At 71.4% G+C, this 110,858-nt stretch carries 104 protein-coding genes and 1 tRNA gene (1 of these 105 running past the window's edge); 65 read left to right on the plus strand and 40 right to left on the minus strand.

Translation table 11 applies throughout. The annotated features are described in order from the left end of the window. Positions 1 to 108 precede the first annotated feature (108 nt). Complete coding sequence (locus CSC66_RS09745; protein WP_162377207.1) at positions 109 to 447, minus strand: transposase; 339 nt, start codon at positions 445 to 447, stop codon at positions 109 to 111. 535 nt (positions 448 to 982) lie between these two features. After that, positions 983 to 1,075, minus strand: a tRNA-Ser gene (locus CSC66_RS09750). A 156-nt stretch (positions 1,076 to 1,231) separates the two neighbouring features. Between CSC66_RS09750 and dnaX the strand changes: the two genes are divergently transcribed. The 4 genes from dnaX (at position 1,232) to CSC66_RS09770 (ending at position 5,140) form a co-directional block, all read left to right on the plus strand. After that, positions 1,232 to 3,253 carry a DNA polymerase III subunit gamma/tau gene (dnaX, locus tag CSC66_RS09755; protein ID WP_162377208.1) on the plus strand — a complete coding sequence of 674 codons (2,022 nt, stop codon included), beginning with the start codon at positions 1,232 to 1,234 and terminating at the stop codon, positions 3,251 to 3,253. A gap of 4 nt (positions 3,254 to 3,257) precedes the next feature. After that, positions 3,258 to 3,584, plus strand: coding sequence for a YbaB/EbfC family nucleoid-associated protein (locus CSC66_RS09760; protein WP_162377209.1), 327 nt, complete (start codon positions 3,258 to 3,260; stop codon positions 3,582 to 3,584). A 100-nt stretch (positions 3,585 to 3,684) separates the two neighbouring features. Continuing rightward, positions 3,685 to 4,281: a recombination mediator RecR gene (gene recR, locus CSC66_RS09765; protein ID WP_162377210.1), complete on the plus strand. Its 597-nt coding sequence runs from the start codon at positions 3,685 to 3,687 to the stop codon at positions 4,279 to 4,281. 508 nt (positions 4,282 to 4,789) lie between these two features. Next, complete coding sequence (locus CSC66_RS09770) at positions 4,790 to 5,140, plus strand: histidine triad nucleotide-binding protein (protein WP_162377211.1); 351 nt, start codon at positions 4,790 to 4,792, stop codon at positions 5,138 to 5,140. Between the two features lie 407 nt (positions 5,141 to 5,547). Here the strand turns inward: CSC66_RS09770 and CSC66_RS09775 are convergent, their stop codons facing one another. The 4 genes from CSC66_RS09775 to CSC66_RS09790 are packed head-to-tail and all read right to left on the minus strand — an operon-like array spanning position 5,548 to position 9,992. Continuing rightward, on the minus strand, positions 5,548 to 6,096 hold the full coding sequence (locus CSC66_RS09775; RefSeq protein WP_162377212.1) for a Slp family lipoprotein: 549 nt from the start codon (positions 6,094 to 6,096) through the stop codon (positions 5,548 to 5,550). Positions 6,097 to 6,112: 16 nt separating this feature from the next. Continuing rightward, positions 6,113 to 8,083, minus strand: a complete 1,971-nt coding sequence (locus CSC66_RS09780) for a transglutaminase TgpA family protein (protein WP_162377213.1) — start codon at positions 8,081 to 8,083, stop codon at positions 6,113 to 6,115. Further along, on the minus strand, positions 8,080 to 9,036 hold the full coding sequence (locus CSC66_RS09785; protein ID WP_162377214.1) for a DUF58 domain-containing protein: 957 nt from the start codon (positions 9,034 to 9,036) through the stop codon (positions 8,080 to 8,082). The genes CSC66_RS09780 and CSC66_RS09785 overlap by 4 nt, the downstream gene beginning before the upstream one ends. Further along, the gene (locus CSC66_RS09790) at positions 9,036 to 9,992 is read right to left on the minus strand and encodes an AAA family ATPase (protein WP_162377215.1); all 957 of its coding nucleotides are present in this window, start codon (positions 9,990 to 9,992) and stop codon (positions 9,036 to 9,038) included. The genes CSC66_RS09785 and CSC66_RS09790 overlap by 1 nt, the downstream gene beginning before the upstream one ends. 47 nt (positions 9,993 to 10,039) lie before the next feature. Between CSC66_RS09790 and CSC66_RS09795 the strand changes: the two genes are divergently transcribed. The 3 genes from CSC66_RS09795 to CSC66_RS09805 are packed head-to-tail and all read left to right on the plus strand — an operon-like array spanning position 10,040 to position 14,834. Then, positions 10,040 to 11,905: an ArnT family glycosyltransferase gene (locus CSC66_RS09795; RefSeq protein WP_162377216.1), complete on the plus strand. Its 1,866-nt coding sequence runs from the start codon at positions 10,040 to 10,042 to the stop codon at positions 11,903 to 11,905. Positions 11,906 to 11,939: 34 nt separating this feature from the next. After that, positions 11,940 to 12,974, plus strand: coding sequence for a glycosyltransferase family 2 protein (locus tag CSC66_RS09800; protein WP_162377217.1), 1,035 nt, complete (start codon positions 11,940 to 11,942; stop codon positions 12,972 to 12,974). Further along, positions 12,975 to 14,834 (plus strand): glycosyltransferase 87 family protein, encoded by a 1,860-nt coding sequence (locus CSC66_RS09805; RefSeq protein ID WP_162377218.1) that lies wholly within the window; start codon positions 12,975 to 12,977, stop codon positions 14,832 to 14,834. 7 nt (positions 14,835 to 14,841) lie between these two features. Here CSC66_RS09805 and CSC66_RS09810 read toward each other — a convergent pair whose 3' ends face one another. Then, positions 14,842 to 15,408 carry a Maf family protein gene (locus CSC66_RS09810; RefSeq protein WP_162377219.1) on the minus strand — a complete coding sequence of 189 codons (567 nt, stop codon included), beginning with the start codon at positions 15,406 to 15,408 and terminating at the stop codon, positions 14,842 to 14,844. Positions 15,409 to 15,527: 119 nt separating this feature from the next. On the opposite strand from CSC66_RS09810, the gene CSC66_RS09815 reads away from it, so the two are divergent. The 13 genes from CSC66_RS09815 to CSC66_RS09875 all read left to right on the plus strand — a co-directional run bounded on the left by CSC66_RS09815 (position 15,528) and on the right by CSC66_RS09875 (position 27,073). Beyond that, on the plus strand, positions 15,528 to 16,049 hold the full coding sequence (locus CSC66_RS09815; protein ID WP_162377220.1) for a YceD family protein: 522 nt from the start codon (positions 15,528 to 15,530) through the stop codon (positions 16,047 to 16,049). A 97-nt stretch (positions 16,050 to 16,146) separates the two neighbouring features. Beyond that, on the plus strand, positions 16,147 to 16,341 hold the full coding sequence (gene rpmF, locus CSC66_RS09820) for a 50S ribosomal protein L32 (protein ID WP_162377221.1): 195 nt from the start codon (positions 16,147 to 16,149) through the stop codon (positions 16,339 to 16,341). An 87-nt stretch (positions 16,342 to 16,428) separates the two neighbouring features. Next, positions 16,429 to 17,409, plus strand: a complete 981-nt coding sequence (locus tag CSC66_RS09825) for a beta-ketoacyl-ACP synthase III (protein WP_162377222.1) — start codon at positions 16,429 to 16,431, stop codon at positions 17,407 to 17,409. Positions 17,410 to 17,591: 182 nt separating this feature from the next. Next, positions 17,592 to 18,533 carry an ACP S-malonyltransferase gene (gene fabD, locus CSC66_RS09830; RefSeq protein ID WP_162377223.1) on the plus strand — a complete coding sequence of 314 codons (942 nt, stop codon included), beginning with the start codon at positions 17,592 to 17,594 and terminating at the stop codon, positions 18,531 to 18,533. Between the two features lie 61 nt (positions 18,534 to 18,594). Further along, on the plus strand, positions 18,595 to 19,341 hold the full coding sequence (gene fabG, locus CSC66_RS09835) for a 3-oxoacyl-ACP reductase FabG (protein WP_162377224.1): 747 nt from the start codon (positions 18,595 to 18,597) through the stop codon (positions 19,339 to 19,341). A 191-nt stretch (positions 19,342 to 19,532) separates the two neighbouring features. Beyond that, positions 19,533 to 19,772 carry an acyl carrier protein gene (gene acpP / locus CSC66_RS09840; protein WP_162377225.1) on the plus strand — a complete coding sequence of 80 codons (240 nt, stop codon included), beginning with the start codon at positions 19,533 to 19,535 and terminating at the stop codon, positions 19,770 to 19,772. Between the two features lie 160 nt (positions 19,773 to 19,932). Next, positions 19,933 to 21,171, plus strand: coding sequence for a beta-ketoacyl-ACP synthase II (gene fabF / locus CSC66_RS09845; protein ID WP_162377226.1), 1,239 nt, complete (start codon positions 19,933 to 19,935; stop codon positions 21,169 to 21,171). A 149-nt stretch (positions 21,172 to 21,320) separates the two neighbouring features. Continuing rightward, entirely contained in the window at positions 21,321 to 22,679 is a 1,359-nt protein-coding gene (locus tag CSC66_RS09850; protein WP_162377227.1) for an aminodeoxychorismate synthase component I, read from the plus strand. A gap of 30 nt (positions 22,680 to 22,709) precedes the next feature. Continuing rightward, positions 22,710 to 23,978: an endolytic transglycosylase MltG gene (gene mltG, locus CSC66_RS09855; RefSeq protein ID WP_238394354.1), complete on the plus strand. Its 1,269-nt coding sequence runs from the start codon at positions 22,710 to 22,712 to the stop codon at positions 23,976 to 23,978. Next, positions 23,975 to 24,652, plus strand: coding sequence for a dTMP kinase (tmk, locus tag CSC66_RS09860; RefSeq protein WP_162377228.1), 678 nt, complete (start codon positions 23,975 to 23,977; stop codon positions 24,650 to 24,652). The genes mltG and tmk overlap by 4 nt, the downstream gene beginning before the upstream one ends. Continuing rightward, the gene (locus CSC66_RS09865) at positions 24,649 to 25,617 is read left to right on the plus strand and encodes a DNA polymerase III subunit delta' (RefSeq protein ID WP_202935624.1); all 969 of its coding nucleotides are present in this window, start codon (positions 24,649 to 24,651) and stop codon (positions 25,615 to 25,617) included. Before tmk ends, CSC66_RS09865 begins: the two co-directional genes overlap by 4 nt. Continuing rightward, complete coding sequence (locus tag CSC66_RS09870; RefSeq protein ID WP_162377229.1) at positions 25,614 to 25,967, plus strand: PilZ domain-containing protein; 354 nt, start codon at positions 25,614 to 25,616, stop codon at positions 25,965 to 25,967. The genes CSC66_RS09865 and CSC66_RS09870 overlap by 4 nt, the downstream gene beginning before the upstream one ends. Positions 25,968 to 26,026: 59 nt before the next feature. Then, on the plus strand, positions 26,027 to 27,073 hold the full coding sequence (locus tag CSC66_RS09875) for a DUF4380 domain-containing protein (RefSeq protein WP_238394355.1): 1,047 nt from the start codon (positions 26,027 to 26,029) through the stop codon (positions 27,071 to 27,073). 76 nt (positions 27,074 to 27,149) lie between these two features. Here CSC66_RS09875 and CSC66_RS09880 read toward each other — a convergent pair whose 3' ends face one another. Further along, positions 27,150 to 29,225, minus strand: a complete 2,076-nt coding sequence (locus CSC66_RS09880; RefSeq protein WP_162377231.1) for a 3-hydroxyacyl-CoA dehydrogenase NAD-binding domain-containing protein — start codon at positions 29,223 to 29,225, stop codon at positions 27,150 to 27,152. Between the two features lie 295 nt (positions 29,226 to 29,520). Between CSC66_RS09880 and rpoE the strand changes: the two genes are divergently transcribed. The 11 genes from rpoE (at position 29,521) to CSC66_RS09935 (ending at position 40,042) form a co-directional block, all read left to right on the plus strand. Next, a complete protein-coding gene (rpoE, locus tag CSC66_RS09885; protein ID WP_162377232.1) occupies positions 29,521 to 30,150 on the plus strand; it encodes an RNA polymerase sigma factor RpoE in 630 nt (209 codons plus the stop codon). Next, a complete protein-coding gene (locus tag CSC66_RS09890) occupies positions 30,147 to 31,028 on the plus strand; it encodes a sigma-E factor negative regulatory protein (protein ID WP_162377233.1) in 882 nt (293 codons plus the stop codon). Before rpoE ends, CSC66_RS09890 begins: the two co-directional genes overlap by 4 nt. A gap of 124 nt (positions 31,029 to 31,152) precedes the next feature. Next, complete coding sequence (locus CSC66_RS09895) at positions 31,153 to 32,679, plus strand: DegQ family serine endoprotease (protein ID WP_162377234.1); 1,527 nt, start codon at positions 31,153 to 31,155, stop codon at positions 32,677 to 32,679. Positions 32,680 to 32,836: 157 nt separating this feature from the next. After that, positions 32,837 to 34,630: a translation elongation factor 4 gene (lepA, locus tag CSC66_RS09900; protein ID WP_162377355.1), complete on the plus strand. Its 1,794-nt coding sequence runs from the start codon at positions 32,837 to 32,839 to the stop codon at positions 34,628 to 34,630. Between the two features lie 87 nt (positions 34,631 to 34,717). Then, positions 34,718 to 35,518: a signal peptidase I gene (gene lepB / locus CSC66_RS09905; RefSeq protein ID WP_162377235.1), complete on the plus strand. Its 801-nt coding sequence runs from the start codon at positions 34,718 to 34,720 to the stop codon at positions 35,516 to 35,518. Positions 35,519 to 35,595: 77 nt separating this feature from the next. Beyond that, the gene (locus CSC66_RS09910) at positions 35,596 to 35,976 is read left to right on the plus strand and encodes a DUF4845 domain-containing protein (RefSeq protein WP_162377236.1); all 381 of its coding nucleotides are present in this window, start codon (positions 35,596 to 35,598) and stop codon (positions 35,974 to 35,976) included. Continuing rightward, complete coding sequence (gene rnc / locus CSC66_RS09915) at positions 35,963 to 36,655, plus strand: ribonuclease III (RefSeq protein WP_162377356.1); 693 nt, start codon at positions 35,963 to 35,965, stop codon at positions 36,653 to 36,655. Before CSC66_RS09910 ends, rnc begins: the two co-directional genes overlap by 14 nt. Positions 36,656 to 36,681: 26 nt before the next feature. Next, entirely contained in the window at positions 36,682 to 37,590 is a 909-nt protein-coding gene (era, locus tag CSC66_RS09920; protein ID WP_162377357.1) for a GTPase Era, read from the plus strand. Between the two features lie 26 nt (positions 37,591 to 37,616). Further along, positions 37,617 to 38,348 (plus strand): DNA repair protein RecO, encoded by a 732-nt coding sequence (recO, locus tag CSC66_RS09925; protein ID WP_162377237.1) that lies wholly within the window; start codon positions 37,617 to 37,619, stop codon positions 38,346 to 38,348. Between the two features lie 198 nt (positions 38,349 to 38,546). Beyond that, positions 38,547 to 39,155, plus strand: a complete 609-nt coding sequence (locus CSC66_RS09930) for a GNAT family N-acetyltransferase (RefSeq protein ID WP_162377238.1) — start codon at positions 38,547 to 38,549, stop codon at positions 39,153 to 39,155. Continuing rightward, complete coding sequence (locus tag CSC66_RS09935) at positions 39,152 to 40,042, plus strand: carbon-nitrogen hydrolase family protein (protein WP_162377239.1); 891 nt, start codon at positions 39,152 to 39,154, stop codon at positions 40,040 to 40,042. Before CSC66_RS09930 ends, CSC66_RS09935 begins: the two co-directional genes overlap by 4 nt. 88 nt (positions 40,043 to 40,130) lie before the next feature. Here CSC66_RS09935 and CSC66_RS09940 read toward each other — a convergent pair whose 3' ends face one another. The 4 genes from CSC66_RS09940 to queG all read right to left on the minus strand — a co-directional run bounded on the left by CSC66_RS09940 (position 40,131) and on the right by queG (position 45,144). Beyond that, complete coding sequence (locus tag CSC66_RS09940) at positions 40,131 to 40,709, minus strand: phosphatase PAP2 family protein (protein ID WP_162377240.1); 579 nt, start codon at positions 40,707 to 40,709, stop codon at positions 40,131 to 40,133. Beyond that, positions 40,690 to 41,853: a glycosyltransferase family 4 protein gene (locus tag CSC66_RS09945; protein ID WP_162377241.1), complete on the minus strand. Its 1,164-nt coding sequence runs from the start codon at positions 41,851 to 41,853 to the stop codon at positions 40,690 to 40,692. Before CSC66_RS09945 ends, CSC66_RS09940 begins: the two co-directional genes overlap by 20 nt. A gap of 173 nt (positions 41,854 to 42,026) precedes the next feature. Next, on the minus strand, positions 42,027 to 43,388 hold the full coding sequence (gene xseA, locus CSC66_RS09950) for an exodeoxyribonuclease VII large subunit (protein WP_162377242.1): 1,362 nt from the start codon (positions 43,386 to 43,388) through the stop codon (positions 42,027 to 42,029). A 661-nt stretch (positions 43,389 to 44,049) separates the two neighbouring features. Next, on the minus strand, positions 44,050 to 45,144 hold the full coding sequence (queG, locus tag CSC66_RS09960; RefSeq protein WP_162377243.1) for a tRNA epoxyqueuosine(34) reductase QueG: 1,095 nt from the start codon (positions 45,142 to 45,144) through the stop codon (positions 44,050 to 44,052). A gap of 66 nt (positions 45,145 to 45,210) precedes the next feature. On the opposite strand from queG, the gene CSC66_RS09965 reads away from it, so the two are divergent. The 6 genes from CSC66_RS09965 to CSC66_RS09990 all read left to right on the plus strand — a co-directional run bounded on the left by CSC66_RS09965 (position 45,211) and on the right by CSC66_RS09990 (position 52,697). After that, positions 45,211 to 46,716 (plus strand): NAD(P)H-hydrate dehydratase, encoded by a 1,506-nt coding sequence (locus CSC66_RS09965; protein ID WP_162377244.1) that lies wholly within the window; start codon positions 45,211 to 45,213, stop codon positions 46,714 to 46,716. Beyond that, entirely contained in the window at positions 46,697 to 47,173 is a 477-nt protein-coding gene (tsaE, locus tag CSC66_RS09970; RefSeq protein WP_162377245.1) for a tRNA (adenosine(37)-N6)-threonylcarbamoyltransferase complex ATPase subunit type 1 TsaE, read from the plus strand. The genes CSC66_RS09965 and tsaE overlap by 20 nt, the downstream gene beginning before the upstream one ends. An 81-nt stretch (positions 47,174 to 47,254) precedes the next feature. After that, a complete protein-coding gene (locus CSC66_RS09975; protein WP_162377246.1) occupies positions 47,255 to 48,805 on the plus strand; it encodes an N-acetylmuramoyl-L-alanine amidase in 1,551 nt (516 codons plus the stop codon). Positions 48,806 to 48,970: 165 nt separating this feature from the next. Further along, entirely contained in the window at positions 48,971 to 50,797 is a 1,827-nt protein-coding gene (gene mutL, locus CSC66_RS09980; RefSeq protein WP_162377247.1) for a DNA mismatch repair endonuclease MutL, read from the plus strand. Continuing rightward, positions 50,794 to 51,753, plus strand: coding sequence for a DUF1684 domain-containing protein (locus CSC66_RS09985; protein ID WP_238394356.1), 960 nt, complete (start codon positions 50,794 to 50,796; stop codon positions 51,751 to 51,753). The genes mutL and CSC66_RS09985 overlap by 4 nt, the downstream gene beginning before the upstream one ends. A 32-nt stretch (positions 51,754 to 51,785) precedes the next feature. Beyond that, positions 51,786 to 52,697, plus strand: a complete 912-nt coding sequence (locus CSC66_RS09990) for a TraB/GumN family protein (RefSeq protein ID WP_162377248.1) — start codon at positions 51,786 to 51,788, stop codon at positions 52,695 to 52,697. Between the two features lie 64 nt (positions 52,698 to 52,761). On the opposite strand, the gene rnfB is transcribed toward CSC66_RS09990, so the two are convergent. The 7 genes from rnfB to CSC66_RS10025 all read right to left on the minus strand — a co-directional run bounded on the left by rnfB (position 52,762) and on the right by CSC66_RS10025 (position 62,643). Then, a complete protein-coding gene (rnfB, locus tag CSC66_RS09995) occupies positions 52,762 to 53,199 on the minus strand; it encodes an Rnf electron transport complex subunit RnfB (protein ID WP_162377249.1) in 438 nt (145 codons plus the stop codon). Positions 53,200 to 53,284: 85 nt separating this feature from the next. Beyond that, positions 53,285 to 53,875 carry an HAD family hydrolase gene (locus CSC66_RS10000; RefSeq protein WP_162377250.1) on the minus strand — a complete coding sequence of 197 codons (591 nt, stop codon included), beginning with the start codon at positions 53,873 to 53,875 and terminating at the stop codon, positions 53,285 to 53,287. 101 nt (positions 53,876 to 53,976) lie between these two features. Next, a complete protein-coding gene (metG, locus tag CSC66_RS10005; protein WP_162377251.1) occupies positions 53,977 to 56,088 on the minus strand; it encodes a methionine--tRNA ligase in 2,112 nt (703 codons plus the stop codon). Between the two features lie 142 nt (positions 56,089 to 56,230). Then, positions 56,231 to 56,680 carry a DUF2147 domain-containing protein gene (locus CSC66_RS10010; RefSeq protein ID WP_162377252.1) on the minus strand — a complete coding sequence of 150 codons (450 nt, stop codon included), beginning with the start codon at positions 56,678 to 56,680 and terminating at the stop codon, positions 56,231 to 56,233. Positions 56,681 to 56,773: 93 nt separating this feature from the next. After that, positions 56,774 to 57,604 carry a sel1 repeat family protein gene (locus CSC66_RS10015; protein ID WP_162377253.1) on the minus strand — a complete coding sequence of 277 codons (831 nt, stop codon included), beginning with the start codon at positions 57,602 to 57,604 and terminating at the stop codon, positions 56,774 to 56,776. Positions 57,605 to 57,736: 132 nt separating this feature from the next. Next, entirely contained in the window at positions 57,737 to 59,734 is a 1,998-nt protein-coding gene (locus CSC66_RS10020) for a S9 family peptidase (RefSeq protein ID WP_162377254.1), read from the minus strand. A gap of 71 nt (positions 59,735 to 59,805) precedes the next feature. Next, a complete protein-coding gene (locus tag CSC66_RS10025) occupies positions 59,806 to 62,643 on the minus strand; it encodes a TonB-dependent receptor plug domain-containing protein (RefSeq protein ID WP_162377255.1) in 2,838 nt (945 codons plus the stop codon). A gap of 269 nt (positions 62,644 to 62,912) precedes the next feature. On the opposite strand from CSC66_RS10025, the gene apbC reads away from it, so the two are divergent. Together apbC and dcd are read left to right on the plus strand one after the other, a co-directional pair. Then, positions 62,913 to 63,986 (plus strand): iron-sulfur cluster carrier protein ApbC, encoded by a 1,074-nt coding sequence (apbC, locus tag CSC66_RS10030; RefSeq protein WP_238394357.1) that lies wholly within the window; start codon positions 62,913 to 62,915, stop codon positions 63,984 to 63,986. A 136-nt stretch (positions 63,987 to 64,122) separates the two neighbouring features. Beyond that, positions 64,123 to 64,698, plus strand: coding sequence for a dCTP deaminase (dcd, locus tag CSC66_RS10035; protein WP_162377256.1), 576 nt, complete (start codon positions 64,123 to 64,125; stop codon positions 64,696 to 64,698). Positions 64,699 to 64,839: 141 nt separating this feature from the next. Here dcd and CSC66_RS10040 read toward each other — a convergent pair whose 3' ends face one another. The 4 genes from CSC66_RS10040 to CSC66_RS10050 form a co-directional block, all read right to left on the minus strand. Continuing rightward, complete coding sequence (locus CSC66_RS10040; RefSeq protein ID WP_162377360.1) at positions 64,840 to 65,019, minus strand: LiaI-LiaF-like domain-containing protein; 180 nt, start codon at positions 65,017 to 65,019, stop codon at positions 64,840 to 64,842. A gap of 137 nt (positions 65,020 to 65,156) precedes the next feature. Beyond that, positions 65,157 to 65,321 (minus strand): LiaI-LiaF-like domain-containing protein, encoded by a 165-nt coding sequence (locus tag CSC66_RS17455; protein ID WP_202935625.1) that lies wholly within the window; start codon positions 65,319 to 65,321, stop codon positions 65,157 to 65,159. 34 nt (positions 65,322 to 65,355) lie between these two features. Next, positions 65,356 to 65,766, minus strand: a complete 411-nt coding sequence (locus CSC66_RS10045) for an HIT family protein (RefSeq protein WP_162377257.1) — start codon at positions 65,764 to 65,766, stop codon at positions 65,356 to 65,358. Then, complete coding sequence (locus CSC66_RS10050) at positions 65,763 to 66,461, minus strand: dienelactone hydrolase family protein (RefSeq protein ID WP_162377258.1); 699 nt, start codon at positions 66,459 to 66,461, stop codon at positions 65,763 to 65,765. Before CSC66_RS10050 ends, CSC66_RS10045 begins: the two co-directional genes overlap by 4 nt. A gap of 193 nt (positions 66,462 to 66,654) precedes the next feature. Here CSC66_RS10050 and rimO point away from each other — a divergent pair, with 193 nt between their 5' ends. Beyond that, a complete protein-coding gene (gene rimO, locus CSC66_RS10055; protein WP_162377259.1) occupies positions 66,655 to 68,022 on the plus strand; it encodes a 30S ribosomal protein S12 methylthiotransferase RimO in 1,368 nt (455 codons plus the stop codon). Positions 68,023 to 68,198: 176 nt separating this feature from the next. Here the strand turns inward: rimO and greB are convergent, their stop codons facing one another. From greB to CSC66_RS10070, 3 genes are all read right to left on the minus strand, one after another. Further along, positions 68,199 to 68,702 carry a transcription elongation factor GreB gene (gene greB, locus CSC66_RS10060; RefSeq protein ID WP_162377260.1) on the minus strand — a complete coding sequence of 168 codons (504 nt, stop codon included), beginning with the start codon at positions 68,700 to 68,702 and terminating at the stop codon, positions 68,199 to 68,201. An 82-nt stretch (positions 68,703 to 68,784) separates the two neighbouring features. Beyond that, positions 68,785 to 69,219, minus strand: coding sequence for a copper resistance protein NlpE N-terminal domain-containing protein (locus tag CSC66_RS10065; protein WP_162377261.1), 435 nt, complete (start codon positions 69,217 to 69,219; stop codon positions 68,785 to 68,787). A 21-nt stretch (positions 69,220 to 69,240) separates the two neighbouring features. After that, positions 69,241 to 70,746: a helicase HerA-like domain-containing protein gene (locus CSC66_RS10070; RefSeq protein ID WP_162377262.1), complete on the minus strand. Its 1,506-nt coding sequence runs from the start codon at positions 70,744 to 70,746 to the stop codon at positions 69,241 to 69,243. Between the two features lie 152 nt (positions 70,747 to 70,898). Here CSC66_RS10070 and CSC66_RS10075 point away from each other — a divergent pair, with 152 nt between their 5' ends. Then, complete coding sequence (locus CSC66_RS10075; protein ID WP_162377263.1) at positions 70,899 to 72,440, plus strand: lytic transglycosylase domain-containing protein; 1,542 nt, start codon at positions 70,899 to 70,901, stop codon at positions 72,438 to 72,440. Positions 72,441 to 72,855: 415 nt separating this feature from the next. Here CSC66_RS10075 and asd read toward each other — a convergent pair whose 3' ends face one another. Both asd and CSC66_RS10085 read right to left on the minus strand, forming a co-directional pair. After that, complete coding sequence (gene asd, locus CSC66_RS10080; RefSeq protein WP_162377264.1) at positions 72,856 to 73,701, minus strand: archaetidylserine decarboxylase; 846 nt, start codon at positions 73,699 to 73,701, stop codon at positions 72,856 to 72,858. After that, the gene (locus tag CSC66_RS10085; protein ID WP_162377265.1) at positions 73,698 to 74,351 is read right to left on the minus strand and encodes an SCO family protein; all 654 of its coding nucleotides are present in this window, start codon (positions 74,349 to 74,351) and stop codon (positions 73,698 to 73,700) included. Before CSC66_RS10085 ends, asd begins: the two co-directional genes overlap by 4 nt. 123 nt (positions 74,352 to 74,474) lie before the next feature. On the opposite strand from CSC66_RS10085, the gene prmB reads away from it, so the two are divergent. From prmB to CSC66_RS10120, 7 genes are all read left to right on the plus strand, one after another. Next, positions 74,475 to 75,404, plus strand: coding sequence for a 50S ribosomal protein L3 N(5)-glutamine methyltransferase (gene prmB, locus CSC66_RS10090; RefSeq protein WP_162377266.1), 930 nt, complete (start codon positions 74,475 to 74,477; stop codon positions 75,402 to 75,404). A gap of 341 nt (positions 75,405 to 75,745) precedes the next feature. Beyond that, the gene (gene aroC / locus CSC66_RS10095) at positions 75,746 to 76,867 is read left to right on the plus strand and encodes a chorismate synthase (RefSeq protein WP_162377267.1); all 1,122 of its coding nucleotides are present in this window, start codon (positions 75,746 to 75,748) and stop codon (positions 76,865 to 76,867) included. 3 nt (positions 76,868 to 76,870) lie between these two features. Beyond that, positions 76,871 to 77,962 carry a 2-hydroxyacid dehydrogenase gene (locus CSC66_RS10100; protein ID WP_162377268.1) on the plus strand — a complete coding sequence of 364 codons (1,092 nt, stop codon included), beginning with the start codon at positions 76,871 to 76,873 and terminating at the stop codon, positions 77,960 to 77,962. A 133-nt stretch (positions 77,963 to 78,095) separates the two neighbouring features. Next, positions 78,096 to 79,121 carry an aspartate-semialdehyde dehydrogenase gene (locus CSC66_RS10105; RefSeq protein ID WP_162377269.1) on the plus strand — a complete coding sequence of 342 codons (1,026 nt, stop codon included), beginning with the start codon at positions 78,096 to 78,098 and terminating at the stop codon, positions 79,119 to 79,121. A gap of 209 nt (positions 79,122 to 79,330) precedes the next feature. Further along, a complete protein-coding gene (locus CSC66_RS10110; protein WP_162377270.1) occupies positions 79,331 to 81,061 on the plus strand; it encodes a FimV/HubP family polar landmark protein in 1,731 nt (576 codons plus the stop codon). Positions 81,062 to 81,077: 16 nt separating this feature from the next. Further along, on the plus strand, positions 81,078 to 81,851 hold the full coding sequence (gene truA / locus CSC66_RS10115) for a tRNA pseudouridine(38-40) synthase TruA (protein ID WP_162377271.1): 774 nt from the start codon (positions 81,078 to 81,080) through the stop codon (positions 81,849 to 81,851). Then, the gene (locus CSC66_RS10120) at positions 81,848 to 82,504 is read left to right on the plus strand and encodes a phosphoribosylanthranilate isomerase (RefSeq protein WP_162377272.1); all 657 of its coding nucleotides are present in this window, start codon (positions 81,848 to 81,850) and stop codon (positions 82,502 to 82,504) included. The genes truA and CSC66_RS10120 overlap by 4 nt, the downstream gene beginning before the upstream one ends. Positions 82,505 to 82,544: 40 nt before the next feature. On the opposite strand, the gene CSC66_RS10125 is transcribed toward CSC66_RS10120, so the two are convergent. Next, the gene (locus CSC66_RS10125; RefSeq protein WP_162377273.1) at positions 82,545 to 83,438 is read right to left on the minus strand and encodes a LysR family transcriptional regulator; all 894 of its coding nucleotides are present in this window, start codon (positions 83,436 to 83,438) and stop codon (positions 82,545 to 82,547) included. Between the two features lie 95 nt (positions 83,439 to 83,533). Here CSC66_RS10125 and trpB point away from each other — a divergent pair, with 95 nt between their 5' ends. Beyond that, on the plus strand, positions 83,534 to 84,745 hold the full coding sequence (gene trpB, locus CSC66_RS10130; RefSeq protein WP_162377274.1) for a tryptophan synthase subunit beta: 1,212 nt from the start codon (positions 83,534 to 83,536) through the stop codon (positions 84,743 to 84,745). A 115-nt stretch (positions 84,746 to 84,860) separates the two neighbouring features. Continuing rightward, complete coding sequence (gene trpA / locus CSC66_RS10135) at positions 84,861 to 85,664, plus strand: tryptophan synthase subunit alpha (protein ID WP_162377275.1); 804 nt, start codon at positions 84,861 to 84,863, stop codon at positions 85,662 to 85,664. Between the two features lie 712 nt (positions 85,665 to 86,376). Here the strand turns inward: trpA and CSC66_RS10140 are convergent. The 3 genes from CSC66_RS10140 to CSC66_RS10150 form a co-directional block, all read right to left on the minus strand. Continuing rightward, a complete protein-coding gene (locus CSC66_RS10140) occupies positions 86,377 to 86,889 on the minus strand; it encodes a methylated-DNA--[protein]-cysteine S-methyltransferase (protein WP_162377361.1) in 513 nt (170 codons plus the stop codon). Continuing rightward, positions 86,889 to 88,427 carry a DNA-3-methyladenine glycosylase 2 gene (locus CSC66_RS10145; RefSeq protein ID WP_162377276.1) on the minus strand — a complete coding sequence of 513 codons (1,539 nt, stop codon included), beginning with the start codon at positions 88,425 to 88,427 and terminating at the stop codon, positions 86,889 to 86,891. Before CSC66_RS10145 ends, CSC66_RS10140 begins: the two co-directional genes overlap by 1 nt. A gap of 100 nt (positions 88,428 to 88,527) precedes the next feature. Then, positions 88,528 to 89,793 (minus strand): alkaline phosphatase family protein, encoded by a 1,266-nt coding sequence (locus CSC66_RS10150; RefSeq protein WP_162377277.1) that lies wholly within the window; start codon positions 89,791 to 89,793, stop codon positions 88,528 to 88,530. Between the two features lie 132 nt (positions 89,794 to 89,925). On the opposite strand from CSC66_RS10150, the gene CSC66_RS10155 reads away from it, so the two are divergent. The 5 genes from CSC66_RS10155 (at position 89,926) to CSC66_RS10175 (ending at position 93,731) form a co-directional block, all read left to right on the plus strand. Then, complete coding sequence (locus CSC66_RS10155) at positions 89,926 to 90,288, plus strand: hypothetical protein (RefSeq protein ID WP_162377278.1); 363 nt, start codon at positions 89,926 to 89,928, stop codon at positions 90,286 to 90,288. A gap of 3 nt (positions 90,289 to 90,291) precedes the next feature. After that, the gene (locus CSC66_RS10160; RefSeq protein WP_162377279.1) at positions 90,292 to 90,825 is read left to right on the plus strand and encodes a DUF4440 domain-containing protein; all 534 of its coding nucleotides are present in this window, start codon (positions 90,292 to 90,294) and stop codon (positions 90,823 to 90,825) included. A 65-nt stretch (positions 90,826 to 90,890) separates the two neighbouring features. Then, positions 90,891 to 91,358 carry a hypothetical protein gene (locus tag CSC66_RS10165; protein WP_162377280.1) on the plus strand — a complete coding sequence of 156 codons (468 nt, stop codon included), beginning with the start codon at positions 90,891 to 90,893 and terminating at the stop codon, positions 91,356 to 91,358. A gap of 107 nt (positions 91,359 to 91,465) precedes the next feature. Beyond that, positions 91,466 to 93,145, plus strand: a complete 1,680-nt coding sequence (gene hutU / locus CSC66_RS10170; RefSeq protein ID WP_162377281.1) for a urocanate hydratase — start codon at positions 91,466 to 91,468, stop codon at positions 93,143 to 93,145. Between the two features lie 166 nt (positions 93,146 to 93,311). Beyond that, positions 93,312 to 93,731, plus strand: coding sequence for an EF-hand domain-containing protein (locus CSC66_RS10175; RefSeq protein ID WP_162377282.1), 420 nt, complete (start codon positions 93,312 to 93,314; stop codon positions 93,729 to 93,731). Between the two features lie 33 nt (positions 93,732 to 93,764). On the opposite strand, the gene CSC66_RS10180 is transcribed toward CSC66_RS10175, so the two are convergent. Together CSC66_RS10180 and CSC66_RS10185 are read right to left on the minus strand one after the other, a co-directional pair. Then, a complete protein-coding gene (locus CSC66_RS10180; protein ID WP_162377283.1) occupies positions 93,765 to 94,169 on the minus strand; it encodes a GFA family protein in 405 nt (134 codons plus the stop codon). 89 nt (positions 94,170 to 94,258) lie between these two features. Then, positions 94,259 to 94,618 carry a DUF1428 domain-containing protein gene (locus CSC66_RS10185; RefSeq protein ID WP_162377284.1) on the minus strand — a complete coding sequence of 120 codons (360 nt, stop codon included), beginning with the start codon at positions 94,616 to 94,618 and terminating at the stop codon, positions 94,259 to 94,261. Positions 94,619 to 94,800: 182 nt separating this feature from the next. On the opposite strand from CSC66_RS10185, the gene CSC66_RS10190 reads away from it, so the two are divergent. From CSC66_RS10190 to CSC66_RS10220, 7 genes are all read left to right on the plus strand, one after another. Further along, positions 94,801 to 95,199, plus strand: coding sequence for a SpoIIAA family protein (locus CSC66_RS10190; RefSeq protein ID WP_162377285.1), 399 nt, complete (start codon positions 94,801 to 94,803; stop codon positions 95,197 to 95,199). A gap of 183 nt (positions 95,200 to 95,382) precedes the next feature. Then, on the plus strand, positions 95,383 to 95,772 hold the full coding sequence (locus CSC66_RS10195) for an MAPEG family protein (protein ID WP_162377286.1): 390 nt from the start codon (positions 95,383 to 95,385) through the stop codon (positions 95,770 to 95,772). Positions 95,773 to 95,853: 81 nt separating this feature from the next. Beyond that, the gene (locus CSC66_RS10200; protein ID WP_238394358.1) at positions 95,854 to 97,053 is read left to right on the plus strand and encodes a COG3904 family protein; all 1,200 of its coding nucleotides are present in this window, start codon (positions 95,854 to 95,856) and stop codon (positions 97,051 to 97,053) included. Positions 97,054 to 97,172: 119 nt separating this feature from the next. Continuing rightward, positions 97,173 to 99,077 (plus strand): DEAD/DEAH box helicase, encoded by a 1,905-nt coding sequence (locus CSC66_RS10205; RefSeq protein WP_162377287.1) that lies wholly within the window; start codon positions 97,173 to 97,175, stop codon positions 99,075 to 99,077. A gap of 232 nt (positions 99,078 to 99,309) precedes the next feature. Next, complete coding sequence (locus tag CSC66_RS10210) at positions 99,310 to 100,029, plus strand: pseudouridine synthase (protein WP_162377362.1); 720 nt, start codon at positions 99,310 to 99,312, stop codon at positions 100,027 to 100,029. Between the two features lie 97 nt (positions 100,030 to 100,126). Further along, on the plus strand, positions 100,127 to 100,549 hold the full coding sequence (locus tag CSC66_RS10215) for a universal stress protein (RefSeq protein ID WP_162377288.1): 423 nt from the start codon (positions 100,127 to 100,129) through the stop codon (positions 100,547 to 100,549). A 77-nt stretch (positions 100,550 to 100,626) separates the two neighbouring features. Continuing rightward, a complete protein-coding gene (locus tag CSC66_RS10220; RefSeq protein ID WP_162377289.1) occupies positions 100,627 to 101,703 on the plus strand; it encodes a sensor domain-containing diguanylate cyclase in 1,077 nt (358 codons plus the stop codon). A gap of 134 nt (positions 101,704 to 101,837) precedes the next feature. Here the strand turns inward: CSC66_RS10220 and CSC66_RS10225 are convergent, their stop codons facing one another. From CSC66_RS10225 to CSC66_RS10235, 3 genes are read right to left on the minus strand one after another with little or no spacing between them, the layout of a single operon-like run. Continuing rightward, the gene (locus CSC66_RS10225) at positions 101,838 to 102,803 is read right to left on the minus strand and encodes a DMT family transporter (RefSeq protein WP_162377290.1); all 966 of its coding nucleotides are present in this window, start codon (positions 102,801 to 102,803) and stop codon (positions 101,838 to 101,840) included. Positions 102,804 to 102,860: 57 nt separating this feature from the next. Further along, a complete protein-coding gene (locus CSC66_RS10230) occupies positions 102,861 to 103,511 on the minus strand; it encodes a DUF2238 domain-containing protein (RefSeq protein ID WP_162377291.1) in 651 nt (216 codons plus the stop codon). A gap of 50 nt (positions 103,512 to 103,561) precedes the next feature. Then, entirely contained in the window at positions 103,562 to 104,392 is an 831-nt protein-coding gene (locus CSC66_RS10235; protein ID WP_162377292.1) for a DUF72 domain-containing protein, read from the minus strand. 327 nt (positions 104,393 to 104,719) lie between these two features. On the opposite strand from CSC66_RS10235, the gene CSC66_RS10240 reads away from it, so the two are divergent. Continuing rightward, a complete protein-coding gene (locus tag CSC66_RS10240; RefSeq protein WP_162377363.1) occupies positions 104,720 to 106,255 on the plus strand; it encodes a serine hydrolase in 1,536 nt (511 codons plus the stop codon). Between the two features lie 152 nt (positions 106,256 to 106,407). Here the strand turns inward: CSC66_RS10240 and CSC66_RS10245 are convergent, their stop codons facing one another. Continuing rightward, a complete protein-coding gene (locus tag CSC66_RS10245) occupies positions 106,408 to 108,225 on the minus strand; it encodes a DUF885 domain-containing protein (protein ID WP_162377293.1) in 1,818 nt (605 codons plus the stop codon). Positions 108,226 to 108,356: 131 nt separating this feature from the next. Here CSC66_RS10245 and CSC66_RS10250 point away from each other — a divergent pair, with 131 nt between their 5' ends. Next, positions 108,357 to 108,713 carry a GFA family protein gene (locus tag CSC66_RS10250; RefSeq protein ID WP_162377294.1) on the plus strand — a complete coding sequence of 119 codons (357 nt, stop codon included), beginning with the start codon at positions 108,357 to 108,359 and terminating at the stop codon, positions 108,711 to 108,713. A gap of 25 nt (positions 108,714 to 108,738) precedes the next feature. On the opposite strand, the gene CSC66_RS10255 is transcribed toward CSC66_RS10250, so the two are convergent. Further along, positions 108,739 to 109,032 (minus strand): hypothetical protein, encoded by a 294-nt coding sequence (locus CSC66_RS10255; protein ID WP_162377295.1) that lies wholly within the window; start codon positions 109,030 to 109,032, stop codon positions 108,739 to 108,741. A gap of 76 nt (positions 109,033 to 109,108) precedes the next feature. Then, a complete protein-coding gene (locus CSC66_RS10260; RefSeq protein ID WP_162377296.1) occupies positions 109,109 to 110,041 on the minus strand; it encodes a LysR substrate-binding domain-containing protein in 933 nt (310 codons plus the stop codon). Positions 110,042 to 110,332: 291 nt separating this feature from the next. On the opposite strand from CSC66_RS10260, the gene CSC66_RS10265 reads away from it, so the two are divergent. Continuing rightward, positions 110,333 to 110,858: the 5' portion of a DMT family transporter gene (locus tag CSC66_RS10265; protein ID WP_162377297.1), read on the plus strand. Its footprint extends 386 nt past the window's final position; the window shows 526 of its 912 coding nt (coding positions 1–526); it begins with the start codon at positions 110,333 to 110,335; its stop codon lies off the right edge, out of view.

Genomic DNA, 110,858 nt, shown 5'->3' on the forward strand with positions numbered 1-110,858 from the left:
GGATGACCGCCGCCAGCCGCGCGTCAGATTGCGAGCGGGCACTGGGAATACGGCCTTGCCAGGCATGGAAGCCGCTGCGCGACACGCCCAGCGCCCGGCATAAAGCGCTCACCGGGTAGGCCGCTTGCTGGGCCTGGATCCAGGCGTACCGCGCGTCGGTGCGTTCGCGAAGTACGCCTCGGCTTTTTTTAGGATCTCAAGCTCCTGCTCGGCCCGCGCCAGGGCGCGTCGCAATCGCATCAGTTCGGCCTGCTCGGGCGAGCGTCGGCCAGACCCAGGAAATGCCTCCTGCTCGCCGTGGGCCTGCACCGCCTGGCTCCACTTGTACAGGCGGTTGCGCGGCACGCCCAGCTCCCGCGACAGCTGCGCAATGGGCTTGTCGCCTACCTGCATCTGCCGCACCGCTTCCCGCTTGAACTCGGCCGTGAACTGCTGACGCTTGACCATCGAACACCTCCGGGACCATTGTCCCCTTTATCGGGTGTCCGAATTAGCCGGGGCACTCCAGGTTTATTTAGTGGCTTTGTCGGATAGGGGGCGGCTTCACGGCCGCCCCTCAATCGCGCATCCACGGGAACCACCCGATCCTTCCTCCTGACGAGCCTTGTGACTGGTCGAGAGATGGAGCTGACCCAAGTATGCCCGATAAGCCTTCCATGGCTCGTTGAGCAAGCTCGGGGTCAGGTTCCGATGTGGCGGACGGAGAGAGGGGGATGCACCGCGGCGCTTCGTGTCTGTCCCTTCGGTGCGACAGCTTCGCCGTGTCCACCCGCTGCGCGGGTGGGTGAACCGGGCGGGGCAGGTCGGCTGTGCGAGAGGGGGATTCACTGCGGCGCTACGCGCCTTGCCCCTTCGGGGCGACGGCTTCGCCGTCGTGTCCACCTGCTGCGCAGGTGGTCGAACCCGCTGGGGTTCGAATCAAGCTCACCTCTCTCCGCCAGATAAGCAAAAGGGCCCCCTTGCGGGAGCCCTTTCGCGTATCTGGCGGAGAGAGGGGGATTCGAACCCCCGAAGCGCGGTTTAGACGCTTACACACTTTCCAGGCGTGCTCCTTCAACCACTCGGACACCTCTCCGGAACCTGGGCCGGGCTCGCTCGGAGCCCGGTCAGGGGCGCGAATTCTAGCGCCCGCGGGCACTTGCCACAAGCGCGGGGGCGGTGCCGGCGCAGGTTGGGCCGAGGTTCGTGGCCGCCGTGGCACAATGCCGGTCCTGGTCGAAACGGTCCTCCGATGTCCTACCTGGTCCTGGCCCGAAAGTGGCGCCCGAAGCGGTTTTCCGAGCTGGTCGGGCAGGAACATGTCGTGCGCGCGCTGGGCAACGCCCTGGACACCGGGCGGGTCCACCACGCCTTCCTGTTCACCGGCACCCGCGGGGTGGGCAAGACCACCATCGCCCGGATCTTCGCCAAGTCGCTGAACTGCGAGAAGGGCACCAGCGCCGAGCCGTGCGGGGTCTGCGCGGCCTGCATGGACATCGACGCCGGGCGCTACATCGACCTGCTGGAGATCGACGCGGCCTCCAACACCGGCGTGGACGATGTCCGCGAGGTGATCGAGAACGCGCAGTACATGCCCTCGCGCGGGCAGTACAAGGTCTACCTGATCGACGAAGTGCACATGCTGTCCAAGGCGGCGTTCAACGCGCTGCTCAAGACCCTGGAGGAGCCGCCGGGGCACGTGAAGTTCCTGCTGGCCACCACCGACCCGCAGAAGCTGCCGGTGACGGTGCTGTCGCGCTGCCTGCAGTTCAACCTCAAGCGGCTGGACGAGGGCCAGATCGAAGGCCAGATGACCAGGATCCTGGCCGCCGAGGCGATCGAGGCCGATGCCGGGGCGATCCGGCAGCTGGCGCGGGCCGCCGACGGCAGCCTGCGCGACGGGCTGTCGCTGCTGGACCAGGCCATCGCCTATGCCGGCGGGGCGCTGCGCGAGGACGTGGTCGGGACCATGCTCGGCAGCGTCGACCGCACCCAGGTCGCCGCGCTGCTCGATGCGCTGGCCGACGGGGACGGCGACCGGCTGATGGCCACGGTCGAGACCCTGGCCGGGTTCGCCCCGGATTGGGGCAACGTGCTCGACGCGCTGGCCGAGGCGCTGCACCGGATCCAGGTCAGGCAGCTGGTGCCCGGCGCGGTGCGCGAGGACGAGGGTATAGATGTCGCGGCCTATGCCGGCCGCGTCCGCCCGGAGGTGGTCCAGCTCTGGTACCAGATGGCGGTCAACGGCCGCCGCGACCTGGAACTGGCGCCGGCGCCGCGGGTGGGGTTCGAGATGAGCGTGCTGCGGATGCTGGCGTTCCGGCCGGAGGGCGAGGCTGGTGCGCCGGTTGGCGGGCCGGGTGCGGGGGCGGGTGCGGGTGCGGGTGCCCAGGCCGCCGCGGGCAGCAAGGTGGCGGTGTCGCCACAGGCGGCCGCGACCGTCGCGCCTGCCGCGGTCGCTGCGACTCCGCCCAACGAGCCTGCACGGGATGCCGCGACGCCGAAGGCCGCGGCCCGGCCGGTCGCCGATGCGTCCGATCCGCCGCCGTGGGAGGTGCCGTCGGCGCCGCGTGCTGCGGCGGCTGCGGCTCCGGAGGCGGCGCGTCCGGCCACCGGCCATGCACTGCCGGCCGCCGCGCAGGCGCTGGACCACGGCATCGTGATGCCGGCGCGCGCACCCGGCGCCGCGGCGCCAGTGATGGCGGACACCGCCACGGCGTCGCCGGCTGGCGTGGCGGCGAACGCATCGGTAAACGAATCGGCCAACAGGACAGCCGACACGACCGCCCACGCATTGGCGAGCACCCCGGCGAACGCGCCGACCAGCACGAACCTGGCCTCGAACGAGACGCCCCGTGCGTCCCGCCCCGGCGCGACCATCGACGACGCCGAGGACTGGCTGCGGCGCGTGGCCGCCTGCGACCTGCGCGGCCCGGCACGCGAACTGGCCGCGCACACCGCCTTCGTCTCGCATGCCGACGGCGTGCTGACCCTGGTGCTGGCGCCGGGCTTCGAATACCTGCGCACCGAGCGCTCGATCGGGGCGCTGGCCGCGGCGCTGGCCGCTTCGCTCGGCGCCGAACCTCAGGTGGTGATCCAGACCGGCGAGGCGGTCCAGGCCGAGACCCTCAACGCGCGCCGCGACCGCGAGCGCGACTCGCGCCAGAGCGCGGCCGAGGCGGCCTTCCTCAATGATCCGGCGGTCAAGCGCCTGGTCGAACAGCACGGCGCCCACGTGGTGCCCGATTCCATCCGACCCGTAGACGAGAACTGACGAAATGCGCGGCAATATCGCCCAGCTGATGCAACAGGCGCAGAAGATGCAGGAGAACCTGCAGCGCGCCCAGGAAGAACTGGCCCAGCTCGAGGTCACCGGCGGCGCCGGCGGCGGCATGGTCAGCGTGACCCTGTCCGGCACCAAGGAGTGCCGCAAGGTGCGCATCGACCCGAGCCTGCTCGCCGAGCCGGACGCGGAGATGATCGAGGACCTGGTGGCGGCGGCGTTCAACGACGCGGCCAACAAGGTCGACACCGAGTCCAAGGCGAAGATGGGCGCGGCCACCGCCGGCATGCCGATCCCGCCGGGGATGAAGCTGCCGTTCTGACCTGCGCGCGGGCGCGTGCGGTCGCGGGGGCCGGCCATGCCGGTGCCCGCGCCGGGATCGCCGCCCGCCCGCGCCCTCGCCATCCAGGCCCGCATCGCCCATGTCCGTCCTGCTCGAACAGCTGATCGAGGCCTTCCGCGTGCTGCCGGGCGTCGGTCGCAAGACCGCCCAGCGCATGGCCTACCACGTGCTCGAACGCGGCCGCGACGGCGGCCGCCAGCTGGCGCAGGTCCTGGCCGAGGCGGTGGAGAAGATCGGCCACTGCACCCAGTGCCGCGACTTCAGCGAAAGCGAGGTGTGCGCGACCTGCGCCAGCAGCGGCCGCGACCGCCAGCAGCTGTGCGTGGTCGAGTCGCCGGCCGACCGCCTGGCGATCGAGACCGCTACCGGCTACCGCGGGCTGTACTACGTGCTGCAGGGCCGGCTGTCGCCGCTGGACGGGATCGGCCCGCGCGAGCTGGGCCTGGATGCGCTGGCATCGCGGCTGGCCGCCGGCGAGGTCACCGAACTGATCGTGGCCACCAGCGCCACCGTGGAAGGCGAGGCGACCGCGCACTACCTGGCCCAGCTGGCGCGCCAGCACGGCGCCCGCCCGAGCCGGCTGGCCCAAGGCCTGCCGCTGGGCGGCGAACTGGAATACGTCGACCGCGGCACCCTCTCGCACGCCTTCGGCACCCGCGGCGAAATGCCGCTGTAGGCGCCGGTCCGGCGACATCGCGCACGCACGCGGTGATGGTCCGGATGCATCGCCGACTTGGGACGCCTCTCTTTCTGTAGGAGCCGATTCATCGGCGACGCGAGGGCGGTCGGGGCCCAACGTTCAACGTCGCCCTGATCAAGGCCCTCGCGTCGCCCATAAGGATGGGCTCCTACAAACGGGGCAGCGCCGTTGCGACTGGCGACTGGCCGCTTTCTGTAGGGCCGATCTTATCGGCGACCCGAGGCTGGCCGGGACGCCGCGTTCAACGTCGCCCCATCCAGGCCCTCGTGTCGCCCATGAGGATGGGCTCCTACAATGGGGCAGTGGCGTTCGATGCCGTCCACGCGTGACGGCCGCTTTCTGTAGGGCCGATCTTATCGGCGACCCGAGGCTGGCCGGGACGCCGCGTTCAACGTCGCCCCATCCAGGCCCTCGTGTCGCCCATGAGGATGGGCTCCTACAATGGGGCACAGGCTTCTCCGCCATCGCGAGTACCGGGCATCCCATGAACGACACCCTCTTCGGCAAGATCATCCGCCGCGAAATTCCCGCCACCGTCGTCTACGAGAACGACGACATCCTCGGCTTCAAGGACATCGCCCCGCAGGCGCCGGTGCACGTGCTGTTCGTGCCCAAGGGCGAGGTGATCCCGACCCTCGACGACGCCACGCCGGACCAGGCCGGACTGCTCGGCCGGCTGATGCTGGCCGCTGCCGAGTACGCGCGGCGCGAGGGCCTGGCGAAGGACGGTTACCGGGTGGTGATGAACTGCCGCGACCACGGCGGCCAGACCGTGTACCACGTGCACCTGCACCTGCTCGCCGGCGCGCCGCTGGGCCACTTCGGCGCCGCCTGAGCGGCGCGCGACATTGCGTTTTGTAGGAGCCCATCTTCATGGGCGACGCGAGGGCCTGGATGGGGCGACGCGAGGGCCTGGATGGGGCGACGTTGAACGTCGCGTCCCTGCCGCCCTCGGGTCGCCGATGAATCGGCTCCTACAAAGGCAGCCATGCGGGGCGTCGTATCGGCGCTCTTTTTTTTGTAGGAGCCCATCCTCATGGGCGACGCGAGGGCCTTGATGGAGCGACGTTGAACGCTGCTGCGCCGACCGCCCTCGGGTCGCCGATGAATCGGCTCCTACAAAAAGCCATACGTCGCGGCTGCAGGTCGCCGGCGAATGGGGTGCCACGTCGTCACCGGCCAACAAAAAACGCCGCCCGGGGGGCGGCGTTCTCGCATGCGTTCGTGCTGCGGGCACCGGGCTTACCAGCCCCAGTAGCCCCAGCGGCCCCACGGGCCGCCCCATGGACCCCATGGGCCCCACGGTCCCCAGGGACCCCACGGGTCGGCGACGACGCGCACTTCGCTGACCACCGGCCACAGGTAGACCACGTCGGCGGCGACCATCGGCAGGCGGTAGTCGTACTCGCCGATGCGCACGGTCTCGGTGCTCTGCACGCGACCGACGAAGGTCACGTCGCGGCCGGTGGTGAAGATCGCCGGGTCGTAGAAGCCGGCGCGGCAGGCGACGAAGCGGCCCTGGCCGGCGTCGGCGCTGTCGCTGTCCGGGCGGCCGGTGGCGTTGAGCGGGGTGGCGACCACCTGGAAGCAGGTGCCGTCGGGCCCGGGCTTGGTCTCGACGATGCGGCCGCCCCAGCGCACGGCGGCGCCGATCTGCTGGCCGGCGACGGCCTGCTTGGGGGTGACGGCGAGGAAATTGCCCTGCAGCGGTTGCGGTGCGGTGGCACAGGCGCCGAGCAGCGCGACCGCCGCGAGCGCGAGGACGACGGTGAAGGGATTGCGGACAGACATGGCAGCCTCCGAAGGTTCAGGGGCGGTGCCGCCGCAGGTCTTCCACCAGCTGGCGTGTTCCCCCGTTGAGGCCAGCGTAGCGCGCATCGGCGAAACGTTGGCTGAGCGCGAGCAGGATCTGGCCCGTCCGCGGGTGCGCCGCGCTGACCCGTTCAGCCCAGGCCAGCGCCGGTTCGTGCGGGGCGCGGCCCAGGCCCAGGCGCGCGTAGCGGCGGCCGAGCCGGTGCCAGGCGCGCAGCAGCGGGTCGCGTTCGCGCTCGCCGCGGGCCAGCAGCCAGACCATGCCGGCCAGCGCCAGCGCGGCGGCGGCGGTGAACAGCAGCAGCAACTGCGAGGGCTCGAGCCGGTGCAGGCCCAGCGGGCTCAGCAGCTCCTGCTGGCGGCGCGCGTCGAAGCCGAGCACCAGGTCGTTCCAGCCGCGGCGCAGCCAGTCGGTGAGGTCGCCGATGCCGTCCAGGCGCAGCATGCCCAGGTCGCCGCCGGCACTGCCGGCGCGCTGCTCCAGGGTGTCGTAGATGCGTTCGGGCGCGACCGCGGCGGTCGGATCCACCCGCACCCAGCCGCGGCCGTCGAGCCAGACCTCGACCCAGGCATGCGCATCCATGCGTCGCACGATCCAGTAGTCGCCGAACGGATTGCGGTAGCCGCCGGTGTAGCCGGTGACCACCCGCGCGGGAATGCCGGCCGAGCGCATCAGCACGGTGAAGGCCGAGCTGAAGTGCTCGCAGTAGCCGCGGCGGGTGTCGAACAGGAACTCGTCGACCGCGTTGCGCCCGGGCAGGCCGGTGTCGAGCGTGTAGATGAAGTCGCCGCGGATCATGTCCAGCGCGCGGTCGATGATGGCCTGGTCGTTGCTGCCGGCTTCGGCGCGCCACTGCCGGCCGAGCGCGCGGGTGCGCGGATCGTGGTCGGGCGGCAGCGCCAGCGCGCGCTGGCGCACCAGCGCGCGCAGCTGCGGCTCGAAGCGCAGCGGCGCGGCCGATTGCAGCTGCCAACGGGTCGGCCCGGACAGGGTCTGCAGCGTTTCCAGGCTGGCCCCGTGCAACGCGCGCGTACCGTCGGGCGCGTCGATGGCCAGGTCCAGTGCCGGCAGGTCGCGGCGGTCGGTCGCCTCCAGGTCGAGCTGGTAGCGCCATTGCACCGGCCCGGGCTCCACCGCCGGCACCGGCAGCGATTCCAGCCAGCGGTTGCGGGTCCAGGTGCGGCCGTCGTAGTCGAGCAGCACCGGCCCGCGCCAGTACATCTGCTCCAGCCGCGGCGCCGGGCCCTGGAACTGCACGCGCATCGCCGGGGTGTCGTCGGCCATCAGGTCCAGCCAGCCGCCGGGGCTCATGCTGTCGGACAGGCCCGGGGTGGCGATGGCGCGCTCGGGCACGCCCCACAGCGGCGAGGCCAGGCGCGGGAACAGCCAGAACGCGATCAGCGCCAGGGGAACGCCGATCGCCACCAGCCGGCCGATCGTGCCCAGCCGCTCCCGCAGCGGCGACGGCGGCACCGCTGCTTCCAGGTCGGCCAGGCGTTGCAGGGTGAGCAGGCCGGCCAGCACCGCGGCCAGCGCCAGGCCCATCACCAGCGGTCCCTGGTCGAGCAGGAACGCGGCGAACGGGGCGAACAGGGCGAAGCCGACCAGGCTGCGCGCGTCGCGCAGGCTGCGCAGTTCGGCCGGCTTGATCGCCAGCATCGCCGCCAGCAGGGCGCTGCCGGTGTCGCGTCCCAGGCGCGTGCCCATGACCGCGACCACCGCCAGGACCACCGCCAGCGCCAGCACGCCGCGCAGCCAGCCGGGCAGGGGCCGGCGCCAGGCGAGCAGGGCCACCACCGGCGCGAGCACGCCGAAGCCGGCGCCCAGCTGCGGCGGCAGGGTCAGCAGCAGCGGCAGCAGGGCCAGGCCGGCCGCGGCCAGCGCCCAGGCACGGCTGCCGCCATCGAGCAGCACCGGCTGCGGGTCGGCCGGAAGCGGAGGCGGGATGGGCGCGGGGCGGCTCATGCGTCGGGCAGCAGCGCCAGCGCGCGCAGGCAGGCGTGGTGGTGCTCCAGGCCGCGGCCGGGGCCGAGCTGGGGCTGGCCGGGCAGGCGCAGGCGGTAGCGGCGGCCTTCGCGTTCGGCCAGGTCGACCCAGGCGGCCAGGCGCGAGATGCGCGCCTCGTAGGGCAGCGCGCGCAATGCGTTCCAGTCGAGCAGGACGTCCTGCTGCAGCGCGCGCTCGTACTCGCGCACCACCAGGCTGTCGCGGCGCGCGCTGTGCTTCCAGGCGATCGCGCGCGGCGCATCGCCGCTGCGATACGCGCGCAGCTGGTGCGGTTCTTCGCCCAGCGGATGCACGCGGCTGTGTTCGCTGTCGCCGCCGCTGTCGGGCAGCGGCGGCGGATGGGCCTCGGCGCGCGGATAGACCAGCAGTTGCTGCCGCGGCCAGATCCGCGTCCATGCGCGCGCCAGGCCGAGCGGCTGGGTGGTCGACAGGCGCAGGCGCCCGGGCTCGAGCCAGCCACGCCGGCGGGTCGGCACCGGCAGGGTCAGCTCGGCGGTGCCGTCCTCGCCGGTGCCGGTGAAGGCGCTGGCGCCGTCGAGGTCGCCGCGCAACCCGCGCCGGCGGCGGCCGTCGCGGGCGGCCAGCGACAGCCGCAGCCACAGCAGCTCGCCGGCGGCCACCGGCTCGGCCGACAGCGCCTCCGCCTGCAGTCCCGACAGCTGCAGGTGGGCGGCGATCAGGCTCGCCAGTCCGGACGCGCCCAGCAGCAGGGCCAGCATCAGCGCGGGGTTGTTGTTGTAGTTGAGCGCGCCGAGCACCATCGCCAGCACCAGCACGCCATAGAACAGGCCGAAGGCGGTGGGCAGCACGTAGATGCGGCGGCGGCCGATCCGCACCGGCATCCGTTCCGGCGCGCGCGGGCGCTCGAACGCCTGCAGCCGGCGGCGCAGGTCGCGCAAGGCCTGCCGCATCAGTCCACCGGGACCGCGTGCAGCACCGCCTTGGCCAGCGCCGCGCCACTGCCGGCCTCGGCCTCGCCGACCAGGCGGTGCCCGGCCACGGCGATGAACAGCGCCTGCACGTCTTCCGGCAGCACGTGCGCGCGCCCCAGCAACAGCGCATAGGCGCGCGCGGCGCGCAGCAGGGCCAGACCGGCGCGCGGCGACAGGCCCACGCGCACGCCGGGCAGCTGGCGGCTGCGCGCCAGCAGCGCCTGCACGTAGCCGACCAGCGCCTCGCTGGCGTGGACCTGCTCGGCGGCCCGGCGCAGCGCCTGCACCTCGCCGTCGCCGAGCACCGGCACCGCCTGGGCGATCAGTTCGCGGCGGTCGGCGCCGGTGAGCAGCGCGCGTTCGGATTCGGCGTTGGGGTAGCCGAGCGAGAAGCGCAGCAGGAACCGGTCCAGCTGCGAGTCGGGCAGCGGGAAGGTGCCGGACAGGTCGACCGGGTTCTGGGTGGCGATCACGAAGAACGGATCGGGCAGCGGGTGGGTGGTGCCGTCGACGGTGACCTGCTGTTCGGCCATCGCTTCCAGCAGCGCGCTCTGCGTGCGCGGCGGCGCGCGGTTGATCTCGTCGGCCAGTAGTACCTGGGTGAACACCGGGCCGGGATGGAACTGGAACTGGCGCGAGCCGGCCTCGTAGACCGACACGCCGAGCACGTCGGCCGGCAGCAGGTCGGAGGTGAACTGGATGCGCTGGAAGCCCAGTCCCACCGTCGCCGCCAGCGCGTGCGCGAGCGTGGTCTTGCCCAGGCCCGGCAGGTCCTCGATCAGGACGTGGCCGCCGGCCAGCAGCGCGACGAAGGCCAGCCGCACTTCCTGCGGCTTGCCCAGCACCAGTGCGTTGACCTGGCGCTGGGCCTGTGACAGCGAGCCGCGCAGTGCGTCGGTTAGGATGGGGGCCGATGCTTCCGCGGTGCGCGTCATCGTCTGGAAAGTCCCTGGGGTTTCGAACCTGGAGTGTAGCGGTAGAGATGGAGGCTGAGCAGCGCGCGCGTCGCGCCTTCTTCTTCTGGTGGACGCTGGCCTGTGCGCTCAAGCTCGCGGTGGCGGCGCGCTTGCCGCTGTTCGTCGACGAGGCCTTCTACTGGCAGGAAGGCAGGCACCTGGCGTCGGCCTATTCCGACCTGCCGGGCATGACCGCGTGGCTGGTCCGGCTGGGGACCGCGCTGGGCGGCGAGAACGCGCTCGCGGTGCGCCTGCCGTTCCTGGTGATCGGTGCGCTGGTGCCGTGGTGGGTGGCGCGGATCGGGCGGCGCTGGTTCGGCGCGATCCATGGCTGGCGCGCCGGCACCCTGGCGGTGCTGCTGCCGCTGGTGGGCACGCTGGGCGTGCTGGCGCTGCCGGACGTACCGATGGCGCTGGCCACCGTGCTGTGCCTGCACGCCGGTGCGCGGATGCTGCAGGAGCCCACCCCGTTCACCGCGGTGGAGCTGGCCTTCGGCCTGGCGCTGGGTGCGTTGAGCCATTACCGCTTCGCCGGGGTGGTCGTGGTCGGCGCGATGGTGATGCTGTGGCTGCCGCAGGGCCGGCGCCTGCTGCGCGATCCGCGCGCCCTGGTGGCGGTGGCGGTGGGCCTGCTGGCTTGGCTGCCGCTGCTGTTCTGGAACCTGGAGAACGGCGAGGCCGGCCTGCGCTTCCAGCTGGTGGAGCGACATCCCTGGACGCTGCATGCCGGCGGCCTGGCGTTCGTGCCGCTGCAGGCGCTGCTGGTCACGCCGCTGCTGGCCTGGGCGATGCTGCAGGCCGGCTGGCTCACGGGCTGGAAGCGGCGGCCAGTGCGTCCACAATGGCGCTTCCTGGCGCTGTTCGGCACGCTGGTGCTGGGCGGCATCTTCCTGCTGGGGTTCGTCACCGACAGCGAGCGCGTCAGCTTCCACTGGCCGGTGCCTGCCTACCTGGCGCTGCTGCCGGCCGCGGCGATGCTGATCGGCGGCTGGCCGCGGCTCTGGCGGCGCCTGACCTGGGCGAGCGTGGCGCTGGGCCTGTGCGCCGCCCTGGCATGGCTGTCGATGGTGGCTTCGCCGTCGCTGCGCCAGGCCAGCGCCGGCTCCAAGCATTATCCGCGCAATTTCTCCGGCTGGGACGCGCTGGCCCGCGCGGTACGCGAGGAACTGGAAACGATGCCGGCCGGTACGCGCCTGCTGGCCGACGATTTCAAGGTCGGGGCCCAGCTCGGCTTCCTGCTCGGCGACCCCGACATCGAGGTGCTCGACCACCCGCTCAACCATGCGCACGGCCGCGCGCCGCAGTTGCAGTTGTGGGGATTGCAGCGCGATGCGGCGCCGCAGGCGCAGACCCTGCTGGTGCTGGCGCCGGGCGATGTTTCCTTCCGCCACCTGCTGCGCCGCTACCATGCGCTGTGCAGGCGGCTGGGCCCGCTGCCGCCGGCGCGCAGCGTGCTGGTCGACCATGGCGCGCAGCGCTTCCTGCTGCTGCGGTTGCCGGCGCGCGAACAGCCGCCGGCCGGAACGGAATCCTGCGTCACCCCGGCCCTGGCCTGGATCGACGCGCCGCTGCCGGACCAGGTGCGGCCTCCGAGGTTCCAGGTCGACGGCTGGGCGTTCAAGAACGGCGTCGGGCTGGCGCGGGTGGAGGTCCTGCTCGATGGCGCGGTGGTCGCCGAAGCCGACTACGGATCGGCATTCAACGTCCGCGGACATTTCCCGGAGTCGCGCGATCCCCACCAGCCGCACGTCGGCTTCCGCGCCGAGATCGACCTGCCGGCCAGCCAGGCTGGGCGGCGCTGGCTTGGCCTGCGCCTGCACGGCGCCGATGGCAGCGTCGAGGACTGGCCGGCGCAGCCTGTGCGGATCGTCGAGGACGGCGGCGGCGGGTAACATGCGCGCCCAGTCCATGGCGGAACGGAACAGCATGCAAGGCACCCGATACGATCGATCCCGCGATGGCGGCCCGGCCGGGCCGTTGCAGGTCGCGCTGCTGGTGCCTTGCCACAACGAGGCGGCGACCGTGGCGGCGGTCGTCGCGGCATTCCGCGCCAGCCTCCCGGCGGCGGACTGCCACGTCTTCGACAACCGTTCCGACGACGGCACCGGCGCGATCGCGCAGGCGGCCGGCGCGCAGGTGCATGCGGTCGCCTTGCGCGGCAAGGGCAACGTGATCCGCCGCGCCTTCGCCGACATCGAAGCCGACGTCTACGTGATGGTCGATGGCGACGCGACCTACGACGCGGCGGCGGCCCCGATGCTGGTGCAGCGGTTGCTGGACCAGGGCCTGGACATGGTGGTCGGTGCGCGCGTCGACCAGGGTCCGGCCGCGTACCGCGCCGGCCACCGTTTCGGCAACCGGCTGCTCACGCGTTGCGTCGGCCTGCTGTTCGGCGACAGCTTCGACGACATGCTGTCCGGCTACCGGGTGTTCTCGCGCCGCTACGTGAAGTCGTTCCCCGCGCACGCGGCCGGCTTCGAGATCGAGACCGAGCTGGCGGTGCATGCGTTGCAGCTGCGGATGCCGGTGGCGGAGTTGCCGACCGCGTACGGTGCGCGACCGGAGGGCTCTGCCAGCAAGCTCAACACCTACCGCGACGGCGCACGCATCCTCGCCACCATCCTGCGCCTGTTCAAGGCCGAGCGGCCGCTGCTGTTCTTCTCGCTCGGCGCCGGCGCCAGCCTGCTGCTGTCGGTGCTGCTGGCCATCCCGCTGTTCGTGACCTACATCGAGACCGGCCTGGTGCCGCGCTTCCCCACCGCGATCCTGTGCTCGGCGCTGGTGCTGCTGTCGGCTGTGCTGCTGGCCTGCGGCCTGATCCTGGATACCGTCACCCGCGGCCGGATCGAGGCCAAGCGCCTGGCCTACCTCGCGATCCCGGCCACGCACGGCGCACTGCCGGCCCGTGGCGAGGCGGAGCAGGGGGCCGTGGCCGTGCCGGCCGGCGAAGGGGTGCGCTGAGTGGCGTGGCTGCGCGATGTGGCCGCGCGCACGTCCGCGCGCCTGGTTCCGCTGGGCGCGCGCCTGCGCGCGCGCTTCGGCTTCGGCACCCGCCGCGGCGTCGCCAACGCGACGGTGGCGGTGTCGCTGCTGTGCGCGTTGCTGTCGCTGCTGCGTGGCCAGGATGCGAACTGGGACCTGCGCAACTACCACGTCTACAACGCCTGGGCGCTGCTCGAAGGGCGGCTCGGCATCGACCTGGCGCCGGCGCAGATGCAGAGCTACTTCGTGCCGCTGCTGGACGTGCCGTACTTCCTGCTCGTGCAGCACGCGCCGGCACCGCTGGCCGGGGTCCTGCTGGGCCTGCTGCACGGCCTGGCGTTCCTGCCGGTGGCCTGGATCGCCTGGCGCGCGCTGGCCACCGATCCGCGACGCGACTGGCTCGCGCCGCTGCTGGCGCTGGCGGGGCTGGCCAGCGCCGCGTTCCTGTCCGAACTGGGCAACACGATGGGCGATGCGAGCACCGCCGCGCTGGTGCTCGGCGCCCTGGCGCTGGCAGCGCCGCGCGCCGATGGCCGATGGCGCAGCGGCCCGATCGCGCTGGCCGGCGTGCTGCTGGGCATGGCGGTGGCGTTGAAGCTGACCAATGCGATCTACGCGGTGGCGCTTGGCGTGGCCATGCTGGCGCCGGTACAGCCATGGCGCGCGCGGCTGCGGATGGCCACGTGGCTGACCTTGGTGGCGCTGGCCACGTTCGCGGTCCTGGCCGGGCCGTGGCTCTACCGGGTGTGGAGCGCGTTCGGCAATCCGCTGTTCCCGCAGTTCAATGCCTGGTTCCAGGCGCCGCTGGCGGCACCGGTGGCAGTCGCCGACACGCGCTGGCTGCCGCAGGGCTGGGGCGAGGCGCTGCTGCGGCCGCTGCTGTTCACCGCCAATCCGTACCTGGTCAGCGAAATTGCGCTGCTGCAGGTGGTGTGGGCGCTGCTGTACGTGGCGGCGATCGGCGCGCTGGTGCGTTGGGCACTGGTGCGGCGCGATGGGCGGGCGGTTGCGCCTGCGGCCGAGGCGGCGGTGCGGCGCATGCTTGCGGTGTTCTTCGCCGTGGCGTTCGTGGTGTGGCTGGCGATGTTCAGCATCCACCGCTACCTCGTGGTGCTGGAGCTGCTGGCGCCGCTGGTGTTGTGGCTGCTGCTCCATTACCTGCTGCCGGCACGCGCGGCCGCGCGTGGCGCGGCCGTGGCGATCGTGCTGGCCTCGCTGGTCGCGCTGGCGGGGTGGAACGACTGGGGGCACGCCGGCTGGTCGCGCACCGCCTTCCGCGTGCAGGCCCCGCCCGGCCCAGCGGTCGGCACGGTGCTGCTGGTGGGCGGCGAGCCGCAGGCCTGGCGCATCCCGTACCTGCCGCCGGGTCCGGCCTATGCGTCGGTGGGTTCCAATTTCCCGGAATCGCCGGCCTATGCGGCGCGGATCGGAGAGCTGGTGCGCGGCGGGAGCGGAGGCATCGCCGCGATCCTGCCGGTGGCGGTGGACCGGCGCGCCGACAGCATCGACCGTCGCAACCTCTGGGCCGGGCGGTTGGGGCTCGATGCCGGCGACTGCCCGCTGCTGCGCCGGCTCGCCGGGCGCAGCCGCAGCCTGCAGCTGATCGAGCCCGCGCAGTCGCCCAGTGGCCGCTGCCGGCTGGCGCCGGCGGCCGATCGCGTGCTGGCCACGGACCGGGCCAATGAAGCGATCGTGGCCGATGCGGCGCCGGTGCTGGCGCGCTACGGGCTGCAGCTGGATCCGGCGGCCTGCGTCCAGCGCGAGAGCTGGATCGGCACGCAGCCGCATCCGTACCGCTGGTGCCCGCTGGTCGTCGTGGCGCCGGGCGCCGGCGGTTGAAGCCGGCTCAGGGCACCGCGTAGCCGGCCTGGCGCAGCAGCCCGGCCAGCGCGATCAGCGGCAAGCCGACCAGGGCGGTCGGGTCATGGGTCTCGATCGCCTCGAACAGGGCGATTCCCAGGCCCTCGCACTTGAAGCTGCCGGCGCAGTCGAACGGCTGCTCGGCATCGACGTAACGCTCGATTTCCGCGGCGGCAAGCGCGCGAAAGCGGACCCGGGTGGTGTCGACCGCGGCCAGTTCGTGGTCGCCTCGGCGCAGGCAGACCGCGGTGTGGAACTGCACGCTGCGCCCGCCCATCGCGGCGAGCTGGGCGAGGGCGGCCTCGCGTCCCCCCGGCTTGCCGAGGATCCGGCCGTCCAGGTCGGCGGCCTGGTCCGAGCCGATTACCCAGGCCCCGGGATGGCGGGCGGCCACCGCGTCGGCCTTGGCCCGGGCCAGGCGGCGGACCAGCTGGCCGGGGCTCTCGCCCCGGAGCGGGGTCTCGTCGACCTCCGGGCGGGCGGTTTCGAACGGCAGCCGCAATCGCTGCAGCAGCTCGCGCCGGTAGGGGGAGGTGGAGGCCAGGATCAGCATGGACGGGGCACCGGCGGGGCAGGCCAGTGTCGGCCCGGGCCGGCGCGGCGGCAATGCTGTATGGCGGCCGGTTGCCTGGTTTGACAGGTCGCGGCCGGATCCTTAACATTCAGCGGCTTATGTCCGCAGGTGCGTCCGTCGTGCAGCTTCCCGAAACACTGGATGCCTGGCGCATGGTCGCTGCGAGACGGCAGTTCGAGGGGGCCTTGCCGCTGTCGGCGATGTCCCGGCTCGGCGGCAGTCTTGCCGACAGCGAAGGCGAATGCCGCTTCGCGCTGGAGTTCGGCCAGGATGCGCTGCAGGTGCCCTACGTCGAGCTGTCGATCGAAGCAGGCCTGCCGCTGGTGTGCCAGCGCAGCCTGGAGCGGTTCGTGTTCCCGGTGAAGACCGTGCAGCGGCTCGGCCTGATCCGCGACGAGGCCGACGAGGCCGCGTTGCCGCCCGGGTACGAGGCGCTGCTGGTGCCGGAGGACGGCCTGCTGCGGCCGGCCGACCTGGTCGAGGACGAACTGGTCCTGGCCGTGCCGGTGGTGCCGTTGGCGCCGGACGCCGCACCGGTCGACCGGACCTGGTCGGCGGGCGAAGAGGAAATGCAGGCGGCCAGCCCGTTCGCGGCGCTGGCATCGCTGAAGAAGAAGTAGACGGCCGCGCCGCCGCCGAAGGCGCCCTGGAATAACACCGGCGGGTGGCTTGCAGGTCCCACAAGAACACGCAATCTAACGAGTTTGGAGCAATCCCATGGCTGTGCAGAAATCCCGTGTCACCCCGTCCCGCCGTGGCCAGCGCCGTTCGCACGACGCGCTGACGGCCAAGCAGCTGGCGACCGACCCGACCACGGGCGAGACCCACCTGCGCCACCACGTCACCGCCGACGGCTACTACCGCGGCAAGAAGGTCATCGCCACCAAGTCTTCGGTCGTCGAAGAAGACTGAGCGTGACCGGCGGCGCGCGCTGCCGGCGCGCGCCGCGCCTGCGTTACTGAACATCCCGGCTCCGCGGAGCCTCCAGCGGGAACGCGCATGAGCGAGCGGATCTATTCGCGCATCGCCGGAACCGGCAGCTACCTGCCGGAGAAGGTGGTGACCAACGACGACCTGGCCAAGGTGGTCGACACCAGCGACGAATGGATCCACTCGCGCACCGGCATCCGCGAACGGCGCGTGGCCGCCGAAGGCCAGACCACCAGCGACCTGGGCTACCAGGCCGCGCTGAAGGCGATCGAGGCCGCCTGCATCGCCGCCGACGAGATCGACCTGATCGTGGTCGGCACGACCACGCCCGACTATGTGTTCCCGTCCACCGCCTGCCTGATCCAGCAGAAGCTGGGCGTGGCCGGCTGCGCGGCGTTCGACGTCAATGCGGCCTGCTCGGGCTTCGTGTTCGCGCTGAGCGTGGCCGACAAGTTCGTGCGCACCGGCACCTCGAAGACCGTGCTGGTGGTCGGGGTCGAGACCCTGACGCGGATGGTGGACTGGACCGACCGCACCACCTGCGTGCTGTTCGGCGATGGCGCCGGCGCGGTGGTGCTCAAGGCCGACGCCGAAACCGGCATCCTGTCCACGCACCTGCACGCCGACGGCAGCAAGAAGGACCTGTTGCGCTGCCCGGTGGGCGTGTCCGCCGGCTTCAGCGAGAACGAGCCCAATGCCGGCGTGCGCATCCAGATGGCCGGCAACGACGTGTTCAAGCACGCGGTCAAGGCGCTGGATTCGGTGGTCGACGAGACCCTCGAGGCCAACGGCCTGGACAAGCACGACCTGGACTGGCTGATCCCGCACCAGGCCAACCTGCGCATCATCGAGGCCACCGCCAAGCGGCTGGACATGCCGATGGAACGCGTCATCGTCACCGTCGACCGCCATGGCAACACGTCGGCCGGCTCGGTGCCGCTGGCGCTGGACGAAGCGGTGCGTTCCGGGCGCGTGCAGCGCGGCCAGCTGCTGCTGCTGGAAGCGTTCGGCGGTGGTTTCACCTGGGGTTCGGCGCTGCTGCGCTACTGAGTCGCGCGCGACCGCTCCGGTCGCCGCCTGGTGTGTTCCGGAAGGTCGCGCGGTGCGCGGCCTTCGCGTTTTCCGGCCATCCATCCGTCGGCTCCCAGCCGCGCCAGCACATACGGCCAAGTACAGACAAACGCGGCGGATCGCCCGTATCATCGCCGCTCTTTCCCGCTGTGCGACTGCGCGTGACCGATCCGACGCTCGCTTTTGTTTTTCCCGGCCAGGGCTCCCAGTCCGTGGGCATGCTCGCCGAACTGGCCGAACTGCACCCGCAGGTCCGCGACACGTTCGCCGAAGCCTCCGACGGCGCCGGCACCGACCTGTGGGCACTGTCGCAGGGCGGCCCCGAGGAAATGCTCAACCGCACCGAGTACACGCAGCCGGCGCTGCTGGCCGCGGGCATCGCGGTGTGGCGCGCCTGGCAGGCGCAGGGCGGCGCGCAGCCGGCGCTGCTGGCCGGGCACAGCCTGGGCGAATACACCGCACTGGTCGCCGCCGGCGCGCTGTCCCTGAAGGATGGCGCGCACCTGGTGCGCCTGCGCGGCCAGCTGATGCAGGATGCGGCCCCCGCGGGCACCGGCGCAATGGCCGCGGTGCTCGGCGCCGAGGACGACGTGGTGCGCGCCGTGTGCGAGGAGGCCTCCGGCAGCCAGGTCGTGGTGCCGGCCAATTACAACTCGCCCGGGCAGATCGTGATCGGCGGCGACGCGGCCGCGGTCGACCGCGCGCTGGCGCTGCTGGCCGAACGCGGCGTGCGCAAGGCGGTGAAGCTGGCGGTCAGCGTGCCCTCGCACACGCCGCTGATGCGCGAGGCCGCCAACCGCCTGGCCGAGGCGATGGCCGGCATGGCCTGGCGCGTGCCGGCGCTGCCGGTGGTGCAGAACGTCGACGCGCAGTCGCATGCCGGCATCGATGCGATCCGCGATGCGCTGGTGCGCCAGCTGTACCTGCCGGTGCAGTGGACCGGTTGCGTGCAGGCGCTGGCCGCGCGCGGCGCCACCCGCGTCGCCGAATGCGGCCCGGGCAAGGTGCTGGCCGGACTGGCCAAGCGCATCGACAAGTCGCTCGACGCGCGTGCGATCGGCGCGGTCGGCGATTTCGAATCGGCGCTGGCCGACTGGCGCTGATACCCTGCGGCGCGGCCGTGGCCATGCCCGGCCCGCCCCCGAACCGGAACACGAGGTCCCCATGAGCAACCTGCCCCTGAGCGGTGAAGTCGCGCTGGTCACCGGCGCCAGCCGCGGCATCGGCGCGGCGATCGCCGACGAACTGGCCGCGCGTGGCGCGACCGTCATCGGCACCGCCACCAGCGACGGTGGCGCCGAGGCGATCGGCGCGCGCCTGGCCGGCGCCGGCGGCCATGGCCGCAAGCTGGACGTCACCGACGCGGCCGCGGTCGAGGCGCTGATCGATGCCATCGCCAAGGACTTCGGCGCCGTCTCGATCCTGGTCAACAACGCCGGCATCACCCGCGACAACCTGCTGATGCGGATGAAGGAAGAGGACTGGCAGGCGATCCTGGACACCAACCTGACCAGCGTCTACCGCACGTCCAAGGCGGTGATGCGCGGCATGATGAAGGCGCGCAAGGGGCGCATCGTCAACATCGCCTCGGTGATCGGCGCCACCGGCAACGCCGGGCAGGCCAACTACGCCGCGGCCAAGGCCGGGATCATCGCGTTCTCCAAGTCGCTGGCCAAGGAGATCGGCAGCCGCAACGTCACCGTCAATGTCGTCGCGCCCGGCTTCATCGACACCGACATGACCCGCGACCTGCCCGAGGACGCGAAGAACGCGATGCTCGGCCAGATCGCCCTGGGCCGCCTCGGCGAGCCGGCGGACATCGCCCGCGCGGTCGCGTTCCTGGCGGGCCCGGATGCCGGCTACGTCACCGGCGAGACCCTGCATGTCAACGGCGGCATGTACATGGCCTGAGCGCCGCCAGGCGCCGAGCCAAGATGAAGGATTTCAAAAGCCGCGTAAGCTTTTGATCTGGTTGCGGTTGCAGGGCAGTGCCCGCTGCCGCGGCTTTTGACTACACTATCCGCCCTGTGGACAGTGAACCCAGTGCCGCCGCATCGCCGGCGGCTCGTATCGACAACCACTCCGCCTGGAGCAGCAAACCCATGAGCACCATCGAAGAGCGCGTCAAGAAAATCGTCGTCGAACAGCTCGGCGTCAAGGAAGAGGAAGTGACCAACAGCGCATCGTTCGTCGACGATCTGGGCGCCGATTCGCTCGACACCGTCGAGCTGGTGATGGCGCTGGAAGAAGAGTTCGAGTGCGAGATCCCGGACGAAGAGGCCGAGAAGATCACCTCCGTCCAGCAGGCGATCGACTACATCAAGACGCACGTCAAGAGCTGATGCGCGTCGCGACCACGGGCCGCTCGCCGGCCCGCGGAGCTGCAATACAACCGGGGCCGCTGCGTGCGGCCCCGTGCGCGTCTGGCGCCATGGCGCCAGGTGGCGCCGCAACAGGCAACGCTTCGAAGAATCCATACCGCAGCAAAGCAGGGAGCCGTCTATGAGTCAGCGTCGCGTCGTCGTTACCGGCATGGGCATGGTCTCGCCGCTGGGCAACGACATGGCCAGCAGCTGGGACGGGATCGTCAACGGCCGCTCCGGCATCGGCGAGGTCACCTCGTTCGATGCGTCCAGCTTCGCCACCCGCATCGTCGGCGAGGTGCGCGGGCTGGACATCGCCCAGTACGTCAACCCGAAGGACGCGAAGAAGATGGACGCGTTCATCCACTACGGAATGGCGGCCGCGCTGATGGCGCTGGACGACTCCGGGCTGGAGATCACCGAGGCCAACGCCGAGCGCGTGGGCGCGATCATCGGCTCGGGCATCGGCGGCATCCTGGGCATCGAGCAGCAGACCGAGAAGTTCATCGAGGGCGGTCCGCGCAAGATCTCCCCGTTCTACATCCCGAGCACGATCATCAACATGCTGCCGGGTCACCTGGGCATCATGAAGGGGCTCAAGGGGCCGGGCTTCTCCGCCGTTTCCGCGTGCGCCACCTCCAACCATTCGATCGGCATGGCCATGCGCATGATCCAGTACGGCGACGCCGACGTGATGGTCGCCGGCGGCGCCGAGCGCGGCTCATCGCCGACCTCAATGGGCGGCTTCTGCTCGATGAAGGCCATGTCCACGCGCAACGACGACCCCACGCGGGCGTCGCGTCCCTGGGACAAGGACCGCGACGGCTTCGTCATGGGCGACGGCGCCGGCATCCTGGTGATCGAGGAATACGAGCACGCCAAGGCGCGCGGCGCCCGCATCTACTGCGAACTCGCCGGTTTCGGCGCAAGCACCGACGCGTTCCACATGACCGCGCCAAGCGAGGATGGCGATGGTCCCGCCCGCTGCATGCTGTCGGCGCTCAAGGACGCCGGCCTGAACATCGAGCAGGTGGACTATCTCAACGCGCACGGCACCTCGACCCCGCTGGGCGACCTGGCCGAGACCCTGGCGATGAAGCGCGCCTTCGGCGACCACGCCTACAGGATGATGGTCAGCTCGACCAAGTCGATGACCGGGCACCTGCTCGGCGCGGCCGGCGGCGTCGAGGCGATCTTCTCGGTGCTGGCGCTGCGCGACGACATCATCCCGCCGACCATCAACCTCGACGAGCCCGGCGAAGGCTGCGACCTGGACTACGTGCCCAACGTGGCGCGCCAGAAGCGGATCGACGTGGCGCTGTCCAACGGCTTCGGCTTCGGCGGCACCAACGGCACCCTGGTGTTCAGGCGGCTCTGAACGGGGGCGACCGGCAATGACGGCCGCCGCGAACGGGCGCGCCGTCGTCTCCGGAGGCGCCGCCGCCCGGTAGCCGGCCTCCGCCGACTCGGCGGCGCGGGGCCGGCGCCGTGACGCCACCGCGTCCGCCCGCCATCCCACAGGCCTGCATGCTGCATTTCCTTCCGCTCCCTGCCGACACCGACCTGCTGGCGCTGCACCGGCAGGCCCCGTCGCGCTATCCACTGCTGCTCGAATCGGTCGCTTCCGGCACCGTCCAGGGGCGCTGGGACCTGCTGCTGGCCGGCGACGGCAGCGGCCTGCGGCTGGATCCGGACGGCGTCACCCGTGACCTGGCGGGGCAGGCGTTGGCGGGCACGTTCCTGGAGGCGCTGGACATGGCATGGCGCCCGCTGCGTACCGTGGCGGAAGAGCCGCGCTGGCCCTTCCACGGCGGCTGGGCGCTGCTGATGGACTACGAGCTGGCCGCGCAGGTCGAGCCGGTACTGACGCTGCCCATGCGACCGGCCGGCCCCCGGCCGCTGGCGCTCGCGTTGCGCTGCCCGGCCGCGATCCTGCGCGATCGCGCCAGCGGCGAATGCATCGCCGTGGCCGAGCCCGCGCATGCGGCGCTGCTCCCCGCGATCGCCGGCGACATCGCCGCCGCACGCGCGCTGCCGCCGCTGCCGGGCTGGCAGCCGCCGGCGTCGATCGTGGAAGACGAACCCCGGCGCTTCCTCGAGGGCGTCGAGCGGATCCTCGAATACCTGCGCGCCGGCGACGTGTTCCAGGTGAACCTGTCGCGCGGCTGGCGGGCGCGCTTCGACGCGCCGCTGGACCCGGCTGCGCTCTACGCCCGCCTGCGGCAGGCCAACCCCGCCCCGTTCGCCGGGCTGTTCGCCGGCGACGGCTGGGCGGTGGCCAGTTCCTCGCCGGAGCGGCTGGTCTCGGTGCGCGGGCGCGTGGTCGAGACCCGGCCCATCGCCGGCACCCGCCCGCGCTTCGAGGGCGACGACGATGCCGCGCGGATCCGCGAGCTGGTCGGCCATCCGAAGGAGCGCGCCGAGCACGTGATGCTGATCGACCTGGAACGCAACGACCTGGGCCGGGTCTGCGAACCGGGCAGTGTCCAGGTCGACGAACTGATGACGGTGGAGAGCTACGCCCACGTCCACCACATCGTCAGCAACGTGCGCGGGATCCTGCGCGAGGACGCCACGCCGGGCGATGTGATCGCCGCGGTGTATCCCGGCGGGACCATCACCGGCTGCCCGAAGGTGCGCTGCATGCAGATCATCGCCGAGCTCGAGCGTACGCCGCGCGGCGCCTACACCGGTGCGATCGGCTGGCTCGGCCGCGACGGCGACCTCGACCTCAACATCCTCATCCGCAGCGCCGAGGTGCAGGGCAGGGATGCCGTGTTCCGCACCGGGGCAGGCATCGTCGCCGACTCGATACCTGCGCGCGAGCTCGACGAGACCCGGGCCAAGGCGCGCGGCCTGCTGCGGGCGCTGGACCCGTCGGCATGAGCGCCTGCGAGCCCGCCGCGCCGGCGCGGTATGCTGGACGGCAACACGATCGACGAGGTGGACGTGGCTGGCGGACGTAGACGCGCACTGCGCTGGGGCCTGGGTTTGCTGTGCCTGCTGCTGCTCGCCGTGGCCGCGGCGGCCGGGTGGGGCTGGATGCACTACCAGCGCTTCGCCGACGCACCGGCCGCCAGCGCCGGCACCGCCGACAGCGTGCGGATCGAACGCGGCGATGGCTTCGCCACCGTGCTTGCCCGCCTGCGCGAAGCGGGTATCGACGCCGGCCACGACCTGGAATGGCGCCTGCTGGCACGGCAGATGGACGCCGCAGGCCGGCTCAAGGTCGGCGAGTACGCGCTGGCGCCGGAGCTGACCCCGCGCGAACTGCTGCAGCGCATGCGCGATGGCCGCGTCCTCCAGTACCGGGTGACCCTGGTCGAAGGCTGGAACTTCCGCCAGCTGCGCGCCGCCCTTGCCGCCGCGCAGCCGCTGCGGCACGAGACCGGCGACATGGACGACGCGGCGCTGATGGCCGCGCTCGGGCATCCCGGCCAGCATCCGGAAGGCCGCTTCCTGCCGGAGACCTACCTGTACCAGCGCGGCGACAGCGACCTGGACATCCTGCGCCGCGCGCACGCGGCGATGGAACAGGCACTGGCGCAGGCCTGGGAGTCGCGCGCGCCTGACGTGCCCCTGAAGTCCGCCGAGGAGGCCCTGGTGCTGGCCTCGATCGTGGAGAAGGAGACCGGCCAGGCGCAGGAGCGCCCGCAGATCGCCGGCGTGTTCTCGCGGCGGCTGCAGAAGGGCATGCTGCTGCAGACCGACCCGACCGTGATCTACGGCATGGGCAGTGCCTACGCGGGCAACATCCGCAAGCGCGACCTCACCACCGACACGCCCTACAACACCTACACCCGGCCGGGCCTGCCGCCCACGCCGATCGCCATGCCCGGCCGCGCCGCGCTGCAGGCGGCGGTCGATCCGGCGCCGGGCGACGCGCTGTACTTCGTCTCGCGCAACGACGGCAGCCACGTCTTCTCGGCCACCTACGCCGAACACAATGCCGCGGTCGACTGCTACCAGCGGCGGCGCTGTCCGCCTGGCAAGGCGGACAACGGGGCGCCATCGCCTGGCAAGGCGGACAACAGGGCGCCATCGCCTGGCAAGGCGGACAACAAGGCGCCATCGCCTGGCAAGGCCGGCAACGACACGGGTGCGGCCGCACCCGAAAGTGCCGGTCCGGCGCCGAAGGCCGATGCCGGCAAGCGCGACGCGCCGGCGTCCACGGAGTCGCCATGACCGAGGCGATCCTGACCCACCCGCGCTTCATCAGCCTCGAAGGCGGGGAGGGCGCGGGCAAGAGCACCGCGATCGCCTCGATCCGCGACGTCCTGTTGCAGCGGGGCCATGAAGTCGTGCTGACCCGAGAGCCCGGCGGCACGCCGCTGGCGGAGAAGATCCGCGCGCTGATGCTCGACAACCGGCAGTCGCTGCGCGGCGAGGGCGACGAGGACGAGCCGCTGTGCGCCGAGGCCGAACTGCTGCTGGCATTCGCCGCGCGCGCCCAGCACGTGCGCCAGGTGGTGCGGCCGGCGCTGCAGCGCGGCGCGTTCGTGGTCAGCGACCGCTTCACCGATTCCAGCTACGCCTACCAGGGCGATGGCCGCGGCCTGGACCCGGCCTGGATCGCGGCGCTGGAGCGGCGTGCGGTCGGCCTGCGTCCGGGGCTGACGCTGCTGCTGGACCTGGACGTGCGCGAGGGACGCGCGCGCACCAGTGGCCGCGACCTGTGGCCGGACCGGATCGAGAGCGAGCAGGACGACTTCTTCGAGCGCGTGCGTGCCGGGTTCCGTCGCCGCGCCGCCGCCGAGCCGGCGCGTTTCCGGGTGATCGACGCCGCGCTGCCGCCGCGCGAGGTGGGCCTGGCGGTCGCAGCGGCGGTCGAGCAATGGCTGGAGTCGCCGCCGCGGTGAGCACGTCGATGGCCCCCTGGCAGCAGCGCGCCCATGACCAGGCGCTGGCGTCGCTGGCCGCCGGCCGCCTGGGCCACGCGCTGCTGCTGTGCGGCCCGGCCGGCCTGGGCAAGCGTGCGGTCGCCGACCGCCTCGCCGCGCACATCCTGTCCGCCGGCGCAGACGCCAGTGCGCAGGCGCGCACCCGGGCGCTGATCGCCGCAGGCACGCATCCGGACCTGCACGTGGTGTCGTTCGTGCCCAACAAGGAAGGCACGCGCCTGCGCACCGAGATCGTGATCGACCAGATCCGCGAACTTGGCCAGCAGCTGGCGCTGACGCCCCAATACGGGGTCGCCCAGGTCGCCGTGGTCGACCCCGCCGACGCGCTCAACACCGCAGCCTGCAACGCGCTGCTCAAGACCCTCGAGGAGCCGGCGCCGGCGCGCTACCTGTGGCTGGTCAGCGCGCGCCCGGCGCGACTGCCGGCAACCATCCGCAGCCGCTGCCAGCGCCTGGAGTTCCGCCTGCCGCCGCGCGACGAGGCGCTGGCCTGGCTGCGCGGACAGGGGCATGACGCCCAGGCCGCCGCCGAGGCGCTGGACGCCGCCGGTGGCCATCCGGGCCTGGCCGCCGAGTGGCTTGGGGGCGATGGCCTGGCGCTGCGGCGCGGGATCGCCGCGGACCTGGCCGCAGTGGAGGCCGGGCGCGCCGACCCGCTGGAGACCGCGCTGCGCTGGAGTAGCGACGAACTCGCGGTCGAGCGCCTCCGGCATGCCGCCGAGCATGTGCTGGAGCGGGCCCGGAGCCCGGCCGGCTTGACCGATCCGGACCGATTGAACAAGCTGGCGGCCTGGTTCGACGACGCCAACCGTGCCCGCGAACTGCTGCGGAGCACGGTACGCGCCGACCTGGTGATGGCTGACCTGCTGCTGGCCTGGCGCGACGCGTCGCGCCAGCAGGCGGGCAAAGGGGACAATCGATGAGTGCTGCAAGTGGGCGCCAGGGCATCCTGTCGCTGGCGGTGAAGGACAAGGCCGCGCTGTACAACGCCTACATGCCCTACATCCGGCATGGCGGCATCTTCGTGCCCACGCCCAAGCGCTACTTCCTCGGCGACGAGGTGTTCCTGCTGCTGACCCTGCCCGACTCCAGCGACCGCCTGCCGATCGCCGGCAAGGTGGTCTGGGTGACGCCTGCCGGCGCCCAGGGCAACCGCACCGCCGGCATCGGCGTGCAGTTCCCCGAAGGTGCCGAGGGCGAGGCGGTCAAGAACCGGATCGAGACCCTGCTGGCCGGCACGCTCAACGCCGACAAGCCGACCCAGACGATGTGAACGCCGGCGCGCGCCGGCGTGACCCCGACGGAGCAGAGCGGGAGAGTGCGATGCGACCCATGTTGCGCTTGGCCGTGGTCCTGCTCGCGGCGGCCGCCGGCGCGTCCCCTGCCCACGCGGACGAAACCGGTGCGTCGCCGGGCGTGGTGCGGCTGGAAAGCCCGAAGCTGCAGATGGAGATATCGCCGCGCCTGGGCGGACGCGTGCTGCACTTCTCGCTGCCCGGGGCCCCGAACCTCCTGCGGACCGGCGAAGCGGTGGCGTCGCAACCGGATCCGAAGGTGAGCGCCGCCGGCGAGAACATTCCCTACCTGGGGCACGAGGTCTGGGTCGGTCCGCAGTCCGGATGGTGGACCGACCAGGCCGTCAATCCGGCGCGTCGCAAGGCGGCCGCGCAATGGCCGCCGGATCCGTGGCTGGCACATGCGCCGGCGAAGGTGATCGCGCACGAGGACGCCCGGCTGGTGCTGGAAGGCGCCGCCAGCCCGGTCAGTGGCGTGCGCCTGCAGCAGTCCTTCTCGATCGCGCCGGACCGCCCCGATACCGCCGAGCTGGCGGTGGAGATGCGCAACGTGCGCAAGCAGCCGGTGTCGCGCGATATCTGGTTCAACACGCGCGTCGCGCCGGAAACGCGGGTGTTCGTGCCGGTCGCCGCCGATGGCGGCGGCGTGCGCGTGCGCTCGGATACCGGCGACGGTTTCGATGGACTGGTCAGCAGCGCCGCCGACGGCCTGTTCTCGCTGGAGCTGCTGCCGCCCTCGGATGGCCGCCAGGGTCGGCGTGGCAAGGTCTTCATCCAGCCGCGCGCCGGCTGGATCGCCGGGTTCAATGCCGGCCAGGCCTTCCTGATCCATTTCGAGCTCGAGCCGCTGGCGCGGATCCATCCGGACCAGGGCCAGGTCGAGCTCTACCTGGACTGGCGCCCGGGCATGGCCGACACCGGCGTGCTCGAGCTGGAAGTGCACGCCCCGTACGCGACCCTGGCGCCCGGGGAATCGACCACCGCGCATGAGTGGTGGGTGGTGCGTCGCTACGACGGCCCCGACCGGCGCGATGCGCAGGTCGCCTTCCTGCAGCGGATGCTGGCCGAGGCCGGCGTCGAGTAGAGCGGGGCTTGCCCCGCTGCCCAGGCGTGGCGGAGAAAAGGCAGCGGGGCAAGCCCCGCTCTACGCGGAACGTCGGCTACTCCACCGGTTGCCGCAGCAGCGGATTGTCCCAGCCGGGGCGCGGCGCGAAGCGGTCACCGTGGCGTGCCTGCAACGCCAGCAGCCGCTCCACCAGCGCATCGGCGCCGGTGGCGCGGATGTGCTGGATGGGGCCGCCACGGAACGGGGCGAAGCCGGTGCCGAAGATCACCCCGGCATCGAGCAGGTCGGCATCGGCGACCACGCCATCGTGCAGGCATGCCACCGCCTCGTTGAGCAACGGCAGGATCAGGCGGTCCTCCAGGTCCGACGGTGCCTGGTAGCCGGCCGGCGCCTCGGGCTTCACCGGCTTGCTGCCCTTCTCGTTCTGCTCCCACTTGTAGAGGCCCTGGCCGTCCTTCTTGCCGCGCTTGCCCGGCTCGACCGAAGCCAGCGCCGCAGGTACCTGCAGGCCGAGGAACGGCGACAGCTCCGCGCCCACGCCCTGGGCCACGTCCAGGCCGACGGTGTCGATCAGTTCGATCGGGCCCATCGGCATGCCGAACTTCACCGCGGTCCTGTCGATCACCACGCCGGGGATGCCCTCGGCATAGGCGGTGGCCGCCTCGAGCATGTACGGGAACAGCACGCGGTTGACCAGGAACCCCGGCGTGCCGGCGACCGGCACCGGGAACTTGTCCAGCGCCTTGCAGAACGCCGCCAGGCGTTTGACCACCGCCGGATCGAGGCGGTCGTGCTGGACGATCTCCACCAGCGGCATCTGCGCCACCGGGTTGAAGTAGTGCAGGCCGGCGAAGCGGTCCGGGCGGGCGATGTGCTCGCGCAGTTCGTCCAGCGGGATCGAGGAAGTGTTGCTGGTGAGCAGCGCGTCGTCCTTCATCCGCGGCTCGAGCACGTGGTACAGGTCGCGCTTGGCTTCCGGGTTCTCGATGATCGCCTCGATCACCAGGTCGGCCTCGGCCACGCCGGCGCCGGCCAGGTCGCCCTTCAGGCGCGCGGCCACGGCCGGGCGCCTGGCGTCGTCCTTCACCCGCTTGGCGAACAGTTCCTGCGCGCGGCCCAGCGCGCCGTCGATGAACCGCTGCTCGCGGTCCTGCAGGGTGACCTCGAAGCCCTTGTAGGCCGACCAGGCGGCGATGTCGCCACCCATCACCCCGGCGCCGACCACGTGCACGTGGCGGATGCCATGGTCCTTTCCGCCCAGGCCCTTGAGCCGCTCGGTCAGGAAGAAGATGCGGATCAGGTTGCGCGCGGTCGGCGTGCCGGCCAGCTTCACCACGGCCTTGCGCTCGGCATCGAGCCGGGCCTGGATGCCGCTGCCGCCGGCGCGCTCCCACACGCCGATCAGCGCGTAAGGCGCCGGATACTGGTCCTTCTTGGCCTTGCGCGCGACCTGCTTGGCCATCTGCGGGGCGAGGATCTTCCGCGCCAGCCAGCTGTTGGTCGCCCAGCCCATGAAGCGCTGCTTGAACGTCCGCTGCGTGCCTTTCAGCGCCAGCGCCGCCGCCGAGTCCTCCAGCAGCGCCGGTTCGACCACCTTGTCGACCAGGCCGATGCCGCGTGCGGCCGGGGCCGACAGCGTGCGTCCGGTCAGCATCATGTCCATCGCCGCCGGCGCACCGACCAGGCGCGGCAGGCGGGCGCTGCCGCCCCAGCCGGGGAAGATGCCCAGCTTGACCTCGGGCAGGCCGATCCGGGTGGACGGGTCGTTGCTGGCCACCCGGTAGTCGCAGGCCAGCGACAGCTCGGTGCCGCCGCCCATGCAGAAGCCGTGGATCGCCGCCACCGTCGGGCAGGGCAGCTCGGCGACCTTCTGGAACACGACCTGGCCTCGGCGGATGGCGTCGTTGACCGTGCCCTTGCGGTCGAAGTCCTGGAACTCCTTCAGGTCGGCACCGGCGATGAAGCCGGAGGGCTTGGCCGAGCGGAACACCACGCCCTTGGGCGGGTCGATCGCCAGCCGCTCGAGGATGTCGTCCAGCTCGATCAGCACGTCCTGCGAGAGCGCATTGACCGGCGCGTCCTGCCGGTCCAGCGACAGCACCACCACGCCGTCGTCGCGCTGCGCGGCTTGCCAGTGGCTGAATCGCAGTCCATCGAAGCCTGGGAGCATGGCCTGACCATCCGGTTGTGTATGGAGTAGGCCGCTATCATCCCGAGGTTGTTTCGGCGGCGTCAAATCCCGATCCGGGATCCGGCCCATCGCGGACGGCGGCGTGCCCGACCATACTGGGCGCGCGGTTAAGGTCACGCATGAAGCGCCTGCGGGTGGCGCGGCGCGGCGCGCGGACGGGCACGACGCCCCCGTCCGGCCCATCCGGACAGCGGCTTCCGCCGGCCGCTGAACTTTTTCCGGCCACGGCGGTCACAAGGCCCGGAACGCCGGGACGACAGGAGTGTGGCCCGGCATGGCCGAAGGAACGCCGAAGGATCCGACCCAGGAGCTGGACCTCGAACTGGTCCGCCGCGCGCAGCGTGGCGACAGCGCCGCATTCGACCTGCTGGTGCGCAAGTACCAGCACCGGATCACCGGGCTGATCGGCCGCTACATCGCGGACTGGAGCGAATGCCAGGACGTGGCCCAGGAGACCTTCATGCGCGCCTACCGCGCGCTGGGGAATTTCCGCGGCGACGCCCAGTTCTATACCTGGTTGCACCGCATTGCCGTGAACACCGCCAAGAACCACCTGGTCGCCCACAACCGCCGTCCGCCCACGGACGACATCGACGCCAGCGACGCCGAGCAGTACGAGACCGGCGCGCGCCTGCGCGACAACGACACGCCCGAGCGCGAAGCCATGCGCGAGGAGCTGGAGCGGACCGTGATGAAGGCGGTGGACGCGCTGCCGGAGGAACTGCGGACCGCCATCACCCTGCGCGAGGTGGAGGGCCTGAGCTACGACGAGATCGCGCAGAAGATGGATTGCCCGATCGGAACGGTGCGCTCGCGCATCTTCCGGGCGCGCGAGGCCATCGACCTCGAACTTCGACCGTTGCTTGATGTCCAAAGTGCTACCCGCGAGCGAAACCGCCCATGAGCCAAGATCCACGCCCTGCCATCGACAAGCTTGAACTCCACGCCCGCCAGCAGCTGTCGGCGCTGGTCGATGGCGAGCTCTCGCCCGACGAGGCGCGCTTCCTGCTGCGCCGGCTGGAGCACGACAGCGAGCTGTCCGGCAGCTTCGAGCGCTGGCAGCTGTACGGCGACGTGTTGCGCGGGCAGGTCACCCGTGCCGCCGACCCGGACCTGGGTGCACGGGTGGCCGCGGCGATCGCGGCCTCCCCCGATGCGTCCGTGCAGGCTGCCGCCGGTGGCGGCCGTCGGTTCGCCATCGCCCGCTGGGGCGGGGGTGCGGCGCTGGCGGCCTCGGTCGCGGCGGTGGCGATGCTGGTCGGGCGTCCCGGTGCGCCCGAACAGGCGCCGGTCGCCGCGCCCGCGTTGGCGGTGCAGGCCCTGCCTTCCACCGAAGCGGTGCTGGCGGAGGTCGCGCCGGCACGCAGCCCGGTCGTTGCCGACCCTGTGCGATCGACGCCGCGCCCGGCCGTGGCGCCGCGCGTGCAGCGTGAACCGGTGGGCCCGATGGTCGCCGCGGTGGCCGAGGTGCGGCCGAACCGCCCGGCACAGTCGACCGGGGCGGCACCGGTGCCGGAGATCCAGGCGGCACCGGATGCGGTAGCTGCCGCACCGCTGCTGCCCAGCGATCCGTTCGCGTCCTCCGCACCGCTGCAGGCCCGGCCGTGGCCGCGCGCGGCGATGCCCGGGGCCAGCTCGGGCTATACCGCCAGCTTCGAGGAATCCGGTTCGGCGCGTGCGTTCTATCCATTCGAGCCGCGCCTGCCGGCGCCACCGGCCGCGCCCGAAGCCACCGATCCGGACGCCCTGCCGGCGCCGCCGGATGAAGGTGGCGGGCGCTGAGCGGCCCGACTGCCCGGGCCGGTGCCCGCCGCGCGAGCGTCGCGCCTGCTGCTCACCCTGTTTCCGCGTTACGCGGCCCGGATGACCGTGGCCGAACTTCCACTGCCCTGAAGGTCTGATCCCGATGAATTCCCGTGTCCGTCCCAGTCTCCTTGCCGCCCTGGTGCTGACCGCGCCGCTGGCCGCCTGCGCCCGCGCGCCCGAGGCCAGCCCGTCGCCCGTGGCCCAGGCCGCGCCGGCCGCCACGCCTGCGGCACCGTCCGCGCCGCTGGTCACCGGCCTGCCCGATTTCACCCGCCTGGTCGAGCAGGTCGGCCCGGCGGTGGTGAACATCGAGGCGCGGGTTCCGGCCCGCTATGCCGGTCGCGGCGGCATGCCCGGCGACGAGGAGCTGCCGGAAATCTTCCGCCGCTTCTTCGGCCCGGATTTCCCGGGCATGCCCGGCCAGCCGGGTCGTCCGGGGCCGGACGCGCCTTCGGGCCGCTCGGTCGGCTCGGGCTTCATCATTTCCAATGACGGCTACATCCTGACCAACCACCACGTGGTCGATGGCGCCGACAGCATCACCGTGCGCCTGTCGGACCGCCGCGAGTTCACCGCCAAGCTGGTCGGCAGCGACGAGACCTACGACGTGGCCCTGCTCAAGGTCGACGGCAAGGGCCTGCCGACGCTGCGCCAGGGCCACTCGTCGGCGATCAAGCCCGGCCAGTGGGTGGTGGCGATCGGTTCGCCGCTGGGCCTGGACCAGTCGGTGACTGCCGGCATCGTCAGCGCGATCGGTCGCACCGGCGGCCCGGGCCAGCAGTACGTCCCCTTCATCCAGACCGACGTGGCGATCAACCGCGGCAACTCCGGCGGCCCGCTGCTCAACACCTCCGGCGAGGTGGTCGGGATCAACTCGCAGATCCTGAGCAACTCCGGCGGCTACATGGGCGTGAGCTTCGCCATCCCGATGGATTTGGCGATGGGCGCGGTCGACCAGATCAAGAAGAACGGCAAGGTCAGCCGCGGCATGCTCGGCGTGCAGATCCAGGGCATCCAGTCCGGGCAGGCGCGGGCGATGGGCCTGGCCAGCAACGACGGCGCACTGGTCAACAGCGTCGAGCCGGGCAGCGCAGCGGAGAAGGGCGGGATCGAGGTCGGCGACGTGATCGTCTCGGTCAACGGCCGTCCGGTCGCCACCAGTTCCGACCTGCCGCCGATGGTCGGCATGCTGCCGCCGGGCACCCGGGCCAAGGTCGGCGTGGTCCGCGACGGCAAGCCGCGCGAGCTGACCGTCACCCTGGGCGAGCTGCCCAGCGACGCACAGCGCGTGGCGAACGTGGCTGACGACGGCGGCGCTCCGGCCGCCACGGCCTCGGCGGTGTCGCAGCTGGGCCTGCGCGTGGCCGAACTGGATGCGCGGTCGCGCGACCAGCTGGGCCTGGAGGCGGGCGAGGGCGTGCGCATCACCGCGGTGGACAGCGCAGAGGCGCGCGAGGCCGGGCTGCAGCCGGGCATGGCGATCCTGCGGGTCGGCCGCACCCCGGTCGGCAGCGTCGCCGAACTGGAGCGGCAGCTGCGCGGGGTCGGTGCCGGCGATGCGGTGATGCTGCTGGTCCGCAGCCCCTCGGGCCAGACCAGCTTCGTCGCCCTGACCGTCGCCTCCTGAGGCATCGCGATGACGGTGGGGGCGCTGGTGCGGCGCCTCCACCGCCGTGGCGCGCCCGGCGGCGGGCAGGCCGGGCCTGCAACCGGCCCCGGCGTGCGATAATCCGCCGTTATCCGACGACGGCCGAGACCGCCGCTCCCCCATGTCTTCCGATTCGATGCGGTTCATCCGCAATTTTTCCATCATCGCCCATGTCGACCACGGCAAGTCGACCCTGGCCGACCGCATCATCCAGCTGTGCGGTGGCCTCGAGGCGCGCGAGATGGAAGCCCAGGTGCTCGATTCCAATCCGATCGAGCGCGAACGCGGCATCACCATCAAGGCCCAGTCCGTCTCGCTGCCGTACAAGGCCAAGGACGGCAACACCTATTTCCTGAACTTCATCGACACGCCCGGGCACGTCGACTTCTCCTACGAGGTCAGCCGCTCGCTGGCCGCGTGCGAAGGCGCGCTGCTGGTGGTCGACGCCGCCCAGGGCGTGGAGGCGCAATCGGTCGCCAACTGCTACACCGCGGTGGAGCAGGGCCTGGAAGTGGTGCCGGTGCTGAACAAGATCGACCTGCCTACCGCCGACGTCGACAAGGCCAAGGCCGAGATCGAGGCGGTGATCGGCATCGACGCCGACGACGCGGTCGCGGTCAGCGCCAAGACCGGCCTGAACGTGGACCAGGTGCTGGAGGCCATCGTCCACCGCATCCCGCCACCGGTGCCGCGCGACACCGACAAGCTGCAGGCGCTGATCATCGACTCGTGGTTCGACAACTACCTGGGCGTGGTCTCGCTGGTGCGCGTGATGCAGGGCGAGATCAAGGCCAAGAGCAAGATCCTGGTGATGTCGACCGGGCGCACGCACGAGGTCGACAAGGTCGGCGTGTTCACCCCCAAGCGCAAGGAACTCCCCGCGCTGCGCGCCGGCGAGGTCGGCTGGATCACCGCCTCGATCAAGGACGTGCACGGCGCCCCGGTCGGCGACACCCTGACCCTGGCCGGCGACCCGGCGCCGAAGCCGCTGCCCGGCTTCCAGGAGATGCAGCCGCGCGTGTTCGCCGGCCTGTTCCCGGTCAATGCCGAGGACTACCCGGACCTGCGCGAGGCGCTGGACAAGCTGCGCCTGAACGACGCGGCGCTGCGCTTCGAGCCGGAGAGCTCGGAGGCGATGGGCTTCGGCTTCCGCTGCGGCTTCCTCGGCATGCTGCACATGGAGATCGTGCAGGAGCGCCTGGAGCGCGAATACGACCTGGACCTGATCAGCACCGCGCCGACCGTGGTCTACGAAGTGCTGAAGACCGACGGCACGGTGATGCCGCTGGACAACCCGGCCAAGCTGCCGCAGGCCAACCTGATCGACGAGGTCCGCGAGCCGATCATCCGCGCCAACATCCTCACGCCCGAGGCCTACATCGGCGCGATCATCAAGCTGTGCGAGGACAAGCGCGGCGTGCAGGTGGGGATCACCTACATGGCCAGCCAGGTGCAGATCAGCTACGAGCTGCCGATGGCCGAGGTGGTGCTCGACTTCTTCGACAAGCTCAAGTCGGTCAGCCGCGGCTACGCCTCGCTGGACTACCACTTCCTGCGCTTCGAGGCCGGCCCGTTCGTGCGCGTGGACACGCTGATCAACGGCGACCGCGTCGACGCGCTGTCGATCATCGTGCACCGCACCCACGCCGACCGGCGGGGCCGCGAGCTGACCGAGAAGATGAAGGAGCTGATCCCGCGCCAGCAGTTCGACGTGGCCATCCAGGCGGCGATCGGTTCGCAGGTCATCGCGCGCACCACGGTCAAGGCGCTGCGCAAGAACGTGCTGGCCAAGTGCTACGGCGGCGACATCTCGCGCAAGAAGAAGCTGCTGGAGAAGCAGAAGGAAGGCAAGAAGCGGATGAAGCAGGTCGGGCGGGTGGAGATCCCGCAGGAGGCCTTCCTCGCCGTGCTGCAGGTGGACAGCAAGTGAGTCCGGCGCGGGCGCCGTCCCGCGCGCAGCCGCCGCTTCCGTCGCTGGTTGTTACCGTGTTCCCGTTCCCGTCGCCAAGGACTACGAATGAAATGGTTTGAGCTCGGCCTGGTCGTGCTGACCTTCGCCACCGGCCTGATCTGGCTGCTGGACCGCCTGTTCTTCGCCAGGCGCCGTGCCGAGAGGGACGGCCTGCTGGCCGAGGAGCCGATGGTCGTCGACTACTCGCGCGCCTTCTTCCCGGTGCTGGCGGTGGTGCTGGTGCTGCGCAGCTTCGTCGCCGAGCCGTACAAGATCCCGTCCAGCTCGATGATGCCCAACCTGCTGATCGGCGACTTCATCCTGGTCAACAAGTTCGCCTACGGCCTGCGCCTGCCGGTGAACAACCACAAGTTCGTCGCCCTGGGCGAGCCGGTGCGGGGCGACGTGGTCGTGTTCAAGCCGCCGCATGCGCCGGACCAGAACTGGATCAAGCGCGTGGTCGGCCTGCCGGGCGACCGGATCGGCTTCCACGGCGACACCCTGTACATCAACGGCGAGGCGGTGCAGTACGAGAAGCTGGGCGAGTTCATCGGCCAGGGCCGTGGCGCGGAGATGACCGGCGCTTCCCTGCTGCTGGAGAAGCTGCCCGGGCGCGAGCACAAGGTGCTGGAGTGGCTGGACCGGGCCAACCCGGCCGGCCAGGGCGAGTGGACGGTCCCGGCCGGCCACTATTTCGTAATGGGCGACAATCGTGATAATAGCGAAGACAGCCGGTTCTGGGCCCAGACCCACTTCCTGCCCGAGGAGAACCTGCGGGGCAGGGCGTTCCTGATCTGGCTGAACTGCGAGGGGTGGTTCTGCAGGGGGAGTTTCGATCCTTCGCGGATCGGGACGCCGATCAAGTAACGCGGAGCGGGATTGGCATACAACTGCCATCCGTCCGTGCATCCGGATTCAAGCAGCCGAATTCAAGGGGAATGGCAATGAAGCGCAAGCAAGGCGGTCTGAGCCTGTTGGGGTTCCTGGTGGTGCTGGCGGTGGTGGGCTTCGCCGCCTACGTCGGCATGAAGCTGTTCCCGATGTACCAGGAGTACTACTCGGTACGTTCGGCGATGAAGGGCCTGGCCAACGAGCCGGGCGTGGCCGACATGGACCCGGCGAAGATCCAGGACCTGTTCTTCCGCCGCCTGTACATCAACTACTCCGAGAACGTGAAGCCGCAGAACGTGAAGTTCGAGCGCACCGACGGCGGCTGGAAGATGCGGGTGAACTACGAGGTCCGCCGGCCGCTGGTCGGCAACCTGGACGTGGTCGGCCGCTTCGACAGCACCCAGGAACTCACCCGGCGTGGTGGTGGGGACTGACCGCACGGTATTGCGCGACCGGATCGGCCATGGCTTCGCCGATCCGTCGCTGCTGGCGCAGGCGCTGACCCATCGCAGCGCCGGCACGCCGCACAACGAGCGGCTGGAATTCCTCGGTGACGGGGTGGTCAACCTGCTCGCCGCCGAGGCCCTGTACCAGCGCTGGCCGGGGGCCGATGAAGGCGTGTTGACCCGCGCCCGGGCCGAACTGGTGCGCGAGGCTTCCCTGGCGGCCATCGCCCGCCGCCTCGAGCTCGGCGAGCGCCTGACCCTGGGCCCGGGCGAGCTCAAGTCCGGGGGCTTCCGGCGCGATTCGATCCTGGCCGACGCGCTCGAGGCGGTGGTCGCGGCGATCTACCTGGACGCCGGGTACGAAGCCTGCCGGCGCGTGGTGGTGCCGTGGTTCGAGCCGGCCCTGGCCGCGCTGCCGGTCGGCAAGCCCGAAAAGGACGCCAAGACCCGGCTGCAGGAATGGCTGCAGGCGCGGCAGAAGCCCTTGCCGGCGTATGAACTGGTCTCCGAGAGCGGCGAGGACCATGCCAAGGTCTTCCTCTCACGGTGTACCCTGAGCGAGCCCGCGGTCATCGCCGAGGGACAGGGCACCTCGCGCCGGCTGGCCGAACAGGCGGCGGCAGCGGCAGTGCTGGAACGGCTGGAGCCCTCGCCCCGGCAGCCATAAGCGGTCATCACGTGAACTCCGAACCCATCCAAGATTCCCACCGCTGCGGCAGCGTCGCGGTGATCGGCCGGCCCAACGTCGGCAAGTCCACCCTGGTCAACGCACTGGTCGGGGCCAAGGTCAGCATCGTTTCCAACCGGCCGCAGACGACCCGGCACCGGCTGCTGGGCATCGCCACGGTCGAGGGCGGCCAGCTGCTGCTGGTCGACACGCCGGGGCTGCACCGCGGCGAGGGCCGGTTCAAGGCGTCGGCGATGAGCCGGGTGATGAACCGGGCCGCGCGCGGCGCGGTCGAGGACGTCGATGCGGCGCTGATGGTGGTCGAGGCCGGGCGCTGGGACGAGGAGGACACCCTGGTGTTCAACGTCCTGCGCGACGGCGGCATCCCGGTGGTGCTGGCGGTGAACAAGGTCGACCGGCTCAAGGACAAGAGCGCGCTGCTGCCGTTCCTGGCCCAGGTCAGCGCCGGCCGCGACTTCGCCGCGATCCATCCGGTCTCGGCGCTCAAGCGCAAGGGCCTGGAGGCGCTGGTCGCCGACCTGCTCAAGCTGGTCCCCGAGGCACCGCCGGTGTACGCGGAGGATGAGATCACCGACCGCAGCCAGCGCTTCCTGGCCGGCGAGCTGGTCCGCGAGCAGCTGATGCGCCAGCTCGGCGACGAGCTGCCGTACGCGACCACGGTGGAGATCGAGCGCTTCGCCGAGGACGGCGAGCTGCTGCGGATCGGCGCGGTCGTGTGGGTCGAGCGCGAAGGCCAGAAGCCGATCGTGATCGGCAAGGGCGGCGCGCGCCTGCGCGAGATCGGCAGCAAGGCGCGCCAGCACATGGAGCGTCTGTTCGGCCGCAAGGTGTTCCTGGAGACCTGGGTCCGCGTGCGCGAAGGCTGGTCCGACGACGAAGCCGCGCTGAAGGCCTTCGGCTACGGCGACAACTGAGGCGCGGCGCGCCTTCCGGAGCCCGGATGCGGATCGAAGGCGAAACCGGCTTCGTCCTGCACGCGCGGCCGTGGCGCGAGACCAGCCTGCTGGTGGAAGTGCTGGGCGACGGCCACGGCCGCATCGGCCTGGTCGCGCGTGGCGTGCATTCGCCGAAGCGGCAGGTGCTGCGCGCGGCGTTGCAGCCGCTGCAGCACATCCGCTTCGACGCGGTGCTCGCCGGCGAACTGGCGCAACTGCGCGCGGCCGAATCGCTCGATGCCGCACCGGTGCTGGCCGGCGACGCGCTGCTGGCCGCCTTCTACCTCAACGAGCTGGTGCTGCGCCTGGCGCCGCGGCAGGACCCGCTGCCGGGCCTGAGCGCCGCCTACGCGCGCACCCGCGAGCGCCTGCGCGGCGGCGAGCCGCTGGCATGGGCGCTGCGCCGCTTCGAGCGCGACCTGCTCGATGCGCTCGGCGTGGGCTTCGAGCTGCATTGCGATGGCGACGGCGATGCGATCGATCCGGCCGCGCGCTACCGGCTCGATCCCGAGCACGGCCCGAGGCGCCTGCTCACCGATCGCGGGCAGGGCGAGCGCAGCGCGGCCGCGACCGGGCGTGCGCTGCTGGCGCTGGCGCTGGACCAGCGGCCGGAAGCCGCCGACCTGGCCAGCCTGCGCCTGCCGTTGCGATCGGTGCTCGCGCACCATCTTGGGCCGCGGGGGTTGAAGTCGTGGGAGATGGCGGCGGCGCTCGGCAGGCTGGCGCCTGCGCGCTGATCGGCCGCAGGAGGGCGGGCTTGCCCGCGACACGCCACCATCGGCACGGGCGACACCGTCGAACGCCTGGCGGCGGTGCCGGTGCCGCCGGCCACGGGTCCCGTGCAGAACGCGGCATACGCTGAATGTGCAGGGGGGCGCACGCTCCGTACAGGCTCGACGCGACGCCGCAACCGCGTCGACGGATAGAATCCGCGCATGCCTGCGACTCCTGAAGTACGCCTCTACCGCGGTGCGGACATCGCGCCGTGGCTGGACGACGTGGCCCGTCTGCGCCTCGCGGTGTTCCGCGACTGGCCCTATCTCTACGAGGGCGATGTCGCCTACGAGCGCGACTACCTGGCGGCCTACGCGCATTCGCCCGACAGCGTGTTCGTGCTGGCGCTGGACGCAGGTCGCGTGGTCGGCGCGTCCACCGGCCTGCCGCTGGCCGACGATGGCGAGGCGTTCTCGGCACCGTTCCGCGCAGCAGGCATGCCGGTGGTGCAGGTGTTCTACTTCGGCGAATCGGTGCTGCTGCCGGCCTATCGCGGACGCGGCCTCGGCCACGCGTTCTTCGACCGGCGCGAGACGCATGCGCGCGCGCTGGGGCGGTTCCGCTGGACCGCGTTCTGCGCGGTCGACCGCGCGGACGACGACCCGCGGCGGCCCGCGGGCCACCGTGGCAACGACGCGTTCTGGCGCAAGCGCGGCTATGTCCGGCAGCCGGGCATGGCGATGCGCCTGGCCTGGAACGAAGCCGCGCGCGGCGAGGTCGAGCACGCGCTCACGTTCTGGCTGCGCGACTGGAAGGAGGAGGCGGCATGAAAGTCGCGGCATGCAAGTATCCGGTCGGACGCCCCGCCGACTTCGCAGAGTTCGCGGACAAGCAGCGGCGCCTGCTCGGCGAGGCGGCCAGCCTGGGAGCGCGCGCGGCCGTGTTGCCGGAATACCTGTCGCTGGAGCTGGCGGCGCTGTTCCCGCCGGCGGTCCATGCCGACCTTCGGGCCTCGCTGGCCGCCATCCAGTCCCTGCGCGGTGACTGGCTCGAGCTGTTCGCCGGCATCGCGCGCGACACCGGCATGTACGTGGTCGCCGGAAGTTTCCTGCTCGCGCAGGCCGGGGGCCGCTATCGCAACCGCAGCGACCTGTTCGCGCCCGGGGGCGGCCACCTGTGGCAGGACAAGCTGCAGTTGACCGGCTTCGAGAAGGCGGCCGGCGTGATCGAGGGCGGTGACGCGCTGAAAGTGGCGGAGATCGACGGCGTCCGCTGCGGGATCTCCGTCTGCTACGACAGCGAGTTCCCGCTGCCGGTGCGCGCGCAATACGAAGCGGGGGCGCGGTTGCTGCTGGTGCCCAGTTGCACCGACACCGCCGCCGGCGCCACCCGGGTCCAGGTCGGCTGCCTGGCGCGCGCGCTGGAGAACCGGATCTTCGTCGTCCAGGCGGTGACGGCCGGCCGTGCACCCTGGAGTCCGGCCCTGGACGAGAACACGGGCGAGGCCACCGTGTACGCGCCGATGGATGCGGGCTTTCCCGACGACGGCATCCTCGCGCGGACGCGCGGCGACGAGGCCTGGGCCATCGCCGAACTCGATTTCGGTCTGCTCGAAGCCACGCGCGGGCGCGCCCAGGTCGCCAACGACCGCGACTGGTCCGGGCAGCACGCACCGTCGCTGGTACGGGCGCGCGTGGAGGGTTTCGAGCCGTTGTAGGAGCCCATCCTCATGGGCGACCCGACGCCGTCGGTACAGGCGACGTACTCATGGGTCCGACGGCGCGGTCGCCCATGAGGATGGGCTCCTACGACAGCAGTGTGCCGAGCGCGAGCGAGACGCCGGCCAGCGCCGAGCCGATCGCCGTGGCGGCGAGCACGTCGCTGGGATAGTGCAGGCCCAGCACCACCCGCGAGACCGCGACCGAGGCGGTGAAGGGGATCAGCAGCGCCGCCAGCCACGGGTAGTAACCCAGCGCGACGATGGTGAACGCCACCGCGTGCAACGTGTGCCCCGACGGGAAGCTGAACTCGTCCAGGGGCGCGATCCAGGCCTGGATGCGGCCATCGGCGGCGAACGGGCGCGGCCTTCGCGTCCAGCGCTTGAGGTGCCGGTACAGGGTCAGCGCCACCACGCCGGTCGCGGCCAGGTGCGTCGAGGCGGCGAGGCCGGCCATGCCATCGACGACGACCAGCATCGCCATCAGCGAGTACCAGAACACGCCGTCACCGAGCCGGCTGACCGTGGCGAAGTAGCGCCGTACCGCGCCACGCGCCCCCCAGCGGTTGGCGCGCACGCACCAGCCGCGGTCGCGGGCGCGCAGGCGCGCGGCACGGCGGCGCGAAGGCGCCAGCGCGGGGAGTCGGTCAGGCGGCGAGTGCGGCATCGCGGTCTCCTTGCCGGGCCAGCCCTGCCAGCAATGCGTCGAACTCGGCCGCCACCTGCTCGGGGCGCAGCTTAAGCACCGCGGCGCGCGCGGCGCGACCCATGGCGCGCAGGCGGTCGTGGTCGCCGGCGAGTCGCACCGCTTCGTCGATGAAGCCGGATTCGTCCGCGACGAGCGCACCGTGGACCTGGTGCTGCAGGTGTTCGCGCGCCGCGCCGGTGTCGAACGCCACCGTGGCCAGCCCGCTGGCCATCGATTCGAGGGTGACGTTGCCGAACGTCTCGCTCAGGCTGGGGAACAGGAACAGGTCGCCGCTGGCGAAATGCCGCGCCAGTTCGGCGCCGCGCTGCACGCCGCAGAAGATGAAGTCGGGGTTCTCGCGGGCCAGCGCGTCGCGTGCCGGACCGTCGCCGACCCAGACGAAGCGGGCGTCCGGGCGTTGCCGGCCGATCGCGCGGAATGCGCGCACCGCCAGGGCCAGGTTCTTCTCCGGCGCGATCCGGCCGACATGGATCGCAATGGGCGTATCCGGACCCGCGCCCCACCTCGCGCGCAGCGCGTCGTCGCGCCGTTCCGGGGACAGCTGCGCAGTGTCGACCGCGCGCGCCAGCCGGACCACGCGCTCGAAGCCGTGCGCACGCAGGAACCGGCCCAGCTCCAGGGTCGGCACCAGGGTGGCGTCGGCGCGGTTGTGGAAGCGCCGCATCCAGGCCAGCGCGGTGCCTTCCAGCCAGGGCATCCCGTAGTCGCGCATGTACTGGTCGAAGCGCGTGTGCAGGCCGGTTGCCACCGGGATGCCCAGGCGGGCGGCGGCGCGCGCCGCCGACCACCCCAGCGGGCCCTCGGTGGCCACGTACACCGCATCCGGCCGCGCCTGCCGCCAATGCTGGCCCAGCGTGCGCATCGCCGGCAGCCCGAAGCGCAGGCCGGGATAGCGCGGCAGCGCGGCGCCGCGCATCAGCAGGGTCGCCAGGGCGCCGTCGGAGCGTTCGCCGGCCGGGTCGTCGTGGTCGCCGGGTTGCCGGGGGCGCACCACCTCCACGGCGTGGCCGCGCACGAGCAGGCCATGGGCCAGGGCCTGCACGGTCAAGGCGACGCCGTTGATCTCCGGCGGCCAGGTTTCGGTGACGACGGCGTAGCGCATGCGGGACGGCTCCGGGTTTTGCCCATCCTCCGTCGCGCGGATGCAGGCGCCGTTACGCCGGGATGACCGCCGGATTACGCATCGTGCGCCGGCCGCCGGCCGCCCAGGGGCAATCGAGCGATCAGCTGGAAACGCGCGCCCGCCGGTCCGCTACCGTTCGAAGGGTGCGGCGGTTACGGAGCCGGTTCCGGCGGCCCGGGTTTCGCCGCATCGACCGTCAGTGCCAGCACGCCGTCGGCCAGGCGCGCCTGCAGGCGGTCGCCGGGAGCGGCCTGCGCCACCAACCGGACCAGGCGGCCGTCGTCCTCGCGGGCCAGGATCGCGTAACCGCGCGCGACCGTGGCCAGCGGGCTGCAGGCCTCCAGCGAGCGGGCCAGCGCCCGCAGCTTCAGCGTGTCGCGTTGCAGGGTGCGGGCGATGGCCGCCTGCGGGCGCGCCCGGAGCCGTTGCAGGCGGGCCTGCAGCAGCGCGAGCCGTCGCCCGGGATGGTGCGCGCGCAGCACCGCCTCGCCGTGGCGCAGGCGCGCGCCACGCTGCTGCTGGCGCTCGCGCCACGCGGCATGCAGCCTGCGCAGCAGGTCGCCGTGGCGCTGCCGCAGCAGGCGCAGCCTGGCCTGTGGCGACTGCGCCTGCAGGCGCAGCTCCGCGCGGTCGGCGCGTTGCATTGCCTGGCGCAACCGCTGGCGTTGCAGCGAGAGCAGGCGCGCGGCGATCGCGGCAAGGCGTGCCTGCAGGTCGCGCTGTTCGGGCACGAGCAGTTCGGCCGCCACCGAGGGCGTGGGTGCGCGTACGTCGGCGGCGAAGTCGGCCAGGGTGAAGTCGGTTTCGTGCCCCACCGCGGAGACCACCGGCACCGGCGAGGCGGCGATCGCGCGCACCAGGCGTTCGTCGTTGAACGCCCACAGGTCTTCCAGCGAGCCGCCACCGCGCGCCAGCAGCACCGCATCGTAACGGCCGCTGTTGCCGGCGCGGCGCAGCAGGTCGGTGATCTGCGCCGCGGCGGTCTCGCCCTGGACCAGGCTGGGCAGGACGTCCACTTCCAGCAGCGGGAAGCGGCGCGACAGCACGCTGAGCACGTCGCGTACGGCCGCACCGGTGGGCGAGGTGATCACCGCCAGGCGGCGTACCCACGCCGGCAGCGGGCGCTTGCGCGCGGCATCGAACAGGCCCTCGGCCTCTAGCCGGGCCTTCAGCGCATCGAAGGCGCGGCGCAGGGCGCCTTCGCCGGCTTCCTCCATGTGGTCCAGCACCAGCTGGTAGTCGCCGCGCGCTTCATACAGGGTGAGCCGGCCCCGGCCGAGCACCTTCAGCCCTTCGCGCGGCACGAACTTCAACCATTGGCTCTTGGGCTTGAACATCGCGCAGCGCACCTGTGCGCGCGCATCCTTCAGGGTGAAGTACAGGTGCCCGGAACCCGGGCGGGTGATGTTGCCAAGCTCGCCTTCGACCCAGACCAGCGGGAACGCGCTCTCCAGCAGGTCGCGCGCCAGCGTGTTGAGCTGGCTGGGGGTCAGGACGGGATTCTGCTCGGGCATCGGGACGCGCGGGGCGGCGGGACAGGATAGCGCGGGCGGGGTGCGGGTGTGCGCTGGCGGGGGAATCGCCGACCGCAACCGCGACCGCAACCGCAACCGCAACCGCAACCGCAACCGCAACCGCAACCGCAACCGCAACCGCAACCGCAACCGCAACCGCAAAGGCGCGTGGCGTCGGCTTCGGGAGGAGTCCGCCTTCACATGGGGGCAGGGTCCGCCCCTTCGGGACGACATCCTGTCTTTACGAAGGGTCGTGGCACATCCATGTGCCACTCGGACCCTGCCCCCATGCGAAGGCGGCCTTCGGGTGCGTCCGGGTTTGTGCCTTCGATTGGCTTCCTCCAGGGAATTGGCGGGCGCCTCGTGCTGCGCTTGAAGAGGCACGGGCCGGAGAACTACATGTCGACCAGCGGGTTGCGCGCTCGCTGGGCGGTGGGAGCTTCGGCTCATGGCCCTCGCTTCTGCTGCGTTACGAAGGCACAGGCGCTCGATGAGCCCGAAGGCCGTCGTTGCCATGGGGTATGGCCCAAGTGGCACATGGATGTGCCACGGCCCTTCGTAAAGACAGGATGTCGTCCCGAAGGGTGGGCCATACCCCATGGCAACGGCGGACTCCCCCCGAAGCGATCGCCTTTGACTCTGGACGTCGCTGGCCTTTCGCTCAGCCAGACACGCCATGCCGCGCCCGCGCCCAGGCGACGTGCTCGCGCACCAGTGGCGAGGGGTCGTCGCGGCGCGATTCCAGCGCGGCCAACACTTCCGGCGTGGAAGGCGCGTTGCCCAGCGCCACGGCCAGGTTGCGCAGCCAGCGCTCGTGGCCGCTGCGGCGTATCGGGCTGCCCTCGGTGCGGCGCAGGAACTCGTCCTCGTCCCACGCGAACAGCTGCGGCAGCGATGCGGTATCCAGGTCGTTGCGCGCGCGGAAGTCGGGCTCGTCGGAGCGCCTGGCGAACTTGTTCCAGGGGCAGACAAGCTGGCAGTCGTCGCAGCCGAAGATGCGGTTGCCGATCGCCGGGCGCAGTTCTTGCGGGATCGGGCCCTCGTGCTCGATGGTCAGGTAGGCGATGCAGCGGCGTGCGTCGAGCCGGTAGGGGGCCACGATCGCCTGCGTGGGGCAGATGTCGATGCAGCGCGTGCAGGTGCCGCAGTGGGCGCTGGCCGGTTCGTCGACCGGCAGCGGCAGGTCCACGTAGATCTCGCCCAGGAAGAACCAGGAACCGCCATCGCGGTCGATCAGGCAGGTGTGCTTGCCGATCCAGCCCAGGCCAGCGTTGCGGCCCAGCGCGCGTTCCAGCACCGGCGCCGAGTCGACGAACACGCGATGGCCGAACGGACCGATCTCCTGCTGCACGCGCATGGCCAGCTTCTGCAGGCGGTTGCGCATGAGCTTGTGGTAGTCGCGCCCCAGCGCATAGCGGGCGACGTAGGCACGCGCGCCGTCGGCCAGCGTTTCCCATGCTTCCTCGTCGTCGCGACGGCCGTAGTCCAGGCCCACCGAGATCACGCGCAGCGTGCCCGGGACCAGCTCGTGCGGCCGCGAGCGCTTCTGCCCGTGCGCGGCCATCCAGTCCATCGTCCCGTACAGGCCCTCGGACAGCCAGTCGCGCAGGTGCGCCTCGTCCGCGCCCAGCTCGATCCCGGCGATGCCGCAGCGCTGGAAGCCGAGCCCGGCGGCCAGCTCGCGCACGCGCCGGGCGATCGTTGCCGGATCGGCGCCGGCGCCCACGGGCACCGGAGGAGGCGGGACGGGATCCATGGCGGAATTATAGGGATGGCGCGCGCCGGCGCCTGCGCCAGGCGCGGCGCGGCTAGAATCGCCCCGATGCACGACATGCCTGCCCTGTACGACTCGGCCGCCGCGCGCGAGATCGACCGCCTCGCCACCGCGGCGCTGGGCGGCGACGGCTACGCGCTGATGCAGCGCGCCGGCCGGGCGGCATGGCGCGTGCTGCTGCAGCGCTGGCCGCAGGCGCAGCGGATCACGGTCGCCTGCGGCAGCGGTAACAATGGCGGCGATGGCTATGTGCTGGCACGGCTCGCGCTGCAGTCCGGGCGCCGCGTGCGCGTGGTGCACCCGCCCGGCGGCGGGCCGCGCGCCGCGCTGGCGCAACGCGCCTGCACCGACTACGTCGCCGCCGGCGGCCGGGTCGACCTCTTTCCCACGTCCCTGGACGATGCCGACATGCTGGTGGACGCGCTCTTCGGCATAGGCCTGCACGAAGCACCCCGCGCCGACGCGGCCGCGCTGATCGAGGCACTGGACGCAGCGCCGGCGCCGGTGTTCGCCCTGGATGTGCCCAGCGGCGTCGATGCCGATCGCGGCAGCGCGCCAGGCAGGGCGGTGCACGCGCGATGCACGCTGCAGTTCATCGTCGCCCATGCCGGCCTGCAAACCGGCACGGCGCTCGACCACGCGGGAGAACTGCTGCTCGACACGCTGGAGATCGATGCCGCCGCGTACGCCAACGTGGCCGCGCCGTGCGCACGCCAACTGCACGGCGCCACGCTGCGCCGCTGGCTGCGGCCGCGCCACCGCGACACGCACAAGGGCGAATCGGGACGCGTGCTGTGCGTGGGCGGCGACCACGGCGGCGGCGGCGCGATCATGCTGTGCGCCGAAGCGGCGTTGCGGGCAGGCGCCGGGCTGGTCCGGGTCGCCACGCGGGAAGTGCACGTGGCCGCGCTGCTGGCCCGGCGCCCGGAAGCGATGGTGCGCGGCGTGGAAGGAACCGGCGAGTTCGCGGCGATGCTCGAAACCGCCGCCGTCATCGCCTGCGGGCCGGGCCTGGGGCAGGGAGAGTGGGGGAGGGCGTTGTTCGCCCGCGTGCTGGCGAGCGCCGCGCCGCAGGTGCTCGACGCCGACGCGCTCAACCTGCTGGCGGCGACGCCCCGCGCGCTCGACGACGCGATCCTGACCCCGCATCCCGGTGAAGCCGCGCGCCTGCTCGGCACCGATGTCGCGACCGTGCAGCGCGATCGCCTCGCCGCGGCGCGCGCACTGGTCGAACGTTACCGCTGCACCGTCGTGCTCAAGGGCGCCGGCACCATCGTCGCCGCACCGGCGCAGTTGCCTTGCGTGCTGGCGGCGGGCAATCCCGGCATGGCCACCGGCGGCATGGGCGACCTGCTCACCGGTACGATCGCGGCGCTGCGGGCGCAGGGGCTCGCTGCCTTCGATGCGGCCCGTGCCGGCGCGTTGCTGCATGCGCTCGCCGGGGATGCCGCGGCCGCCGACGGCGGGCAGCGCGGAATGCTGCCCTCCGACCTGCTGCCCTGGCTGCGTCGCCATGCCAACCCGGAGGACACCGATGTCGATCCCGCTCGCTGACAGCCAGGCCACCGAGGCCCTGGGCCGCGCGCTCGCCGGCACGCGGCCGGCCCGGGCGGTGGTCCACCTGCGCGGCGAGCTCGGCGCGGGCAAATCCACGCTGGCGCGCGCGCTGTTGCGCGAACTCGGCGTGCAGGGGCCGATCCGCAGTCCCACTTACACCCTGGTCGAGCGTTATCCGATACCGGGCGGCGAGGCCTGGCACCTCGACCTGTACCGGATCGGCAATGCCGCCGAGCTGGACTTCCTCGGCCTGGACGGCGACGAGGCGACCCTCTGGCTCGTCGAATGGCCCGAGCGCGGCGGCCAGGCGCTGCCGGCGCCCGACCTGCGGATCGACCTGGCCCAGGCCGGAACCGGGCGCGAGGCCGGGCTGGAGGCGGGGACCGCAACCGGGCGTGCGTGGCTGGAGGCCTTGCGGGAAAAAGCCTGGTTGCAGCCCCTTTCTGCCGGCTGACCCTAGGAACATCCTTCAGGCTCCGGATTATTAAGGGAAAAATACTTGCATTCCTTGGCGCACGGTGATTGAATCCGGCCCATGCGCCAGGGGACGTCCCGGATCCAGCCATGGTTGAGCGTGGGCCTCGTGCTCGCCGCGCTGCTGTGCTGCGGCGCCGCCTGGGCCGGCCAGGTCAACGCGGTCGGACTCGAGCAGGGCGCCACCGGAACCCGCGCCGAGATCCAGCTGCAAGGCGCCGGCCAGTACCGCACCCTGTCGCTCACCGCACCGCACCGGCTCGTGGTCGACCTGCCGGATTCGCAGGCGGCCCGTGGCATGCGCCTGCCGGCCCCGGCCGGCGTGGTGACCTCCGTGCGCACCGGACAGCCGGTGCCCGGCACGCTTCGCATCGTCTTCGAGCTCGCCGCGCCGGTGGCCGCGTTGCCCTTGCGCATGGAACCCTCGCGCGACGGCGCGCGGCTGCTGATCGAATGGCCCGGCGACGGCGCCCCGTCAATGACTGCGGCGGCGCCGGCCGTCGTGCCTGCCGCAGCGACGACGCCATCGGCCGCCGCATCGGCCGACAGCCGTGCCGAAGCCGCACGCGCCACCGCCCTGCTGACCGCGCAGGTCACCGAAGCGCTGAGCCGCCCGCCGACCCCGGCGCCCGCCGCGCCGCCGACGGTGCCCGCGCCCGTGGCCGCCGCCTCCGCCCAGGCGATCCTCGAAGGCCGCTCGCCGGGCATGGCGGCGGCAGGTGCCGCACCGGCGCCGGGCCCCGCGGTGGCTGCGACGCAAACCCCGCCAGTCGCCAGCGCGCCGCCGCAGGCCAATCCGGTCGCCGCCGCCGCGCCGGTTCCGGTGGCGCCGCGTCCGTCGATTTCCGCCGCCGGCATGCGCCCGCTGGTCGTGGCCATCGACGCCGGGCATGGCGGCCAGGATCCCGGGGCGATCGGCCCGACCGGCAAGCGCGAGAAGGACGTGACCCTGGCCATGGCCCGCGAACTGGCGCGCCAGATCAACGCCACGCCGGGGCTGAAGGCCTTCCTGGTGCGCGACAGCGACGTCTTCATCCCGCTGCCGATGCGCGCCCAGCGCGCGCGCGCGGCCAAGGCCGACATCTTCGTCTCGCTGCACGCCGACGCGGCCGAGAACCGCAGCGCGCGAGGCTCGTCGGTCTACGTGCTGTCGACCAAGGGCGCCTCCTCGCAGCGCGCCCGCTGGCTGGCCGACAAGGAAAACGCCGCCGACCTGGTCGGCGGCGTGCGCCTGCAGCAGACCGAGAACGTGCTCGCCGGCGTGCTGCTGGACCTGGCCCAGAGCGGGCACATGCGTGCATCCGAGGACGCGGCCAACCATGTGCTCGGTGGCCTGAAGCGGGTGGGCAACAACCACAAGCCGAACATCGAGCGCGCCAACTTCGCCGTGCTGCGGACTTCGGACATGCCGGCGATGCTGGTGGAGACCGCCTTCATCTCCAACGCCGAGGAAGAGAAGCGGCTGGTCGACCCGGCGTACCAGCGCAAGGTCGCCGGCGCGGTGGTCGACGGCATCAATACCTTCTTCACCCGGCAGCCGCCACCGGGCACGCTGTTCGCCGCGCGCGCCGAGGCCGAAAGCGTGGCCATGGCCGGGGGCGGCACCCCCTGACAGCGTGCGCGCCCGCGCATGCGCGGGCCGACTGATCCCGCTGCCCTGGCTGTTCCCATTGCCTCGGGCGTCCTGCCGGGGCGCCCGCTTCGCGAACCGCCGCGACCCGCCTGCGGCTATCATCACGCGCATGTCTTCCGATCCGGCGCCCGACGCCGCGACGCCGTGCCGATCCGACCGCTTCCGGACACCCTCATCAACCAGATCGCCGCCGGCGAGGTCGTCGAACGACCTGCCTCGGTGGTCAAGGAACTGGTCGAGAACGCACTCGATGCGGGCGCGCGCCGCGTGGACATCGACCTGGAGGAAGGCGGCGTCCGCCTGATCCGGATCCGCGACGACGGGGGCGGCATCGCCGCCGACGAGTTGCCGCTGGCGGTCAGCCGGCATGCCACCAGCAAGATCGCCTCGCTCGACGACCTGGAGGCGGTGGCGACGCTGGGTTTCCGCGGCGAGGCGCTGCCGTCGATCGCCTCGGTCAGCCGCTTCCAGCTCGCCTCGCGCCGGCCCGGCGACGAACACGGCGCGTCGCTGCAGGTCGATGGCGGCCGCGTGGGCGAGATCGCGCCGAAGGCGCACGCGCCGGGCACGACCGTCGAGGTTCGCGACCTGTTCTTCAACGTGCCGGCGCGGCGCAAGTTCCTGCGCGCCGAGCGCACCGAGCTGGGCCACATCGAGGAGTGGCTGCGGTCGCTGGCGCTCGCGCGCCCGGACGTGGAGCTGCGGGTCAGCCACAACGGCAAGCCGTCGCGCCGCTACAAGGCCGGCGACCTCGACGCCGCCGCGCGGCTGGGCGAGACGCTGGGCGAGGACTTCGCCCGCAGCGCGCTGCGCATCGACCACAGCGGCGCCGGCCTGCGCCTGCATGGCTGGATCGCGCAGCCGCACTACTCGCGCTCCAGCGCCGACCAGCAGTACCTCTATGTCAACGGCCGCTCGGTGCGCGACCGCAGCGTCGCCCATGCGGTGAAGCTGGCCTACCAGGACGTCCTGTTCCACGGCCGCCAGCCGGCCTACGTACTGTTCCTGGAACTCGATCCGACCCGCGTCGACGTCAACGTGCACCCGGCCAAGCACGAGGTGCGCTTCCGCGATTCGCGGCTGATCCACGATTTCGTCTATCGCACGCTGCAGGAGGCGCTGGCGCAGACCCGCGCGGGCACCGATGTCGCTTCCATGCCGGGCGCACCGGCGGCAGGCGGATCGCCCGCCTTCGGGTCCGCGGGTGCGATCCAGGGCGCGGCGACGATGGCGGCGTGGACGCCGCAGCCGCAGTCGCTGGGCCTGCGCGTGGACGAGGCGGCAGGCGCCTACGCGGCGCTCTACGGCAGGGCGGAGGCGCCGCCGGAAGCATTCGCGCCGGCCATGCCGCGCCAGGACGCCACGCTGCCGGCCGGCGATGGCCAGGTGCCGCCGCTGGGCTATGCGGTCGCGCAGCTGCATGGCATCTACATCCTCGCCGAGAACGCCGAAGGCCTGGTGGTGGTCGATATGCATGCGGCGCACGAGCGCATCGGCTACGAGCGGCTCAAGGCCGCGCACGACGGCATCGGCCTGCGTGCGCAGCCGTTGCTGGTGCCACTGGTGCTGGCGGTGGGCGAACGCGATGCCGACGTGGCCGAACGCGAAGCGCCGACCCTGGCCGAACTGGGCTTCGACGTCACCCGCAGCGGTCCGCAGGCGCTGAGCGTGCGCAGCGTACCGGCGCTGCTGGCGCATGCCGAGCCGGAGGGCCTGCTGCGCGACGTGCTGGCCGACCTGCGTGAACACGGTGCCACGCGCCGGGTCGCCGCCGCGCGCGATGAGTTGCTGTCGACGATGGCGTGCCATGGAGCGGTGCGTGCGAACCGGCGCCTGACGGTGCCGGAAATGAACGCCCTGCTGCGCGACATGGAAGCCACCGAGCGCTCGGGGCAATGCAACCACGGCCGCCCGACCTGGGCGCGCTTCAGCCTGGGGGAGATGGATCGATGGTTCCTGAGGGGAAGATGAGGTTCGGAAGGTGGGTCGGCGTCGCCATGGGGATGGCGATGCTGCCGGCGATGCTGGCCGGCTGCGGTGGATCGGGCGGCGGCGATGCGGACCGGCAGGCCGCGCCGAAGGTGGACCAGGCGTTCATGGCCGAACAGCAGGCCTGGCGCAACCGGCGGGTGGAAGACCTGCTGCGGCCCGATGGCTGGACCAGCCTGGTCGGCCTGCACTGGCTCGAGCTCAAGGCGCACTACATCGGCAGTGGCGCGCGCATCGGCAACGGCGTGCGCTTCGCGTTCGGCCCGGAGAAGATGGGCATGGTGACGCGCGACGATGCCGGCAAGTGGTGGTTCACGCCGGAGAGCGGGGTCGCCCTGACCTTCAACGGCGAGCCGCTCAAGGGCCGCGTGGCGCTTCCCAGCGACCAGGATCCGGAGCCGGGCGTGATCGGCTTCGACGAAGGCAAGGGCCTGGTCACCCTGCTCAAGCGCGGCGACCGCCATGCGTTGCGGGTGCGGCATGCCGAAGCCAGGACCCGGCTGCAGTTCGCCGGGCTGAGCTACTGGCCGACCGATCCGTCCTGGCGGATCCCGGCGCGGTTCGTGCCGCACCCACCGGGCAAGACCCTGCCGGTCGCCGACATCGTCGGCACCCAGAGCGATTCGCCCAGCCCCGGCGTGGTCGAGTTCGAGCGCGACGGACGGACCTACCGGCTCGAAGCGCTGGGCGAGGCAGGCCGCGAGCTGTTCTTCGTCTTCGCCGACGGTACGAGCGGCCACGGCAGCTACCCGGCCGGGCGGTTCCTCGAGGCCGCATGGCCCGAGGCCGACGGCAAGGTCATGCTCGACTTCAACCGTGCCTACAACCCGCCCTGCGCGTTCACGCTGTTCGCCACCTGCCCGCTGCCACCGGCGGGCAACCGCCTTGACCTGGCCATCGATGCGGGCGAGAAGAACTACAAGTTGCCGGTGCAATGAGCGCCGGCCGGCCCCTGGGAGTCCTCCACGCGATGCCACTGAAGCGTTTCATCAGCGGACTGGCGGCCGCGCTGTCGCTGCTGCTCGCCGGTGCCGCGCCGGCCCACGCCGGTCCGCCGGTTCCACTGCTGTGGAAGGTCTCCGATGCCGACAATGCGGTGTACCTGCTCGGTTCCTTCCACCTGCTCAGGCGCGAGGACTACCCGTTGTCCGCCGATGTCGACGCCGCCTTCGCCGATGCCGAGGGGCTGGTGTTCGAACTCGCGCCGGAGGAGGCCAACGCGCCGGATCTGCCGGCGAGGATGGCGCAGGCGGCGATGCGGACCCGCGCCGGCACCCTCGAGCGGGACCTAGGGCCGGCGCTTTGGGGAAAACTGCAGGGGTACGCCGCGGCCCACCAGCTGCCGCTGGCGCAACTGGCGGCGTTCGACCCGTGGTTCATCGGCCTGACCATCGCCCTGATGGAAATGGGCAAGCAGGGACTGGATCCCGCGTTGGGGCTCGACCGCCATTTCATGGAGGGCGCCGCGCGCGCGGGCAAGCCGACCGCGGGCCTGGAACGTGGCGACGAGCAGATCGCGGTGCTCGCAGGCATGAGCCTGGACGAACAGCGGCAGATGCTGGCCGATGCGCTGCAGCAGGTGGAGGAAGGCCAGGATCGCTACCGCGACCTGCATGCGGCCTGGCGCGCGGGCGATGCGGAGCGGATGTGGAGGGAGATGGCCGCGGAGATGAAGCGCGACTATCCGGCGCTGTACCGCCGCATCAACGTCCAGCGCAACGACGCCTGGCTGCCGAAGCTCGAGCAGCGCCTGGCAAGGCAGGACGACGACACCCTGGTCGTGGTCGGCGCGCTGCACCTGCTCGGCGAGGACGGCGTGGTCGAGAAGCTGCGCGCGAAGGGCTACACCGTCGAGCGGATCTGCTCGGCCTGCAGGCCGTGACCCCTTCGTAGGCGCCGGCCTTGCCCGCGTCGTGCGCGGCAGCGGGATCTCCAGCCCGGACGGGTCAGGCCGCGTCCGGGCGCAACTCCATCACGATGCAGTCCACCGGGCACGCCGGCACGCACAGCTCGCAGCCGGTGCACAGCGGATCCAGGACCACGTGCATCAGTTTGTTGGCGCCGATGATCGCATCGACCGGGCAGGCCTGGATGCACTTGGTGCAGCCGATGCAGTCGGCCTCCACCACCACGGCCACCTGCGGCGGTTTGTGCTCACCACGGGTCCGGTCGTACGGCGCCTCCGGCACCGCCAGCACATGCGCAAGCGCGCGCGCACCGGCGTCGCCACCGGGCGGACACCGATCGATGCCCGCCTCGCCGCTGGCCATCGCTTCGGCGTAGGGACGGCAGCCGGCGTAGCCGCACTGGCCGCACTGGGTCTGCGGCAGCAGGCGGTCGAGGCGCTCGACCAGGTCCGTTGCGGCGATGGGAGGCGTGGTCATGGGGCGGCGGCGACGTCGTGTCCGGCGTCACGCCGGCGCTGCATTATCCATCAGCGCGCCGCCGCGGCAGGGCGACCCGCGGGCGTCAGGCGAGGCGACGCCCGCGGTACCAGCGTTCGTGCGCCAGGGCCAGCATCGGCCGGTCCTCGGCGCTGTCGCCATAGGCGTGGATGCGCCGGTACCGCGACAGGTCGTAGCGTGCGCGGATGTCGGCGGCCTTGTGCGCGCCGCGATCACCACCGAGATAGCGGCCGGTGAGGCGTCCCTCGGCCACTTCGAGCCGGTTGCACAGCAGCTCCATGCCATGTCGGTGGCACCAGGGGGCCAGGTAAAGGTCGAGCGAGCCGGATACCAGGACCAGGGTGTCGCCGCGCGCACGGTGCCAGGCGATGCGTTCCATCATCCAGGGACGCAGCAGGCCAGGCAGCGCTTCGTCGGCATAGCGCCGGCCGGCGGCGGCGACCGCCGCCGGATCGCCGCCGGTGAAGACCAGCCGGGTCACGCGCGTGCGCAGGGCGGTGGCCGAAACCAGGCCCAGCCGGTAGCCGGCCAGCCAGGGTCCGACACGCCAGGCCTCGCCCGCACGCTGCTGCGGGCTGGCGATGCCGCGCAGGAAGCGGGCGTAGGTGTCGCAGGTGGTGACGGTGTGGTCGAAGTCGACCAGGGCCAGATCCATGGTGTCGCCGGCGCACGGGTGCCTGGGGGCAGGGTGGATGCGGTGCCGCGACAACGGCGCTGCCTGCCCGCGGCGCGTCCGCAACGCCAGGAACGTCCGCTTCAGCGGACGGGCATGCCAGGCTGCGCCGCGGGATCGGCGTCGAGCAGGGCCAGCGCGCCGCCGTCGAAGCCGGCGGAGAGGATCATGCCCTCGCTCACGCCGAAGCGCATCTTGCGCGGGGCGAGGTTGGCGATGAACACCACGTTGCGTCCAACCAGCTTCTCCGGTTCGCCGTAGCTGGCGCGGATGCCGGAGAAGATCTGGCGCTGACCCAGCTCGCCGGCGTCGAGCAGGAAACGCAGCAGCTTGTCGGAGCCGTCGACGAAGCCGCATTCGAGGACCTTGCCGATGCGCAGGTCGAGCTTGGCGAAATCCTCGATGCCGATGTGGGCCGTGGCCTCGCCCGCAGGCGCCGGCGCGGCTTCCGGCTTCTTCGCATCGGCCTTCTTCGCCTCGACGGGCTGGGCCGGAGCGGCGGCGAGGGTGTCCTTGGAGGCGTCGGTCATGGCGTCGATCAGCTTGGGGTCGATACGGGTGAACAGCGGGACGTAGCCGGAGGGCAGGGTGCGGCCATCGAGGTCGATGCGGCGGTCCACCGCCAGCTCCACCCCCAGCCAGGCCTCGGCCCGGCCGATGGTCGACGGCACGATCGGCTTGAGGACGCCGGCGATGTCGGCGAACGCCTGCAGCGCGGTGCCCAGCACCAGGTGGAGTTCGTCGCGCCGCGCCGGGTCCTTGGCCAGCGCCCACGGCGCCGCCTGGGCGATGTACTCGTTGACCTGGTCGGCAGCGGCCATCGCATTGCGCGCCACCGCGGCGAAGTTGTCCTCCGCGTAGAGAGCGGCAGCCACGTCGTGCGTATGCGCGCCGACGCTGCCGAGCAGTTCGACCCGCTGGCGCCAGGCATCGCCCAGCGCCTCGGCGTCCGCGGCCAGCGCCGGCGCGGCCCACAGCACGTTGCCGAAATGCGTCTCCAGCAGCTTCGCGCAGCGGCTGGCGATATTGACGAACTTGCCGACCAGGTCGCTGTTCACGCGGGCGACGAAGTCGGACAGGTTGAGGTCCAGGTCGTCGACGCCGCCGGAGGACTTGCACGCGAAGTAGTAGCGCAGCGCATCCGGTGCCAGGCCCACGTCCAGGTAGGTGCGGGCCATGATGAAGGTGCCGCGCGACTTGGACATCTTGGCCCCGTCCACGGTCAGGTAGCCGTTGACGTGCAGGCGCGTGGGCGCGCGCAGGCCGGCGCCGTGCAGCACCGCCGGCCAGAACAGGCCATGGAAGTTGACGATGTCCTTGCCGATGAAGTGGTGCAGTTCGGCGTCGCTGCCGGCCCGGAGGATGGCATCGAAGTCCGCGCCGTTCTCCGCGCACAGGGTGCGGAAGCTGGACAGGTAGCCGATCGGTGCGTCCAGCCACACGTAGAAGTACTTGCCCGGCTGGCCGGGGATCTGGAACCCGAAGTACGGGGCATCGCGCGAGATGTCCCACGCGCGCAGGCCGCCGTCGGCGTCCAGCCACTCCATCAGCTTGGCCTTCACCCCGGGCAGCGCCACGTCGCCGGCCAGCCACTCGCGCAGGAAGCCCTCGAAGCGCCCGACCTCGAAGAAGAAGTGCTCGGAGTCGCGCATCTCCGGGGTGGCCCCGGACAGCACCGACTTCGGCTCCTTCAGGTCGGTCGGCGCGTAGGTGGCGCCGCAGACCTCGCAGTTGTCGCCGTACTGGTCCGGCGACCCGCAATTGGGGCAGATGCCCTTGATGTAGCGGTCGGGCAGGAACATGCCCTTGGCCGGGTCGTAGAACTGGGCCACGTTGCGCCGCGTGATGTGGCCGCCGGCCTCGAGGCGCGCGTAGAACTGCTCGGTCAGTTCGCGGTTCGCGGCGGAGTTGGTCGAGTCGTAATGGTCGAACGCCACGCCGAACGCGGCGAAGTCGCGCTCATGGCTGGCCTGCATGCCGGCGATGAAGGCTTCGGGCGTGACCCCGGCCTTCTCGGCGGCGAGCATGATCGGCGTGCCATGGGTGTCGTCGGCGCACACGTAGTGCACCGTGTCCCCGCGCATGCGCCGCGCCCGCACCCAGATGTCGGCCTGGATGTAGCCGACCAGGTGGCCCAGGTGCAGCGGGCCATTGGCGTAGGGCAGGGCGTTGGTGACGAGCGCAGGGCGGGTCATGGCGGGCACGATGCGAGGGGGCGGGGATTATCGCCCGCGGCCGGTGCGGGGCCCGCCGCCACTGGCGACGCACGGGCCCATGCCCCCGGAAAAGCGACGACCCGGCCGAAGCCGGGTCGCAGGCACGCCTGGCGGGGCGGGACTACTGCCGCAGCCAGGTCTGCGACTTGCAGATGAAGGCGATGCAGCCGGACACCTCCAGCTTCTTGCCGCCCTCGACCAGTTCCATCTTCGACTTGTAGACCTTGCCCTCGTCGGGCTTGAGGATGGTGCCGCCGGCGTACTTGCCGCTGCCGGACGCCTTCATGCCGCGGATGATCTCCATCCCGGTGATCGGCTTGTTCTTGCGGTCGTCGCTGCACTTGTCGCAGACCGGATTGGGCTTGCTCGGGTTGAGCAGCTCGACGATATGGCCGCTGAGGGCGCCGTTGGGCGCCTGGGTGATCTCGACGATCGACTTGGGCTTGCCGGTCTCGCTGTCGATGGTCTTCCACTTGCCGACCACCGGGTCGGCGGCGAGGGCCGAACCGGCGGCGAACAGCGCCGGCAGCAGCAGCGCGGCGTAAATCGATTTGAAACCGGTATTGCGCATATCCCCTCCAGGATGTGGGGGCCGGGCGTCGGAACCCGGGCCGTGGCGCCACTCTAGCGCAGGCGCAAGGGGATGCCTACGCCCGCGTACGGTTCAGCGCCCGGGCTTGTCGCCGAGGACCGTATCGTCCGGTTCGGGGCTCCGTGGCTCGGGCGCATCGGTCTGCGGGGCGGTTGCCGGCACGCGGGAATTCGGGTTTCCGTCCGCGCCGATCTGCTGGACCGGGCCGACGTCGACGCGACCGGTGTAGGAGCGCGCCCAGATCGAATCCTGCAGGGCGCGGTACTGCTTGGGATCCCAGTAGCGTTCGTCGTAGTACTTGGACCCGTCGATCTGGTCGTATGTTCCGCCGGGGCCGGGGACGTAGATCTTCAGCGTGCTGCTGAATCCGGTGCGGCTGCCGGTCTGCTTGGCTCGCTCGCGTCGCAACACCGCCTCGAGCCGCGGTTCGGAGGCGGCGTCGCCGTATTTCGCGTAAACCTCGCGGCCGACCTCGATGGCACGCGCGCGTTCGGCTTCGTCCAGCGCGGCCCAGTAGCGCTCGCGATGGGTGACGAAACCGTCGTAACCGCGCTCCGCCGCCAGGTCCATCCACGCATACGCACGCGGCCGATCCTGGGCCACGCCCTTGGCGGTCCAGAGCATCTCCGCGACCATGCCCTGGGAGGGCTTGTCGCCATACCAGGCCGCGCGCTGGAAGAAGTCGAAGGCGTCGGCGTAGTTGCCTTCACTGAAGCGCTTCTGCCCGTTCAGGCGGAAGCGCAGGTCCGGATGCGAAGAGAGGAAGCCGGCGCTCATCATCAGCGCGTCCTCGGTCGGATCCGGGGGTGGCTTTCGGGTTGGCGTGTCGGCGGCGAACGCGGCCGGAGCCAGCAGCGAAGTGACCAGCAGCAATCCCGCCGCCTTCCAGTGCCTTGTGTGCATGCCATTCCTCCTTGTGGGCGCGACCGTGCGCCTGGCCATTCTGGCCGCGTCGCCGGCACGCCGGAATGGCCGTTAGTCACCCCGACCGCAGGGATGGTTCCCGGGTCGGCGGCGCCGGCCCGGGACCGGCGGTCAGTCGCCCCCGGCGGGTGCGCCCGCCATGGCCGCCGCCCCGATGTTGCGGTCGAAGAACGCCAGCATCTTCGTGTAAAGGGCCAGGTTGTTCTCTTCCTTGTAGAAGCCGTGCATTTCGCCGGACTGGATGAGGGTTTCCACAGGCGGGTTGCCGGCCCTGGCCAGCGCGTCGCGCATCGCCTCGGTCTGCTCGGGCACGGCGCGTTCGTCGCGCGCGCCGGCCACCAGCAGGACCGGGATGCCGACTTTTTCCGCCTGCGCGGTGGGCGAGGCGGCGAGCAGCTCGGCCTTCTCTGTCCCCAGGGTGCGGCGCAGGTACCGCTGCCCGGAGGTGCGCCTGGGGATGTCGCCCTTGGTGAACATCATCTCCATGTCGTAAACGCCGACGTAGCCGACCGCGCACTGGAACAGCCCCGGAGCGCGGATCGGCGCCATCAGCGAGGAGTAGCCGCCGAAGCTGCCGCCGTAGATGCAGATCCGCTCCCTGTCGGCGTAGCCCTGGTCGATCGCCCAACGCGTGGCATCGATGATGTCGTTCTGGATGCCTTGCGCCCACTGCCTGTGGCCGGCGTCGCGGAACGCATCCCCATAGCCGCCCGATCCGCGGAAGTTGACCTGCAGGACGGCGTAACCCCGGTTGGCCAGTAGTTGTGCTTCGCTGTTGAAGCGCCAGCTGTCACGTGGTCCGATCGGGCCGCCATGCGGGTTGACGATCATCGGCAGATTCTTGCCCGTCGAGCCCTTGGGCAGGGTGAGGTAGCCGTAGACGGTCGTGCCGTCGCGGGTCCTGACCGAGAACGGCTTGACCGACGCCATCTGCTTCGGGTCCAGCCACGCGCGGCCCTGCATCAGGAATCGGGCCTTGCCTGCCTTCCGGTCGTACAGGTACAACTCGCCCGGATTGCTGTCGCTGTAGACCGAGACCACTATCTGCTCGCCATCGGTGGTGGCGCTGGCGAAGTCGACCATCTGCCCGGGGAATGCGGCGGCCAGCGAGCCATAGATCTCCGCATCGGGATGCGCTTCGTCGATCAGGGTCACGGTGGGCGCGCCGGCCTCGGTGACCACCGCGATGAGGCTCTTGTCGTCGGTGGACCAGATGGTGCGGCTGATCTCGGCGACCTTGTCCTGGTGCAACGGCGTGAACGAGCCGGTGTTGGTGTCGAGCGTGCCGATCGCATCGGGCGCCTTGCCATCGCTCTGCGAGGCGTAGACCGTGCCATCGGCCGTGGTACGCACCACGCTGAGGTGCTTGCCATCGGTCCTGGACGCGTTGACCAGCGTCCAGGTGCCGTTGTCCTCGCGGCGGTAGAGCTCGCTGCGCTCGTCGTACTCGCCTTCGTCGCCGCGGCTGGACGTGCAGACCGCGAAGCGGGCCTTCTTGGCTGCGTCGAGCGTCATGCTGCATTCTGGCTTGGGTGCGCGCCCGAGCGACGTGCGACGGCCGGTGAGCGTGTCCATCATCACCAGCTCTGTGCCCGCGCCTTCCTTGGAAAGCGGGAAGTTCACTTCCATGATCACGTTGCGGTCGTCGTCACGGAGCGTATCCAGCAGCGAGAAGCGCTCGTTGTCGACCTGCTTGTTGCGCTGGGTCGCATCCCGGGTGCCGTAGAAGATCAGCGGACGCGGCTGGCTGCCGTCGGCATTGACCGCGAACCACTCGCCGGTGCCGAACGGCTGCTCGAAGCTGCCGACCTTGCGCACCGCGGTGAACATGAGCCGCTCCGGGCTTGTCCAATGGAACGCACCGACGCTCTTGTCGTCGGGCAGCTGGTTGACCTTGACCACCGACAGGTTGTCGGTGCGCAACACCGTGAGGACGTCCTGCTCGCCCCGGTCGACGGTCATGGCCAGGTATTGACCGTCCGGCGAAATCTTGACGCCGCTGTAGGTCGGATGCCTGACGAAATCCTCGATTGGTATGGTGGGCGCGGCGGCATGGGTGGGCGCGCTTGCGATCCCGGCAAGCAGCGCAAGGGCAATCCTGCGGTTCATTCGGCCTCCAAATCGTGTTTTGCAAAGAGAAGCCCGGCTTTCGCCGGGCTTCTCGGTCACGCACCTGGCCGTCAGAAGCGCCAGTTCAGGTTCAGGTAGAAACGGCGGCCGAGCGGGTCGGCGCCGATCCACGGCTGGTAGAACGGGTAGGCGGTGAAGCTGTTGTCGAGGCGGTACTGGTTGTCCAGCACGTTGACGACCTGCAGCTCGGCGCTGACGTTGTCGCCGAACCGCTTCTGAACGGACAGGTTGTACAGCATGTACGGCGGGAGCCGGCGCGGGTACCAACCGCCGGCGGCGTTGGTGCCGTCGACCGCGGCGTTGGAGTACGCCGAGCCCAGGCGGGTGCCGAATACCGTAGTGGTCCAATCGCCGTAGTTCCAGCTCACGCTGCCGCGCACGCGGCTGCGCTGGGGAGTCCAGTAGTAGGGCGAGCGGTCGCGGTAGTCGATCAGGTCGTCACCCTCGAGCTGCTTGTACTCGTTGGTCAGGACAAGCGTGTAGGCGAGGTCGGTGGTGAAGGTGCCGTAGCGGTCGGTGTCGTAGCCCCAGCGGTAGGTGGCGTCGATGCCGCTGGTATCGGTCAGCGCGGTGTTGATGTATGCGGAGTTGATCCGCTGGATGCGCTGATCGGTCGGCGCGCCCGGCGAATTCTCTCGGGTGATCAGGGTCAGCACGCTGTCGCAGATCGCCTGGCTCGGGGCCGGGCTGCCGTCGCTAAACGAACCCAGGCGGCAGGCCGCCTCGCTTTGCAGCAGGTAATCGTTGGAGAACTGCGATGCCGCGTCCTCAAGCTTGATCCGGTAGTAGTCGATCGACGCGGACATGCTGTCGGTGATGTCCCACACGAAGCCGGCGCCCCACGACTCGCCTTCTTCTTCCTTCAGCTCCGGGTTTCCGGCGATGAGGGTCTGGGCCTGGTAGATGGTCGGGTCGCCGGTGACGTTGCACTGGGTGCGGGTGCGCGGGCCCTGCGCCGCGCCTGCGCCGGTGCCGGAACGGCAGGCGTACTCGTCGAGCACGCTCGCGAACGACGCCGAGCCCTCGGCATAGACCAGCTGCATGTCCGGGGCGCGGAAGCTGGTGGCATACGAGCCACGCAGCAGCAGGCTGTCGACCGGGCGCCATTCGAGGCCGAGGTTGTAGGTGACCGCGTCGTCGACGTTGGAGATGTCGTCGTACTGGTCCCAGCGCGCCGCCGCCTGTGCGGTCAGCGTCTCGAAGATCGGAATGCGGAATTCGGTGCCGATCGCGAAGCGGTCACGTTCGCCGACCGTACGGCCCGAGCTGGTCAGGTTGTAAATCGTCTGGTCGTCGATGGGGCGCAGCTGGTCGGTGCGCGGATCGCTGCGCAGGTCCACCGTCTGCCGGTTCCACTCGGCCACCGCCGCCCAGCCCAAGGCGCCGGCCGGCAAGTCGAAGAGGTCGCCGTTGATGTTGAAGCCGGCATTGGACGAGCTCGTCTCGCCTTCGTTGATGACCCGGGTCGAGAACGAACGGTAGATGTCGGGCGTGATCGGTGCCGACCACTTGGCCAGGTCGATGTTGTGGACCGGGTACAGGCCGGTGGCGCTGATCACGCCGGTCGAGCTGGCCCAGCCCAGGCGCGGGCCGAGGAAGTAGTTGTGCACCGCCTGGGCGAGCAGGCGCGGACGGTCCTGGCGGTAGCTGTAGTAGCCGTAGCTGCCGAAGGCGTCCCAGTTGAAGCGGTCGCCGATCACGCCGTTCACGCCGGCGGCGATGTCGTAGGTGTACTCATCGAACTTCGAAACCGCTGCCTCGGGCCCGCCCAGTTCCTCGGGCGAGAACACGCGCTGCAGCTGGACCAGGTCGCGGGTGCTGGTATTCCACAGGAACGCGGTCGTTGCACCGGTGCGGGTGGTGTTGAAGCGGTCGCCGCTGGTGCCCCAGAACTCGGTGCCGGAGCTGGCGGCCGACTCGCTTTCGAAGTAACTGGCCGTGGCCCAGGCCTGGGTGGTGTCGGTGATGTCGAACGTGCCGTGGCCGTAAACGCTCATCGCCTCCTGCTTGTTGGAGATCGAGCGGGATGCCGGCTGGGTGAAGGAGCCACAGTACAGGCCGCGCGCGCTGGTGGTGCGCGTCTCGAAGCCGAGCGCGTCGCACGCCGCCTGGCCCGGGTAGTAGGCGTTGTGGTTGACCGGGCCGTTGGCGTTGGCGACGCCGCGGATCATGATCAGCGACAGCGCCGGATTAGTGAAGTCGTAGCCGAGCGGGCCCTTGCGGGTGTCGGACAGGAAGTCGCGCTGGTCCGCGAACACGGGGTCGGTGGCGCGGTACTGCGCCGCCCACACTGCGCTCCAGCGATCGCCGGTCCTGCCGCCGAGCAGTTCGAAGCCGCCCGTGTCGCCGCCGCCATTGGCGGTGGTGCCGGCGGTCAGCCGGAGCTGGTTGCCATCGAAGTTCTCGCGCAGGACGATGTTCACCACGCCGGCGACGGCATCGGAGCCGTAGATCGCCGATGCGCCGCCGCTGAGCACTTCGATGCGCTCGACCGCCGAGCTCGGGATCGCGCGGACGTTGACCACGTTGTTGTCGCGGTTGTAGGGCTGCGGATACTGCGCCGGGCGACGGCCGTTGATCAGGACCAGCGTGTAGCCGGGTCCCAGGTTGCGCAGGTTCACGACCTGGGCATTGGGCGAGAATCCGGTGACGCCGAGGTCGCCGGTATAGGATGTGGTCGCGTTCTGGCTCAGGCTCTGGAGCATGTCCGCGACGCTCTGGAAACCTTCGCGGTCAATGTCTTCGCGGGTGACGACCGTCACCGCGGTCGGGCCCTCGATCTCGGCGCGCTTGATGCGCGAGCCGACCACCGTCACCTTGTCCAGGGTGGCGGTGCCGCCGGAGGCCGTGGCCTGCCCGGAGACGGTCTCCTCGGACGCTGCGCTCACGGTGTCGGCCTGCTGGGCGAAGGCGTGCCCGGCCAGCGGCAGGACCAGGGCGGAGAGAGGGCAGCGCTCAAGCGGTTCCGGGCAGCTCCGGAGACGTTTCTGGCCATCTAGTTTTCCCCTAAGATATTGATTTGAATCGGCTTTTCTTCCCCAGAGCCGAAACCTGAACGAGGCCGTAATGCTCGACCTGGATCGACGTTAACACGCTTTTAATTCCGTTTGCATCCATTTGTCACAATGACGTTCGTCACAGTGAGTTCGATAATTTCATGAGCAACCACCAAGTCCTGACCGCCTCGCTTGAACGGCTGGTCGAGCCGTCTTCACAGCTGCCGCTGGCGGCGCCGCTCGCCCGCTGGAGCGTCCGCGAGCAGGCGCCGGGGCTGGGGGTCGAATTGCTGATTGGATTCCCCGTGACGGCCGATGGCGTCGCAGGCCTGGAGCGGCAGGCGCGGACGCGACTGGAGGCGGCCGGCGCCTCGCTCGCCGTCTTCGACGTCCGCACCCGCATCGCCGCCCACGCGGTCCAGCCCGGCCTGTCGCCCGCGCCGCGCGTGCGCAACGTAATCGCGGTCGGCTCGGGCAAGGGCGGCGTTGGCAAGTCGACCACCGCGGTCAACCTGGCGCTGGCGCTGCAGCGCCTGGGTGCCCGGGTCGGCGTGCTGGACGCGGACGTCTACGGCCCCAGCGTGCCGGCGATGCTCGGCCTGTCCGGCCGGCCGGAGAGCCCGGATGACAAGTCGATCGAGCCGATGCGCGCGTTCGGCGTGGAGGCGATGTCGATCGGCCTGCTGGTCGACACCGACACGCCGATGATCTGGCGTGGACCGATGGCCACTTCGGCGCTGACCCAGCTGTTCACCGACACCCGCTGGGGCGACCTGGACTACCTGGTCGTCGACCTGCCGCCGGGCACCGGCGACATCCAGCTCACCCTGGCGCAGAAGATCCCGGTGGCCGGCGCGGTGATCGTGACCACGCCGCAGGAGATCGCCACGCTCGATGCGCGCAAGGCGCTGAAGATGTTCGAGAAGGTCAACGTGCCGGTGCTGGGCATCGTCGAGAACATGGCCGTGCACGTGTGCTCGAACTGCGGCCATGCCGAGCACCTGTTCGGCCAGGGCGGCGGGCAGGCGATGGCCGCGCAGTACGGCGTGCCGCTGCTGGGGTCGCTGCCGCTGGACCTGCGCATCCGCGAGCAGGGCGACGCCGGCACGCCGGTGGTCGCCGCCGCGCCGGACTCGGCGCCCGCGCAGGCCTACCTGGCCGCCGCGCAGGCGCTGGCCGCGCACCTGGCGGGGCGGCCGCGGGCCTCCATCCCGATCGCCTCGAGCCTGGCCTGATATCCGGCCCAGGGGGGCCGTGGCAGCGACGCTCGCGCCGCGACGGCGCATGCCAGGGCTGCGGCGGGTGGGCAGCGGGGCGAGCCCCGCTCTACAATCCCGCGGTCACGGGCCGCTGCGGCCCAGGGAATAGCGCATGAGCATCAAGAGCGACCGCTGGATCCGCCGCATGGCCGAGCAGCACGGGATGATCGAGCCGTTCGAACCGGGCCAGGTCAAGCATGCGGCCGACGGCAACCGCATCGTCAGCTACGGCACCTCCAGCTACGGCTACGACGTGCGCTGCTCGCGCGAGTTCAAGGTGTTCACCAACATCAACTCGACGATCGTCGATCCCAAGCACTTCGACCCCAAGAGCTTCGTGGATATCGAGGCCGACGAGTGCATCATCCCGCCTAACTCCTTCGCCCTGGCGCGCACGGTCGAGTTCTTCCGCATCCCGCGCGATACGCTGGTGGTATGCCTTGGCAAGAGCACGTACGCGCGCTGCGGGATCATCGTCAACGTGACCCCGCTGGAGCCGGAGTGGGAAGGCCACGTGACCCTGGAATTCAGCAACACCACGCCGCTGCCGGCGCGCATCTACGCCAACGAGGGCGTGGCGCAGATGCTGTTCTTCCAGTCCGACGCGGACGATGTCTGCGAGACCTCGTACAAGGACCGCGGCGGCAAGTACCAGGGACAGACCGGAGTCACGCTGCCGCGCACCTGAGGCGGAGCGGCCCGCCGCGGCGGGCAACGAAGGAGGGCGCGGATATCCGCGCCCTTTGCATGCCAGGCCGGCGAAGGCGGCCGGGTCGTCGCCGGCGCGGCGGCCAATGGCCGCGCGTCGGGCGCTCCGGCGACGAACGGGTCAACCGGTCCGGGCCGCGTGCCCGGCCGGCAACAGCTTGCCGACGCCCGCGGCGATCAGCAGCGCCGGCCACCAGGTCGCCAGCAGCCGGCCGGCATCGATGTCCAGGCCGAGGTTGTCCAGCAGGAACAGGCTGCCCAGCGCGATCAGGACCAGGGCGGGGATCAGGCGGCGATGCATCGTGGCGACCTCGGCAGGGTGTGGTGCCATCGTCGATGCCTGCGGTCTCCGGAACAGGTGCCGGAAGTCAGCTTTTCGACCTGCCGGACGGCACCGTGGCCGCGTGGAGGCCGGCCCTCGTGCCGCGGTTTTCCCGGCTACTTGCGCCGCAGCAGCATGCCGACGCCGACGGCGACCAGCACCGCCGGCCACCAGGTCGCCAGCAGGCTGCCGAGGCCGCTGTCGATCCATCCCAGGTTGCGGGCCAGGAAGAACAGGCCCAGGACGATCAGGACGAGCGCGGCGAAGACGTTGGAGCCCATGGCGTGGTGTGGTCGGCGGTCGGGGTCGGGGCGCCTATCCTAGCCGTGAACGCCACATCGCCGCACGCTGCGCCAGCGCGTCGGCCGCGTGCCGCACCGCCGTGCCGCTGCCCCACACCGGGCCTGGCCAGGCGGCGTCGCCCGCATGGCGGCCGACGATGTGCACGTGCAGCTGGCGGACGATGTTCCCCAGCGCGCCGATGTTGACCTTCTCCACTCCCGGCTCGGCGCGCAGCAGCTGGCTGGCCCGGTTGAGCTCGGCCAGCAGCAGGCGCTGCTGGCCGCCGTCCAGGTCGATCCATTCGGCCGCGCCGTCCACGCGCGGCACCAGCAGCAGCCACGGAAACCGCGTGTCGTCCATCAGCCGGACCTGCGACAGCGGGCCATCGGCGATGAACACGCTGTCGGCGGCCAGGCGTGGATCGAGGACGAACCCGGCGCTCATCGCAGGTGCTCGGCGAAGAAGGCCAGGCTCCGGGCCCGCGCCAGGGTGGCGCTGCCCTTGCCGTAGGCGTCCGGATCCACGTCGCGGTTGAACGCATGCCCGGCCGGGTAGGTATGCACCGCCATGGCCGGCAGGGCGCGCCGGTGCGCCTCGACCGCCGATGGCGGGATCGAGGCGTCGTGTTCGCCGAAGTGGAACATCACCGGCGCCCTGGGCGCCGTGGTCAGCGCCTGATCCTCCAGGAACGGCAGGTCGCGCGCGCCGTAGTAGCTGACCGAGGGCAGCCCGAGCCTGAGTGCCGACAGCATCGCCACGGTGCCGCCCCAGCAGTAGCCGACCGTGCCGACCGCCTCGGGCTGGTGCAAGGCGGCCAGGCGCGAGCGCAGGTGCGCGGCGGCGCTGGCGACGATGTCCAGTGCCGCATCCAGGCCGAGCCGGCCTACCAGCTCGCGGCCGCGCAGCGAACTGGCGGAGTCATAGGCCAGCTCCACGCCGCGCTCGACCGGATCGAAGAAGGCCGGCGCCAGCACGGCGTAGCCCTCGGCGGCGTAACCGTCGGCGACATCGCGGATGTGCGCATTGACGCCGAAGATCTCCTGGACGACGACCAGGCCGGCCTTCGGCGACGAGGGCGGTTCGGCCTGCCAGGCGGCGACCGCGCCTTGCGGGGTGTCTAGCTCGATCCACTGGCCCATGCCTGCGCTCCGGTCGGGTGGAGCGCCAGTGTAGGCGCTCGCGGTGCGGCGCCGGTGGAGGCGCCGGGCGGCAGGCCCATCCTGAACGCCGCGCCCGGCGCCCGCCGGGGGCCGCGGGGCGGCGCGTATAATTCCGCGCCCGGCCACGCCGGGCCGCCCATGCGCGGCAGCCCGTTCCTCCCGAGTTCTTCCCATGTCCCTGCAGAACCCCAAAGTCGGCTTCGTCAGCCTCGGCTGCCCGAAGGCGCTGGTCGATTCCGAACGCATCCTCACCCAGCTGCGGGTGGAGGGCTACGACATCGTCCCCAGCTACGACGCCGCCGACGTGGTGGTGGTCAACACCTGCGGCTTCATCGACTCGGCCGTGGCCGAGTCGCTGGATGCCATCGGCGAGGCGATGAACGAGAACGGCAAGGTCATCGTCACCGGTTGCCTGGGCAAGCGCTCGGAGCTGATCCGCGAGCAGTATCCGGACGTGCTGTCGGTCTCCGGCCCACAGGACTACGGCAGCGTGATGGAAGCCGTGCACAAGGCGTTGCCGCCGAAGCACGACCCGTTCCTGGACCTGGTGCCGGACTACGGACTCAAGCTGACGCCGCACCACTACGCTTACCTGAAGATTTCCGAGGGCTGCAACCACCGCTGCAGCTTCTGCATCATCCCCTCGATGCGCGGCGACCTGGTCTCGCGCCCGGTCGATGAGGTGCTGCGCGAGGCCGAGCGCCTGGTCAAGGGCGGCGTGCGCGAGCTGCTGGTCGTCTCGCAGGACACCTCGGCCTACGGCGTGGACCTGAAGTACGCCTCGCGCACCTGGCGCGGCCGCGAGTACCAGACGCGGATGAAGGCGTTGTGCGAAGGCCTGTCCGAGCTCGACGCCTGGACCCGCCTGCACTACGTCTACCCGTACCCGCACGTGGACGATGTCATTCCGCTGATGGCCGAAGGCAAGGTGCTTCCGTACCTGGACATCCCGTTCCAGCACGCCAGCCCGCGCGTGCTCAGGCTGATGAAGCGGCCCGGCGCGGTCGACAAGACCCTGGAGCGCGTGCAGCGCTGGCGCGCGATGTGCCCGGAGCTGACCCTGCGTTCGACCTTCATCGTCGGCTTCCCCGGCGAGACCGAGGCCGAGTTCGAGGAGCTGCTCGATTTCCTCGATGAAGCACAGCTGGACCGGGTCGGTGCGTTCGCCTATTCGCCGGTCGACGGCGCGGCGGCCAACGCGCTGCCCGACCCGGTGCCCGAAGAGCTCAAGCAGGAACGCCTGGCCCGTTTCATGGAACGCCAGGGCGAGATTTCCGCCGCGCGCCTGGAGGCCAAGGTCGGCACCGTGCAGCGCTGCCTGGTCGACCTGCTCGACGGCGAGCTGGCGATCGCCCGCTCGATGGCCGACGCGCCGGAGATCGACGGCGTGGTCCAGATCCAGGATGGCCGCGACGCCGGCCTGCAGGTCGGCGAGTTCGTCGACGTGCGGATCATGGGCAGCGACGAGCACGACCTGTACGGCGAGGTCGAGTACGCCGAAGCCGGCGACACCTCGCCGCTGGGCCTGCGCCTGGTCTGAGCTTCGCGCCACGCCTGCGGCTTCGGTAGAGCGGGGCTTGCCCCGCTGCCGCCTTTCCGGCGCACGCGCAGCGGGGCAAGCCCCGCTCTACGCGGGCCCGGCCCCGCGCGCCCAACGATCGGCGGCCTATCCATTGCCATCGCCATCGCCATCGCCTCTCCGGCGCACCAGCCCGTTCAATCGCCGTACTCGACCGCCACCACCGCGAAGCGCGCCGGGCCACCGGGCAGCTGCGCTTCCACTTCGTCGTCCACGCGCTTCTTCAGCAGCGCGCGCGCCAGCGGCGAATCGATGCTGATCCAGCCGGTCGACGCATCGGTCTCGTCCGGGCCGACGATGCGGTAGCGGCTCGACTCGCCGCTGTCGATCCGCTCCAGCTCGACCCAGGCGCCGAAGAACACCGCATCGCGGTCCGCGGGCGCCTCGTCGACCACGCGCAGCGCCGGCACGCGCTTGCTCAGGTAGCGCACGCGCCGGTCGATCTCGCCGAGCTGCTTCTTGCGGTAGGTGTATTCGGCGTTCTCCGAACGGTCGCCCTCGGCCGCGGCCGCGGCCAGCGCCTTGACCACTTCCGGGCGCCGGACCCGCCACAGGTCATCCAGCTCGGCCTTGAGCCGGTCGTGGCCGCCGCGGGTGATCAGGGCGGTGCTTTTCTCGGGGGGCGGGCGCCAGCGGCTCATGCGTTATGGAGTGGATCAGCGGAAGGGGCGTGATCCTAGCGCCAGCCGCTGGCACGGTCAGCACGCACGCGACGCGCCACGTTCATTCGACCTCGTGCGCGCGGTGGAGGCTGCGCCCGCGCGGATCGTCGACCGGTTCGATGCAGCTGCCCTCGGTGAGCACCATCAGGTCGTCCAGGGCGAGCGCGAACTCGCGCGGCCGCGGGCCCGCGCCAGGCAAGGCGCCTTCGGGAACAAGCCGTACGCACGTGCCGTTCCATTCCAGCGACCACTGGCCGCGCTCGACCGGCAAATCCACGAGGGTGGCGCGGCAATGCGCCTGCAAGGCATAGCGATGATCGCCGCCGAGCTCCAGCAGGACGTCGGCCCCGGCGCAGCCGGCCAGGGGCAGGGTGCCGAAGAACAGGCCTGGGATCGAGGCCGCCGGGGGACCAGGGGCGTCGCTGGCCGGCGCCGCGACCGGAACGGTGGCGGCCAATGCGAGCGCGAACGCGAGGCGGCGCGGGGAGGTCGTCATGGCCGGGCGGTCTGGCGCGGTTCAGCGCTTCCTGCCGCCGAACAGCCCGCCGAGGATGCCGCGCACGATCTGGTTGGTGATGGTGCGCGCGGCCTGCTTGCTCGAGGCCTCGATCACGCCCTGGCGGCGGCCGGTGCCGAACAGCACGTCGTTCACCGCCTTGCCGAAGCCGCCTTCCTCCCGTGCCGGTTCCTGCTTGCCGCCGCCGCGCCGCGCCGGCGGCGCCTGCGCGCCGTCGGCGGCGGCCTGCGCGCGTGCGGCGAGCATCTCGGTGGCCGATTCGCGGTTGACCGCCTGGTCGTAGCGGGGACCGAGCGGGCTGGCGGCGCGGACCTGGTTGCGTTCGGCCTCGCTGATCGCACCCATCCGGCAGCGCGGCGGCGCGACCATGGTCTGCTGGACGGGGGAGGGCACGCCCTTGTCCTGCAGCGTGGACACCAGCGCCTCGCCGGTGCCCAGCTGCGACAGCGTCGCGGCCACGTCCAGCTTCGGGTTCGGGACGAAGGTCTCGGCCGCCGTCTTCACCGCTTTCTGGTCGCGCGGCGTGTAGGCGCGCAGCGCGTGCTGCACGCGGTTGCCGAGCTGGCCGAGGATGTTGTCGGGGACGTCGTCGGGAAACTGCGAGCAGAAGTACACGCCCACGCCCTTGGAGCGGATCAGGCGCACGACCTGCTCGATCCGCTGCTGCAGCGCCGGCGGCGCGTCGTCGAACAGCAGGTGCGCCTCGTCGAAGATGAAGGCCAGCCTGGGCTTGTCCAGGTCGCCGACCTCCGGCAGGTTCTCGAACAGCTCCGACAGCAGCCACAGCAGGAAGGTCGCGTACAGGCGCGGCTTGAGGATCAGCTGGTCGGCGGCGAGGATGCCGATCACGCCGCGGCCGTCGTGGTTCACGCGCATGACGTCGGCCAGTTCCAGGGCCGGCTCGCCGAAGAAGCCCTCGCCGCCGTCCTGCGCCAGGCGCAGCAGCGCGCGCTGGATCGCCGCGACCGACTGCGCGCTGACCAGGCCGTACTCGGCCGACACCGCCTTGCGCTCTTCCGCGACGAGGGCGAGCAGGGCGCGGAGGTCGTCCAGGTCCAGCAGCAGCAGGCCGCGGTCGTCGGCCAGCTTGAACACGATGTCGAGCACGCCGGACTGGGTGTCGTTCAGTTCCAGGATGCGGCCGATGAGGGTGGGCCCCATTTCGCTGACGGTGGTGCGGACCGGGTGGCCGAGCTTGCCGTACAGGTCCCAGAACACCACCGGGCTGGCGCCGGGCGCGTAGTCGGCCACGCCGATCTGCGCGGCGCGCTGGAGGAGCTTCTCATTGCCGTCGCCGGCCACCGCCAGCCCGGCCACGTCGCCCTTCACGTCGGCCATGAAAACCGGCACGCCCAGCCGCGAGAAGCCTTCGGCCAGGGTCATCAGGGTCACGGTCTTGCCCGTGCCGGTGGCGCCGGCGACCAGGCCGTGGCGGTTGCCGTACTTCGGCAGCAGGGTGACCGGAATGTCGTCGGTGAGGCCCTTGCCGAGCAGGATCGGGTCCATGCGTATGTCCTGGTGAGGAAGGTCTGGCTCGCCGCCGATCCTAGCGGCACGGCCGGCGGCAGGGCTAGCCGGAGGCGCGCGCCCGCGTCGCGGGTTGCCGCATGAGGTCCCCCGCGGCTACCCTGCCGGTCGCTTCGTCCGTTGCAACCACGATGTCCCCCCGCCTTCCGAAATACTGGCCGCTTGCCGCCGCCGCATTGCTGTGCATCGTTCCCGCCGCCCACGCGCAGCGGGTCTCGGCCAAGGACAGGGCCGCCTCCGACGCGCTGGTCCAGCGCATGTCCGCCGCCGAGCAGCGCTACCGGGACGCCCTGGTGCTGGCCGCCAATGGCGATCCCAAGGGCACCACCGAGAGCAACGCGGCGCTGGAGGACATGGAGGACGTGGTCGACGCCTGCGTGAAGCAGAAGGGCTGCCCGCTGTCGGACGTGCTGGCGACCTGGAAGCGCCTGCTCAAGGCCGAGGTCGACGCCGCCGGCGAGGAGCTGGACGAGGATCCCGGCGAGGAAGGCCTGCTGGAGGCCGATACCGCGCTGGCCGCCGACATCCCCGAGGCCGCGCGCGCGGCGCGACTGCTCGGCGACGACCATCGCCACACCTTCGACCGCATGGTCGAGTTCAATCCGGCGATCCAGGCCGGCATCCGCCGCTGGCTGACCGACATGCGCCCGCAGCTGATGACCAGCTACGAAAACTACCGGACCATGCGCCACCTGATGTGGCCGGAGTTCGAACGCCGCGGCCTGCCGGAGGCGCTGCTGTTCGGGATCATGGCCAAGGAATCCAACGGCCGCGTGCATGCGGTCTCGCGCGCCGGCGCCGCCGGGCCGATGCAGTTCATGCCGGCCACCGGGCGCCGCTTCGGGCTCGGCCCGGACGACAGCGGTTTCGACAGCCGCTACGACCCGCGCAGCGCGGCCATGGCCAGCGCCGCCTACCTCAACGAGCGGCTGCGCCAGCTCAACAACGACCTGGAGCTGTCGCTGGCCGGCTACAACGGCGGCGAAGGCCGGGCCCTGCGCGTGCACCGGCAGAGCGGCGGCACCGGCTTCTGGAACGCCTCGGTCTACGACCAGTTCCCGGCCGAGACCCGCGATTACGTGCCGATGGTGATCGCCGCGGCGTGGATCTACCTGCACCCGCGCCAGTACGGCGTGGTCTTCCCGAAGGTCGATGCGCAGCCGGCGCAGCTCAGGCTCACGCGCCCGGCCAGCATCTACGAGCTGACCGTGTGCCTGGGCAACAGCGGCAACCGCGACGGCTACATGCGCGCGCTGCGCAACCTCAATCCGCGCTATGAAGCGGAGGCGTGGATCCCGGCCGGTACCGTGCTCAGCGCGACCACGCGCATCGTCGGCCTGTACCACCGCCATTGCGAGCACGGCCCGCGTGCCGACCTGGCCCGCGCGCTGGTGACGGCCAACGTCAATGCGGCCATCGTCAGCGACACCCCGGCTGGCAATGTCGCGGTGGGCGACCTGGTGAGCCTGCCGGGCGAGGTCGCCGCGCCGGCCCCGGCCCCGGCCAAGGCGAGGGCGCGTACCCATCGCGTGGCCAAGGGCGACACCCTCGGTCGCATCGCCCAGCGTTACGACTGCGAGGTCAAGGCGCTGGCCCGGGCGAACGGGCTCAAGGCGCCCGCCTACAGCGTGCGCCAGGGCCAGCAACTGAAGCTGGAAGGCTGCGGATCGTAGGCCGTTCTCGATGGGCGGCACGAGGTCGCCTGTGTCCGGGGCGTCGTGTCGCCGATGAATCGGCTCCTACATGGCCACAAGCCGCCGCGCTCCCTGTAGGAGCCCATCCTCATGGGCGACCGCGGGCATCCGACCAACAGGGCGTCGTCCGTGCCGACGCCGTCGGGTCGCCGATGAATCGGCTCCTACATGGCCAGAAGCCGCCGCGCTTCCTGCAGGAGCCCATCCTCATGGGCGACCGGGGCATCCGGCCAACGAGGCGTCGTCCGTGCCGACGCCGTCGGGTCGCCGATGAATCGGCTCCTACATGGCGAGAAGCCGCCGCGCTCCCTGTAGGAGCCCATCCTCATGGGCGACCGGACATCGGCCCCGCGAGGGCGTCGCCAGTGCACCCGCGCCGCCGACGGACCGGCGCCTAGGGTCGATACGCCAGGGCCTGCCCCAGCCGCACCGGCGACTCGGCCGCCAGGCCGGGCGCCAGCGTCGCCGCGCCCGGCGGCAACAGTACTACTACCGTGGAGCCGTAATTGAACCGCGCCATCTCGGCGAAGCGCTCCAGCACGATGCCCTTGCCGCGCCAGTCCTTGCGGGTGACGTCGTCGCCGTAGGCGGGGATCTCCTCGCCGCTCCACACCGTTTCCACGCCCGAGACCAGCAGGGCGCCGACCATCACCGAGGCCATCGGCCCGAAGTCGGTGTCGAAATGGCAAACCAGCCGCTCGTTGCGCGCGAACAGCCGCGGCACCCCGCGCACGGCGGCCGGGCCGACGCTGAAAAGGCGGCCGGGCACGTGCACCGTTTCGCGCAGGACCCCGGTCCAGGGCATGTGCACGCGGTGGTAGTCACGTGGCGACAGGTACACGGTGGCGAAGCTGCCGCCGGCGAACACGCGCGCGGCCTCGGCATCGCCAAGCAGCTCGCTGGCGGTGAACGACTGGCCCTTGGCCTGGAAGATACGGCCGTCGGCCTCGATCGCACCGAGCTGGCTGATCCGGCCGTCGGCCGGCATCAGCAGCGCGCGCGGATCCGGATCCGGGGTGCGCGCGCCCGGCTTGAGCGCGCGGGTGAAGAACGCATTGAAGCTGGGATAGGCGCTCGGATCCGGCTGCGCCGCCTCGGCCAGGTCGACGTCGAAGCGGCGCACCACCGTGTCGATGAAGCGCTGCTTGAGCCAGGGATTCTCCGAATACGCGGCGCTGCGCGCGATCGAGCACAGCAGCCGGTGTGGCAGGGCCCAGCTCAGCGTGGTCAGCAGGCTCATGGCGCGCGGTCCGCGGAGGTCAGGCGGGCCAGGTCGTCGGCGATGGCCGCCGGCTTGAACGGCGGGCGGATCAGCCCGGCCAGGCGGCCCTGCGGATCGAGCACGGCGATATTGGCCGAGTGGTCGACGCTGTAGTCCTGCGGGTTCTGGTCGAAGCCCTTGCCGGGCACCTTCATGAAGACGAAGCCGATCGAGGTGGCGAACTTCTCCAGCGCCGGCACGTCGGCGGTCGCGGCCAGCGTGTCCGGATGGAAGGCGTGGGCGTATTCGCCGGCCTTGCCGGGGGTGTCGCGATCCGGGTCCACCGACACGAACAGCACGCGCGGGCGGGTCGATTCGGGCAGCGCTTCCCACTGCTTCTGCGCCTGCGCCAGTTCGGCCAGGGTGGTGGGGCACACGTCCGGGCAGAAGGTGAAGCCCAGGAACACCAGGGTCCAGTGCCCGGCGAGCTCGCCAGGCACCAGCGGCGTGCCGTCGGACTGGCGCAGGTTGAAGGCCGGCAGATCGCGCGGCTGCGGCAACAGCGTCACCGCCTGCAGCGGCGGGGCGGCCGGCGCATCGTCGCGGCCCAGGAAGTGGAAGGCGGCCAGCAGGCCCAGGCCGGCGGCCAGTGCGGCGACGAGGATGTAGCCGAAGGTGCGGTTGAACATGCGGTCCAGCGTCCGGGAAGGGTTTTCGTGCCGGCCATGATAGCGGCAGGGGCGGGTACGGACCGTCGATGGCCTATAATCGCGGGCCGTTTCCGACCCGGCCGCCACGCGCGGCGCCGCGCCATGACCGCAGATCCGGCCGCCGAGCTGCACACGATCATCGACCTGATCCGCTACGGCGGCAGTCGCTTCAACGAGGCCGGGCTCACCTTCGGCCACAGCTACGACAACGCGATGGACGAGGCCACGCAGCTGGTCCTGCACGCGCTGCACCTGCCGCACGACCTGAGCCCGGTCTACGGCCAGTCGCGGCTGACCACGCGCGAGAAGCACCGGATCCTGGCCCTGTTCCAGCGCCGCATCGACGAGCGCGTGCCGGCGGCCTACCTCACCGGCGAGGCGTGGTTCGCGGGCTTGAGCTTCAAGAGCGATGCGCGCGCGCTGGTGCCGCGCTCGCCCATCGCCGAGCTGATCGAGTCGGGCTTCGAGCCGTGGCTGGGCGGGCGCGAAGTGCGCCACGCGCTGGACCTGTGCACCGGCTCGGGCTGCATCGCCATTGCGATGGGCCACCACAACCCGGACTGGCAGGTCGACGGCGTGGACATCAGCGACGACGCGCTGGCCCTGGCCGCCGAGAACAAGGCGCGCCTGCACGCCGACAACGTGACCCTGCTCAAGTCCGACCTGTTCGCCGGGCTGACCGGGCGCCACTACGAGCTGATCGTCACCAATCCGCCGTACGTGACCGACGACGAGACGGACGCGCTGCCCCGCGAATACTCGTACGAGCCGGAACTGGGCTTGCGTGCCGGCCCGGACGGGCTGGACCTGGTGCTGAAGATCCTGCGCGACGCGCCGCTGCACTTGTCGCAGGACGGCCTGCTGATCTGCGAGGTCGGCGAATCCGAGCGCCACCTCGTCAGGCTGTTGCCGGAGCTGGACCTGGCCTGGATCGAGTTCAAGGTCGGGCAGATGGGCATCTTCGCGGTCGAATGCCGCGAGCTGATCGCGCACAACGCGCGCATCGCCGAGCTGGCTGCGGCGCGGGGTTGAGGCGGGCAGGGCGTGCGTCGGCTGCGGCCGTACGCCTGCTTCCCATGGTCTAGAAGCAGGAGCGCGGGCGCCGGAAGGAGTCCGCCAGCGCACGGGGTGTGGTCCATCCCTCGGGCAGGCGTCCTGCCTTTACTCGGGTCGTGGCACATCCATGTGCCACTTGGACCATCCCCCGTGCGGCGGCGGACGCCCTTCCGAAGCGAGCGCTCTTGGCGCTTCTCACAGAAGGTGGAAACCGTTGCCAAGGCAACATTTCCCCCAGCCTGCCGCACTGCAGCAGTGGCGCCCGATATGCGATCCTAGCCCGTCTTCCCACCGGTTCCCCTCCGCGGAGCGGCGTCTTGAGCAGCAACACCTTCGGCAAGCTGTTGTCGGTCACCACCTTCGGCGAATCGCATGGCCCGGCCATCGGCTGCGTCGTCGATGGTTGCCCGCCCGGGCTGGAGATCGCAGCGGAGGAGTTCGCCCCCGACCTGGAGCGGCGCGCCACCGGCAAGAGCCGCCATACCTCCGCGCGGCGCGAGGCCGACGAGGTCGAGATCCTGTCCGGGGTTTACGAAGGCCGCACCACCGGCACGCCGATCGCGCTGCTGATCCGCAACACCGACGCGCGCAGCAAGGACTACGCGAACATCGCCGCGCAGTTCCGCCCCGGCCATGCCGACTACACCTACTGGCAGAAGTACGGCATCCGCGACCCTCGCGGCGGTGGCCGCAGTTCGGCGCGCGAAACCACCATGCGCGTGGCCGCGGCGGTGATCGCCAAGAAGTGGCTGCGCCAGCGCTACGGCGTCACCGTGCGCGGCTTCCTGTCCCAGCTCGGTGAGGTCAGGCCCGCGGGCTTCGAATGGAGCGCGGTGGAGGGCAACCCGTTCTTCTGGCCGCATGCGGCACAGGTGCCGGAACTCGAGGCGTACATGGACGCGCTGCGCAAGTCCGGCGATTCGGTCGGCGCGCGCGTCACCGTGGTGGCCGACGGCGTGCCGCCGGGCTGGGGCGAACCGATCTACGGCAAGCTAGACGGCGACCTGGCCGCCGCGCTGATGAGCATCAACGCGGTCAAGGGCGTGGAGATCGGCGACGGCTTCGACGTCGTCGCGCAGAAGGGCACCGTGCACCGCGACCTGATCGCGCCGGAGGGCTTCGCCAGCAACCATGCCGGCGGCATCCTCGGCGGCATCTCCACCGGCCAGCAGGTGGTGGCTTCGATCGCGCTCAAGCCGACGTCGAGCCTGCGCCTGCCCGGGCCGACGGTCGACCTGCACGGCGATCCGGTCGAAGTGGTCACCACCGGCCGCCATGATCCCTGCGTCGGCATCCGCGCCACCCCCATCGCCGAGGCGATGGTCGCGCTGGTGCTGATGGACCAGGCCCTGCGCCACCGCGCCCAGTGCGGGGATGTCGGCGAGGTCTCCCCGCGGATTCCGGCCGGTCCCGGCCTGGGCGAAGGCGGGCAGGACTAGGCCATGGCCGTCGCGCGTCCCCGCGTCTGGGTGTCGCAGCCGCTGTTCGACGACATCGTCGACCAGCTGGCGGCGCATTGCGACGTGGACGCCGTGGCGACGGTCACCGAACACGCGCCGGCCGACGTGGCCGCGGCGCTGCGCGACGCCGACGGCGCGCTGGTCACCCTCAACGAACGCATCGGCGCGGCCGAGCTGGCCACCGCGCCGCGACTGCGCGCGATCGCCAATGTCGGCGTCGGTTACAACAACCTGGACATCGATGCGCTCGATGCGCGCGGCATCATCGCGACCAACACGCCCGACGTGCTGACCGAGACCACGGCCGACCTGGGTTTCGCCCTGCTGATGGCGGCCGCGCGCCGGATCACCGAATCAGAGCGCTGGCTGCGCGAGGGGCAATGGAAGCAGTGGTCGTTCTCGACCATGCTCGGCGCCGACATCCATGGCAGCACGCTGGGCATCCTGGGCATGGGCCGGATCGGGCAGGCCATCGCCCGCCGCGGCCACCACGGCTTCGGCATGAAGGTGCTGTACCACAACCGGTCGCGCCTGCCCGAAACGGTGGAGCGCCAGGTCGGCGCGCGCCACGTGGGATTCGAAGAACTGCTGGCGCAGGCCGACCACCTGGTGCTGGTGCTGCCGTACTCGGCGGCCAGCCACCACATCATCGATGCCGCCGCACTGGCGCGGATGAAGCCGACCGCCACGCTGGTGAACGTCGCCCGCGGTGGCCTGGTCGACGAGCTGGCGCTGGCCGATGCGCTGGCCAACGGCCGCCTCGCGGCGGCTGGCCTGGACGTCTACGAAGGCGAGCCGGAGGTGCGGACGGAGCTTCTGGCGCTGCGCAACGTGGTGCTGACCCCGCACGTCGGCAGCGCCAGCCTGGCCACGCGCCGGGCGATGGTGCAGTTGGCGGTGGACAACCTGGCTGCCGCGCTGGGGTTCGGCCCGAACGCGGGCAATCCGCCCACGCCGGTCACCGCCAAGAAATCGACCATCGCCACTGCCGGCATTACCGGCGCGGGCAAAACCGCCGCCGGCTCGATTACCGATATTGCCGGCGCGGGCAAAACCGCGGCCGGCAAACGGTAGGGAACCTCCCAGGCGCTCGACGACACAGCCGAGCCGCACCCCCGGAAGAGGTTCCCCGAACCCGGCCCGCACGCGCGCACCGCGCGACACCGCATCCAACTATCCCGATTACAGAACGGAACCGAGAACACCCATGAGCACTGCAGAACGTCGTTTCACCGTCGCCGTCGTCGGCGCCACCGGCGCAGTCGGCGAGACCATGATGTCCATCCTGGCCGAGCGCCAGTTCCCCGTCGGCGAGCTGGTCGCCCTGGCCTCGGAGCGATCGGCCGGCGGCGAGGTCGACTTCGGCGGCCGCAAGGTGCCGGTGCGCGACCTGGCCACCTTCGACCCCGCGGGCGTGGATATCGCCCTGTTCTCGGCCGGCGGCAGCGTCTCCAAGGAGTACGGCCCGAAGTTCGCCGCCGCCGGCGCGGTGGTGATCGACAACTCCTCGGCCTTCCGCTACGACGACGACGTGCCGCTGGTGGTCTCGGAGGTCAACCCGGAAGCGGCGAAGCGGCGCCCGCGCGGCATCATCGCCAACCCGAACTGCTCGACCATGCAGATGCTGGTCGCGCTGGCGCCGATCCACCGCGAGTACGGCATCGAGCGGATCAACGTGGCCACCTACCAGTCGGTTTCCGGCGCCGGCCGTTCGGCGCTGGAGGAGCTGGGCCGCCAGACCGGCGCGCTGCTCAATTTCCAGGACGCCGACCCGCAGCGCTTCCCGGTGCAGATCGCCTTCAACCTGATCCCGCACATCGACGACTTCCAGGACAACGGCTACACCAAGGAAGAGATGAAGCTGGTCTGGGAGACGCGCAAGATCCTTGGCGACGACAGCATCCAGGTGAACCCGACCGCCGTGCGCGTGCCGGTGTTCTTCGGCCACTCCGAGGCGGTGGCGATCGAGACGAGGAAGAAGGTCACCCCCGAGGCGGCGCGCGCGCTGCTCGAGCAGTCGCCCGGCGTGGAAGTGGTCGACGAGCGCAAGGCCGGCGGCTACCCGACCCCGGTGACCCATGCCTCGGGCAACGACGCGGTCTACGTCGGCCGGATCCGCGAGGACTTTTCGCACCCGCGCGGCCTGAACCTGTGGATCGTCTCGGACAACATCCGCAAGGGCGCCGCGCTCAATGCGGTGCAGCTGGCCGAGCTGGTCGCGCAGGAAGGCTGAGCCAGGCACGGTGACCGGCCGCGCGGAATCGCGCGGCCGGTCCACGGCCCCGATCGGTGCCGATGCGTAGAGCGGGGCTTGCCCCGCTGCGCTCGACGGGCCACGCGGGCGAAGGCAGCGGGGCAAGCCCCGCTCTACGCGCGCGACCCGGGGGGGCGACCCCGCAGGTCGGCTGCTAACAGGGCGGGGTGTCCGCTATAGTGCGCCGCATGAGAATCAGGGGACGGGGCGCCACGCGCCCATGGCACTGGCTGCTGGCCATCGGCCTGTCGCTGCTCAGCGGCGGCGCGATGGCGCTCGGACTGGGCCAGATCCGGGTGCTGTCGGCGCCCGGCCAGCCGCTGCTGGCCGAGATCCCGATCATCTCCAACGAGCCGGGCGAGCTGGAGAACGCGCGCGCGCGGCTGGCTTCGCCGGAAACCTTCGCCCGGGTCGGCCTGCAGCCGCCTTCGGGCCTGGTCAGCGACCTGCAGTTCGAGATCGTGGCCGACGCGCAGGGCCGCGCGGTGGTCCGCGTCACCAGCAGCGCACCGGTCGACGTGCCGTCGCTGGGCTTCCTGGTCGAGGTCGATTGGGGCCAGGGCCGGCTGGTCCGCGAATACTCAGCCCTGGTGGCCGCACCGCAGACCGCCGCGGCGATCGAGGCGCCGGTGATCGAGGCACCGCGCGCGATGCCGTCCGACGCGATCGTCCGCGAGCCACAACCGGCGGCCGCCGCCGCCGAGACTGCGCCCGAGGCCGAGGCCGAACCCGTCGCCCCCGCGCCGGCGGCGCCCACCGCGCCCCGCGCCATGGCAAGCCCCGTCGCGCCTGCCGCCCCCGGGGAGCTCCTGATGCGGGTCGAGCGTGGCCAGACCCTGTCCCAGGTCGCCGCCGGCATGGACCGCGGCGGACGCACCATCAACGAAGCGATGGTGGCCCTGCTGCGCGCCAATCCCGAGGCGTTCATCGGCGGCAACATCCATCGCGTCCGCGCAGGGGCCGAATTGCGCATGCCCGGCGACGCCGATTTCGGCCAGGCCGATGCGGCCGGCGCCGCGGCCCTGGTCCGCGAACAGACCGCGCAGTGGCGCCAGGCTGCGCGGCCGGTCCTGCAACCGGCCGAGGCAGGCGCGGCGACGGCGACCGCGTCGGTTGCCGACAGCCCGGCGGCGCCGTCGGCCAACGCGCCTTCCGGTGCGCGGCTCGAAATCGCACCGGCGGTCGCGGCGTCGGGTACCCAGGCAACAGAATCCGGACTCGGTACCGGTGGCGAGGGCGACATGCTGGCAAACGAACAACTGCGCCAGGCCCAGGAAGACCTGGCCACGCGCGACTCGGAACTGGCGGAGCTGCGCAGCCGGGTCGAGGAACTGGAGAAGATGCAGCAGCAGCAGCTCAAGCTGATCGAGCTCAAGGACAGCGAGCTGGCGGCCGCGCAGCAGACCCTGGCGCGGACCAACGCCGCCGGCGCCGCCCAGGGTGGCGATTCCGCCGCCCCTGCCTGGCTTTGGGCCGGTGCCGGCCTGCTGGTGCTCGCCGCACTGGCCTGGTGGTTCGCGCGCCGGCCCAAGCCGAGTCCGATTCCGTCTTCACGTGGCCGCGGTTTCGATGCCGCGGCGCTGGCCGCGGCGCTGCCGCAGCCGGCGTCCGACCCGACGCTGGCGGTCGACGCCCCGGAGGAGGCACACCACGCACCGGAAGACGTCCCTTACCCGGCCCAGGCACATCCCGACGACGGCGCCGTGCCGGCATGGCACACCGGTGCCGCCGCGGGCGCGGGGATCGGCCTGGCTTCGTTGAATCCGTCCCCGGCTGGCCGCGAGCGCCTGGAACTGGCGATCGCCTACCTGGACCTGGGCGACGTGGAGACTGCGCGCTCGCTGCTGCACGAAGTGGCCGCCGGACACGACCCGTCCGCGCGCGACGAAGCGGCGCAGCTGCTGCGCGAGATCGGCTGAGCGGGAAGCGTCAGCCATGCGTTATGCGCTGGGCGTCGAGTACGACGGCAGCGGCTTCCAGGGATGGCAGGGACTGGGGCCGTCCGGGCCGCCGACCGTGCAGGCCGCGCTCGAGGCCGCGCTGTCCTCGGTGGCCGACCAGGCCATCACCGTGACCTGTGCGGGTCGCACCGACGCCGGCGTCCATGCCGAATGCCAGGTGGTGCACTTCGACAGCACCGCGCAGCGCGATCCGCGCGCGTGGACCCTGGGCGTCACCGGCCGGCTGCCGCCGGCCGTGTGCGTGCGCTGGTGCGTGCCGGTGCCGCTGGAATTCAACGCGCGTTTCTCGGCGCGGGCGCGCCGCTACCGCTACCGGCTGGTCAACCGCCAGGTCCGGCCGGCGCTCTATCGGCACATGATGGCGTGGGAGCGGCGGCGGCTGGATGCGGAGGCCATGCACCGCGCCGCCCAGGCGCTGCTGGGCGAGAACGACTTCAGCGCCTTCCGCACCGTGCACTGCCAGGCGCCGCACGCCCGCCGCGACCTGCAGGAGGTGCGGGTGCGCCGGGTCGGCGAGGTGGTGGAGATCGAAGTCCAGGCCAACGCATTCCTCCATCACATGGTCCGGAATATCGTGGGCTCGCTGCTGGAAGTGGGCGCGGGCGTGCGTGACGAGGGCTGGATCGCCCGCCTGCTGGCCGGGCGCGACCGCACCCTGGCCGGCCCGACCGCGCCGCCGCAGGGACTGGTGTTCCTGCACCCCCTGTATCCACGAGAATGGGGCCTGCCCGAGGAGGTGAGCCTGTGAACCGCACGCTGTACAGAACCCGGATCAAGTTCTGCGGCCTGACCCGCCCCGGCGACGTGCGCCTGGCCGGCGAACTCGGCGTGGACGCGGTCGGCTTCGTCTTAGCCCCCGACAGCCCGCGCCGGTTGACCGCCGTCGAGGCGCGCCAGTTGCGGCTGGCGCTGGCGCCGATGGTCAGCGTGGTCGCGCTGTTCCGCGACAACACCGCCACCGAGGTACGCGAGGTGGTGCGCCAGTTGCGTCCGTCGGTGCTGCAGTTCCACGGCGACGAGGACGACGCCTTCTGCCGTGCATTCCGGGTGCCCTGGATGAAGGCGATCCCGATGGCCAACGGCGAGGCCTGGGACGCGCGCACCTTGCAGCAGCGCTGGCCCCATGCCGACGGCTTCCTGTTCGACAGCCACGGCGCGGGCAAGGGGGGCGGCACCGGCAAGGCCTTCGACTGGAGCCGCATTCCGACCGGCCTGCACCGGCCGTTCGTGCTGGCCGGCGGCATCACGCCGGACAACGTGTTCGACGCGATCCACGCCACCCTGCCGTGGGCGGTCGACGTAGCCAGCGGCATCGAGGTGTCGCCGGGCATCAAGGACGGCGAGAAGATGCGCCGGTTCGTCGCCGAAGTGCGCCGCGCCGACTGCGCCGAGCTCGATTGAGCCGGGCAGGTCACCAGTCCCCACGCACCGGTCGGACACCTCACCGGCCCGGCTGCAGCTCCGTGCGCAGCCACGTCGCCAGCGCCGGGATCCGCGCGTCGTCGCTGCCGCGCGTCGTGCACAGGGCCCATTGCCCGCCTGTTTCGACGAAGCCCCAGGGCGCGGCCAGGCGACCCTGGTCGAGGTCGGCCTGGACCAGCTCCAGCGGCGCGATCGCCACCCCCAGCCCGGCCACGGCAGCCTCCAGCAGGTAGGTCAGGTGCTCGAACCCGGTGCCGGCGTTGGCATCGGCAGTTTCCAGGCCGTGCGCGGCGAACCAGCGCGGCCATGCCTGCGGCCGCGACCGTGTGTGCAGCCGCGGCGCGCCCCGCAATGCCGAAGGCGGCGCGTCCTGCAACGCCGCCAGCTGCGCATGGCGCGGGCTCAGGACCGGACCGATGCGCTCCGGCGCCAGCGCATGCACCTGCCAGGACGAGGGCCACGGCGCTTCCCCGAGCAGCAGCGCCGCATCCAGTCCGGACAGCGCCGGATCGAAGCCTTCGCGCGCGGAGAAGTGCAGGGTGAGCGTCGGCAGCTCGGCCGACAGCCGCTCCAGGCGGGGGATCGCCCAGCGCGCCAACAGGCTGCCCGGGCAGCCCAGCACGAGCGCGGCCGCCGGTTCGCGCGCACGCTGCAGCGCCCCCCAGGTCGCCTGCAGGGTGGCGAACGCATCGCCGGCGGCATCACGCAGGCGCAGGCCGCGCGCGGTCAGGGCCAGGCCGCGCCCCTCCCGCTCGAACAGTGGCGCGCCGAGCGCCTCTTCCAGGCTGCGGACATGGCGGCTGATCGCGCCGTGGGTGACGTGCAGTTCGGCCGCCGCCCGGCTCAGGCTGCCCAGTCGGGCCGCCGCCTCGAAGGCGCGCAGGGCGTTGAGCGGGGGCAGGGTCCGCGACATGTGACTTTTCCTGAAGAGTCGTGACAATAGTATCGGTTTCCAGGCAATGAATCGTGCGCTAGGCTGACATCCCGTAGCGCCCCTCCGGACTCTCCATGCCGTCGCCTGCCGACTACCACGCCTATCCCGACGCCGCCGGCCACTTCGGCCGCCACGGTGGCCGCTTCGTCGCCGAGACCCTGGTCGGTCCACTGCAGGAGCTGGCCGCCGCCTACGACGCGGCCCGGGTCGACCCGGAGTTCATCGCCGCCTTCGAGAAGGACCTCAAGCACTACGTCGGCCGCCCCAGCCCGATCTACCACGCCCAGCGCCTGAGCCGGGAAGTGGGCGGCGCGCAGATCCTGCTCAAGCGCGAGGACCTGAACCACACCGGCGCGCACAAGATCAACAACACCATCGGCCAGGCGCTGCTGGCCTCGCGGATGGGCAAGAAGCGGATCATCGCCGAGACCGGCGCCGGCCAGCACGGCGTGGCCAGCGCCACCGTGGCCACGCGCCTGGGCCTGGAGTGCGTGGTCTACATGGGCGCCACCGACATCGAGCGGCAGAAGATAAACGTCTATCGGATGAAGCTGCTCGGCGCGACGGTGGTCCCGGTCACCAGCGGTTCGGCCACGCTCAAGGACGCGCTCAACGAGGCCATGCGCGACTGGGTGACCAACGTGCAGGACACGTTCTACATCATCGGCACGGTCGCGGGCCCGGATCCGTATCCGCGCATGGTCCGCGACTTCAACGCGGTGGTCGGCCGCGAGGCGAGGGCGCAAATGCTGGCCGACTACGGCCGCCTGCCCGATGCGATCACCGCCTGCGTCGGCGGCGGCAGCAACGCGATCGGCCTGTTCCATGCCTTCCTCAACGACGCCCCGGTGCGGATTGTTGGAGCCGAGGCGGCCGGCGACGGCATCGAGACCGGGCGCCATGCCTCGTCGCTGGCTGCCGGGCGGGTCGGGGTGCTGCACGGCAACCGCACCTACGTGATCTGCGACGACGACGGGCAGATCATCGAAACCCACTCGATCTCCGCAGGCCTGGACTATCCGGGCGTCGGCCCCGAGCACGCGTTCCTGAAGGACAGCGGCCGCGCCGAGTACGTCGGCGTCACCGACGAGGAGGCGCTGGCCGCGTTCCACAGGCTCACCCGGACCGAGGGCATCCTGCCGGCGCTCGAATCCAGCCACGCGGTCGCCCAGGCGATCAAGCTGGCACGCGAGCTGCCACGCGATGCGCTGGTGCTGTGCAACCTGTCCGGGCGTGGCGACAAGGACGTGCACGCCATCGCCGCACGCGAAGGCATCACCTTGTAGGAGCCGATTCATCGGCGACCCGATCCCCCTCCAACGCCGCCACCCAACGCGACGCCTGGCGAACAGGCGTCCACCCGTGCCCCGACAGGCGCGACCCCGGACCCACAGGCCACCCATGAGCCGCTTCGAGAACAAGTTCGCGCAACTGCGTGCCGCCGGCCGCAAGGCCCTGATCCCCTTTTTTACCGCCGGCGACCCGTCGCTGGAAGCGACCGTGCCGGTGATGCACGCGCTGGTGGAGGCCGGCGCCGATGTCATCGAGCTGGGCGTGGCGTTTTCCGATCCGATGGCCGACGGCCCGGTGATCCAGCGCAGCTCCGAGCGCGCGCTGGCGCGTGGTGCGGGTACCGGCTACGTGTTCGAATGCGTGCGCCGCTTCCGCCAGCGCGATGCCGATACGCCGGTGGTGCTGATGGGGTACCTCAATCCGGTGGAGATCCGCGGCGCGGCGCGCTTCGCCCGCGAGGCGGTCGCCGCCGGCGTCGATGGCGTGCTGCTGGTCGACCTGCCGCCGGAAGAGGCGGGCGAATTCCAGCAGGCCTTCGATGCCGCCGGCCTGGCCCTGGTGATGCTGGCCTCGCCGACGACCTCGCCGGCGCGCGCGGCGATGCTGAGCGCGAACGCGCAAGGCTATCTCTACTACGTCAGCTACGCCGGCGTGACCGGAGCGGATCGCCTGGACACGCAGGTCGCCGGTCGCCGGCTGCAGGAGCTGCGCGCCGCGGCGAAGGTGCCGGTGGTGGCCGGGTTCGGCATCAAGGATGCCGCCAGCGCCGCGGCGATGGCGGTCGACGCCGATGGCGTGGTGGTCGGCAGCGCGCTGGTGTCGATGCTGGCCGATGCGGCGGATCCGGAGGCGGCCGCGGGGCGGGCGCGCGAGTTCCTGGCGCCATTGCGGCAGGCCGTGGACGCGGGCTGAGCCTGAGGGAGCGGATGCAGTAGCAACTGCAGGAGCAACTGCAGGAGCAACTGCAGGAGCAACTGCAGGAGCAACTGCAGGAGCAACTGCAGGAGCAACTGCAGGAGCAACTGCAGGAGCAACTGCAGGAGCAACTGCAGGAGCAACTGCAGTGGGGCACGCGGGCTTCGGAGGGAGTCCGCCGTCGCCTGGGGGAATGGCCCATCCCTCGGGACGACATCCTGTCTTTACTCGGGTCGTGGCACATCCATGTGCCACTTGGTCCATTCCCCCAGGCAACGACGGACTTCCGTGCGGTTCCGGCTCGTCACTTCGTCCTGGACGAAGAATCCTCGGTAGCCGCAGCCGCAGCCGCAGCCGCAGCCACCGACACCGACACCGACACTGTGACCGTCACCGTCCTGCTCGTTGGGAGGGTGCGCTGGCGTCATGGGCAACAAGCACTGATCGCGGTCCCGCCGCGGCCATGGCCTTGCTGCTTTGAAGGACGTCACCGAAGGCAATCCCCCCAACGTCGCCGAAGGCCGTCGTTGCCGTAGGGGATGGCCCAAGTGGCACATGGATGTGCCACGGCCCTTCGTAAAGACAGGACGTCGTCCCGAAGGGTGGGCCATCCCCTGCGGCAACGGCGGACTCCTTCCGAAGCCAACGCCGCAGGATGCTTTTTCGCAGTTGCAGTTGCAGTTGAAGCCGCAACCGCAACCGCGCAATCTCAGGAAAACAGGTCGGCCGCCGGCGTTTCCCTCGGCAACGCGCCCTCCAGCTCCAGCAGGAAGCGCTTGGTCGGCAGGCCGCCACCGAAACCGGTGAGCGAGCCGTCCGCACCGATCACCCGGTGGCAGGGCAGCACGATCGGCAGCGGATTGCGGCCGTTGGCCGCGCCGACCGCGCGCGTGGCCGCCGGACGGTCCACGCGCAGGGCCAGTTGCGCGTAGCTGGCGGTCTGGCCGTAGGGAATCGACGCCAGCGCGAACCACACCTCGCGCTGGAACGGCGTGCCCTGCGGCGCCAGCGGCATGTCGAACGTTTCGCGCTTGCCGGCGAAGTATTCGCCCAGCTGCGCCTGCGCCTGGTCCAGCAGCGGGTGGTCGCCTTCGCGCCAGCCTTCGCGGTGTTGCGGGTGGCGGTTGCTCGGGAATTCGATCGCATGCAGCCCCGCATCGGATGCGGCGATGGTGAGCGCGCCCACCGGGCTGGCGATGCGGCGATAGTGGATGGTGCCCATCATGGTTTCTCCGCGGGTGTGGGCGATGCCATCGCATCGCGCCAGAGGTGGATCACGGCGTAGGCGCGCCAGGGGCGCCAGGCCTCGGCGCGTTCGCGCAGGCCGCGCGCGGTCAGCCGGCTGCCGTCGCCGGGCACGGCCTTCTGCAACACCAGGTCTTCGGCCGGAAACGCATCCGGATGGCCGAGCGCGCGCATCGCCAGGTACTGCGCCGTCCACGGGCCGATTCCGGGCAGCGCGCTCCAGGCGGCGGCGAAATCGTCCAGCGTCTGTTCGGCCTCGAAGCCCACGCGTCCGTCGAGCAGCGCGGCCGCCAGCGTGCGCACCGTGGCCACGCGCGCGCCGGTGAGGCCCAGGCCGTCGAGGTCGCCGTCGGCCAGCGCGGCGGGGGTGGGGAACAGGTGCGTCAGGCCGTCCAGCAGCGGTGCGTCCAGCACATGGCCATGGCGCTGCGCCAGCCGCGCGGTCAACGTACGCGCGGCGGCAACGCTCACCTGCTGGCCGATCACCGCGCGCACCGCGATCTCGAAGCCGTCCCAGCCGCTGGGCAGGCGCAGCCCGGGTCGCTTGCGCAGCAGCGGGCGCAGGCGCGGGTCGGTCGACAGCGCAGCGGCGATGGCGTTCGGATCGGCATCGAGGTCGAACATGCGGCGCACCCGCTGGACGATGTCGGCCAGTTGCGCGGGCGCGGCGCCGCGCAGTTCGAGCTTGAGCGCATGGCTGCGCTCGGCACGCCCGGCGGGCCAGGCGCTGATCCGCAGCCAGCCGGGCGCGGCCGCCGACCCGATCACGCGCGCATAGCTGCGCGCATCCACCCGCTCCACGCCGGGCAAGGCGCGGCCGCGCAGGAAATCGAGCATGGCGGTGAAGTCGTACGGCGGCCGGTAGCCCAGGCGCAGCACCAGCGGCTGGGTGGCGTCGCCGACCGGCTGTTCTTCCGGCGCGCGCCGGCGCAGGTCGCGCGGTGCCATGCCGTAGGCGTCGAGGAAGGCGGCATTGAAGCGGCGCAGGCTCGCGAAGCCCGCCGCCAGCGCGACTTCCGTGACCGGCAACGGGGTTTCGGTCAGCAGCTGCTTGGCGAACAGCAGGCGCCGCGTGCCATGTACGCCGATCGGCGCGGCGCCCAGGCGTTCGACGAACAGCCGCCGCAGCTGGCGCTCGCCCAGGTGCACGCGTTCGGCCAGCTCCGCCAGCGACCGCTCGGCGAGGAAGCCCTGGTCGATCAGCTTGAGCGCGCGCGCCACCGTTTCGTCGCCGCGACGCCAGGCGCCGTCGCCCGGCGCCAGTTCCGGCCGGCAGCGCAGGCACGGACGGAAGCCGGCCGACTCGGCCGCCGCCGCGCTCGGGTAGTAGTCCACGTTCTGCGGCTTCGGGGCCGGCGCCGGACACACCGGACGGCAGTAGATACCGGTACTGCGCACGGCGGTGAAGAACAGTCCGTCGAAACGCGCATCCCGGCTCAGCCGCGCGCGTTCGCAGATGCGCAGCGGGGGCAGGGCTGCGCTGGAGGAGGCAAGCGGGGCGGGCCGGTTCGACATGCGAGCAGGCTAGCACCACCGGCGGCAGCGGACTGGCCGTTTTCGGACATCGCTGGCGGGGCACTGCACGCCGCCGCCGGTGCCGCCCGCACCGGTGCCGTCATGGCTGCCGCAGCGCCGGCAGCAGCGTCCGCGGGTCGCCGTCGTTAGGCTGCGGGGCGATGCCCAGCAGGCGCGCCAGCAGCGGATAGACATCGACATTGTCGAACGGCGGCAGCACCACGCCGTCGCCGAACGCCGGGCCGTCGGCGATGAACACCGCGCGCATCGCCGGCGAGTCCGGGTCGTACCCGTGCGCGCCGCGGTCATGCGTGCCGCTGGCATTGCGCCTGTCGACGGTCGCGCGCGGCAGTGCGTTCCAGCCTTCGTCCATCTGGCAGACGATGGGGGGGACGCGGGGATGGCTGCCGTACTGCAGGCGCGCCGGGATCGCGGCCTTGTTCCAGCACTGGTAGTGCGCGTGGCGGCCAACCAGGCGCGCGGTGACCTGCGCTTCGTGGCCGCTCCGCGGGACCAGGCCGACCACCTGGCCGATGCTCACCACTTCGGCTTCCTCCATCGACGCCATGTCCTCGACGGCCAGGTAGTGGCCCTCCGGCACCTCGGCCATGCCGTGGTCCGACACCACCAGCACGTTGGTCCGCTCCGCCAGGCCGGCCGCCTCCAGCCGCGCAAGCAGCGCGCCCACCATCGCGTCGGCCGCGCGGATCGCGGCACGGGTTTCAGGCGCGTCGGGACCATGATCGTGGCCGGCACCGTCGACGTTCTCCAGGTACACGGCGAGCAGGCCCGGCGGCGGGCGTCCGCTCGTGCCAAGCCAGCCGGCGATGCGCTCCACCCGCGCCTCCAGCGGCACTCCGGCATCGAACCGGTGCCAGTCCCGCGGCATTACGCCGTCGCGCGGCGCCGTCACCCCCGGCCAGGCCCACACCCCGGTGGCGATGCCGGCCCGTTCGGCGCTGGTCCACAACGGCACGCCCTGCCACCAGCCGGGCACGCGCCCTGCGTCGCTGTCGGCGACGACGAAGCGGCCGAGGGCGGCATCGTTCATCGAGTTGTGGACGATGCCGTGGTGGTCCGGGCGCAGGCCGGTCACCAGGGTGTAGTGGTTCGGGAACGTGAGCACCGGATACGACGGCCGCATCCACTGCGCGCGCACGCCGCCGGCCGCCAGCCGGTCGAGGTGCGGAGTGTCGCCACGGCCCAGCGCGTCGGCACGCAGGCCATCGATCGACACCAGCAACAGGGTGGAAGGCGCAGGGGCGGCAGAAGGCGGCGGCGGGGCATGGTGCCGGGGCGGCGCGGCGCAGGCGGACAGCGACAGCAGCAGGACGAGGCTGGCAAGGCGGAGCGGGAGATCGGACATGGGGCAACGCTTGGCGACGACCGACACAGCTTGGCAGACCCGCGCGCAATGCACATGACACCGGATGCGAAGGGACTTGACCTGTCCAGCCCGGGCGCGGATGCTCGGGCCAGGAACCCAGGAGATGCCGCCTTGAAGCCCATGCCCGTTCTGGTTGCCGTGCTCGCCCTTGTGCCGCTCTCCGAGGTCCAGGCTTCGCTGGGCAGTCCCGCGCGACAGGAGGCTGCGCCGCTGCGGGTCGACGGGCCGGCGGCGCCTGCGCAAGGCGCTGCGACGGAGAACGCCGGCCAGCGCACGGAGCGCCGCAGCCGCATGGTCGAAGCGACATTGGACGACCGGCCGGTGATGCGCTTCTCGGCCATGTACCGGGAGGTCGGACCCAAGCCCGCCACCAAGGACAACTGCCTGCAGGGCACCGGCAGCCGCCTCAAGCGCGAAAGCCAGGCCTCCTCGTGCCAGGGCCACGGCCAGATCTTCGTCCCGCCGGATCGCTGATCCATGTCGGTCGGCGGCGCAGCGCTCCGGTGGACCGGCCTGGCGCTGCTCGTGCTGGCGCCCACGGCGCAGGCGGTCGCGCCGCCAACCCCGGCCGATGTCGCCCGCTGCGAAGTCTGGGCGCGTGAGCTGTCCTTCGCGCAGTCGGTGGCCGACCACGACGCCGCCGCATTCGCGGCGCACCTGCACCCGCTCGCCGTATTCGGCGTGACCCGCCCCAATCCGCAGCGCGGCGAGCGCGAAATCCTCGACGCGTGGGCCGGGCTCATCGCCGGGCGCGAAACCCGGCTGTGGTGGTATCCGGAACACGTCCATGCCGGTGGCGACGCCAGCATCGTGTCTTCCAGCGGCCCGGCGCTCTACCAGGACGTGGCCAGCGGCCAGTACCGCCTCGGGCGCTTCAGCTCGGTCTGGCAGCGCGGCGAAGACGGAACCTGGCGCGTCGTGTTCGACGACGGCCTGGCTCCCCGGCCGGTGGAGGCGGCGCAGGTCGAGGCGTTCCACGCCGGGCGCGTCAACGCCTGTCCACCGGCATGAGCATCGGCTGAAGCGGCACGCGTGTCTTCATCGCGGCCTAAGCGGGTGGCGCGTATGAATGCCGTATGGACACGAAGCACGATTCATCACGCCGGGCCCCGTCGGGCAGTCGCCATGCAGGCACCGCGACCCGGGCGCTGCTCGTTGCCGTGCTGGGGGGATCCGCATTCCTGACCCACGCGCAGTCGGTGGCGCCCAATCGCTACGGCACGCCCGCGGTACCACCGATCGCCAACGACAGCGCGCTGGAGCGGCAGCAGAAAGCCGCCGCTGAAGCCCAGCGCAACCAGGATGCCGCCTCGCGCCGGGCCGAGCAGGACCGGATCGGCATGGCCGTGGACGCCAACCGCCAGCGGCTCGAGGCCGATCGCGCAAGGACCGAGCGGCAGCGAGCGACGGCAGCGAACCCGGCGGAGTCCGAACGCATGCGCCTGGACTTCGAGCAGCGGCGCCAGGCCGCCGAGCGCGAGCGCGAGGAGCTGGAGCGCCAGCGGGCCGCCTCGGAGGCGCGCCCGGCACCGCCGGAACCCTGAGGCCACATCGACGCGGATTCGGCCGCCGCCGCACCGCGCGGACAGGCCCCCACGCCCGCGCGCTGCGCCCTGCGATAATGCCGGCCTGTCCTTGGAGGTTCCCCGGCATGTCCGACCTGCGCCACGATCCCCGCCACGACCCATCGCGCGTCGTCCGCGCCCCGCGCGGCGCCCAGCTGAACTGCCGAAGCTGGCTCACCGAAGCCCCGTTCCGGATGCTGCAGAACAACCTGGATCCGGACGTGGCCGAGCGCCCGGAGGACCTGGTCGTCTACGGTGGCATCGGCCGCGCCGCGCGCGACTGGGCCAGCTACGACGCGATCCTGGCCACGCTGAAGGAACTGGGCGACGACGAGACCCTGCTGGTGCAGTCGGGCAAGCCGGTCGGCGTGTTCCCCACCCACGCCGACGCGCCGCGGGTGCTGATCGCCAATTCCAACCTGGTCCCGCATTGGGCCACCTGGGAGCACTTCAACGAGCTCGACCGCAAGGGCCTGATGATGTACGGGCAGATGACCGCCGGCTCGTGGATCTACATCGGCTCCCAGGGCATCGTCCAGGGCACCTACGAGACCTTCGTGGAGATGGGCCGCCAGCACTACGGCGGCAGCCTCAAGGGGCGCTGGATCCTCACCGCCGGCCTGGGCGGCATGGGCGGCGCGCAGCCGCTGGCCGCGTCGCTGGCCGGCGCCAGCAGCCTGACCATCGAATGCCGCCAGTCCAGCATCGATTTCCGCCTGCGCACGCGCTACGTCGACGAGCAGGCGGCCGACCTGGACGATGCGCTGGCGCGCATCGCCCGGTACACCGCGGCAGGCGAGGCGAAATCGATCGCGCTGCTGGGCAACGCCGCCGAGATCCTGCCCGAGCTGGTGCGTCGCGGCGTGCGCCCGGACTGCGTCACCGACCAGACCAGCGCGCACGATCCGGTGCACGGCTACCTGCCGCTCGGCTGGACGGTGGAGCAGTGGCTGTCGGCGCAGAAGAGCGAGCCGGAAAAGGTGCGCGACGCGGCCAAGGCGTCGATGCGGACCCACGTGGAAGCGATGCTGGCCTTCCACGCGCGCGGCATCCCGACCGTGGACTACGGCAACAACATCCGGCAGATGGCCTTCGACGAGGGCTGCGCGAACGCGTTCGACTTCCCCGGTTTCGTGCCGGCCTACGTGCGGCCGCTGTTCTGCCGCGGCGTCGGTCCCTTCCGCTGGGTCGCGCTGAGCGGCGATCCGGAGGACATCTACCGGACCGACGCGAAGGTCAAGGAGCTGATTCCGGACGACGCCCACCTGCACCGCTGGCTGGACATGGCGCGCGAGCGGATCAGCTTCCAGGGGTTGCCGGCGCGGATCTGCTGGGTCGGCCTGGGCCTGCGCCACAAGCTGGGCCTGGCGTTCAACGAGATGGTCCGCAACGGCGAACTGAAGGCGCCGGTGGTGATCGGCCGCGACCACCTCGACAGCGGCTCGGTGGCATCGCCCAACCGCGAGACCGAGGCGATGAAGGACGGTTCGGACGCGGTGTCGGACTGGCCGCTGCTCAACGCCATGCTCAACGTCGCCGGTGGTGCGACCTGGGTGTCGCTGCACCACGGCGGTGGCGTGGGCATGGGCTATTCGCAGCATTCGGGCGTGGTCATCGTCTGCGACGGCAGCGAGGACGCGGACCGGCGCATCGCACGGGTGCTCTGGAACGACCCGGGCACCGGGGTGATGCGCCATGCCGATGCCGGCTACGAGGTCGCGCGCCAATGCGCGCGCGAGCAGGGGCTGAAGCTGCCGATGGCCTGACCGGGCCGGCACCGGTCCCACGCGGGGCGGGGGAGGTTGCCGCCCGTCGCGGAAGGATGCCCGCCGACGGCCCCGGTTCGCCGGCCGCCGCATAGGTCCAAAGTCCCCTTCGCCATCCGCGGGGGCATGCCTATGCTGCCGGCGAACCGTCACTGGAGCGCCTTCCATGAGCCTCGCCCGCCGCACCGTCCTCCTGCTGGTCCTCGCACCGGCCTTGCCGTTGGCGGCGCAGGAAGCATCGCCGCCGCCCGTGACCCCGGCGGCCGGGTTCAAGGCGCTGGATGCGAACGGCGACGGCGTCGTCAGCCGCTACGAATACGACGGCGACGTCTTCTCCGTGCTGGACGCCGACGGCGACCAGCGCCTCTCCGCCGCGGAGCTCGATGCGGTGTTGGGCCGCCTGGCCAAGGACGGGCCGTCGGCATCGGAGCGGATCGTGGTCGCCGACCTGGATCGCGACGGCAAGCTGGACGAGAACGAACTGCGCGACGCCGCCGAGATGCGCTTCACCTCGATGGACCGCGATGGCGACGGCAACCTCGACGAGGCCGAGTTCGCCAACGGCTTCGGGGTGCGCGTCCGCTAGCCCGCGGCATGAGCGCCGCCGGTGCCGGCAGGGTCAGCCCGGTTGCCCCGGGAAGGCCTGCAACGTGGGATCGATGTGCGCCCAGGCCGGTGCCGACGCGGTCCAGATCACCACGGTCGGGGCGATGCCGCCGGCGTCGTCGAGGGTGCCGACCCGCACGACCATGTTCAGCAGGTTGCCGCTGGATTCGCTGAACAGGTGCGTCCCGCAATCACCGCAGAACGAGCGGCGCATCGCGTTGCCGCTGTCGGCAACACTGTCGTAATGGCGTGGAGTGCCCGCCACGGCCACCGTCGCACGCGGCACCATGATGTTCACCGCCGCATTGCCCAGCGCCCAGTACTGGCAATCGCGGCACCAGCACAGGCGCGTGGCCAGCGGCTCGGCCGAAAGGGTGTAGCGGATCGCACCGCAGCGGCAGCCGCCGGTCCGGGTCATCGCAGGCTCCGTGTCGTGTCGGACAGGAGCCACTCTAGCCGCATCGGGGCGCGCGGTGCAGCCATGGCGCCCCGGCGCGCGTGCGGTGGTCAGCCGGTCAGTTCCAGGGAAAGGTCGAATCCGCCGAAGATCATGCGCTTGCCGTCGAACGGCATCGGCGTGGCGTTCGGGTCCATGCGCGGATCTTCCATCATCTTCTTCACGCCGGCGTCCCGGGTGGCCTTGTCCGGCCACTCCACCCACGAGAACACCACCGTCTCGTCGTCCTTTGCAGCCACCGCACGGAAAAAGTCGGTGACCTTGCCGTGCGGGACGTCGTCGCCCCAGCCTTCGACCACGCGCGTGGCGCCGAATTCCAGGAACATCGGATCGAACTGGCGCGCGTGCGCCAGGAACTCCTCCTTGTTGGCGGTGGGAACGGCGATCACGAAGCCATCGATGTAAGGCATGCTGCAGCTCCTCTGCTGGCGGACCGTTATTGGCCCTTGCCGATACGACGGATGGGACCGCCGCGTATCGACGGGCGCCGGACACGTTGCATCCGCGCATGTTCAGGGCATGGCAAGGAACGCGGCGCGACCGCCCGGCCGCCATGCCGTACGCTGGGCGGGCCCTGGCCCGGAGCCTGACCATGTTCGAGATCCTGCCATCGCCGCCGCACCTGGGCGGCTACCGCTTCACCGGCACCCTGACCGCGGCGGACTACGAGCGCTGCATCGCTGACATCGAGGCGCGCCTGGCGCGGTTCGCCCGCATCGGCCTGTATTGCGACCTGCGCGGCTTCACCGGCGTCACTCCGGCGGCGATCGCCCATGACCTGCGCTACACGCTGGGCAAGATCGGGCAGTTCGACCGCTTCGCGCGCGGCGCGATCGTGACCGACCGGCACTGGCTGGCGACGGTGACCGGTTTCGCGGCGAAGCTCTTCCCGGAGACCGAGATCCGCAGCTTCGGTGAGGATGAGGTCGAAGCGGCGCTGGCGTGGGCCGGCGCGGTGGATCCGCAACCGCCGCCGGACGCGGCCGCCTGAGCCGCTGCAAGCGCGAAGAGCGGTGGGGCACCGGATCGTTGCGTCGACCCGGCTTGGGGATACCCGGCCTGGTCCCCTGCAGTTGCGGCCATTCGCCGCGGCCGAACCGCGCCCGCAGGGCTGCGACGGCTGGCGCGGCCTGCGGACCTGCTACGCTGCGGCCGAATCCGGTGGAGGCCGCTAATGGGCATCGAGTTGAAGTTCCTGGTGTGGGCCATCGTGCTGGGACTGGTCCAGCTGCTGCTGGCCGACGCCCTGGTCACCCGCCAGCGCGGGCTGGCGTGGAACACCGGACCGCGCGATTCGTCACCGCCGCTGACCGGCGTGGCCGGGCGCAGCGAACGCGCCTACCGCAATTTCCTCGAGACCTTCCCGTTCTTCGCCGCCGCGGTGCTGGCCGTGACCGTGGCCGGCCGCGCCGACGAGAACAGTGCGCTGGGCGTGCAGCTGTACTTCTGGGCGAGGGTGGCTTATGTGCCGCTGTACCTGGGGGCGATCCGTTACGTGCGCTCGCTGGCCTGGGTCGTATCGATGGCCGGGCTGGCGCTGGTGCTGTCGCCGCTGCTGCACTGAATCGCGCCGCGTTCATCGCAGGTTGTCCGCACGGGCGGGGCTGCGCCTAGACTGGGCCGTCGCCCGTCTTGATGGTCCGTGATGCCCCTCCTGCGTTCCTGCCTGTTCTTCGCCTGCGTCGGCCTGCTGGCCGGTTGCAGACGCGAACCGCCACCGGCGCCGACCGACGCGGTCAAGACGCAGACCGTCGCCTCGCCGGAAGAGGGGGGGGCGGTCAGCCGCGCGCCGATGGCCACGCCGCCGGCGCCGCCTCCGGCCGCCCCGGTGCCCGCCGCAGCCGTACCGCCGGTGGGCAAGGCGCCCGACTGGTCGCCGCTCGAGCTGTCGTCCGGCCAGGCGTGGATCGATTGCGGGCTCGACTACCGGCACGGCGACGGCGAAACGCTCACGGTGCCGAGCCGCGCCAATCTGCGCCACCTGCTCGAACCGTGCCTGGCCGGCGACGCGCTGCGCCTGCGCTACCGCGGCAAGGTCGCCAGCGACTTCACGGCGCTGGTCGAACGGGTGACCCGGGTCGCCGACAGCCTGGGCATCGGCAGCCGCGTGCTGGACCTGGATTCCACCGGTGGCCAGGTCGAGGACGCGATCCGCGTGGGCGACTGGATCGGCGCCAACCGCTGGACGATCTGGGTACGCGAGGATTCGGTCTGCCACAGTGCCTGCGTGTTCGTACTGGCCGGCGGCGACAGCCGCCGCCTGGCCGGCCAGGTCGGCATCCACCGGATCATCCGGCTCAGTTCCACCGCCACCAGCCGGACCGAACTCAACACCGAGCTGCAGGCCGTGTACGCCACCGTGCGCGAGTACCTTGAGCGCAACGGCGCTTCGCCGCTGCTGGCCGACGTGATGAAGACCGTGCCCAACCGCAGCCTGCGCCTGCTGACCGGCGACGAACTGCGCCTGTACGGGCTCGACGGCAACAATGCCGCCCAGGACGACCTGGACCGTGTGCGCCTGCTGGACAAGTGCGGCGACGACTTCATGCGCCGTCGCGATGCGTGGGTGCGTGCGTTCGACGAGCAATGCCGCGAACAGGCGCAGGTCCACGCGCTCAACACCTGCGGTTTGCGGTTGCGGCGGGACTTCGGCTTTCCCGACGACGACTGCCCGGCCGAAAGCCCGCTGGCCGAGTTCAACGAACTGCCCGAGGGGCCGCCCGCCGACGCGCCCGTCGCCGCGCCGGTCGGCGTCTCGGCCACCGGCGCCGTCGAGGCGCCGGTAGTGGCCGCCGAACCGGTGCCGACCGATGCGGCACGCGTGGACGAGGGCCAAGGCGGCTGAACGGCGCCGGGGGGCGTATTCATCTCCGGCGCGACAAGGCCCGGCCATGGGCGCACAATAGCCGGCCCCTTTTTCCGCACGTTCGCCGCGCCGCCCTGGCGCGCCGCCGGAGCCTTCGGATGTCAGCCCCCGACCAAGAATCCCCCGCCGCGCCGCGTTTCGGCGACCTCGGCCTGCCCGAGCCGTTGCTGGCCGCGCTGTCCGACGTCGGCTACGAATCGCCCTCGCCGATCCAGGCCGCGACCATCCCGGCGCTGCTCGCCGGGCGCGACGTGCTCGGCACCGCCCAGACCGGTACCGGCAAGACCGCCGCGTTCGCGCTGCCGGTGCTGGCCAAGCTGGACATGTCCCGCCCCCGGCCGCAGGCGCTGGTGCTGGCGCCCACGCGCGAGCTGGCCATCCAGGTCGCCGAGGCGTTCCAGCGCTACGCGACCCGGATCCCGGGCTTCCACGTGCTGCCGATCTACGGCGGCCAGGGCTACGGCCCGCAGCTGCAGGCCCTGCGCCGCGGCGTGCAGGTCGTGGTCGGCACCCCGGGCCGGGTGATCGACCACCTCAACCGCGGCACCCTGGACCTGTCCGAGCTCCAGTGCCTGGTCCTGGACGAAGCCGACGAAATGCTGCGGATGGGCTTCATCGACGACGTCGAGGCGGTGCTGCAGAAAACCCCGCCGAACCGCCAGGTCGCGCTGTTCTCGGCGACCATGCCGCCGCCGATCCGGCGCATCGCCCAGACTTACCTCAAGGATCCGGCCGAAGTCACCATCGCGGCCAAGACCACCACCTCGGCCAACATCAGGCAGCGCTACTGGTTCGTCACCGGCATGCACAAGCTCGATGCGCTGACCCGCATCCTGGAAGCCGAGCCGTTCGACGCGATGATCGTGTTCGCCCGGACCAAGGCGGCCACCGAGGAGCTGGCCGAGAAGCTGCAGGCGCGCGGCGTGGCCGCCGGCGCGATCAACGGCGACATCCAGCAGCAGCAGCGCGAGCGCACCATCCAGCAGCTCAAGGACGGCAAGCTCGACGTGCTGGTGGCCACCGACGTGGCCGCGCGCGGCCTGGACGTGGAGCGCATCAGCCACGTGCTCAACTACGACATCCCGTACGACACCGAGAGCTACGTGCACCGGATCGGCCGCACCGGCCGTGCCGGACGCAGCGGCGAGGCGATCCTGTTCGTCACCCCGCGCGAGAAGGGCATGCTGCGCGCGATCGAGCGCGCCACCCGGCAGCCGATCGAGGAGATGCGGCTGCCGTCGGTGGCGGCGGTGAACGACCGTCGCGTGGCGCGCTTCTTCGAGAAGATCTCCGGCGTGCTGGAAAGCGGCGGGCTGGAGGACTACCGCGAGCTGGTGGACCGCTACGCCGGCGAGCACGACGTGGCCGCGAGCGAGATCGCCGCCGCGCTGGCCAAGCTGCTGCAGGGCGGCACGCCGCTGCTGCTGGAGGCGCGCGACGAGCCGCCGCCGCGCCCGGCCCGCGCCGAGCGCGAGCCGCGCCCGTTCCAGGGCGAGCGCGAGCGTCGCGCGTATCCGCCGCGGGACGAGGGCGACACTCCCGCCGCGCGCCCGCCGCGCGCGCATGATGCCGAGTTCGGTGCCCGCCCGCCGCGCACGCCCAAGCCGCCGCGCTCGGCGCCCGATGCCGGCATGGAGACCTACCGGGTCGAGGTGGGCCACATGCACGGGGTCAAGCCTGGGAATATCGTGGGCGCGATCGCCAACGAGGCCGGGCTGGAGAGCCGTTTCATCGGCCGCATCGACATCCACGACGACCACTCGATCCTGGACCTGCCCGAAGGCATGCCGCAGGAGGTCATGTCGCACCTGCAGAAGACCTGGGTGGTGGGCCAGCAGCTGCGGATCAGCCGCTGGGACGGCAGCCATGCGCCGTCGGCGGATGCGCCGAAGGGGCGCTTCCGCCCGCCTGGCGCGCGCCCGCACGCCGCCCGCCCGGGACGGCCGGGTGGCGGACCGCCGAAGCCGCACCGCAAGGGGCCGCCGAAGCCGCACGGCGGCTGAGCGTTGCCGGGCCGGGCAACCGGCGACGGACTTCGAAGGCCGGCCAGCGATGGCCGGCCTTGCTGTTTGCGGCGGCCTGGTCGACACCGCGGGCCGCGTGGCGTTCGGGATCCGCCCGGTCGGCGGACCGCTCAAGCGCGAAGCGCGGCGGGCGAAGGCCGCCAGCGGGACCCGTGCGCGCTGGCCCGCGTCGCCGTGCCTGTTCCGGCGCCGCATCGCCGATAATGGCGCCATGACCGTCCGCCTCAACAAGCACATCGCCGAAACCGGCTTCTGTTCCCGCCGCGAGGCCGACCGCCTGATCTTCGAGCGCCGCGTCACCGTCAACGGCCAGCCGGCCGGGGTCGGTGCGGTGGTGGGCGAGGGCGACACCGTGCTGGTCGACGGCCAGCCGCTGAAGGCGCGCACGGCCAAGGCCGGCAAGCGCCGCCACGTCTACATCGCCCTGAACAAGCCGGTCGGCGTCACCTGCACGACCGAGTCGTCGGTGAAGGGCAACATCGTGGACTTCGTCGGCCACGAGCAACGGATCTTCCCGGTCGGCCGCCTGGACAAGGATTCGGAAGGCCTGATCCTGCTGACCAGCAACGGCGACATCGTCAACGAGATCCTGCGCGCGGAGAACCGCCACCAGAAGGAGTACCTGGTCGCGGTCAACAAGCCGGTGACCGACGAATTCCTGCGCGGCATGGCGCGCGGGGTGCGCATCCACGGCCAGATGACCCTGCCGTGCCGCACCACGCGGATCGCCAAGTTCGGTTTCAGGATCGTGCTCGAGCAGGGCCTGAACCGGCAGATCCGGCTGATGGCCGCCGCGTTCGACTACCGGGTCACCCAGCTGCGACGGGTGCGGATCGACAACGTCAAGCTGGGCGCGCTCAAGCCCGGCCAGTGGCGCAACCTGACGGAGGCCGAGCTGCAGGGCCTGCTGCCGGGCCGGCAGGACTGGTAGGGGTGCCGGGCCGCGGCCCGGGGCTTGATGCGGATCAAGGCGGCGGGCGCAGTCCGCATTACCATCCTTCCGACGGTCCCGACGGAGGTAGCAGGCCATGAAGATCCTGTTGGCGGTGGACGAGAGTGCGATCGGCGCGGCGGCGGTGCGCCACGTGGCCAGGCTGGCCAAGAGCCTGAAGGCGACCCCGCAACTGCACGTGCTCAACGTCGTGCCGCGGCTGTCGAAGGCCGCCGAAAAGGAGTTCGGCAAGGCCGGGCCGGACCGCTACTACCAGGCGCAGTTCGAGGCCGCGCTGGCGCCGCTGCGGCCGCTGCTCAAGCGCACGCGGCTGCCGTTCCAGGAGCGCACCGCGACCGGCGACATCGTGCCCACCCTGCTGGCCGAAGCCAAGGCGGTCAAGGCCGACATGATCGTCATCGGCAGCCATGGCAAGGGCGCGCTGAAGAGCCTGCTGGTCGGCTCGGTGACGCAGAAGGTGATCGCGCTCAGCCCGGTGCCGGTGCTGGTCGTGCACTGAGCCCAGCGCGTGCGCGCCGTTGACGCCGGCGCCCGCCGCGCTTGGCATACTTGCGCCCACCAATCCCCGGGGGACGCATGCTCAGACCCGCCAAGCCGGACAACGAAGCCGAACGCCTGGCCGCGCTGCGCGCCACGCGCCTGCTGGACTCGCCGCCCGACCAGGCCTTCGACGACCTGGTGAGGCTGGCCACCACCCTCGCCGGGACGGGCAGGGGCGCGGTGACCCTGGTCGACGCGGACCGGCAGTGGTTCAAGGCGCGCTACGGGTTCGACACCGAGCAGACCCCGCGCGACGAATCGTTCTGTGCCCACGCCATCCTCGAGCCACGACGCCTGATGCTGGTGGAGGACACACTGCGCGATGCCCGTTTCGTAGACCATCCGGCGGTCACCGGCGAGCTGGGCGTGCGCTTCTATGCGGGCGTGCCGCTGCTGGACGGCGAGGGCCTGCCGCTGGGCAGCCTGTGCGTGTTCGACGACCGCCCGGGCACGTTGAGCGGGAGCCAGGCCGAAGCCTTGCGCGCGCTGGCGCGCCAGGCCGCGCACCTGATCGAACTGCGCCGGGCCGCGCGCGAACTCGACCGCCACATGCGCGACCGCGACTGGTACGAGCAGCAGCTGACCCAGTATTCGGACCTGCTGGAACAGCAGAACGCCGACTTGGCCGAGCAGACCCGCACCGATCCGCTGACCGGCCTGCCCAACCGGCGTGCATACGCGGTGGCGTTGGCCGCCGCGATCGAGCGGGCCGAACGCGAGGGCCTGCCGCTGTCGGTGGCGCTGCTGGACCTGGACCATTTCAAGACCATCAACGACGTCAACGGCCACGCCGAGGGCGATCGCGTGCTCGCCGAGGTGGCCGCGCTGCTGAAGTCGCACTTTGCCGGCGCGGGCATGGCGGCACGCTACGGCGGCGAGGAATTCGCCGTGCTCGTTCCCGACGCCACGCTCGAGCAGGCGCGGCTGCAGTGCGAGTTCCTGCGCCAGGGCATCGCGGTGCTGCCGATCGGGATCGTGGTCAGCGGCAGCATCGGCGTAGCCCAGTACCGGCACGGCGAAACGCCCGGCGAGCTGATCGCCCGCGCCGACCACGCGCTGTACCGGGCCAAGAATGCCGGCCGCGACCGGGTCGAAGTCGACGAAGGCCACTGAAGACCCGCGCCGGGCCTGGTGTTCGTAGAGCCGGGCTTGCCCGGCTAGTCCCGCCACCATCCCCGGTCCCCGATTGCCCGGCTGGAGGGCCACTTCGTCGACCAGGACCGGATCCGGCCCGTCGTGCCGCGTCTTCAGTCCACCAGCTGCTTGGCCTCGGAGATGCCGAGCACTTCCGGGTGCTGCACCTCGGCCGGCGCGGGCTTGCGGCCGCGGCGCGAGAGCAGCGGGTCGAGGAACACCGCGCCGAGGATGATCGCCACGCCCAGGTAGAACAGCGGGGTCAACTCGCGCTGTTCGCCCAGCAGCAGCGCCGCCAGCACGATCGCGTAGACCGGTTCCAGGTTGGTCGCCAGCTGCACCGTGTAGGCGCTGAGGTGGCGCAGCGCGACCAGCGACAGCGCGAACGGCAGCAGGGTACAGCCCAGCGACAGCACCAGCAGCAGCGCGCCGTCGCGCAGCCCAGGCAGGACCAGGAGGTCGCCGGCGAAGGCCGGCAACAGCAGCGGCATCAGCGGCGCGAGCAGGGTCAGCGCCAGGGTGCCGGCCCCGAGCTCGATGCCGGTAACCGTCAACGGGTCGGCGTGTTCGACCAGGCGCTTGTTGAACGAACCGAAGGCGGCCACCAGCAGGGCCGACAGCGCCCCCACGGCGACGCCCAGGCGCATGCCATCGGGCACGCCGCCGACCACCAGCGCCACGCCCGGCAGCACCGCCACGCCCAGCGCCAGTTCGCGCGGGCGGAAGGGGCGTCGCGCGACCCACGGCTCGATCACCGCCGTGAACACCGGGGCCAGCGCGATGCAGGTGGCCGCCACCGAGGCATTGGCAAGCTTGATCGCGCCGTAGAAGGTCAGCCAGTGCAGGGCTACCAGCACGCCGATGCCGGCATAGGCCAGCACCAGCCGCGGCGGCAACGCGCGCAGCCCGCGCCACACGCGCGGGATCAGGGCCAGCGCCGCCACGACCAGCAGCATCCGCCACCACACCAGCGGCAACGCGGGCAGGCTGATCAGCTTGCCCAGGATCGCGGTGAAGCCCCACAACAGGACGCAGAAATGGATTTGCAGTTGGGCGCGGGTGCGATCGGAGGTCGGCATCGGCGCATTATCGCCCGCCGCCGGTGCCCGCGACGATGCTCTCGATGCGGTCGCGCCTCAGTGGCGCGGCGCCAGCCAGCCGCGCAGGCCCAGCGCCGTCACGGCGGCTACCGCCCCGGCCGTGGCCATCAGCATGTCCTTCTGCGCATCCCATACGTCGCCCTGGGTGCCCAGGTAGGCCTGGCCAAGGTCGCCGCCGAACACGCTGGCGGCCAGCCACTCGAACATCTCGAACAGCAGCGAATGGGACATGACGAAGCTCACCGGCAGCAGGTAGCGCCAGATGCCCCGCGGCGGCGCCACGTGGTCGAGCAGTTCCACGCAGGCGGGCGTCACCAGCAGGCCGTAGAGCAGGTGCACCCAGCGGTCGAAGCTGTTGCGCTCCAGGCCCAGGGCGGCATCCAGCGAGACGCCGGCGACGCGTTCGAAGTAGGCGTCGTAGGGCACCTCGGCGTAGGTGTAGTGCGCGCCAATCTCGTGCAGCACGCCGAACACGAACAGGCAGGCGTAACTGAGCCGGGTCAGCGGCATGGCCCGCCAGCCCCAGGCCAGGACCGGCACCGCCACCACGACCAGGACGTTTTCCAGGGCCCAGTCCTGCCGGTACCACGGCGAGACGGCCAGGGAGGTCCACACCACGGCGAACAGGCCGAGCAGGCACAGCGCGTAGCGCGACGAGGCGGGCGTTCGCTGGAATCCGGCGGCCATGGCGCATCCTCGCATGGAAGCGCGCCGGCCCGCGTGCGCCGGGCCCGCGCTCAGGCCAGCCGTTCGAGCAGTGCCCGGGCCGCGGCCGGGTTGCGTTCCTTGGCACTGGCGATGAAGAACACGAACACCTCGCGTGGCGCCTGTGCCGGACGAGGCGGCTCCACGTGCGGCAGTTCGGCCGGGTCGCCGCCGGCGGCCCATTCGCCGGCGCGACGGGCCCAGGCATCGAGTTCGGCCTCGGCATAACCCAGCGGAAGCCCCGCGCGGGCCTGCATCAGCCGGGCGTAGACGAAATCGGCGGTGAGGTCGGCGAAGGAGGGATGTTCGTCGGAGCCGGCGAACACCAGCGCCACGTTGCGCTGGCGCATCAGCGCCAGCACCTGCGGGGAGAACAGCGCCGCTTCGCGCAACTCCAGCGCGTGCCGCAGGGGCCGGCCGCCGGCACGCGCCGGCAGCAGCGCCAGGAAGGCCTCCAGCTCCGTGGGCGTGGGCGCGCGTCCGCGCTCGAACTGCCAGGACAGCGCGCCGAGGCGATCGCCCAGCTCGCAGATGCCGCCGACGAAGTCCTCGATCTGCGCACCGGTACCGGCCAGGCGCCGGCTGGCCATGATCCGCTTCGGCGCCTTGGCGGTGAACACGAAGCCCGGTGGCGTCTCGTCGCGCCACTTGGCATAGGTGGCGGGCTTCTGCGCGCCGTAGTAGGTGCCGTTGATCTCGATGGCGGTGAGTTGCCGGCTGGCGTACTCGAGCTCCCGGCGCTGGACCAGGCCTTCGGGGTAGAACGCCCCGCCGCGCCAGGGCGCGTAGGTCCAGCCGCCGATGCCGACGTGGACGCGGGCATTGCGGGCAGCGGGCGCAGCGGGAGCGAACAGGTCGTGCATCGATGGACGGGCATGAGGGTTCCGATGCGGATATTAGCTGCCGGGACCGCCACGCTGCAGGCTTGCCAGCGCCCGCCGGCCCTGCCGCCGGTAGGAGCCGGGCTTGCCCGCGACGCGACGACGCCGGCGCAGGCGACGGTCCGACGGTCCCCACGTCGTGTCGCCATCAAGCTGGGCTCCTACAAGAAGCCGCCGCGCCCCTAGAATCGGGATTCCATGCCTTCCGGGTTCCGCCACATGCGCCTGCTTCCGCCGCCGTCCCGCTGCCTGTTGGCGCTCGGCCTGTTCCTGCTGATGCCTTGGTCCGCCACCGCCGCCGACGCGCCCATGGCCGCCGAGGCGCGGGACTCGGCCTTCGATCCGGCCGAGCTGGACGCCTGGGTCGCACAGGTGCGCGAGCGCTTCGAAGTGCCCGGAATCGCGGTGGCGGTGGTGAAGGACGGGCAGGTCGTGCTGGAACGCGGCTGGGGCGTGCGCGAGATCGGCGAGCCGGCGCCGGTCGACGAACACACCCTGTTCGCCATCGCTTCCAACACCAAGGCCTTCACCGCCGCCTCGCTGTCGATGCTGGCCGACGAAGGCAAGCTGTCGCTGGACGACCGGGTGGTCGACCACCTGCCCGGGTTCCGCATGTCCGATCCGTACGTGACCGGCCAGATGCGGATCCGCGACCTGCTCACGCACCGCAGCGGCCTGGGCCTGGGCGCCGGCGACCTGCTGTTCTGGCCCGGAAGCGACTACCGCAACGAGGAGGTCGTGCGGCGGTTGAAGGACGTGCCGCTGAAGACCGGTTTCCGCGAGCGTTATGCGTACGACAACATCCTCTATGCGGTCGCGACGCGTGTGATCGAGGAGGTCTCCGGCCAGTCGTACGCGCAGTTCCTGCAGCAGCGCTTCTTCGATCCACTGGGCATGGGCGGCACCCGCTTCAACGCCGATGCGCTGCGGCCGGGCGACAACGTCGCCACCGGGCATGCCAAGGCCGATTTCACCACGCTGCGGCCGACCTTTCCCCTGACCTGGCACAACGCCGCCGGCGCCGGTGGCATCTACTCCAGCGTGCACGACATGGGCCGCTGGATGCGCGCGCAGCTGGCGGGAGGCACGTTCACCGATGCGCAGGGCAACGAGCAGCGCCTGTTCTCGCGGGAACGGCAGAAGGAAATGTGGTCGCTGCTCTCCCCGATGCCCATCGCCGAACCCTCGGTGCCGCAACTGGCCGCGGCCCGGCCGGATTTCCTCGGCTACGGCGAGGGCTGGATCACCTCGTCCTATCGCGGCGAGAAGCTGGTGTGGCACACCGGTGGCTGGCCGGGCATGGTGTCGCGGGTGACGCTGGTGCCGGGTCGCAACCTCGGCGTCGTGGTGCTGACCAACCAGGAGGCCGGGGGCGCCTTCAACGCGCTGACGATGCAGGTCCTGGACGCGTTCATGCAGCCGGCGCAGCGCACCGACTGGATCGATGCCTATGCGGCGGCGGCCGACAAGGGCAGGACGAAGGCCGACAAGGCTTGGCGCGAGCGGCTCGCTGCCCGCCAGGCGCGCTCGACGCCCTCGCTGCCGCTGGCCGGCTACGCCGGCACCTACCGCGATGCCTGGTACGGCGACGTGGACGTGGTGCACGACGGCGGCCGGCTGCGGATGCGCTTCCAGCCCAGCCCGCTGCTCACCGGCACCCTGCAGCACTGGCAGCACGACACCTTCCTGGTGAAGTGGGACGACCGCACGCTCAATGGCGATGCCTTCGTGACCTTCAGCCTCGATGCCGATGGCCGGGTGCGCGAAGCGAGGATGGAAGCGGCGTCGGAACTGACCGATTTCAGCTTCGACTTCCACGACCTCAGGCTGGAGCCGGTGCGGTGACTTCCCCGTAGGAGCCCAGCTTGCTGGCGATACGGGCCATTGGAACGATGAGGCATCCTCGTTCCAACGGCCCCGCGTCGCGGGCAAGCCCGGCTCCTACAACATCGTCTGGCCGGTTGCCCGGGCGGACCATGGTTGGCGCCGTCGCGGCCTCACTCGATCGGCTGGTCCAGCATCAACTGGCGCACGAAACGCACCGGCGGCGCGCCGTAGGACAGCACCTGGTCGTGGTACGCCTTCAGGTCGAAGTCCGTGCCCAGCTTCTGTTCCACCGCCTTGCGCGTGTCGAAGTGCTCCTGCACGCCGACGAAGTAGGTGGGCAGCTGCGCGGACGTCAGCTGCGCGCGCGTCCACTTGCCGGCGGCCTCGCGCTCCTGCTGGAAGGTCTGGTTGACCATCAGGTCCATCGCCTGCTCGCGGGTCCAGTTGTCCACGTGCACGCCCTGGTCCAGGATCGCATTGGCAATCGTGCGCAGGTAGAACTTCAGCTGCACCAGCCGGAACAGCGGATCGTTGTCGAGGTAGCCGGCATCGGCCATCATCTTCTCGGTGTAGACGGCCCAGCCCTCGGCGAACATGCCCGAGCGCAGCACCGCGCGCAGGGTCGAGGGGAACTTGGCCGAGTGCCAGCCTTCCAGGTAGTGCCCCGGCGTGCCTTCGTGGATGCTCAGCAGTTCGATCATGCGCGAGTTGTATTCGCGCAGGAACGAATCGACCTGCGCCTGGGTCCAGTCCTCCGGGATCGGCGAGACCGCGTAGAAGGTCTTGAGGTTCTTGTCGAGCGGGCCGGGCGAATCGGCATAGGCCACCGCCACGCCGCGCTGGAACTCCGGCATCTCGATGATCTCGACCGGCGCGTCCGGCAGGGTGACCAGGTCCTTCTGGCGGACGAACTCGGTCGCGCGTGCCAGCGCGGCTTCGGCATCGGCGACCACCTTGTCGCGCGCCGGGCGCTCGGCGTAGGCCAGCTCCAGCGCCGCCTCGATCGCCTTCTGCTGCTGTTCGGGCGTGGGGCTGTCGGGCAGTTCGGGCGCGCCCGGCTTCCCGGCCAGCACCTGGCGGGCGATGCCGTACATCTCGCCGCGCACGCGCACCAGTTCGGCCTCGGCGCGCTGCTTGATCTCCGCGCGCGACAGCGAGGACAGCAGCGCGAACTGCAGCTTCTGGTCGTACTTCTCCGCGCCGATGCGGAATTCGCCCTGGGCATTCGGAACGAGCGTCTTGTCCAGCCAGTCCTGGTGCTCGGCCACGGCCTTCTTCAGGCCGTCGATGGCCTTCTCCGCGCGCTCGCGCTCGGGATTGGCCAGCTGGCCCAGGTTCGGGGTGATGAAGGTCTCGACGATGCTGAGGATGCCGGCGTTCTGCCGGGCGACCGTCTCGGCATGGACCTTCGGCACGCGTGCCGGGTCGAGGTTGGCGCGGGCCTGGGCGAGCAGCGCGGGGATCTTCTCCATGCGCGCGGTCGCCGATTGCAGGCGGTCGGGCATCGGCGCGAACTCGCGCGCCATCAGGCCGTAGATCGCGCTGCCGGCCAGGCCGCTGTAGGCCTGCGGATCCCATGCCCAGGACTGCAACGTTTCGGCGTTCCAGATGTCGTAGCGGAGCTGGTTGCGCAGGATCACCGCATCGACCTGGTTCTCGCGCGAGAGCTGGGAGACGTCCATCGCTTCCAGTTCGGCGAGGATCTTCTTGCTGAAATCGAGCGCCTTCTGCCGGCCTTCGGCGCTGAGGTCGTCCAGTTCGCCGTCGTAGCGGTGCTCGCCGGTCTGGGTCGCGCTGACCGGCGACAGCTGGAACCAGCCCTCCAGCGCGCGCTGCGACAGGTCGGCAAATGCCGTATCGGCCTGGCTGGCGCCGGTGGCCGTGGCGGTGGAGCCGTCGGCCGGTGCGGCGGGCGCGGTGGGGGTCTCGGCCTTGTGGCAGGCCGCCAGGCTGGCGAGGAGGGCAAGGGCGAGGAGGGAGCGGCGCATGGGGTTTCCGGGGCGTAGCGGGAAAGTCCCAAGGATAGGCGCCCGGAGGCCGGCCGTGCACCTGCCGCGGACCGTGCACGGCAGGGGGCGCCGACGCTACCCTATGGCCAGGCCTACAACGAGGACACCCGATGAGACTTGCCGGAAGCTGCCACTGTGGCCGCATCGCCTATGAGGTCGAGGTCGGCGACGGCATCACCGAGGTCTACGACTGCAACTGTTCGATGTGCCGCCGCCGCGGCGGCCTGCTCTGGTTCGCGCCGCGCAGCGCCCTGGTGCTGAAGACGGCCGAAGCGGACCTGGCGACCTACCGCTTCAACCGGGAACACCTGGCCCATCACCACTGCACGGTGTGCGGCATCGCGCCGTTCAGCGAAGGCACCAATCCGAAGACCGGCGAAGCCACGGTGGCGGTCAACGTGCGCTGCCTGCCGGAGGTGGACCTGGCGGGGCTGAGGATCGTGCCGGTCGACGGCGCCAGCTTCTAGGCGGACGGGCACGCCACGACGCCGGTCAGTCCTCTTCCTCGACGAACTCGACCACCAGGCCGAGCCGGTAGGCCAGCTCTTCCACCAGTTCGCGGACGCGGCCGGCGGTATAGGCGTTCGGTGCGTCCACTTCCAGTTCGTGCGTGCCCGGGCCGAGATCGTCGGACAGGCCCGCCGAACTGGAATCCTCGTCGTCCATCTGTGGCATCAGGTCGGCCACTTCCTCCACGTGCTCGATGCCTTCCAGGCTCTGCAGCAGGTCGGCCACCGCGCGCAGGTCGTCGTCGCTGCCGGTGATGCGGATGCGGAGCTGGGGCATGGCAAGGATTCCAGAAGGGGGCTGCTCCAGCCTGCCGCCGGCCCCATCAAAAGCAGGTGATGGATGCGATGCACATTCAGCGAAGGCGGCCGCGCGCCCCCGGTGCGCGTGCGCGTGTCGACGGCTGCTGGCCGTGCGCCTGCTGTTTGAGCCAGGCCAGGAACAGCGACGCGGCGGGAGCGGGCGGCCGGTGCGCCGGATGCACTGCGTAGTAGGCGAAGCGCGCCTCCAGCGCCGGGCCCGGCAGGCGGACCAGCTCGCCGCGCTCGAGGTAGGGCTGGGCGATGTAGGTGCGGGCCAGCGCCGCGCCGATTCCGTGCGCCGCCGCGCGCATGGCATCGGTGCTGTCGCAGAAGGTGTGCATGGCCGGCAGCGCCACGCCGCGGATGCCGGCGGCCTGGAAACAGTCGCGCCAGCCTTGCAGGCCCATGTCCGCCACCAGCGGCAGGCGCGCGACCTGGGCTGCGTCTCGCACGTCCTCGATCCCGGGCAGCGCGGGGGAGGCGACCGGGAACAGCGCGTCGTCCATCAGGTGGTGGGCGGTCAGCCCGGGCCAATGTCCCGGTCCGTAGCGGATCGCCAGGTCCGGTCCACCTTCGTCGAAGCGCGCCAGCGCGGTGCTCGCGTCCACCTCCAGCCGGACGTGCGGGTAGGCGTCGCAGAACCCCTTCAGCCGCGGCAGCAGCCAGCAGTACACCAGCGAATGCAGGGTGCTGATCCGCAGGATCGAGATCCCTGCCGCCGGCTGCAGGTTGCCGGCCACCGCCGCCACGTCGGCCAGCGCCGCCGACGCGGCGTCCGCCAGCTGCCGGCCTTCGGGCGTGAGCGACACGCCGCGCGCATGGCGCAGGAACAGGCGCGCGCCGAGGATGGTTTCGAGCTTGCGCACGTGGTGGCTGACCGCACTGGCGGTCAGGTGCAGTTCTTCCGCCGCATGGGCGAAATTCTGGTGGCGCGCGGCGGCGGCGAACACGCCCAGCGCGGGCAGCAGGGTGGGGCGCAGGTTCATCGGCAAGCCATGAGCAGGATTTGTGGCTCGCGTGGATACTACGCGCTTGTCGACCCACCGCACTGGCGCGATGCTGCGCCTCCGGTCTGCGCCGGATGCGATGTCCGGAAACGGCCGGTACGGCGTCGGTCCCCGCGGCATGCTGGCTTGCCCGGTCCGTCCCTCGCACGCTGGAGCGGCGGGAGCACGATGCCCTTCGCCGGTCCCCGTGCGACCGGATCCAGGCACCGCTGTCGCGGCACTGGCCGGCCGCGGGCAGGCCCATCACGGCAGAACAGGAGAACACGACAGATGGACGGATCGAAGCGGAACTCGCAGGAAGCGGATCACACGCCGGCAGCGGCAACGACCGCGCGCGACTGGCGCACCCCATTCGAACTGCTCGCGCTGGGCGCGGTCTGGGGCGGCTCGTTCCTGTTCATGCGCGTGGCGGCACCCGCGTTCGGGCCGTACGCGCTGGTCGAGCTGCGGCTGGCCTTGGGCGCGCTGGTGCTCCTGCCGTTCCTGTGGCTGGCGCGGGCCCAGTTTCCCTTGCGCCTGTGGCCGCGGCTGGCGGCGATCGGGATCATCAACTCGGCGCTGCCGTTCCTGCTGTTCGCCTGGGCCGCGCAGCGCGCGCCTGCGGCGATCGGTGCGATCTGCAACGCGATGACCGTGCTGTTCGCCGCGCTGGTGGCGTTCGTCGTGTTCGGCGAGAAGATCGGCATGCGCCGCGCGATCGCCCTGGTCACGGGCTTCGTGGGCGTGGTGGTACTGGCCACCGCCAAGGTGTCCGGGTTGAGCGTCGGGCCGGCGGTGCTCGCCGGCGCGACGGCCG

It is taken from the genome of Pseudoxanthomonas kaohsiungensis (assembly GCF_010211765.1).
Lineage (GTDB): Bacteria > Pseudomonadota > Gammaproteobacteria > Xanthomonadales > Xanthomonadaceae > Pseudoxanthomonas > Pseudoxanthomonas kaohsiungensis.

What these genes read in the sequence shown, in the direction of transcription:
- CSC66_RS09745 (WP_162377207.1), bottom strand. Translation starts at nt 447, where the DNA reads ATGGTCAAGCGTCAGCAGTTCACGGCCGAGTTCAAGCGGGAAGCGGTG.
- dnaX (WP_162377208.1), top strand. Translation starts at nt 1,232, where the DNA reads ATGTCCTACCTGGTCCTGGCCCGAAAGTGGCGCCCGAAGCGGTTTTCC.
- CSC66_RS09760 (WP_162377209.1), top strand. Translation starts at nt 3,258, where the DNA reads ATGCGCGGCAATATCGCCCAGCTGATGCAACAGGCGCAGAAGATGCAG.
- recR (WP_162377210.1), top strand. Translation starts at nt 3,685, where the DNA reads ATGTCCGTCCTGCTCGAACAGCTGATCGAGGCCTTCCGCGTGCTGCCG.
- CSC66_RS09770 (WP_162377211.1), top strand. Translation starts at nt 4,790, where the DNA reads ATGAACGACACCCTCTTCGGCAAGATCATCCGCCGCGAAATTCCCGCC.
- CSC66_RS09775 (WP_162377212.1), bottom strand. Translation starts at nt 6,096, where the DNA reads ATGTCTGTCCGCAATCCCTTCACCGTCGTCCTCGCGCTCGCGGCGGTC.
- CSC66_RS09780 (WP_162377213.1), bottom strand. Translation starts at nt 8,083, where the DNA reads ATGAGCCGCCCCGCGCCCATCCCGCCTCCGCTTCCGGCCGACCCGCAG.
- CSC66_RS09785 (WP_162377214.1), bottom strand. Translation starts at nt 9,036, where the DNA reads ATGCGGCAGGCCTTGCGCGACCTGCGCCGCCGGCTGCAGGCGTTCGAG.
- CSC66_RS09790 (WP_162377215.1), bottom strand. Translation starts at nt 9,992, where the DNA reads ATGACGCGCACCGCGGAAGCATCGGCCCCCATCCTAACCGACGCACTG.
- CSC66_RS09795 (WP_162377216.1), top strand. Translation starts at nt 10,040, where the DNA reads ATGGAGGCTGAGCAGCGCGCGCGTCGCGCCTTCTTCTTCTGGTGGACG.
- CSC66_RS09800 (WP_162377217.1), top strand. Translation starts at nt 11,940, where the DNA reads ATGCAAGGCACCCGATACGATCGATCCCGCGATGGCGGCCCGGCCGGG.
- CSC66_RS09810 (WP_162377219.1), bottom strand. Translation starts at nt 15,408, where the DNA reads ATGCTGATCCTGGCCTCCACCTCCCCCTACCGGCGCGAGCTGCTGCAG.
- CSC66_RS09815 (WP_162377220.1), top strand. Translation starts at nt 15,528, where the DNA reads ATGTCCGCAGGTGCGTCCGTCGTGCAGCTTCCCGAAACACTGGATGCC.
- rpmF (WP_162377221.1), top strand. Translation starts at nt 16,147, where the DNA reads ATGGCTGTGCAGAAATCCCGTGTCACCCCGTCCCGCCGTGGCCAGCGC.
- CSC66_RS09825 (WP_162377222.1), top strand. Translation starts at nt 16,429, where the DNA reads ATGAGCGAGCGGATCTATTCGCGCATCGCCGGAACCGGCAGCTACCTG.
- fabG (WP_162377224.1), top strand. Translation starts at nt 18,595, where the DNA reads ATGAGCAACCTGCCCCTGAGCGGTGAAGTCGCGCTGGTCACCGGCGCC.
- acpP (WP_162377225.1), top strand. Translation starts at nt 19,533, where the DNA reads ATGAGCACCATCGAAGAGCGCGTCAAGAAAATCGTCGTCGAACAGCTC.
- fabF (WP_162377226.1), top strand. Translation starts at nt 19,933, where the DNA reads ATGAGTCAGCGTCGCGTCGTCGTTACCGGCATGGGCATGGTCTCGCCG.
- CSC66_RS09850 (WP_162377227.1), top strand. Translation starts at nt 21,321, where the DNA reads ATGCTGCATTTCCTTCCGCTCCCTGCCGACACCGACCTGCTGGCGCTG.
- mltG (WP_238394354.1), top strand. Translation starts at nt 22,710, where the DNA reads ATGCTGGACGGCAACACGATCGACGAGGTGGACGTGGCTGGCGGACGT.
- tmk (WP_162377228.1), top strand. Translation starts at nt 23,975, where the DNA reads ATGACCGAGGCGATCCTGACCCACCCGCGCTTCATCAGCCTCGAAGGC.
- CSC66_RS09870 (WP_162377229.1), top strand. Translation starts at nt 25,614, where the DNA reads ATGAGTGCTGCAAGTGGGCGCCAGGGCATCCTGTCGCTGGCGGTGAAG.
- CSC66_RS09875 (WP_238394355.1), top strand. Translation starts at nt 26,027, where the DNA reads ATGTTGCGCTTGGCCGTGGTCCTGCTCGCGGCGGCCGCCGGCGCGTCC.
- CSC66_RS09880 (WP_162377231.1), bottom strand. Translation starts at nt 29,225, where the DNA reads ATGCTCCCAGGCTTCGATGGACTGCGATTCAGCCACTGGCAAGCCGCG.
- rpoE (WP_162377232.1), top strand. Translation starts at nt 29,521, where the DNA reads ATGGCCGAAGGAACGCCGAAGGATCCGACCCAGGAGCTGGACCTCGAA.
- CSC66_RS09890 (WP_162377233.1), top strand. Translation starts at nt 30,147, where the DNA reads ATGAGCCAAGATCCACGCCCTGCCATCGACAAGCTTGAACTCCACGCC.
- CSC66_RS09895 (WP_162377234.1), top strand. Translation starts at nt 31,153, where the DNA reads ATGAATTCCCGTGTCCGTCCCAGTCTCCTTGCCGCCCTGGTGCTGACC.
- lepA (WP_162377355.1), top strand. Translation starts at nt 32,837, where the DNA reads ATGCGGTTCATCCGCAATTTTTCCATCATCGCCCATGTCGACCACGGC.
- lepB (WP_162377235.1), top strand. Translation starts at nt 34,718, where the DNA reads ATGAAATGGTTTGAGCTCGGCCTGGTCGTGCTGACCTTCGCCACCGGC.
- CSC66_RS09910 (WP_162377236.1), top strand. Translation starts at nt 35,596, where the DNA reads ATGAAGCGCAAGCAAGGCGGTCTGAGCCTGTTGGGGTTCCTGGTGGTG.
- recO (WP_162377237.1), top strand. Translation starts at nt 37,617, where the DNA reads ATGCGGATCGAAGGCGAAACCGGCTTCGTCCTGCACGCGCGGCCGTGG.
- CSC66_RS09930 (WP_162377238.1), top strand. Translation starts at nt 38,547, where the DNA reads ATGCCTGCGACTCCTGAAGTACGCCTCTACCGCGGTGCGGACATCGCG.
- CSC66_RS09935 (WP_162377239.1), top strand. Translation starts at nt 39,152, where the DNA reads ATGAAAGTCGCGGCATGCAAGTATCCGGTCGGACGCCCCGCCGACTTC.
- CSC66_RS09940 (WP_162377240.1), bottom strand. Translation starts at nt 40,709, where the DNA reads ATGCCGCACTCGCCGCCTGACCGACTCCCCGCGCTGGCGCCTTCGCGC.
- CSC66_RS09945 (WP_162377241.1), bottom strand. Translation starts at nt 41,853, where the DNA reads ATGCGCTACGCCGTCGTCACCGAAACCTGGCCGCCGGAGATCAACGGC.
- xseA (WP_162377242.1), bottom strand. Translation starts at nt 43,388, where the DNA reads ATGCCCGAGCAGAATCCCGTCCTGACCCCCAGCCAGCTCAACACGCTG.
- queG (WP_162377243.1), bottom strand. Translation starts at nt 45,144, where the DNA reads ATGGATCCCGTCCCGCCTCCTCCGGTGCCCGTGGGCGCCGGCGCCGAT.
- CSC66_RS09965 (WP_162377244.1), top strand. Translation starts at nt 45,211, where the DNA reads ATGCACGACATGCCTGCCCTGTACGACTCGGCCGCCGCGCGCGAGATC.
- tsaE (WP_162377245.1), top strand. Translation starts at nt 46,697, where the DNA reads ATGTCGATCCCGCTCGCTGACAGCCAGGCCACCGAGGCCCTGGGCCGC.
- CSC66_RS09975 (WP_162377246.1), top strand. Translation starts at nt 47,255, where the DNA reads ATGCGCCAGGGGACGTCCCGGATCCAGCCATGGTTGAGCGTGGGCCTC.
- CSC66_RS09985 (WP_238394356.1), top strand. Translation starts at nt 50,794, where the DNA reads ATGAGGTTCGGAAGGTGGGTCGGCGTCGCCATGGGGATGGCGATGCTG.
- CSC66_RS09990 (WP_162377248.1), top strand. Translation starts at nt 51,786, where the DNA reads ATGCCACTGAAGCGTTTCATCAGCGGACTGGCGGCCGCGCTGTCGCTG.
- rnfB (WP_162377249.1), bottom strand. Translation starts at nt 53,199, where the DNA reads ATGACCACGCCTCCCATCGCCGCAACGGACCTGGTCGAGCGCCTCGAC.
- CSC66_RS10000 (WP_162377250.1), bottom strand. Translation starts at nt 53,875, where the DNA reads ATGGATCTGGCCCTGGTCGACTTCGACCACACCGTCACCACCTGCGAC.
- metG (WP_162377251.1), bottom strand. Translation starts at nt 56,088, where the DNA reads ATGACCCGCCCTGCGCTCGTCACCAACGCCCTGCCCTACGCCAATGGC.
- CSC66_RS10010 (WP_162377252.1), bottom strand. Translation starts at nt 56,680, where the DNA reads ATGCGCAATACCGGTTTCAAATCGATTTACGCCGCGCTGCTGCTGCCG.
- CSC66_RS10015 (WP_162377253.1), bottom strand. Translation starts at nt 57,604, where the DNA reads ATGCACACAAGGCACTGGAAGGCGGCGGGATTGCTGCTGGTCACTTCG.
- CSC66_RS10020 (WP_162377254.1), bottom strand. Translation starts at nt 59,734, where the DNA reads ATGAACCGCAGGATTGCCCTTGCGCTGCTTGCCGGGATCGCAAGCGCG.
- apbC (WP_238394357.1), top strand. Translation starts at nt 62,913, where the DNA reads ATGAGCAACCACCAAGTCCTGACCGCCTCGCTTGAACGGCTGGTCGAG.
- dcd (WP_162377256.1), top strand. Translation starts at nt 64,123, where the DNA reads ATGAGCATCAAGAGCGACCGCTGGATCCGCCGCATGGCCGAGCAGCAC.
- CSC66_RS10040 (WP_162377360.1), bottom strand. Translation starts at nt 65,019, where the DNA reads ATGCATCGCCGCCTGATCCCCGCCCTGGTCCTGATCGCGCTGGGCAGC.
- CSC66_RS17455 (WP_202935625.1), bottom strand. Translation starts at nt 65,321, where the DNA reads ATGGGCTCCAACGTCTTCGCCGCGCTCGTCCTGATCGTCCTGGGCCTG.
- CSC66_RS10045 (WP_162377257.1), bottom strand. Translation starts at nt 65,766, where the DNA reads ATGAGCGCCGGGTTCGTCCTCGATCCACGCCTGGCCGCCGACAGCGTG.
- CSC66_RS10050 (WP_162377258.1), bottom strand. Translation starts at nt 66,461, where the DNA reads ATGGGCCAGTGGATCGAGCTAGACACCCCGCAAGGCGCGGTCGCCGCC.
- rimO (WP_162377259.1), top strand. Translation starts at nt 66,655, where the DNA reads ATGTCCCTGCAGAACCCCAAAGTCGGCTTCGTCAGCCTCGGCTGCCCG.
- greB (WP_162377260.1), bottom strand. Translation starts at nt 68,702, where the DNA reads ATGAGCCGCTGGCGCCCGCCCCCCGAGAAAAGCACCGCCCTGATCACC.
- CSC66_RS10065 (WP_162377261.1), bottom strand. Translation starts at nt 69,219, where the DNA reads ATGACGACCTCCCCGCGCCGCCTCGCGTTCGCGCTCGCATTGGCCGCC.
- CSC66_RS10070 (WP_162377262.1), bottom strand. Translation starts at nt 70,746, where the DNA reads ATGGACCCGATCCTGCTCGGCAAGGGCCTCACCGACGACATTCCGGTC.
- CSC66_RS10075 (WP_162377263.1), top strand. Translation starts at nt 70,899, where the DNA reads ATGTCCCCCCGCCTTCCGAAATACTGGCCGCTTGCCGCCGCCGCATTG.
- asd (WP_162377264.1), bottom strand. Translation starts at nt 73,701, where the DNA reads ATGAGCCTGCTGACCACGCTGAGCTGGGCCCTGCCACACCGGCTGCTG.
- CSC66_RS10085 (WP_162377265.1), bottom strand. Translation starts at nt 74,351, where the DNA reads ATGTTCAACCGCACCTTCGGCTACATCCTCGTCGCCGCACTGGCCGCC.
- prmB (WP_162377266.1), top strand. Translation starts at nt 74,475, where the DNA reads ATGACCGCAGATCCGGCCGCCGAGCTGCACACGATCATCGACCTGATC.
- CSC66_RS10100 (WP_162377268.1), top strand. Translation starts at nt 76,871, where the DNA reads ATGGCCGTCGCGCGTCCCCGCGTCTGGGTGTCGCAGCCGCTGTTCGAC.
- CSC66_RS10105 (WP_162377269.1), top strand. Translation starts at nt 78,096, where the DNA reads ATGAGCACTGCAGAACGTCGTTTCACCGTCGCCGTCGTCGGCGCCACC.
- CSC66_RS10110 (WP_162377270.1), top strand. Translation starts at nt 79,331, where the DNA reads ATGAGAATCAGGGGACGGGGCGCCACGCGCCCATGGCACTGGCTGCTG.
- truA (WP_162377271.1), top strand. Translation starts at nt 81,078, where the DNA reads ATGCGTTATGCGCTGGGCGTCGAGTACGACGGCAGCGGCTTCCAGGGA.
- CSC66_RS10125 (WP_162377273.1), bottom strand. Translation starts at nt 83,438, where the DNA reads ATGTCGCGGACCCTGCCCCCGCTCAACGCCCTGCGCGCCTTCGAGGCG.
- trpB (WP_162377274.1), top strand. Translation starts at nt 83,534, where the DNA reads ATGCCGTCGCCTGCCGACTACCACGCCTATCCCGACGCCGCCGGCCAC.
- trpA (WP_162377275.1), top strand. Translation starts at nt 84,861, where the DNA reads ATGAGCCGCTTCGAGAACAAGTTCGCGCAACTGCGTGCCGCCGGCCGC.
- CSC66_RS10140 (WP_162377361.1), bottom strand. Translation starts at nt 86,889, where the DNA reads ATGGGCACCATCCACTATCGCCGCATCGCCAGCCCGGTGGGCGCGCTC.
- CSC66_RS10145 (WP_162377276.1), bottom strand. Translation starts at nt 88,427, where the DNA reads ATGTCGAACCGGCCCGCCCCGCTTGCCTCCTCCAGCGCAGCCCTGCCC.
- CSC66_RS10150 (WP_162377277.1), bottom strand. Translation starts at nt 89,793, where the DNA reads ATGTCCGATCTCCCGCTCCGCCTTGCCAGCCTCGTCCTGCTGCTGTCG.
- CSC66_RS10160 (WP_162377279.1), top strand. Translation starts at nt 90,292, where the DNA reads ATGTCGGTCGGCGGCGCAGCGCTCCGGTGGACCGGCCTGGCGCTGCTC.
- CSC66_RS10165 (WP_162377280.1), top strand. Translation starts at nt 90,891, where the DNA reads ATGGACACGAAGCACGATTCATCACGCCGGGCCCCGTCGGGCAGTCGC.
- hutU (WP_162377281.1), top strand. Translation starts at nt 91,466, where the DNA reads ATGTCCGACCTGCGCCACGATCCCCGCCACGACCCATCGCGCGTCGTC.
- CSC66_RS10175 (WP_162377282.1), top strand. Translation starts at nt 93,312, where the DNA reads ATGAGCCTCGCCCGCCGCACCGTCCTCCTGCTGGTCCTCGCACCGGCC.
- CSC66_RS10180 (WP_162377283.1), bottom strand. Translation starts at nt 94,169, where the DNA reads ATGACCCGGACCGGCGGCTGCCGCTGCGGTGCGATCCGCTACACCCTT.
- CSC66_RS10185 (WP_162377284.1), bottom strand. Translation starts at nt 94,618, where the DNA reads ATGCCTTACATCGATGGCTTCGTGATCGCCGTTCCCACCGCCAACAAG.
- CSC66_RS10190 (WP_162377285.1), top strand. Translation starts at nt 94,801, where the DNA reads ATGTTCGAGATCCTGCCATCGCCGCCGCACCTGGGCGGCTACCGCTTC.
- CSC66_RS10195 (WP_162377286.1), top strand. Translation starts at nt 95,383, where the DNA reads ATGGGCATCGAGTTGAAGTTCCTGGTGTGGGCCATCGTGCTGGGACTG.
- CSC66_RS10200 (WP_238394358.1), top strand. Translation starts at nt 95,854, where the DNA reads ATGCCCCTCCTGCGTTCCTGCCTGTTCTTCGCCTGCGTCGGCCTGCTG.
- CSC66_RS10205 (WP_162377287.1), top strand. Translation starts at nt 97,173, where the DNA reads ATGTCAGCCCCCGACCAAGAATCCCCCGCCGCGCCGCGTTTCGGCGAC.
- CSC66_RS10210 (WP_162377362.1), top strand. Translation starts at nt 99,310, where the DNA reads ATGACCGTCCGCCTCAACAAGCACATCGCCGAAACCGGCTTCTGTTCC.
- CSC66_RS10215 (WP_162377288.1), top strand. Translation starts at nt 100,127, where the DNA reads ATGAAGATCCTGTTGGCGGTGGACGAGAGTGCGATCGGCGCGGCGGCG.
- CSC66_RS10220 (WP_162377289.1), top strand. Translation starts at nt 100,627, where the DNA reads ATGCTCAGACCCGCCAAGCCGGACAACGAAGCCGAACGCCTGGCCGCG.
- CSC66_RS10225 (WP_162377290.1), bottom strand. Translation starts at nt 102,803, where the DNA reads ATGCCGACCTCCGATCGCACCCGCGCCCAACTGCAAATCCATTTCTGC.
- CSC66_RS10230 (WP_162377291.1), bottom strand. Translation starts at nt 103,511, where the DNA reads ATGGCCGCCGGATTCCAGCGAACGCCCGCCTCGTCGCGCTACGCGCTG.
- CSC66_RS10235 (WP_162377292.1), bottom strand. Translation starts at nt 104,392, where the DNA reads ATGCACGACCTGTTCGCTCCCGCTGCGCCCGCTGCCCGCAATGCCCGC.
- CSC66_RS10240 (WP_162377363.1), top strand. Translation starts at nt 104,720, where the DNA reads ATGGCCGCCGAGGCGCGGGACTCGGCCTTCGATCCGGCCGAGCTGGAC.
- CSC66_RS10245 (WP_162377293.1), bottom strand. Translation starts at nt 108,225, where the DNA reads ATGCGCCGCTCCCTCCTCGCCCTTGCCCTCCTCGCCAGCCTGGCGGCC.
- CSC66_RS10250 (WP_162377294.1), top strand. Translation starts at nt 108,357, where the DNA reads ATGAGACTTGCCGGAAGCTGCCACTGTGGCCGCATCGCCTATGAGGTC.
- CSC66_RS10255 (WP_162377295.1), bottom strand. Translation starts at nt 109,032, where the DNA reads ATGCCCCAGCTCCGCATCCGCATCACCGGCAGCGACGACGACCTGCGC.
- CSC66_RS10260 (WP_162377296.1), bottom strand. Translation starts at nt 110,041, where the DNA reads ATGAACCTGCGCCCCACCCTGCTGCCCGCGCTGGGCGTGTTCGCCGCC.